This is a genomic window from Nocardia otitidiscaviarum NBRC 14405 (assembly GCF_000308635.1).
Classification (GTDB): domain Bacteria; phylum Actinomycetota; class Actinomycetes; order Mycobacteriales; family Mycobacteriaceae; genus Nocardia; species Nocardia otitidiscaviarum.
Map to the genome: position 1 here is coordinate 1 of NZ_BAGD01000032.1, position 83,335 is coordinate 83,335.

Below are 83,335 nucleotides of genomic sequence, written 5' to 3' on the forward strand. Positions count from 1 at the left end.
CAAACGGCACCGCCCACCAACTGATCCTCCCCCCGTCCCAAGCCATCCCCGACCTGACCCCCACCCCCGTCACCCCCGCCACCCTGCGCGACAGCATCACCACCATCGCCACCACCGGCTTCGACGTCACCACCGAAGTCCCCCTCCGCGCAGCCCTTTTCCACATTCACACAGGCGACTCGGGCATCCACACGGGTGACTCGGGCGACCACTCAAGCGACCCTGGCACCCCCGCAACCGATCCCGAGTACGTCCTGGTCTTCGTCGCCCACCACATCAGCGCCGACGGCTGGTCCATGGGCCCCCTGACCCGCGACGTCATGCTGGCCTACGCCGCCCGCTCCCACGGCGAAGCCCCCACCTGGACCCCGCTCCCGGTGCAGTACGCCGACTACACCCTGTGGCAGCGCGAGGTGCTCGGCGCGGAAGACGACCCACAGAGCCTCATCGCCGCCCAAACCGACTACTGGCGTACCGAACTGGCCGATCTGCCGGACGAGATCAACCTCCCGGCCGATCGCCCGCGCCCGCCGGTGGCCTCCTTCCGCGGCGGCACGGTGAGTTTCCCGATCAGCGCCGAGATCCAGGCGGGCCTGCGGGAGATCGCGCGCCAGCGCAACGCCACCATGTTCATGGTGGTGCACACGGCGCTGGCGGTGTTCCTGTCGCGCCTGTCGGGCACCTCCGATATCGCCATCGGCACTCCGGTGGCCGGTCGCGGCGAGGCCGAACTCGACGATGTGATCGGCATGTTCGTCAATACCCTGGTGCTGCGCACCCGGGTGGCCGGTGAGCTGACCTTCGACGATCTGCTCGCCGAGGTCAAGGACACCGATCTGCGCGCGTTCGCGCACGCCGACCTGCCGTTCGAACGTCTCGTCGAGGTGCTCAACCCGGAGCGCAATACCGCCCGCAACCCGCTGTTCCAGGTGATGCTGGCCTTCCAGAACCTGCACGACAGCAGCTTCGACCTGCCCGGCCTGCGCATCACCCCCCTCGAATCCGATGCGCAGACATCGCAGTTCGATCTGGCGCTGGCCCTGCGGGAGACCGGTGACGCCGGTATCTACGCCGTATTCACCTACGCGCGTGACCTTTTCGACGAGGCCACGGTGGAGGTGTTCGCGCAACGCTTCACCGCGCTGCTCGCGGAGCTCACCACCCGCCGCGACACCCCCGTCGGCGATCTGCCGCTGCTGGATCCGGTCGAGTACGAACTGCTCACCCACGTGCACGGCGACGATGTCATGGCCACCGGCCTGCTGCCCGATCTGCTCACCGCGGGACTGCGGCACGGTCGTGACCGCATCGCCGTGCGCTGGCGCGGCAACTCCATCTCCTACGGTGATCTCGACGAGTACTCGTCGCGGCTGGCACGCCTGCTCATCGACCGCGGCGTGGGGCCGGAAAAGCTGGTGGCCGTGGCGTTCCCGCGTTCGCTCGGCATGGTGATGGCGGTGCTGGCCATCAGCAAGGCCGGTGGCGCGCACGTGCCCATCGACCCGACCTACCCGGCGGACCGGGTGCGGCACATGATCACCGATTCCGGTGCGATGCTCGGCCTGACCTCCAAGGCGTACGCCGATATCCTGCCCACCGAGGTGGATTGGCTGGTCATGGACGACCCGGCCACCGATCAGCTGGTGTCGCTGCGGTCCAACGCGCCGGTGACCGACGCGGATCGCCGTGCGCCGCTGCGGATGCGGCATCCGGCGTACATGATCTACACCTCCGGCTCCACCGGCAGGCCCAAGGGCGTCGTGGTGACGCACGCGGGTGTGGGCGGTCTCGCCGACTACGCCACCTCCCGGTACGACCTGCATCCGGATCACCGGATGCTGCACATCTGCTCGCCCAGCTTCGATCCGTCGGTGCTGGAGTGGGTGTGCGCCTTCTACACGGGCGCGACACTGGTGATCGTGCCCTCGGAGATCATGGGCGGCCCGGAACTGGCCGAACTCATGCGGGCTGAGCAGGTCACCCACGCCATCATCACCCCGGCCGTGGTCGGCACCATGGACCCCGACGGGCTCGAACAGCTCGAAATGCTGTCCGTCGGCGGCGATGTCACCACGCCGGAACTGCTGGCCAAGTGGCAGCCGGGCCGCGTGTACCACAATGCGTACGGTCCCACCGAGACCACCATCATCTCGTCCTACGCGCAGTTGACGCCGGGTCGGCACATCACCATCGGCACGCCGGTGCACGGCATGTCGGCGCTGGTGCTCGACGCCCGCCTGCATCCGGTGCCGCCGGGCGTCGCGGGTGAGCTGTACCTGGCGGGCGGTGCGCTGGCCCGGGGCTACCACAACCGTCCCGGATTGTCCGCCGAGCGGTTCGTCGCGAATCCCTGGGGCGCACCGGGTTCGCGCATGTACCGCACCGGCGACGTGGTGCGCTGGTACGCCGAACCGCAGGACCGCAGCGGCAACCGCGCGCTGCCGTCCATCCAGTGGGAGCTGGATTACGTGGGGCGCAGTGACTTCCAGGTCAAGATCCGCGGCTTCCGCATCGAACTCGGAGAGATCGACGCGGTGCTCGCCAGCCACCCGGACGTCGACTTCGCGGTCACCCTGGGCCGTGCGAACAGCGCGGGCGTCACCATGCTGGTGTCCTATGTGCGCGGAAAGTCCGGCCGGGCGGTCGATCCCGACGCGCTCACCGATTTCGCGGCGCACAGCCTGCCTCCGCACATGGTGCCCGCGGCCGTCGTGGTGCTCGACGAGGTGCCGTTGACGCCGGTCGGCAAGCTGGACCGTGCCGCGCTGCCGGAACCCGTGCTGGCGCAACGGGAGTACCGCGCCCCGGGCACACCGCTGGAGGAGGCGGTGGCGGCCGCCTTCGCCGAGGTGCTCGGGGTGGAGCGGGTCGGTGCGGACGACGACTTCTTCGCGCTCGGCGGCAATTCGCTGCTGGCCACCCGCGTCGTCATCGACCTGCACGAGCGCACCGGGGCGCGGATCGCGGTGGCGGCTTTCTTCGGCGACGCCACCGTCTCCGGGCTGGCCCGGCAACTGGGCATCCTGCTGGAGTCCGAGCAGGACGTCGAGGCAGCCGTGGCGGCCGCCCTCGCGGTGGTGCTGCCGCTGCGTGCCGAAGGGCAGCGACCACCGCTGTTCGTGCTGCATCCGCTGGGCGGATTGTCGTGGTGCTATTCGGGATTCACCCGCCACCTGCCCGTGGAGCAGCCGATCCTGGGCATTCAGACCCCGGCGCTCACCGAGCCGGACTACGCGCCGGAATCACTGGCCGATATCGCGGATCGCTATACGGCGGAGATCCGGCGGGCGCAGCCCGAGGGGCCGTACCGACTGCTGGGCTGGTCGCTGGGCGGCACGCTCGCCCACGCCGTGGCCACGCGCCTGCAGGATGCGGGCGAACGGGTGGACCTGCTGGCCATCCTGGACGGATATCCGCGCGTGGACGACACCGATTTCAGGTCGGCCGTCCGAGAGACGTTCACCAGCCTCGGCGTCGCCGTCGACGACCTGCCGGACACCGGCAATCTGACCGAGCTCGGCGACGCGGCGCTGGCCGCGCTGCACGCCTCCATCGCCGGGGAGCTGGCGACCATGACGCCGGAGCGGCTGCGGCACATCTACCAGGTCGCCATGCGCAGTGTGGAATTGGCCGACGTGGAGCCCACCGAGATGTTCCGCGGCAATCTCCAGTTCTTCACCGCCACCGTCGACCGCACCGAAACCATGCGGCAGTGGTCGGCGGCGGACTGGCAGCCCTACGTCTCCGGCCGGATCGTCGACCACGCGATCGACGTGCCGCACGAACAGATGACCGGTGACGAGGCGCTCGCGGTCATCGGCCCGCGCATCGCCGAACTGCTCGACTCGGCGGAGGAACTGCGGGCGTCGCAGCGCGAGCCCGACGACCACGAGGCGGCGGCGCCCGACCGCGCGCCCCACGAGGCGAGCAGCGCCGTGATCGGCTCACCGTTCGGTCCGGCGGTTCCCGTGGACGCGACGGTCGTGTCGGGAGCGGGAAGCGACCTGGACGCCGATATGTCGTCCGGACCGGTGGAGGTGTCACCGCTGCCGCCGGGTGCGGTGGATGTGCTCGCCGCCGAACCGTCCGGGCTCGTCATTCGCGTCATCACGCTCGATATCGCCGCCGACTGCCCGCCCTGGCGGGTGCGGCAGTCCGTGGCCGCGCTGTTCGAACGGCATCCGGGGCTGCGGGCCCGGCTGCGCCGGGACGCGGACGGCCTGAGCTTCGAGTACCCGGACGCCGATCCGGAGGACGCGGTGGTGTGGCGGTTCGACTGGGCGGGGGAGACCTCCGGCGATCTCGTCGACAGCGTCATCCGCGCCGCCGCCGCGGAACTCGATCCCGACAAGGGGCGCAATGTCCGCTTCGTGCTGCTCGACGCCAAGGAGGTGGACCCCGTCGCCGAGACCGTCGACGAGGCGGCCGCCACGCTGGTGGTGATCGCCAACGGGCTGGTCGTGGACGACACCTCGTGGCGCACCATCATCGAGGAGCTCACCGCGTCCTGGTCCGGCGGGCATGCCACGCCACCCGCCGCCGTCGCCCATCCGGCGGGCCTCGCCCGGGAGTTGGCGCGCCGCGCCGACCACCCGGATATCGTGGCCGAACTGCCGTGGTGGCTCGACGCCTTGGAGGCCGGGCCGATCACCGATGCCGACCCCGCCGGGGGACGCGGCCGGATCACGGTGACCATCACCGCGGAGGGTGCGGGCGCGGTCGACACCGTGGCCCGGCGCTACCAGGCCACCATCGACGAGGTGCTGCTCACCGCGCTGGCCGTCACCCTGCCCGCCCTCGACGGCATGGCCGAGCTGCTCGGCTCGGTGGTCCGGCTGCCCGCCGACGGCCGCCTGTTCGGCGACCCCGACGCCCAGCGCGCCATCGGCGCCTTCACCACCAGCTACCCGCTGCCGCTGCGGCTGAACGCGGTGGACTTCGACGAGATCCGCCAGGGCGGCCCGGTCGCCGGAAGTGTGATTCAACACGTCCGTGACATGTGCCGGACGGTGCCGTCGCAGGGGGTGGGTTTCGGCCTGCTGCGTCACCTCGGCACGGCCGCACCGGAACTCGCGGGCGCGGCGGGCCGGATCGGATTCCGCTACCGGGATCTGCGTCCGGCCCGCGTACACCCCGAAACCGCCGCGCCGGACCTGCACCTGGACATCACCGTCGACACCACCCAGGACGGGTTCATCGCACGATTCGACTACGCCGGAGCCGTGTTGTCCTTGGATCAGGTGAAGGGTTTGGTGGAAGGTTGGGTACAGGCACTGGGCGGGCTGGCCGAGCACGGCCGGGCATCGAATACGTAACATTGACCCCTGTTGTGGCGACTGCATAGGCCGTATGGTCTGTCGAAGTGCTCTGGCCACGGTGTGGAGGCCGTCGGGAGATCCCTGACGGTCGGGGTGGTCGCCAGGACTCGAATTGAAGCGAAGGTGTGAAACATTGATTCGTCGATCTGTCCGGAACGGGGTTGCCGTCGGCCGTCGCCGCGGCGCGCGTGCTGCCGCGCTCATCGCGGCCACCGCCGTACTCACCGGTCTGACCGCCGGCATCGGCACGCAGAGCGCTGTCGCTGACCCGATCATCGACAACAAGAAGCTGCTCGCCGATCCCGTGGCCCCCGACGGGTCCAGGATCACCAAGGCCGAGATGAAGGACGAGCGGAACATCCGCCTCTACGTCTACTCGGCCGCCATGGACGCCACCTATCCGGTCGATGTGCAGCGGCCCGCCGACACCTCGGAACCGCGCCCGACCCTCTACCTGCTCAATGGCGCGGGTGGCGGCCAGGACGACGCCTCCTGGCAGAAGAAGACCGATATCGTCAACGGCTTCCTCGGCGACAAGAACGTCAACGTGGTTCAGCCCATCGGCGGCAAGTGGTCGTACTACACCGACTGGCAGCAGCCCGACCCGAACCTGGGCGTCAACAAGTGGACCACCTTCTTCACCGAGGAGCTGCCGCCGCTCATCGACGCCGCCCTCGGCACCAATGGCATCAACGCCATCGCGGGCATCTCCACCTCCGGCACCACCGTGCTGCAGCTACCCGAGAAGGCTCCGGGTCTGTACAAGGCCGCCGCCGCCTACTCCGGCTGCGCCCAGTTCGCCGATCCGGTCGGCCGTGAGTTCATGCGCCTGACCGTCGAGGTCTGGGGCGGCGGCGAGATGGAGAACATGTACGGTCCGGCCGACTCGCCCGCGTGGGTCGAGAACGACCCGGTCGTCAATGCCGACAAGCTGCGCGGCGTGGAGCTGTACATCTCCACCGGCAACGGCCTGCCCGGCCAGTACGACACGCTGAACGGCGAGTACGCGCTGCCCGGTGCGTACGGTCTGGCCAACCAGCTCATCATCGGCGGCGCGATCGAGGCGGGCACCCAGTACTGCACCGCCAACCTGAAGAACAAGCTGGATTCGCTGGGTATCCCGGCGACCTACAACTTCCGCAACTCCGGCACCCACTCGTGGGGCTACTGGAACGACGAGTTCAAGAACTCGTGGCCGGTGCTGGCCCGCGGCCTGGGGCTGTAGGCGGTAGCCGATCCGAGGTTCGACGCCCCGTCCGCACTGTTGGTGCGGGCGGGGCGTTTTCGTGGGGTGCCGATTGATTTCACCTGGAAACAGGGAGATTGGTCTCTTTTTCGGGGGCTCGCTGAACGATAAGTTCGGTTACCCATAAACTTTGTTTTGTGAGCACTACCGTATTGGCCGACCCGCCGCGTTCCGCATGGCAGCGGGCGCGGTCCGCGGCGGTACTGCTCGGTCCGGCCTTCGTCGCCGCCATCGCCTATGTGGACCCCGGCAATGTCGCCTCGAATATCAGCGCGGGCGCGCAATTCGGCTATCTGCTGGTCTGGGTCATCGTCATGGCGAATGTCATGGCCGCGCTGGTGCAATTCCTCAGCGCCAAACTCGGGTTGGTGACCGGCATGTCGCTGCCCGAGGCGGTGCGCGCCAAGGCCGGCCGCCCGATCCGCCTGTCGTACTGGGCGCAGGCCGAGATCGTCGCCATGGCCACCGATCTCGCCGAGGTGGTGGGCGGCGCCATCGCGCTGAACCTGCTTTTCGGCCTGCCGCTGCTACTGGGCGGTGTGATCACCGGACTGGTGTCGCTGGCCCTGCTGGCCGTGCAGAACCGGCGCGGGCAGCGGCCCTTCGAACGGGTCGTCACCGGCATGCTGGCCGTCATCGCGGTGGGATTCCTGGCCAGCGTGGTGATCGCGCCGCCGTCGGCGTCGGGCACCCTGGGCGGCCTGGTCCCGCGATTCGACGGCACCGAGAGCGTACTGCTGGCCGCCGCCATGATCGGCGCGACCGTCATGCCGCACGCGGTGTATCTGCACTCCGGACTGGCCCGCGACCGGCACGGCAGCCCCGAACCCGGTCCGCTGCGCGCCCGACTGCTGAAGATCACCAAGGTCGATGTGGGCCTGGCCATGGTGCTGGCGGGCACGGTGAACATGGCCATGCTGCTCATGGCCGCCCAGACCCTGCGCGGGCGCGACGGCATCGACACCATCGAGGCCGCCCACGGGGCGGTGCGCGACGTGCTCGGCCCGGGCGCGGCGCTGCTGCTGGCCATCGGGCTGCTCGCCTCCGGCCTCGCCTCCACCTCGGTGGGCGCGTACGCGGGCGCGATGATCATGGATGGCCTGCTGCATCGCACGGTGCCGCTGCTGGTGCGCCGCGTGGTGACCCTCGTTCCGGCGCTCGCCATCCTGGCCGTCGGCTTCGACCCCACCCGAGCACTCATCGTCTCGCAGGTGGTGCTGTCCTTCGGCATCCCCTTCGCCCTGATCCCCCTGGTGCGCTTCACCAGCGACCGTGCGCTCATGGGCGAGGACGTCAACCATCGGGTCACCACCGGGCTGGCCTGGCTGGTCGCGGGCATCATCTCGGCGCTGAACGTGGCGCTGATCTATCTCACGGTCACCGGAGGGTGACCGTGTCCCACGCGGTTTCGTAACCGCTCGTGCGGCGCAGGGGGCCGCACGCAGGGCCGCGCCCCCGTTCCGGACATCCGGAGCGGGGGCGCGCGGCACCGCTCAGGCGCGCGACCGCACGTAGTGATCGGCGATATCGTCGCTCGTCGTCACCCACACGGCCGGATGGTTGGTGATGTAGTCCAGCGCTTCGACCAGATAGCGGTGCCGGAACGCCTGCCCGATCACGAACGGATGCAGGGCCAGGGGCAGTACCCGGCCACTGCCGTCCGCCTCGGCCTCGGCGACCAGTTGATCCAGTTGATCCTTCAGCATCCGGGCGAAGTCGGGTCCGGTCAGGCCCTTGCTCACGAAGATGCCGATGTCGTTGAGTTCCACCGAATACGGCACGCTCAGCATCCCGGGTACGTTCAGGCGGTAGGGCTGATCGTCGTTGGTCCAGTCGAGGACGTATCGAAGCCCCAACTCGGCCAACAGTTCCGGGGTGTCGAAGGTTTCGGTCAGGCCGGGGCCCATCCAGCCGCGTGGCCGCTGGCCGGTGGTCTTCTCGATGGTGGTGACGATCTCGCGCAGCACCGTGCGCTCCTCCTCGCGCACCAGGCCGGTGTGCAGGTGGCTGTTGCTGCTGCCATGCGCCAGCCAGGCCCAGCCGCGCTCCCGGCCCGCCGCGATGATCTGCGGGTAGCGTTCGCCCACATCGGAATTCAACAGTGCGCTGGCGCGGATGCCGTAGGTGTCGAGCGCCTGTATCACCCGCCAGATGCCCACTCGCGGCCCGTAGTCGCGCCAGCCGTAGTTGAGTGCGTCCGGGGTCAGCGCCGTGGTGCCCTCGTAGGTGGCCGTGCCGGGCAGGTCCACGTAGAAGTGCTCGATATTGAGCCCGACATAGAAGGCGACGGATTTGCCGTCCGGCCAGTGCAGCGGGTCGCGTCCGGTGATGGGGCTGTAGTCGAAGAGGGTGACATCCTTGCTCATGCCGCTATGCTGAAACATTGACATAGATGTCAAGGTCAACTGAGATCCGGTGTGAGGTGCGGCATATGCGAATCAAGGAGCTGGCGGAGCGCACCGAGACCTCGCCGCGACTGCTGCGCTACTACGAACAGCAGGGGTTGCTGCGAGTCACACGCTCCGCCAACGGGTATCGCGACTACGACGAGCGCTTCGTGGAGCAGGTCATGCATATCCGCGGCCTGCTGGAGGCCGGCCTCCCGACGCGGGTGATCAAACAGATCCTGCCCTGCCTCGACAACCCCGCCGACATCCACTTCGCCGATGCCACACCGGAAATCATCGCCACCCTGGAAGACCAGCGTGACCGCATGAGTCAGCGTATCGACCTGCTGACTCGCAACCGCGACGCCATGACGCGATACCTGGAATCGCTGCGCGGTTGTGCGCGAGCGGTATGAGAGCGGCCCGGAGGGAACGGGCGGCAGTCGTGCCGCGCGGGATGCCGACGTGCCGGTGTGCCGCGCCGCGCGAACAGACGTGGCGCATGGCCGATGCGGCGTTCCGGTGACTCAGTCCGTGAAGACCGGCTTGCGCTTCTGGAGCATGGCGGCCGCACCCTCGGCGAAGTCCGGCGCCTCCAGAAGCTCGGACTGGCCGACCTTTTCGGCCGCGAGCACACCGTCCAGGGCGGCCAGGGCGGCCTGATGGAGGGTGCGCTTGGTGAGTTCGGTGGCGCGACGGGGACCATTGGCCAGCTTGGCGACCGCGGCCTCCACCCGGGCGTCGAGTTCGTCGGCGGACAGGACATCGGTGACGAGGCCGTGCTGTTTGGCCTTGGCGGCGGGCAGCCGCTCGCCCAGCAGCGCCATCTCGGCGGCCAGTGGACGACCGGCGGCCGCCGCGACCATGGCCGCCGCGCCGCCGTCGGGCATCAGGCCGATATTGATGAAGGCCAGCAGCAGATAGGAGTCCTCGGCGAGGTAGGTCAGATCGGCGGCGAGCGCGAACGCCGCACCGATCCCGGCGGCGGCCCCCCGCACGCGGGCGATCACCGGCAGCGGAGAATCCACGATCGCCTTGATCATGGCGTTGGCGGCGTCCATGGTCATCTCCGAGGTGACGCCGCGCGCCGTCGCCGCGGGTGCGGCCGCGAGATCGGCCCCGGTGCAGAAGTCGCCGCCCTCGCCGGTCAGAACGATGACCCGCAACGCGGTATTCTGCGATGCCGCCCGCACCGTCTCCCCGAGCCCGACCATGGTGTCGTAATCGATGGCGTTCTTCCGCCTGGGGTTGGTGATCGTGATACGCAGTACCCGTCCGTCCGGAACGGCAGTGAAGCCCGGGGTGGTCGCGATTTCGGTCATGGGTGCTCCTGGGTACGCGAACGGCGACGGTGCCGATGTGGTTCGCATTGCCATTGTGGTCCGCATTGCGAATTGTGGTTAACTTAGGTGTACTTGTTCGGCACTGTCAACAGTCGGTGCCACCGAGAAGGAGAAGGTGAATGGTCGCCGATCGCAGCGAGCCGAGACTCGCTTCCGCGCGACCGGACGGCGATGCGACGCCCCGGCGTCGACCCAAGAACCGCAAGGGTCAGATCGTGCGAGTTGCCGCCCGGGCGTTCGCCGAACGCGGCTATCACCCGGTCGGAGTGGATGAGATCGCCGCCGAGGTCGGCATTTCCGGCCCTGCGCTGTACCGGCACTTCAAGAACAAGTACGCCCTGCTGGTCGCCGCCGCCGACATGGGCGCGCAGCAGCTGCTCGACGCCGCCAAGGCCGCCGACGATCCCGAGCTGGAACCGGAACCGCGACTCACCAAGCTGATTCGCGGCGTCGCCGAGTACACCATCGACGTGCGCCGCGAGGGCGGCCTGTACCGCTGGGAGCGCCGCTATCTGGAGCGCGCGGACCGCGATCGCATCCGGGTCATGTACGTGGATCTGCACGAAACCGTGGCGGTGCCGATCCGCGAGCTACGCCCCGACGCCGACCCCGCCGACATCACGCTGCTCACCGCGGCCGTCCTCAGCGCCATCGGCAGCATCACCCACCATCGCACCACGCTGTCCACCACCCGGCTGGTCGGCCTGCTCGACGACATCTGCCGGTCCATCCTGTGCACCGAGCTGCCGCCCGCGCCGCCGCCCGTCACCGGCGACCCCGTCCCGCGCGGCCTGCCGGTCATCTCCAAGCGCGAACAGCTGCTCACCGAGGCCATCCGCATCTTCGGTCGGCAGGGCTACCACGAGGCGAGCATCGAGGAGATCGGTGCGGCCGCGGGCATCAACGCCTCCAGCGTGTACCGCTACTTCGCCAGCAAATCGGATCTGCTGGCCGCGGCGTTCCATCGCACCGGCGAACGGGTGGCCATCGCCAATGCGGAGGCGCTGGCGGAGGCCACCAGCCGCGCCGACGCCGCCGTGCGCATCGCCGAGCGCTTCGCGCGGATGACCTTCACCATGCCGGAGATCCTGCCGGTCTACTTCGCGGAATTCTCCAATCTGCCCGCCTCCGAACAGCATCGGCTGCGCTCCATCCAGCGTCAGAACGTGCTGGAGTGGGCCAACCTGCTCGACGGCGATCCCGTGGAGGCGCGCTTCCGGGTGCACGCGGCCATCGCCCAGGTGATCGATGTGGGGCGGCGCATCAAGTTCGACGCCCGCCCCGAGAACATCGCGCGGGTGAGCACGCTCATGCGCGCCGTGCTGCTCGGCGCCGACGCGACCGCCCCCGTGCGGAACTGACGATTACGCCCTCACACTCGGTGCCGGAGCCGGAAGATCATGCGCGCCAAGCGCAGATGCTGCGGATGCCGTTCGAAGGTGGACTGCTCGACCGGATCGCGCCGGTGCTTCTCCGTGATGGTGAGCGGACGGGCGAAATCCCGCAGCCGCTGTTCGTCGCGCGTTCGGCCCGGACCGTCGGTCCCGTAGACCGGAGCCGAGTTCACCGTCACCACTTCGGTTTTCAGCCGTTCGGCGAACTCCGGCACGCTGCGCACGTCCCGGGTGAAGACGGCGACCGAGCGGGAGCGGCTACCGAGCCGCTCCACCGCCTCGTCCATGCCGCGCACCTTGTTCACCACCAGCACCGGCCCGACCGCGTCCCCGCTGAGCGCCAGGCTCACCTCCGGTACCTCGGTGAGCACGATCGGTTCGATGTAGGGCGTGCGAATGGAGTCCAGTCCGCCGACCACCGCCTGACCGCCGCGGCTGAGCGCGTCGCGCACGTGGCGGCGCACCACGTCGGTCTGCGACTCCAGCGTCATCGGCCCGTAGGAGGCGCGCCGGTCGGCCCCGGGGCGCAACTGACGCGCTTGCGCCGCAACAAGATCCAGGAACGGCTCGTACACCGACTCGGCCACGTACGCGCACTGCACCCCGGCCGGATTCTGTCCGGCATTGGCCATGGCGCCGAAGACGGCGGCCGCGGCGGCCTCGGGCAGCCGGGCGTCCACCTGCACCACCATGGCGCCCCGGCCGCCCTGTTCGACGAGCAGCGGTGTGGAGTGCTGGGCGCACAGTGCGGTCACCTCGCGGGCCCCGGCGGGGGAGCCGGTGTAGGAGATGGTGGCCAGCCGCGCCCGGCACAGCGCCGCGGCTGTCGTGCTGTCACCCGTGACCACCTGCAGTACCGGTTGATTCGGGGCGAGGCGGCTCCAGCTGTCGGCCAGCCAGGCGCCGATGCCGGGGGTGAGTTCACTGGGCTTGAGCACCACCGAGTTACCGGCGGCCATGGCGCAGGCGATGCCGTTCATGGCGGTCAGCACGGGGTTGTGCCAGGGGCTGAGCACACCGACCACGCCCAGTGGCCGATAGCCGACCGATGCCTGCCGCGTGTGCCGGAATCGTCCGGTGGTTCGTCGTCCGAGTACCTTCTCGGCGCTGCGGGCGGCCCAGTGCAGATGCTCCACCGCGGCGGTCACCTCGATGGCCGCGTCCAGCCGCGGTTTGCCGGTTTCGGCGCTGACGAGGTCGACCAGCTCGCGGGTGCCCCGCGCCACGGCACGCTTCCAATCCAACAGCCAACGTTTACGCCCGTCGAATCCGATTGCCGCCCACCACTGTTCGGCGGCGTGCGCGGCGCGGACGGTGCGGGTGACCTCGCCGGAGCCCATGATGGCGTAATCGCCCACGACCTCGCCGGTGCGCGGGTCGTAGGACGTCAGCACCTTCGGTCGGCCAGTTCCTCCCGGGTGCGCTGCCGTGCGTGGCTGCGCGGACTCGGCCATGATCACCTCTCGCAGGCCGGAAAAACGTCTCCCCATGGCTCAGACTATGGTCCGTTCGGCGTACCCGACAAGGTTCGGAATGCCGCACGGACCGGGTGGTCTGTGTCATGACCAGCGGCTATCCGGAAACCGTCGAGTTTGTGACCAAGGACACAGGGCGGCCATAGATGCTTCACCGAAGCAACGAACGAGCATCTGCCGCGCCGGTAACATCACGCGGGGCGGAGGGGATCATCCCCACCGGAGGCGAAATCGTCCCCGCCGTAGCCGATAGTGGAGAGTTGATGCCGAGCTTGGACAAACCGGAGTCGAACACCGCCAGTGTGGGCGGCGACCCGGCGGTGTACGTCGAAGACGTCCGCAAATCCTTCGGCGAGGTACACGCCCTGCGCGGCGTGAGCTTCACCGCGACGCGCGGCAGCGTGCTCGGCATCCTCGGCCCCAACGGTGCGGGCAAGACCACCACGGTCAAGATCCTGTCCACCCTGCTGCGCCCCGACTCCGGCACCGCCCGCGTGGCCGGACACGATGTGCGCTCCGATCCGGCGGGGGTGCGCCGCTCCATCATGATGACCGGGCAGTACGCCGCCCTGGACGAAAACCTTTCCGGTCGTGAGAATCTCGAGCTGTTCGGCCGCCTCATGGGCCTGTCCCGCAAGGCCGCCCGGCAGCGCGCCGACACCCTGCTCGAGGAGTTCGATCTCACCGGCGCCGGGCGTCGTGCCGTGCGCGGCTACTCCGGCGGCATGCGCCGCCGCGTCGATATCGCCTGCGGTCTGGTGGTCCGGCCCGAGGTAGTGTTCCTCGACGAGCCGACCACCGGGCTCGACCCGCGCAGCCGCCAGGGCGTGTGGGATCTGGTGTCCGCGCTCAAGACCCAGGGCATCACCGTGCTGCTCACCACGCAGTACCTCGAAGAGGCCGACATCCTCAGCGACAACATCATCGTGATCGACAAGGGCACGGTCATCGCCGAGGGCACCGCCGACGAACTCAAGCAGAAGACCGGCGGCAGCTACTGCGAGATCGTCCCGCTCGACCCGGCCCAGCTGGCCAAGGTCGCCGACGCGCTCGGCGACCTGGTTCCGGCCGCCGTGCACGCCGAACTGGACACTGCCGAACGACTCTCCATCCCCGCCCCCGACGGCGCCGCCACCCTCGCCGAGGCCCTGCGCCGCCTGGACGGCGCATCCGTGCAACTCGCCGACATCGGCCTGCGGCGGCCCTCCCTCGACGACGTCTTCCTGGCCCTCACCGGGCATTCGGGCAGGCAGGCATGAGCACAGCACTGGCCGCCGAGCCCGAGTCGGAGCTGTTCGCGGGGCTACCGGCCGCGAAGCCGTCCAGCCTCGCACAGTGGTGGGCGCTCACCGCGCGCATCGTGCGGGTGATGGTCACCAAGGGCGAACTGGTGGTCGCCGTGATCACGCCGCTGGTGTTCACGGTCGGCTTCTACCTGCCGCTGCGGGCCATCATGAACCTGCTCGGTGTCGACTACGCGCAGTACGTCATGCCGATCATCGTGCTGCAGACCATGGCCTTCACCATGATGTCGAACGCGCAGATGGCCGCCTTCGAGGCGATGACCGGCCTGACCACCCGCATGCAGACCATGCCCATCGGGTCGCTGGTGCCGCTGCTGGCCCGCATCAGCGCCGGACTGGTGCGGTCGGTGACCTCGCTGACCGCGGCCCTGATCTGGGGGCATCTGATCGGGTTCCGATTCGTCGCCGGGTGGGGTCAGGCCATCCTGTTCTGCGTCTTCTCACTGCTGGTCGGCACCGTGCTGGCCATCGGCGCGGACGGGTTGGGCTCGCTCACCAAGAGCCCGGAATCGCTGAGTCAGGCGCTCACCCTGCCGACGCTCATCTTCGGCATGCTGTCGTGCGGGTTCGTGCCCGAGTCCCGGTTCCCGGAGTGGATCCAGCCCTTCGTGCGCAATCAGCCCATCTCCCAGTTCTCCTTCGCACTGCGGGACATGGCCGCGGGCGGGGTCACCTGGGACGTGCTCTGGGTGCCGCTGGTGTGGCTGGGTGGTCTGTCCGTGGTATTCATCCCACTGGCGATCTGGGCGAGTGTGAGGCGGTCATGAGTACGGTCGAGAACAGCGCCGCGGCGGCCGTGGCCGACCGGGTGCCGAGCAATGTCCCGCTGCCGGTGGTGCCCCCGCGCTCCGAACGGGCCTTCACCACCTTCGTCGAGCAGAGCCTGATCCAGTGCAAGCGCATGCTCATGGGCTGGGCGCGCAATCCCGCGGTCACCGTGCAGGTGCTGCTGTACCCCGCACTGACCCTGCTCATGTTCGACGTGGTGCTGGGCGGTTCCATCAAGCAGGCGACCGGTATGCCCGCCATCTACGGTCAGGTGCCGATGGTCATGCTGGTCGCGGCCATGACCGGCGCGGTGGTGAGCGCACTCGGCTTCAAGGTGGAGAAGGTCACCGGACTGCTGAGCCGGTTCTGGACCATGCCCATCCACCGCGCCGCCGGACTGACCGGCCGCCTGCTCGCCGAAGTGGTGCGCGTCCTGGTCACCACGCTGTTCGTGCTGATCGTCGGCATCGCCCTGGGCTTCCGATTCTGGAACGGCCCGCTCGCCGCGATCGCCATGATCGCGATTCCGGTGTTGTTCGCGGTGGGCTTCGCGGTGTTGGTGACCTCGCTGGCGACGATCAGCGAGGGCGTCGTGCTGGTCCAGATGGTCGGCATCGTGAGCAACCTGCTCATGTTCTTCAATACCGGATTCGTGCCGATCGGGGCGTATCCGACCTGGCTGCAACCGATCGTCGAGAACCAGCCCATGAGCTGCGCCATCGACGCCATGCGCGGCCTGGCCTGGGACGGTCCGGTGGCGGTGCCGCTGCTGAAGACTCTCGCCTGGACCGTCGGCATGGTCGTGCTGTTCGTCTACCCGGCGATCCGCGGCTATCAGCGCGCCGCCGAGACGGCCTGACCGCCGGGTAGGCGCTACCGCTACGGCGCGTCCTCGACCTTCCGCACGGCGTCGGCGAAGAACTGCTCCGCCTTCGCCTCGTCGAGGGTGTCGCCGAGGGACGTCACCCGCACCGCCACGGTGGTGCCGCGCAGGGACGCCCAGCCCGCGTAGGACACAGTGGTCGTCGGCGGGACATCGCGCACCGACGCGGTGCTCGTCGAATACGAGGCGATGGCGTCGATACCGGCGAGGGCAGCGGGCGGGGTGCGGCTTTCCGTGCGCACCCGGGAGTCCACCCGCTCGCCCTCGAACTCGCTGCTCACGGTCAGCTCCGCGCACCGGGCCTCGGTCTGCGCGAACTCGTGCGTGTCGATGCCGCGACCCGAGACGAACTCGATGAAGATGGCCGTTTCGGCGACCACGGCGGTGACCGCCGCCTCGTCCAGAGCCTGCTTGCTCGCGGCCTCCAGATCCAGCTGCGGTGCGCGGCATTCCTGCGGGTCGATGGTGGAGTTCGCCTGCACCCCCGCGAAATCGGTCAGTTGCTCGCGCAGTCGTTCCACGGGCAGGTTCACCGGCTTCGCGTCGGCGGGTAGGTCCGAACCGCTCAGGAGCAGCTGATCGCGGGGCGTGCTGGGGGCGGCGTCTGACGCTCCCGGGGAGTCGCCGCCGCAGCCGGTCACCAGCACACCCATGCACACCACCGATGCGGTTGTCAGAGTCCGAAGGTTCACGCGCACAGCATGCCGTGAATCACCGCCTCGGACGGGCAGGTTCGTCGATCTCCGCCTGGTCGCGGCGAGTCACGCGTCCGGTATGACCGGCTCGCGAGGATGCGCCCGCTGGGGTGTGGCATGGGTCACGCTATGGTGAGCCCATGGCTTACCTGGTTACCGGAGCGACCGGGTTCATCGGCAGATTCCTCGTACCGGAGCTGCTGAAACGCGGCGAACAGGTCTACGTGCTGGTACGGCCGGGCGAGGATTCGGTCCTGCGCTTCAACCGCTGCCTACGCGGCTGGGCGGCCGGGGACCGGGTGCGGCCGGTGCGCGGCGACCTCAGTGCACCCGGAATGGGCATCGACCCGCGTTGGATTGCGGCGCAGCGCGGTTCGATCTCGCACGTCTTCCATCTGGCGGGCGGGTACGACGCGGTCGGCGCCGGTGGCGGCACCCGGCGGGTGGTGGACCTGGCCGGAGAGCTGTCGGCCGGTGCGCTGCACCATATTTCGAATGTGGCGGTGGCGGGGGACTGGGAGGGTCGCTTCTCCGAGGACATGTTCGAGGTCGGGCAGGTGCTCGCCACACCCTGGCAGCGGTCGCTGCTCGAGGCCGAGCGGGCGGTGCGGGACAGCTGCCCGGTGCCGTGGCGGATCTACCGGCCCTCCATCGTGATCGGCGATTCCCGCACCGGCGAGATCGACCGGATCGAGGGGCCGTACTACTTCTTCCGGCTGTTGCGCATGGCGGCGCAGCTGCCGCGGCTGCTGCCGGTGGTGGCGCCGAAGCTGGGCGAAACCAATATGGTGCCGGTCGATTTCGTGGCGCGGGCGCTGGACCATATCGCGCACGGCGACGCCGAGTCCGGGACCACCTTCCATCTGGTCGATCCGCGCCGTCAGAGCGTGGCCGACGCGCTGAACCTCTTCGCCGACGAGGCCGGAGCGCCGCATCTGGTCGAGGTCATGCCGAAGCAGACCCTCGATATGACGCTGCGGATGCCCGGCGTGGGCCGCATCCTGCGCCAGGTCGGGGTGCCCACCGAGATCATCGAGCACAGCGAGTTCACCTGCTGGTTCGACTGCCGCCGCGCCGCCGAGGCGCTGACCGGAACCGATATCAAGGTGCCGCCGCTGGCGGGTTACGCGCCGATCATCTGGAAGTACTGGATCGAGAACTGGGTGTAAGCCGATCGCCCGGGCTGGGCCGGACTGGGCTGGAGTGGCGACGGCGTCCGACCACGCTTCCGCGCGCCCGCCCGGCGCTACAGGTGATCCGGCAGTTCCTCGGCGGCCGCGATGATCTCGTCGGCATCGGCGGCGCGTCCGAAGTCGTAGCCCACCCAGCGATTGCGGTTGGTCCAGCCGACGAGGTCGTAGCGCCACCGGAAGGGCCAGGTGGTGGCGACCGTCATGAACAGCGCCGCACCCAGTGCGGTGTAGTCGTCGTGGGCGGAGAGCAGGGCGCGCTGCTGGCGCGGCGGTCGGGTGAAGAACGCGTCGAACATGGACTTGGACTGCGCCGTGGTGAGGCGGCCGAGGCCGTACACACCACGCATCCGCATCCAGTACACCAGCCGTGCCTGCCACGGCCACATGGCCCGGATCGGATCGTCGCCGCGCTGGAGGGCATCGAGTGCGGTATCCACCAGCGACAGCGAATCCGCCACGCAGTAGCCGGTGATGGGGTGCATCATCCCGCCCCGGGAGCCGAAGGGGATCACCTGCCCCGGACCGGCTTTCGGCGGTGCGTAGTCCAGCGGGTAGTGCGCGGCCTCGCTCTTCTCGTCACCGCGTAGTCGAATGCCGTGCGCCGCCAGCCGATTCAGGGTGCGTCGCCGCAACTCGTGCTGCGGCATTCCGCCGCGCAGGCCGAGGCTGGTCTCCTCGAAGATCACCGTGCCGTCGCCGAGCGGCACCGCGTACAGGAACGAGGGCGGCGCGTCCGGGCCCGCCCCGTTCTGGTCGCGCCAATCGAGCATCAGGCCCTCGCCGGGGGTGACCATGGGCGCGGCGCGGTCCTCGTCCACGAAAATACCGTGGGCGCTGGCGGTTCGGCGCTGCCCGGGCGACGCCTGGCCGCGGGTGTCGAAGACGGCCCCGGCCACGACCTCGGTGCCGTCCGCCAGCTCCACCCGGTGCGCCTCGACCGTCCGGGCGCGCTGTGCCCGCACGGTGGCGTCGTCCAGCGGCAGCGCATCCCACAGCCCGCGTTTGGACAGCACGCAGTAGGGGCGCTCGATCCGGCGTTCGGCGGTGGTCCACACCACGGGCCGGTCGATCCGGCTCGCGATGGCGCCGTGCGGCAGCCACTCCGGCAGCTCGTCCACCCAGCACGAGTAGGTGGGCACCCACAGCCGTTCGGGGCGCGGGTCCACCGCGACGACCCGCAGTCCCGCCCGCATCGCCCGATGCGCCAGCGCGCGCCCTGTCGGCCCGAGCCCCACCACGCACACATCGGCTTCCTTGCCGATCTCCAGGCCACTCATACCCGCATTCAAACAGCCGTGCCGGGCGGACGCCAGACCACCCGTGGTTCCCGCACCGGTTCCCCGAGGTCGGACGCGGTCGTGCGCGGCGGGTCAGGGCTGGCCGCTCACCACGGCCGTCACCGCGTCCAGGAAGGGCTGTCCGCCCATGGCGTAGCCACCGGCGATCGCACCGACCAGCAGGCCGATCGGGCCGGTCAGAATGCTGAAGAAGCCCATGCCGAGCACGGTTCCGATGAGGCCGCCCAGCACGCCGCCGACCACGACACCCACCACGTTGTCGTTGATCTCGTTGGTGAGCCGGGCCATGGAGTTGATGGGCTGCATCTCGCCGATCTCGCTCGCGGTCACCGTGGGTTCGAGCGCGAGTTCGCGGCCGTCGTCGGAAATGCGGTGCGCCACTTCGACGGTGGTGCCGGAGATCTCGTAGGCCAGCGGCACCGTGGCAACCACCTCCCCGGCGTCGGAGGTGAGCGTGACGGCGGTGGCGTCGGCATCGACCGCGAAGGTGCCGCCGGAGACGGCGGTGGTCAGCGACCGGGAGAAGTCGGAGAGTACGGCGTGATAGCGGACCCCCTGGTCATCGCCGCTGGCGGAGAGCTCACGCGGGGTGGACTCCGGTGCCGCGCCGACACCGCCCGCGGTGATCCCCAGGGCGGCGACGGTCAGGAACGCGACGGTGGCGAAGCGGCCGAACTTCATTCAGGAAATTCCTTCTGGCAAACCCTCGACCCGCGCAGGCCGAATGTACGAACGTTTACAGCGTTCGAACCTTGGTGCCCGCAAAGGAGATTGGCGAGAGCGCCGGCCTCATCGTTATCAGAATGAAATCTGGACATTTGCCCGAAGTTGTGTTGTAAAAACGTGCACATTCACAATTCGACGTTGCCCCGGTCGGTGGTGTAGGACATGTCCTGATTGTCGTTATCGATCGACAACTTCGAGCGGGGTGGGCCTGAGGTTCGAAGCATCGCAGGGAAGGGCAGGAAAATGGCGCCTCGAAAGGCCCGGGCCGGAATCGCTCTCGCGGGCGTAGTCATCGTGGGCGCGCTGGCCACGGCCGGTGCGCTGGCCGCCGTGCTCTCGCAGGTCGCCGAGCGTCGCGCCGCGGCGGTGGAGAACCGCGGTGCCACGACGACATCGGTGACCACCACCGAGGCCGCCGTCATCGACGGTGTAGCACAGCCCGGGATCGCGGCCGCCGCCCCCTCCGCCCCCACGACCTCCGCCCTCGTGCACAGGACCGCCAGCCAAGGCAGTCCGGAACTGCAACTGACCGTGGGCGATTGCGTGGCCGTCGCCGCCTCGGGCTCCGGCCTGGAGAAAACCTCCTGCGGCAGTGGCACTTCCGCCTACACCGTCACCCATCTGGCCACCGACGGCGCCCCCTGTCCGAGTGATGTCGACCGATCGCACCAACGCGCCCTCCCCGACGGCGAGCACGACGCCCTCTGTCTCGACATCGCCTGGGTCCCCGGCACCTGCATGGATCTCTCCGGCGACATGGCCACCCCCGTCGACTGCACCGCCGCCGCCCCCGGCCGCGTCCGGGTAGTCGAGATCAAGCGCAACACCACCGATGTCAACGCCTGCTCCGCAGGCGACCAAGGCTTCGTCTACGACGAGCGGCGCTACGTGGTCTGCGTAGCCTCCTGATCTTCTCCCGCTGCGCGATTCGCGGCGCTGCCGTCATCGGCGATCGAATATCCCATCGCCTTTTTGCCGGACTGATCTCCTGTGAATTCCTCGCAACTCGAACCTCATAGCGGCACTTCCGGATTCGGACTCGCGCGGGTAACGCGAGCTCTACCCTGGAGGGATATCCGCACGGCGTCCGGCGCTTCAGGGATGGTGGTTCGAGTGCCGAAGAACAAGTCGCACAAAGGAATTTCCAAGCGCGTCAAGGTGACCGGTTCGGGGAAGTTGCGACGAGCGCAGGCGAACAAGAATCACCTCTTGGAGAAGAAGCCTTCCACGCGGACGCGGCGGTTGAATATGGAAGAGGACTTCGCCAAGGCGGATCGCAAGCGGGTCAAGCGGATGCTGGGGATCTGAGGGGCGCGGATCCGAGGAGTCCGCCGCGACTACTTGGGCGTCACCCAGGTGGTGATGTCGGCGTGGACGACCTCCAGGCCCGTCTTGTCGTAGATGGAGACGGGGATGATCAGGTCCCGGCCCTCGGTGATGGCGTCGAAGTCGGGGACCTCGGGCAGTTTCGCGACCGCGCGCAGGCCCGAGTTGGCCTTGGCGAGGTACTGGACATTCATGGCCTTGGGGATCCACCGGTGGCTGGTGGGGACGGTGGCCTCGCTGAGCATGCCCATGGCGACCTCCGCCAGATTGCAGGCCGCGATGGCGTGGAAGGTGCCGAGGTGGTTGTGGATGCCGAACCACTTGGGCGCGGTCACCTCGCACAGCCCCGGCTCCAGGCGTACGACGCTGGGCAGCACCGTGCCGAAGTACGGCACCCGCGCGACCATGCCGAGCGAGAAGAGGGCGTGGCCCAGCCGATTGTCGGGCAGCTTCTTCCAGCCGCGCAGCGTGGAGGTCTCATTGCTCATGGCTCGGATCTTACTTGAAAGTAAGTTAGGTGCAGAAGTGCGTCTCGAACTCTAAGGAAACTGGCTGGTCGCTTTATTGGTCTAGGGTGTCGCCGCTGCCGAGCTACATCGCGCAGCTGGTGCCGGTGCCAATTCGCCGGCTCGTCGGGGGAATGGAGCTCGAGAAAACATGCGTATCAAGACCGCTGTCGCGTCGCTGGGGATCGCGCTGGCGGGTGCGGCCGCCATGGCCACGGTGGGGGCCGCGTCGGCCGCCGCCGTCAACCCGGTCATCGAACCGGCCCAGGGTGTCTACTTCGGCTTGGAGTTCGATCCGGCTGAGACCGCCGCCCTGGGCAACAGCGCGATCCCGGGACTGCTGACCCAGTTCCTGCCGGTCGAGCGGACCGGCTTCGTCCTCGACGACGACTCGGTGCTGCCCGTCGTGGACGGCCTCCTCTATGCCACGCCCGGTGCGGTGGTGAACGAGGCGGCCGCGCGGCAGGGGCAGGTCGGCATCGCGCTGGTGGACCCGGCCGTCGCCGGGGGTTACCAGTTCCTGATCGTGCAGGATCTGCCCTGATACGGGTAGCGGTGTGACCAGCGTCATCGGCCGCTGATCGGGGAGGGGGGCGATTTGAGATCGCCCCTCGCCTCGAGGCATACTGTTCGGGTTGCCCGCACCGGGCTGCGTCTGTTCTGTGGAAAGACGCTGGTGGTAGCGGGTGAGCAAGACCCAATTTTGTACCCGGCCGAGTGCGGCGCGGGTGCGTCCGGAACGAGGTTCCGAGGCCCATAAGGATTTCATCCGGGGCCGAGGAATGAGCGGCTGAGCGACACGCCCGACCGCGTGGACCGGAAGAACCATGACAGATGAACAGCGGTGACGGAGCGGGGTGCGCCCCGGTCGAGTTGGTAGCTGATGCGTCTTCGTGTGTTCGGGCTGTGCAAATGAGGGTGGTTCGGGAGCGAAAGCTCCAGTGCCACAACGTAAGCGGAGAAAAGGACACTCAGCGTGGCGGGACAGAAGATCCGCATCAGGCTCAAGGCCTACGACCATGAGGCGATCGACGCGTCTGCGCGCAAGATCGTCGAGACGGTGACCCGCACCGGCGCCCGTGTCGTCGGCCCGGTGCCGTTGCCGACCGAAAAGAACGTGTACTGCGTCATCCGTTCGCCGCACAAGTACAAGGACTCGCGCGAACACTTCGAGATGCGCACGCACAAGCGGCTGATCGACATCCTCGACCCGACGCCGAAGACGGTTGACGCTCTCATGCGCATCGACCTCCCGGCCAGCGTCGACGTCAACATTCAGTGACGGGGACTGCAGATATGACTGACAACAAGAGCCGCCCGGCAGCGGGCATCCTGGGCACCAAGCTCGGCATGACCCAGGTCTTCGACGAGAAGAACCGCGTCGTTCCGGTGACCGTCATCAAGGCTGGTCCCAACGTCGTGACCCAGATTCGTACCCAGGAGCGCGACGGCTACTCCGCCGTCCAGGTCGCCTTCGGCGCCATCGACCCGCGCAAGGTGAACAAGCCGGTCTCCGGCCAGTTCGCCAAGGCCGGCGTCACCCCGCGCCGTCACATCGCGGAGATCCGCGTCGCCGACGCCTCCACTTTCGAGGTCGGCCAGGAGATCAGCGCCGACGTGTTCGAAGAGGGCAGCTACGTCGACGTGACCGGCACCTCCAAGGGCAAGGGTTACGCGGGCACCATGAAGCGCCACGGCTTCCGCGGCCAGGGTGCCTCGCACGGTGCGCAGGCCGTGCACCGTCGTCCGGGTTCGATCGGTGGTTGCTCCACCCCCGGCCGTGTCTTCAAGGGCATGCGCATGGCGGGTCGCATGGGTAACGACCGCGTCACCACGCAGAACCTCTCGGTCCACAAGGTGGACGCCGAGAACGGCCTGCTGCTGATCAAGGGCGCGATCCCGGGCCGCAAGGGCGGCGTCGTGATCGTCAAGAGTGCAGTGAAGGGTGGTGCCCGGGCGTGAGCGCTGTGAGCACTGAGAAGAAAGCCAACCTGTCGCTGCCGGTCAAGGCACCGGGCGGCAAGACCGACGGCACCGTCGAACTCCCCGCGGAGATCTTCGACGTGACCGCCAATATCGCGCTGATGCACCAGGTCGTCGTGGCTCAGCAGGCCGCGGCCCGCCAGGGCACGCACGCCACCAAGACCCGGGGCCAGGTCTCCGGCGGTGGCAAGAAGCCGTACCGCCAGAAGGGCACCGGCCGCGCCCGCCAGGGTTCGACCCGTGCGCCGCAGTTCGCCGGCGGTGGCACCGTCCACGGCCCGCAGCCGCGCGACTACAGCCAGCGCCTGCCCAAGAAGATGAAGGCCGCCGCGCTGCGTGGCGCCCTCTCGGACCGGGCCCGCAACGAGCGCATCCACGTGATCACCGAGCTGGTGGCGGGTCAGACCCCGTCCACCAAGACCGCGAAGTCCTTCCTCGCCGAGCTGTCGGAGCGGAAGAACATCCTGGTCGTGGTCGGCCGTGAAGATGTCACCGCGTGGAAGAGCGTGGCGAACCTGCAGGGTGTGCACCCGATCGCTCCCGACCAGCTGAACACCTACGACGTCCTCAAGAGCGACGACGTGGTCTTCTCGGTCGAGGCGCTCAACGCCTTCGTGCACGGCCCCGCCGAAGCTGCACAGGAGGAGAGCAAGTGACCACCATCGCCGATCCCCGCGACATCCTGCTCGCGCCGGTGATCTCCGAGAAGTCCTACGGGCTGATCGAAGAAGGCACCTACACCTTCCTGGTGCACCCGGACTCGAACAAGACGCAGATCAAGATCGCCGTTGAGAAGGTCTTCGGTGTGAAGGTGACCAGCGTCAACACCGCCAACCGTCAGGGCAAGCGCAAGCGGACCCGCTTCGGTTACGGCAAGCGCAAGAGCACCAAGCGCGCGCTCGTGACCATCTCGGCCGACAGCAAGCCCATCGAGATCTTCGGAGGCCCGGTCGCGTAAGCGGCTGGAGCTCCAGAAAGCAGAGAAGAACTCATGGCAATCCGTAAGTACAAGCCGACGACCCCGGGTCGCCGCGGTGCTTCGGTCTCGGACTTCGCCGAGATCACCCGCTCGACCCCCGAGAAGTCGCTGCTGCGTCCGCTCACCAAGTCCGGTGGTCGTAACGCCCACGGCCGGATCACCACCCGGCACCGCGGTGGCGGCCACAAGCGCGCCTACCGTCTGATCGACTTCCGTCGACTGGACAAGGACGGCATCCCGGCCAAGGTCGCGCACATCGAGTACGACCCCAACCGGACCGCGAACATCGCCCTGCTGCACTACGCGGACGGCGAGAAGCGCTACATCCTCGCGCCCAAGAACGTCACCCAGGGCACGAAGATCGAGTCCGGCACCGGCGCCGACATCAAGCCCGGCAACAACCTGCCGCTGCGCTCGATCCCGACCGGTACCACCATCCACGCGGTGGAACTGCGTCCGGGTGGCGGCGCCAAGCTGGCCCGTGCCGCCGGCATGAGCATCCAGCTGCTGGGTAAGGAAGGCTCCTACGCCGTCCTGCGTATGCCCTCCGGCGAGATCCGTCGCGTCGATGTGCGCTGCCGCGCCACCATCGGCGAGGTCGGCAATGCCGAGCAGTCCAACATCAACTGGGGCAAGGCCGGCCGTATGCGCTGGAAGGGCATCCGCCCGACCGTGCGTGGTGTGGTCATGAACCCGGTCGACCACCCCCATGGTGGTGGTGAAGGCAAGACCTCCGGTGGTCGCCACCCGGTCTCGCCGTGGGGCCAGCCCGAGGGCCGTACCCGCAAGCCCAACCGTCCGAGCGACAAGCTCATCGTCCGCCGCCGCGGCAAGAAGCGTTAAGGAGGAGGTTAAAGATGCCACGCAGCCTCAAGAAGGGCCCGTTCGTCGACGAACACCTCCTCAAGAAGGTGGACGTCCAGAACGAGAAGGGCTCGAAGCAGGTCATCAAGACCTGGTCGCGTCGTTCCACCATCATCCCCGATTTCATCGGCCACACGTTCTCGGTCCACGACGGCCGCAAGCACGTGCCGGTGTTCGTGTCGGAGAACATGGTTGGACACAAGCTCGGTGAATTCGCGCCGACCCGCACGTTCAAGAGCCACGTCAAGGAAGATCGGAAGAGCAAGCGGCGATGAGCACTGAAACTCAGAACCCGACCGCGCGCGCGACCGCCAAGCATGTCCGCGTGACCCCGATGAAGGCGCGCCGCGTCGTGGACATGGTCCGCGGCCAGCGGGTCGAGGACGCGCTGAACATCCTGCGGTTCGCTCCGCAGGCCGCCAGCGAGCCGGTCGCCAAGGTCGTGGCCTCCGCCGCGGCCAACGCCGAGAACAACCTCGGCCTGAACCCGGCGACCCTGGTCATCTCGACGGCCTACGTCGACGAGGGCGTGACCATGAAGCGCTTCCAGCCGCGTGCCCAGGGCCGCGCGTTCCGGATCCGCAAGCGCACCAGCCACATCACCATCGAGGTCGAGAGCGTGCCCACTGCCGGCGCTGCAGCTCGTAGCCGCCGGAAGGGAGGGGCAAAGTAAATGGGACAGAAGATCAATCCCCACGGCTTCCGCCTCGGTATCACCACCGACTGGAAGTCGCGTTGGTACGCGGACAAGCAGTACGCGGACTACGTGAAGGAAGACGTCGCGATCCGCAAGCTCCTCGCCACCGGCATGGAGCGGGCCGGCATCTCGAAGGTCGAGATCGAGCGCACCCGTGACCGCGTGCGGGTGGACATCCACACCGCGCGTCCGGGCATCGTGATCGGCCGTCGTGGCGCCGAGGCCGACCGCATCCGCGCCGAGCTGGAGAAGCTCACCGGCAAGCAGGTGCAGCTGAACATCCTCGAGGTCAAGAACCCCGAGTCGGATGCGCAGCTCGTCGCCCAGGGTGTGGCCGAGCAGCTGTCGAACCGTGTGGCGTTCCGTCGCGCGATGCGCAAGGCGATCCAGTCGGCCATGCGTTCGCCGAACGTCAAGGGCATCCGTGTGCAGTGCTCCGGCCGTCTCGGCGGCGCGGAAATGTCGCGCTCGGAGTTCTACCGCGAGGGTCGCGTGCCGCTGCACACCTTGCGTGCGGACATCGACTACGGCCTGTACGAGGCGAAGACCACCTTCGGCCGCATCGGCGTGAAGGTCTGGATCTACAAGGGCGACATCGTCGGCGGCAAGCGTGAGGTCACCGCGACCGCCGCGCCGTCCGGTGAGCGTCGCGAGCGTCGTGAGCGGCCGAGCCGTCCGCGTCGCTCCGGTGCCCAGGGCACCACGGCGACCAGCACCGAGGCCGGGCGTCAGGGTACCGCTACCGCGGTGGCCGACGCTCCGGCAGAGTCCAAGGAGGGCTGACCTATGTTGATGCCTCGCAAGGTCAAGCACCGTAAGCAGCATCACCCCAAGCGCTCTGGCATGGCCAAGGGCGGCACCTCGGTGGCGTTCGGCGAGTACGGCATCCAGGCTCTGGAGCCTGCCTACGTCACCAACCGGCAGATCGAGTCGGCGCGTATCGCGATGACCCGCCACATCCGTCGTGGCGGCAAGATCTGGATCAACATCTACCCGGACCGGCCGCTCACCAAGAAGCCCGCCGAAACCCGCATGGGTTCCGGTAAGGGTTCGCCCGAGTGGTGGGTCGCGAACGTGAAGCCCGGTCGGGTCATGTTCGAAATGTCTTACCCGAACGAGGAGACCGCTCGTGAGGCCCTGCGCCGCGCGATGCACAAGCTCCCGATGAAGTGCCGGATCGTGACCAGGGAGGAGCAGTTCTGATGGCTACCGGAACTCCGGCTGCAGAGCTGCGCGAGCTCACCGAAGACGAGCTCGTCGCCAAGCTGCGCGAATCCAAGGAAGAGCTGTTCAACCTGCGCTTCCAGATGGCGACCGGCCAGTTGCAGAACAACCGGCGCCTGCGTGTGGTCAAGCATGAGATCGCGCGCATCTACACGGTCATGCGGGAGCGCGAGCTCGGCCTGGCCACCGGTCCTGAAGGCAAGGGAGACGCCGCATGAGCGACGTAAAGGGCCCGGCCAAGACGCCGGCCAAGCAGGAGGAGCGTGGCTCGCGCAAGGTGCGCATCGGCTACGTCGTCTCCGACAAGATGAGCAAGACCATCGTGGTCGAGCTGGAGGATCGCGTGAAGCACAAGCTTTACGGCAAGATCATCCGCACCACCTCGAAGGTCAAGGCCCACGACGAGAACGAGATCGCCGGTATCGGCGACCGCGTGCAGCTGATGGAGACCCGTCCGCTGTCGGCCACCAAGCGGTGGCGTCTGGTCGAGGTCCTGGAGAAGGCCAAGTAAGCCTGCTCCGCGACTGAGCCGTCGAGCTTCGAAGGCCCGCTTCCCGTTTCGGGGAAGCGGGCCTTCGGGTATTCCGGCACAGGGTCGTTCGTGTCGCGCAGATCTCTCACACACCGGCCGTGGTATTGGCGCGAGCGGCGCTGGACCGCTATCTTCTTTGGTGCTATGAGTGCGGTGACTACGGCTTCGGGTGCTTGGCGGGCGAGTGATGGAGAGGCGGTGTCGTTCCGCGACGCCTCGGTGGCGTGGGCATTGGCCGCGCACGAGGTGTTGGTCGAAACCGCCTCGGAATACGGACATTTCGTCACGGTGAACGAATTGGCCGAGCGGGTGCAGGAGATGTCCGGTGTGCACACCAGCGCGCCGACCCGCACCTGGATGGACGCCATCCTGCGCAAGGTGACCCGCCGCTGCCACGCCGCGGGTGAACCGCCGTTGGCGGCGTTGTGCGTGCGCCAGAACCACAAGGTCGGCGACCATTACAAGTACATCCTCGAGGTGGCCGGGCTGCCCATCCCCACCGACCTCGAACTGCACGCCGCCTACGCGCGCTGGCAGTGCTATGCCGCGCACGGCGAGGTGCCCGCCGACGGCGGCATCCCGCCGCTCACCCCGAAGGTGGCCGCCAGCCGCAACGCCTCCGTCCGCAAGGCCGAGCACAAGCCCGCCGAGGAAGCCCGCGTCGCGGTCTGCGATTCCTGCTTCACCCAGCTCCCGGCCAGCGGCGTCTGCTTCTACTGCTGACAGTTCCGCGCGCTACCTTGCCCGCACCGCGATTCCCGGGTAGTCGACGATGAGCCCGGCCGCGTCGTACTCCAGCGTGGCTCGGAAGTCGAATTCCGGTGACTCGTAATCGAATCGGTGCCCCGGCCCGTCGCCCGGCAAGCGGCGGTAGCGCTGCTCCAGCCGGGTGACCGTCGGTACCGCCACGTGCACGTAAGCGGCCGGAGCGGCGGTGTCCACGTCCTCGGCCAGCGGCAGCCGGTGCACGGGAAAGGTATTGGTGCAGGCCGACGCCTCCAGATCGATGTCGACGCAACCGTCCAGCGCGGGTGCCGGTTCGCCGTCGACGGTCCAGCGCCCCGCCCCGTCCGCCGCCAATCGAACGGTCCGCCAACCCTTCTCGTCACGCACGGACACTCGCGCGGCGCGGGTGCGCCAGTGTCCGTCGAGTTCGATCGAATAGTCCACCGACCAGCCTCGCCCCATCTCGACGGCGGTGGTGTGACCATCGATCAGGACACCGGAATCAGTGATGCGCGGGAAGACGACCTCGAATCCCTCGCGCGCGCCGCGATGCCGCCAGGCAGCCATCCGAGGCGGGTGGTCGAATCTCATCCCACCACTGTGCCACCGCGACGGCGCGGTGATCTCCGCTCGCCCGAACGAGGCGCGCCGGTCCCCTTGTGCACGGTGCGAGCCCGCCGCCGTGCCACAGGAGTTTCCTCCTCGCCCGCGGTGTGACCGGTGCCGAATGCGTGCTGGAGGGCGGGGTGCAGGCGGCCTGGCTCGCGCCGCCCCAGCCTCGGCGCAGGTGAGTCGATGCGGCATCCGGTTTCGGCACGTCTGTCGTTCCGGTGCGCGGACCGGGGGTGGCCGCCGGTGATCCGTCCGCCCGGAGCTGCCTCTGCCGGCGGTGGTTCGGTACTGCGTTGCCGTTCGGCGGTGGTGTCTTCCCGCCGTCCTCGCCGCTGGGCACTCAGGCCGGGTCGACGGTGAAGGTGGCCTGTCCGGGGTGGTGCAGCAGAGGCGTGGTGGAGACGGTCGCCTCGACGCGGCCGGGGCCGGTCGGCAGGAGAACGCCTGTGGCCGGGCCGGTTTCGCCGAAGGGGCCACCCACGACCACGGTCGCCGTGGACCCGGACGCGCCCGTGTCGAGGTTGCGCCAGGTGACGGTGGCGGTGACTGAGCAGCCGGACTGGTGGGAGCCCGGAGTGGCGCTCCAGAAGGTGCCGCGCAGGTAGACGGCGGCCTCGCCGGGGGCGCTGTAGTCGCTGGGGCCGGGGATGGCGGTGCCGCTGACCTCGCCCGCGCAGGTCCAGCCGGTCGCGAGGGTGTAGGTGGGGGAGAAGGTAGTGGCCGCCGAGGCGGTGCCGGTGGTGGCGACCAGGGCGGCGGTGACGGCGATGCCGAGTACAGCGGTGCGACCGAGAGTGGCGATCATAGGAGCCTGCCTTTCACGCTGACGAGTGTGGTCGTGCCGTCGTCGACAAGTGCTCCGCGCATCGCTTCGGGTGCTTCGAGCGTGCCGACGATGGGGGCGGCGGTGTACGAGCCCGCTCCGCGAGAGTTCGCAGGGTATGTCGAACCCCGCGGTATGGGTGTTACCGCAGCTCAGCCGACGGTGAAGCTGACCATGCTCGGCAGGTGCGGCAGCGGCACGGTGGAGATCCACGCCTCGACGCGCCCCGGACCGGTGGGCAGCACCGCGCCCGCGATCGGTCCGGGCCGCCCGCCGGGACTCCCGGTGACATCGGCCCCGGCGGTGCCCGAGGTGCCGCTGTCGAGATTGCGCCACGCGATGGTGGTGGTGGCCACGCAGGCGGGCTGGGGCACCGGTGTCATGAAGGTGCCGCGCAGATAGATGGCGGCCACCCCATGACCCGGCAGCGCCACCGCACTGATCTCGCCCGCGCAGGTACCGGCGGACGCGAGCGTCACGACGGCGGGAAAAGGTACTGCCGCAGCGGCTTTCGCAGTGGAACCGAGCAGGGCCGCTCCGAGGGCGAGTCCGAGCGCGGCCGTGGCGGCGACGATCCTGAACATGGCTACCTTTCGCTGACGGTGGTCGAGCGGAGAAACGCGGAGTTTCGGTGATAGCGAGAGAACCGCAGCTTACGTTGGACGGGCCGACGCGCTCGGGGCGGGGCGGAAACGCGAAGGCCCGCCTCCCGACCGGGAGGCGGGCCGACGGCGTACGGGCCCGTAGCCGATCAGCCGAGTTCGCTGAGATCGCCCAGATCGGCGGAGAGCCACTTCTCGGGGCGCATGAACACGGCCACCTGGTCGCCGTGCGACTCGGCGAACTTCAGATACGGATCCACCTTGTCGGGCGGCAGATAGCGCGCGGCCATCTCCCGGTGCATCGCGTCGGTCATCGGCTCCACCCGGGTGATCGGCCCCTCCGCCGTGACGTAGCGGACGGTCGGCTCGAGCACCTGCGCCATCAGGCTGAATCGTCCGGCATCGCGTAGCCGCCGGAGTTTCACGGATTCGACCCCGGTGAGGATCCAGAGCTCACCGCCTGGTTCGTACTGGTACCAGATCGGCACATTGAGTGGGGCGCGGTCCGGGGCGACGGCCACGGCGAGCGCACCGATGTGGGGTTGGGCGAGGAATTCCTGTCGTTCTTGCAACGTCAGCGCCATGCGTCCACGGTACGTGCGCGGCGGCGTCCCGACCACCTCTTGCGTTATACGTATACGTCTACTTATAGTGACTGCGGAAGCAGCGCGGAGCTCGCGGCTTCGTCCGGATCGAAAGAACGAAATACGAAGCGGCACTGCGAAATCGAGGGGTCGGTGCCGTGTCGTACACCTATGCCCATATGCGCAATAACTGATGCATATTGCGGCCCCGAAAGGACCAACCAGGCATGTTCGCCATTCTCGGGCGCTTCGTCGTCCACAAACCGTGGGTTGTCATCGGCATCTGGCTGATCGCCATCGTCGGCGTGGTGGCCTCCGCGCCGAAGCTCACCGCCACCACCGACCAGGCCGAATTCCTGCCCGCCCACTACGAGTCCGTCGAAGCGATGGCGTTGCAGGAGAAAGCGTTCGACGACAGTCAGCTCCCCGCGGCCATCATCGTCGTCGAACGCGCCGACGAACAGCCGCTCACCGCAACCGATGCGGCCGCCGTCACCGCCCTGGCCGCCGATCTCGCCGCCCGGAACATCGAGCACATCACCGGTGTGCAGGCCACCCCGCCGTCGGAGAACCGTCTGGTGCAGATGATCGGCGTGCAGATGGTCAAGGTCACCGCCGCCGACGACACCCGTCAGACCGATGCGGTCGAGGACCTGCGGGAGGCCGTGCAGGAGGTTGTCTCCGGAACGGAACTGAAGGCCGGGGTCACCGGTTCCGCGGCCGCCATGCTGGATCAGATCGAATCCAGCGAGAAGGGTCTGGCCATTGTCGGCATCGCCACGATTCTGCTGATCATCGTGCTGCTGCTGCTCATCTTCCGGAGCCCGGTGCTGGCCCTGCTGCCGATCCTCATCATCTACGCCATATCGCTGCTGGTGCACGGAGCGGTCGCCTGGTCGGCGGAGGCCTTCGAATTCTCCATCGACAGTTCGGTGCAGGCGCTGCTGCTGGTGGTGCTGTTCGGAGTGGGCACCGACTACTTCCTGTTCCTGATCTTCCGCTATCGGGAACGGCTGCGGGCCGGTGACGATCCGCAGACGGCCATGGTCAATGCCGTCGCCCGGGTGGGTGAGGCCATCGCCTCCGCCGCCTTCGCGGTGATCATCGCCTTTGCGGCCCTGGTGCTTTCGGCGCTCGGCATGTTCCGCTCGCTCGGCGTCTCACTGGCCATCGCGGTGGCGATCATGCTGGTGGCCGGCCTGACCCTGATCCCGGCGATCGTCTCGCTGCTGGGTACCAAGGTCTTCTGGCCGTCCAAGAGCTGGCAGCGGGAACCCAGGGGCGCGGTGTCGGCGGGTATCGGTCGCTCGCTGGGCAAGCATCCCGCCGTGTACGCCGTGCTGTCCGGGCTGGTACTGGTGGCCCTGGGTGGTTTCGCCGTCGGCTTCAACCCGACCTTCGACCTGACCTCCGGAGCCACCTCGGACACCTCCGAATCCGCGGTCTGGGGCCAGGAACTGCGCAAAGGCATGCCCGCGGGCGCGACTCAGCCGTCCCTGGTGTATCTGCGCACCCACGGCCAGGATCAGCTGACCGAGGCCCAGCTGGCCCAATTCGGCACTGCCCTGGCGACCGTGGAAGGCGTGGGCCAGGTTTCCCCGCCACAGCGCTCCGCGGACAGCACCGTCGCCGAGTATCAGGTGACCCTCACCGACGCTCCGGAGTCCGATACCGCCATCGACACCGTGCGCGGCCCACTGCGCGATACCGCGCACGCGGCCGCACCCGCGGGCACCGCGGCCCTGGTTGGCGGGATGACCTCGGTGTTCGTGGACTTCCAGGACGCCATGGTGCGCGACTACACGATCGTGTTCCCGGTGGCCGCGCTGCTCATCATGCTCGTACTGGCGCTGCTGCTGCGCAGCCTGGTGGCGCCGTGGTACCTGATGGCGTCGGTTTTCCTCGGATTCGCCGCCACCCTGGGCGCGGCGGTGCTGGTCTTCCAGCACGCGCAGGGCGATTCGGGTCTGATCTTCACGCTGCCGATCATCATGTACCTGTTCGTCGTCGCGCTCGGCACCGACTACAACATCCTCATGGTGGCGCGGCTGCGCGAGGAGGCGCGGGAGGGTCTGGAGCCGAGGCAGGCGGCCGCATCCGCGGTCAGGCACAGCGGCCCGACCATCGCCGCGGCCGGTCTCATTCTCGCGGGCACGTTCGCCTCGATGATGCTGGCGGGCAATTCCGTACTGGCTCAGATGGGTTTCGCCATCTCGGTGGGTATCGCCATCGCGGCCTTCGTGATGTCGATGTTCTTCACCCCGGCGCTTACCGCGCTCATCGGTCACCGGGCCTGGTGGCCGGGCCACGGGGACGAGAGGAAGGTCCGTCGCAACGATCCGGATCGGTCGATCGGCTATGACGACCGGGAGCATGATACCGCGTCCCGGTAGCGACAACGACGGCCCGCCCCCGGGAACGAGGGCGGGCCGCTCACGTGTGCTGTCCGGGGGTGGGCCGGGCCGGCGAGGGAACAGAGGAATGTGCCGGCCCGGCCCCCGGGACGGTTCGGGGAGCGAGGCCCTGCCGAACCGGATCTGGGGATGCTACGAGCCGAGGAAGCCCAGCGGTGACGCGCCGCAGGTGGCGCTGCCGGTGAGGGTGGGTTGCAGGACGTTCACCTTGAGTTCCCAGGCCGAGCCCTGGAGCACGGCCAGGGTGTGGGTGCCCGCGAAGGTCGGCGTCCACTGGATGGTGGCCTTACCGTTGACCGGTTTGACCGGACTGCCCTTGATGACGCGGCCGCTGTCGTGGAACCAGACCTCGAACCAGTGGTCCACGGTCGCGGTGATCTCGTAGGTGCACGCCTCGTAGATATTTCGGGCGTTGACCGACAGGCCGGTGGGGACGGCGGTCGCGTAGGGCGCCGTCAGCGCCGCCGAACAGGCCATCGCGGCCAGGGCGGTGACGCCGACACCGGCCCGCCGCGCGATGCGCTTGTTCACGGACATCGTCATGGATAACTCCTCGGGTGCCTACCGCATCGGATGCGGACCAGCGAACCTTAGCGAGCGTCCAGTTGGTCGCGTGGCACTTTCGGGAAAATACTGAAACAAGTTCCAGTCACATAGTCAGTGCAGGGTGACGTGCCAGACGACCGCCGCCGCCAGCGCCCCCGCACCGTTCACCGCCCAGTGGAAGGCGATCGGCGCGAGCAGGCTCCCGCTGCGCCGCCGCAACCAGGTGAAGATCGCGCCCGCGACGGCCGTGGCGAGTACGGCGAGCGCGATGCCGAGCACCTGCCCGAGCGGCCCGCCGCCGAGGAAACTCGACAGGCCCTTGTTCCCGCTGGTCAGTCCCAGCGACGAGGCGATATGCCAGAGTCCGAAAAGCAGTGAGCCCGCCATGAATACGCCCCGGGCCGCGAAGATCCGGTCCAGCGTTCCATGTAGTACGCCCCGGAAGGCCAGTTCCTCGGGAATCGCGGTCTGCAACGGGATGACGACCATGGAGGCGATGAGCGCGCCCGAAACGGTGGCGTACCGATCGGCCAGGAAGAACGGCCGGGTGATCGGCAGCGCCGCGCCGATGGCGACCGCGGCCAGCACCACCCCGACCGCGCCGAGCGCCCACAGCGAACCGGTGCGCCAGTGTCGCGGGGAGAGTCCGAGGTCGCTCCAGCTCAGCCCGCGACGGCGCACCATGGCCAGCAGAATCACCGCGGCAATGGGCACCGTGACGATATTGGCCCAGGCGGTGGTGAAGTGCGCGATGAGATTCGTGCCGGTCAGCACGACGATGACAACGGCGACGTCGATATACGCGTGCAGCCGTCGGGGCTGCGGGGCCGTCGGAGCCGGGCTGACGGCGACCGCGCCGTTATCATTTCGAGACATCGCGGCCAGTCTACGTTCATATCCTGAGAACGCACCCGGATGCGGCGAACTGCGCGCTAATTCTCAGGCCCCGCCCAGCCGCGTGGATCATCCCACGCCTGAAGCGTCCGTTTCGTCGTGAACCGGCGCGGCTCCCGCGTTACCGGATCGGTGAATTCGAGTGCCGAGGCGAGCAGTTGGAGCGGTCGGGTGAAATCGTCGACCGGTTTGTCGGTGAGTTCGGGATAGAAGTCGTCGCCGAGAATCGGCACCCCGAGCCCGTTCATATGCAATCGCAGCTGATGGGTGCGCCCGGTGCGCGGCAGCAGTCGGTAGCGGCCCCGCCCGTCGCGGTGTTCGAGCAGTTCCACCTGGGTTTCGGCATTGGGCTCGCCGTCCACCTCGTACGCCTGCAGCACCTGCCGCTCCTTGACGATGCGGCTGCGCACCACGCGCGGCAGCTCCAGCGTCGGGTCGAAGCGCGCGATCGCCTCGTACTCCTTGTGGACGAGTCGCCGGTGGAACAGGGTCTGGTACGCCCCGCGCCGGGCCGGATCGACGACGAACAGCACGAGCCCGGCGGTGGCGCGGTCGAGCCGGTGGGCCGGAACGAGATCGGGTAGGTCGAGCTCCCGGCGCAGCCGCACCAGGGCGGTTTCGAGGATGTGCTGGCCGCGTGGAATTGTTGCCAGGAAGTGCGGTTTGTCGACAACCAGGATTGACTCGTCACGGTGCACGATGCCGATGTCGAACGGCACGGGCGTTTCGTCGGGCAGATCCCGGTGGAACCAGATCGCCCCGCCGGGAACGTAGGGTGCGTCGGGGGCGAGGGGGCCCTCGAGGTCCACGATCCCGCCCTCGCGCAGCAGTTCGTCGATGCGGTGCGCGGGTACGCGTGGCAGCCGCTCCACCAGATGGTCGCGGACGGTGGCCCAGTGGCCGTCTTCCGGTAGTCGCAACCGGGCCGGGTCGAGCCCGTGCCGCTTGGGTAGCGGCGGTTGCTGCCTGCGTCTCACCGGCTCGACCCTATCGGTGCGGGTCGAGCGGTGATCTCGCAGGTGGGGGCCGGTGTGGACGGCGTCACGCGGAGTTCGCGCGGCCGGAGCCGTCAGAAACCGCGCAACCGGTCGGGCCGAACCCGTACGACGACCGAGTACGAGGAGTAGAACTGCTCATCGGTCATGCCGATGTCCACCAGGCCGCTGGTGTACTTGCGGGTGTACTGGACGATCTCGGGTGGTGTCGCGCCCTCGGGGTCGATCCGCGCGTCGCCGGTGAGGATGACGACGTCACCGCCGGTCTCGGTGCTGTTGAGATGCAGCGAAACTCGCGGATTGCGAGCGATATTGCGCAGCTTGGCCTGATCGGGCTGGCTGAAGATGAGGAACTCGGTGCCGTCCCACAGGAACCACACCGGATTGGGCTGTGGCGTGCCGGATGATCCGACCGTGGTCAGCCAGGCCACGGTGTCCTTCCGGAACCGCTCGGTGACGTGCTTACCGAACTCGGTGCCCGGATCTACGACGGGCTCATGCGAGGAAAGGGCGTCGGTAGTGGTCATTCCACCCTCAACGCCCGTCCATGGAAAGGGATTCCGGCAATCGGCGGTCTGGGCAAGCTCGGACGCGAAAGATAAGGTAAGCCTATGCAAACATTGGGGCGGGATGGCGAGACGGCGGGTTGACGCCGAACAGGAGGGCAGGAGAACCGGTGGACACACTTCTGGTGGTCGGTGCGGGGCCGAAAGCCATGGCGGTGGCGGCGAAATCGCACGTACTGCGGCGGCTCGGCCTGCCCGCGCCGCGGGTGATCGTGGTGGAAGCCCATGCGGTGGGCGGAAACTGGCTGCCCAGCGGCGGGTGGACCGACGGTCAACACCGCCTGGGTACCAGCCCGGAGAAGGATGTCGGCTTCCCCTACCACTCCACCTGGGCACGCGGTCACAATCAGGCGCTCAACGAGGGTATGACCGCCTTCAGCTGGACCGCGTTCCTGATCGAGCACGGCACCTACGCCGAGTGGATCGACCGCGGCCGCCCCAGTCCACAGCACCACGTCTGGGCCAAATACCTCCAGTGGGTGGGCCGCAAGACCGATATGGAACTGGTGCTCGGCACCGTGCGCACCATTGCCGCCGCCGATGACGGCTGGCTGGTGACGGTGGCCGACGCCGCGGGCGAGACCTGCGAAATCGATTGCGACGCGGTCATGATCACCGGTCCCGGACGCAGCGACCGGGCGTTGGCCGACCATCCGAAGGTGTTGAGCATCGCCGAGTTCTGGGATCTGGCCGGCAAGCGCCGCCTGCCGCCCTCCTCGCGGGTGGCGGTGATCGGCGGCGGCGAGACGGCAGGGTCCGCGCTCGACGAGTTGGTGCGGCACGAGATGCTGTCCATCTCGGTGATCACCCCGAAGGCCACCATCTACACCCGGGGCGAGGGCTATTTCGAGAATTCGCTCTTCAGCGACCCCGTCCGATGGAGTTCGCTGGGTATGGCCGAGCGGCGCGATGTGATCCGCCGGACCGATCGCGGCGTCTTCTCGGTGCGGGTGCAGGAAACCCTGTTGGGGGACAATCGCGTTCATCATCTCCAGGGCCGCGTGGTGCGCACCGTCGATCAGGGTGACGGCGTCGCGGTGACGCTGCGCAACGAACTGCGGCCCGACCAGGTGCACGCCTACGACCTGGTGGTGGACGCCACCGGCGGCGATCCGCTGTGGTACCTGGAGTTGCTCGACACCGCCGCGACGGATCTGCTCGAACTGGCGGTGGGTGGACCGATCACGCAGGAGCGCGTGGAGGCGGCCATCGGCTACGACTTGGCGGTCGCCGATCTCGACAACAAGCTCTATCTGCCGAATATGGCGGCGCTCGCGCAGGGCCCCGGATTCCCGAATCTCAGCTGCCTGGGCGAACTTTCGGATCGGGTGCTGCGGACCGATCACGGCCGTCGCCGCAATTCGGTCCGCGCCGGGGCCGCCGTCGCCGGGTAGCCGCGCCGCCGTGTGGCACGCTGCTGGCCGCTCGGCGCGGCATTCCTGGCGGGACCGCTGCTGCAACGCGATACGCCTCGTCCGCCACCGGTGCGGCGGCGGACGAGGCGCGATCGGATTCAGCGCAGGGTCGGCACGTCTGCGGCGGTCCGCGGCAGGGTGTACAGCGAGATACGGCGATCGGGGCGAATATCGAAGTCGCCCAGGTGCATCCAGCCGTTCTTCGTCAGCGCCCTGCGCATGGGCGCGTTCCGGTGGTCGGGGTCGCACATCATCCGGCGGCACTCGGGTTCGGCGGCGAAGACCCTGGTCGCGAGCTCCCGCATCCAGGCCGACATCACCCCGCGTCCGATGAGTTTCGTCTCGGCGGTGGCGATGTGGAAGCCCATGTCGCGCGGGTCGGCGGCGTACAGGGTGCCGATCTCGTCCTTGGCGGGCCGGTACAACTCGACGTAGGCGACCTCTTGGCGGCCCAGTTCGGGCAGGTCGGCCGCGGTGAAGTCGTAGCCGAGAATGCACGGCCGCGAGAAGGTTCCGGCCAACTGGGCGGCGCAGTCGTCGCGGCGCTGGGCCGAGGGCCAGTCCTGCTCCCAGGTCTCGACCAGGTGCGGCCGGTGCATCCATTCGGTGATGAGTTCCGGGTCGGCCCCGTCGGCATCGACGATCCGCAGGTCGAAGGGATGGTCGAAGTCGGGAACGACGGGTGCGGGCGCGGTGCGGACGTTCTCGGGAATGTCGGTCAGCTCGCGCTTGAGCACGTACGTCCGGTTCATAGGGGTGGAGCTCCGTTCGGTCGTTACCTCGATCACTCGGTTTGTAAGGATAGCCTATGCTAATTCGCATGTCGGTTACCGCCAGCCCCGCCGTGGACCGCCACCCGCTGTCGGTGGGTCAGCGGCGCATGTGGTTCCTTCAGGCCCGCGATCCCGAGGACACCACGCTGAACATCTGTGTGGCCTACCGCCTGTCGGGTGCGCTGGACGTCGCACGGCTGCGCGCCGCCGTCGACACGGTCGCCGCCCGCCACGACGTGCTGCGCACCACCTACGGGGTGGACGCCGAAGGGGAACCGTATCAGGTTCGCTCCGAGGGGATTTCGCTTCCGTGGCAGACGCACGACGTGAGCGGGCTGCCCCCGGCGGACCGGGCCCGGCGGGTGGCAGTGCTGGCGCGCCGCGAATTCGCGCGCAGCTTCGACCTGGCCGCGGAACCCCCGCTGCGCCCGACCCTGGTGCGTACAGCCGCCACGGAACACGTGCTACTGCTGGCGGTGCACCGCATCTGCTGGGACGACGACTCCTGGCCGGTGTTCTTCGCCGAGGTCGACGCCGCCTACAACGGCCACGAGATGGCGGCCCTGCCAGCGCGATTCATCGATATCGAGGTCACCCTCGCCGCCGAAGTCAACGCCGCCGCCCCAGCCAACGCCGCCGCCCGAGCCGACATCAACGCCGCCGAAATCAATGCGGCGGTTGATCGCTCCGCCACCGGCACCGCCGACACCGCCGCCTTCGACACCGCTGCCGTCGTCAACGTCGCCGCTCCCGCTGCCGCTGGTCTTGCCCGCGTTACCGATGTTGTCCCTCCCGCTGCTGCTGGTGCCGCCCGCGCTGCTGCTGGTGCCGCTCCCGCTGCTGCTGGTGCCGCTCCCGGTACAGACGACACCGTCCGCGCTGCCCATGACACCGTCCGCGCTGCTCATGACACCGCTCGTGCTGCCGATAGCGCCGCCCGCGCAGCCGACGACACCGACGATGCGGCCGCTGTCGCCTACTGGCGGTCCGTGCTGCGTCCGCTGCCCGATCCGCTGCTGCTGCCCGGCTCCGCCGTGATGAACCCGTCCAAGCGGGCCGACCGCGCCACCATCGCGCTACCCCGTGACCTGCTCGACCGGGTCGACTCCTACGCGCGTGACCACGCCGCCACGCCGTTCGCGGTGCTGTTGGCCGCGTATGCCGCGTTGGTCGAGCGTTACACCGCCGCAGGCGATTTCCTCGTCTCCATCCCGGTCACCAACCGCCGCTCGGCCGCCGCCCGTCGGCTGATCGGCTACTTCGGCAATACGCTGCTGCTGCGCCCGACCCCGCATTCGGCCGCCACCTTCGGCGAGCTCGTCGCCGCTACCGAGCGACACTGCCGGGAGGCCCTCGCGCACGGTCGCGTCGGCATCGATCGCATTGTGCGCGAGGCCAATCCGGAGCGGGTGGCCGGACGCGACGGCATGGACCAGCTGGTGCGGCTCGGCTTCAGTACCCGGGAGAGCACCCACGGGTTCACGCTCGACGGTGTCACCTCCACCCGCCTCGACCAACTCGGTGCGCCCACGGCGCAGGTGCCGTTGGCACTGGCGGTGGTCACCGACAGCGCGGGGGATGCGCTGGTGGAGGCCGAATATCAGGTGGACGTACTGACCCGCCCGCTGGTGGAGTCCATGCTCGAGCACTATGTGCGGCTGCTGGACAGCGCGCTGGCCGCACCGCACCGCCGCATCGGCGATCTGGACATGCTCGGCGCACGCGACCGTGACGCCGTCCTCGCCGCCTCGCGCGGTGCGGTCGCGGAGATCGCACCCACCACCATGGTGGGCCTGTTCGAGCGCAGTGTCGCCGCCGCGCCGCACACCCTGGCGCTGGTCTCCGATACCGCCGAACTCACCTACGCCGCACTGGACCGCCGGGTGAACAGGTTGGCCCACTGGCTGATTCGCCGAGGTGTCGGCGCCGAGGACCTGGTCGGCCTGCGCCTGGGGGCCTCGATCGAATTCCTGGTGGCCGTCTACGCCGTATTGAAGGCCGGTGCCGCCTATCTGCCCATCGATCCGGCCGACCCCGTCGACCGCGTCGACTACCTGATCGAGGATGCGGGCCCGTGCCTGGTGCTGGGCCGGGCGGAGCTGGAACTCGCGGAGGAGCTGGCCGCCGCGCTGCCGGAGTCCGCGCCCACCGATGACGACCGGGTGCGGCCGCTGCGTCCGGCCAATCTGGCCTATGTCATCTACACCTCGGGGTCGACCGGCAGGCCCAAGGGTGTTCCGGTCGCGCACGCGGCCATCGCCGAGCATGTGCTGAGTTTCATCGCCGACTGGGGGATGACCTCCGACGACCGATTGCTGCAATCGTCGTCGGTCGGCTTCGATGCCTCGCTGCTCGACATCTTCGTCACGCTGGCCCTCGGCGCTCGGTTGGTGGTGCCGAAACCCGGTGCGTTCCAGGACATACGCTATGTCGCGGAGCTGATCGCCGAGCGGGGCGTCACGGTGCTGCACATGGTGCCGTCCATGTTGAGCACCTTCCTGCAACTGCCCGAGATCAGTGCATGGCGGGCGCTGCGCCGGGTGCCGGTCGGCGGTGAGCCGCTGCCCGGCGAGGTGGCCGACCGGTTCGCCGGTGTCTTCGACGCCGAATTGCGCAATCACTACGGGCCGACCGAGGCGGTCGTCTGCGCCACCCATATGCCGGTGGACGGACCGATGGGCCCCGGCATCGTGCCCATCGGCATCCCCAATCGGAATGTGCACGCCTACGTGCTGGACGCGGCACTGCACCTGGTGCCCGCCGGTGTGGTGGGTGAGCTGTATCTGGGCGGTGCGCAGCTGGCGCGCGGCTATCTCGGCCGTCCAGGGTTGACCGCCGCGAGTTTCGTGGCCGACCCGTTCACGCCCGGAGCCCGGCTGTATCGCAGCGGAGATCTGGTGCGCCGCAACGAGTTCGGCGAGCTGGAGTTCGTCGGCCGGGCCGACGAGCAGGTGAAGGTGCGCGGCTACCGCATCGAACTGGGCGAGGTGGAGGCCGCGCTGTCCGCACACGCCGCGGTGGCCCGCTGTGTCGTGCTGGTCGCCGACGATCCGGCCACCGGCCCGATGCTCGCCGCGTACCTGGTGCCCGCACCCGACCGGACCGTCGATATCGAGCGGGTCCGCGCGCATGCCGCCGCGGTGCTCCCGGACTACATGGTCCCGCGCGCCTTCGCGGTGGTCGACGAGATCCCCCGGACGGCCAGCGGCAAACTCGACAAGCGCGCCCTGCCCGCGCCGCACGGTGTCGTGCGTCGCCGTCGGCACCGCGAGCCCGCCACCGACGCCGAACGTCGCATGTGCGCGCTGTTCGCCCGCCTGTTCGCGCGCGATCGGGTCGGCGCCGACGACTCCTTCTTCGACCTGGGCGGCCACTCCCTGCTCGTCACCCGCCTGGCCGCCCGGATCCACGCCGAATTCGGGGTGGAGCTGGCGGTGCGCACCATCGTGGACATGCCCACGGTCGCCGAACTCGCGGCGGCGGTGGCGGACCGGACGGCATCGGCCCGTCCGCAGGAGCCGCCGCACCGGGCCGCCACGATCGCCCCCGTGTGATTCCGCGCTGACGACAGGCCGCGGGTCCCGGAATCGAGATGTGCGACCGTTCGCCTCGGGTGACAGCCGCGGTCAGTGCGTGACCAGCCGCCAGTCCTCGGGCAGGTTGGAGGCGGTGACGCGGTCGCCCTCCACGGTGAGGTCGATCACCGTGCCGCCCAGCCGCAGATCGGTGAGCTCGACGCTGCCCCAGCGGGCGGGCAGGTGCGGGAGCACGGTGAGGGTGCGCCGCGGGACATCGGGTTCCAGCCCCAGGAACGAGCGCACCAGCAGCAGCGGCGCCGCGCTCGCCCACGCCTGGGGTGAGCAGGAGGTGGGGTAGGGGACGGGTGCGGCGAACCGCGAACGCGGGAAACCGCAATACAGTTCGGGCAGTCGCCCTCCGAATGCCCCGGCCGCGGCGAGCAGCCCCTCCGCCAGTTCGGTGGCCAGTTCGATGGCCCCGGGCAGATGCCGGTAGCGCAGCAGACCGGCGACGGCGATGGCGGTGTCGTGCGGCCAGACCGAGCCGTTGTGATAGCTCATCGGGTTGTACGCGCCCATATCGGAGGCGAGGGTGCGCAGCCCGAAGCCGGTGCTCATCTCCGGGCTCGCCAGGCGCTCGATCACCTGCGCGGCGTGCTCGTCGGAGACGATGCCCGACCACAGGCAGTGGCCGATATTGCTGGTGAGCGCGTCCAGGCGGCGTTTGTCGCGGTCCAGGGCGACCGCGAACCAACCTCTTTCGGGCAGCCAGAAGGCTTCGGCGAATTTGGTGCGCAGTTCGGCGGCCCGGTCGCGCAGATGTCCGGCGGTGGTCGCGTCGCCGAACTCGTCGGCCAGTTCGGCCCGTGCCAGCAGCGCGGCATAGGCGTAACCCTGGACCTCGCACAGTGCGATCGGCGGTTCCGGCACATGTCCGGTCGCGTCGTTGATGCCGTCGAAACTGTCCTTCCAGCCCTGGTTGAACAGGCCCCGGTCGGTGGCGCGGCGGTATTCCACGAAACCGTCCCCGTCGCGGTCGCCGTAGTCGGTGATCCAGGTGAGCGCGGCGTCGGCGGCGGGCAGCAGCGCCCGCACCGATTCGGTATCCGCGCCCCAGCGCCGCGCCTGTGCCAGCAGCATGACGAACAGCGGCGTGGCGTCCACGGTTCCGTAGTACGTCTCGCCGCCCAGCACCGCGCCGCTGGCCGGGCCGCGCCGCATCTCGTGCATGATGCGGCCGGGTTCCTCCTCGGTCAGTGGATTCACCCGCTTCCCCTGCATCTCCGCGAGCTGCTGCATGGTGCCCAGCGCCAAATTCACGTCCAGGGGCAGCGCCATCCACGCGGTGAGCAGGCTGTCGCGACCGAACAGGGTCATGAACCAGGGCGCACCGGCCGCCACGAACGGTCGGCCGCCGCGCATATCGTCGTGGATCTGCAACGCCCCCAGATCGCTTTCGGTGCGTTCCAGCACCCAGGCCAGTTGCGGATCGGCGGCGGTGATCGTGGTGGCGGTATCCCGCCAGGCCGCGATCTTGCGGCTGGGCTCGCTGAACTCGTAATGCTCCCCGGGATGCGGCGAGGAATGGATGGGCTGGCTGCCGATGGTCGGCTGGGCCAGGATCTCGGTCCGCCACGTGCTTCCGGCGGGCACCACCACCCGCCAGGACAGCGAACCGGGCAGTACCACCGGGGTTTCCGACGAGGTCACCACCACGCCGCGCGCGCGGTCCGAGCGGTCGTTGAGCAACAGTTCGACATCGGCCACCAGTACCTCGGCCCGGCTGTGGCCGGTGCGGCCCTCCTTGACCGCGAACAGGTCCACGAAGTCGGCGTCCACATGCAGTTGCAGATCGACGGCGGTGGTTTCGCGTCCCAGGTTCTCCACGGTGATGGTCTCGTGCAGCGCCTCGGCCAGCAGTCGCTCCCGCACGATGAGCACCGTGCTGTCGGCCGCGCCGGCCCGAGGCGGCCGGCGCAGTATGAACCGGGCGGTGAACGCCTCCGGGCTCAGCACCGACAGCGGTTCGGCCCGCTGCCCGTCCACGCGCAGCTCCCAGCGCGACAGCACCCGGGCGTCCCGATAGAACAGCCCGTGCGGGGTGTCCGGCTCGACATCGCCGAGCCGGTCCGAGAGGCAGAAGGTGCTGCCCTCCACCAGGGTGACGGTGCCACCGCCGCCACCCAGGGTCGACGGCTCGCCGGCATTGAGCGCGGCGGGCGTCTCTCCGATCATGCAGAACCTCCCGTCGGGGCGTCCCTCCCGCTCTCCGGAGCGCTACCGGTCTCGGGGTTCGACGCGGAACCTGTTGCCTTGTCGACTCTCTTCACGCCGCGGCCACGCTTGGCGGCGGACCGCGCCACGGCGCGCCGTGTCCGCTTGCGCTCGCCCCCGGACGTTCCCGGGTGTGCGGCCGTCCCCGCCGTCCGCTCCACGGCCTCCCCGGAATCGGGGATCGCCGCTATCGAGCCGAGGGCGGGCAACCCGCTCTCGATCACCGTATCCGGGAATGTCGGCGGCCGGGTGTCGTCGAGCGATCCCGAACCGATGCGCGGGGCGCGGGTTCCGCCGATGGTGTCAGACCTCGTTCGCGAGATCTTGTTCGGAACATCGCTCGAGACAACATCATTCGGGTGGCGGGGGCTTGCGACCGGATCGGCGGTGATGGCGGGTCCGCCCGGAGTTCGCGCAGGTCCGTACGGATTCAAACTGCTTCCGAGCGGAGTTTCAATGCTCCCGAGTGGACCGGTGACTAGTCCATTCGGAGTGTCTGCCAGGTCCGAATCGCCCGCTGGAACGGGCGCGCTCGCCGGATCGGGTGTCCGGCGGGCCGGATTCGCGCCTCCCCCGGACCGCTGCCCGCGTTTCCGTGGCGGCGTGCCTGCCCGTCGTGCCGGTGTCGTTCGTGCCGGTGCGGTGGTCGGAACATGTCCCGGCCCACCGGCTGCCGGGGTACCGGCGGGGGAGGGGGCGCGGCTGGGGGTGGGTCCGGCGGTGCGGGCCGGTGCGGGAGTCGCCCGTCCGGGACCGGCGCCCGCGGTGCGGGTCGGCGGGGTGGTGGGCAGTTGGTGCACCGTGATCCGGCCGGTCCGCCGCGTCGGACGGGTCGCGACGACCTTGCGGTACACCTCCTCGTACCCGCGTCCGAGGGTGTCGGTCCCGAAGTGCTCGAGCACGTGGTCGCGGCACGCCTGCGGGTCGTAGTCGCGCACCTCCTTGATGGCGGCGGGCAGCTCGTCCGGATCGTCGCAGATACGTCCGGTGACGCCGTCCACGATCACCTCGCTCACCGCGCCGCCGCGCAGCGCCACCACCGGTGTCCCGCACACCATGGCCTCGATCATGACCATGCCGAACGGCTCCTCCCACTGCACCGGGAACAGCAGGCAGCGCGCCCCGGCGAGCAGTTTCTTCTTGGCGGCGGCGTCGGCCATGCCGAAGACGGTGTCCCGCTCGGTGAGCAGCGGGGCCACCTGGTCGTCGAAGTACCGGATCTCGGGCGGCTCCGCGCATTTCCCGGCCAGCACCAGCCGCATATCGCAGGCGTGCGCGGCGGCCAGTGCCAGGTGCGGGGCCTTCTCCGGGGTGTACCGGCCCAGGAACAGCGCGTAGTCCTCCTTCTCCGGCTGGAAGGGGAAGTCCGCGACGCGCAGCGCGTTGTGCACGCGCCCGACCCAGTTCAGACCCGGAGCCAGTGCGCGCTGCCGGTCGCTGATGGCCACCAGCGCGGCGTCCTCGCCGAGCTCGCTGTAGTACATGTGCGGATCGCCGTCGACGGGTCCGTGCACGGTGACCACCATGGGTAGGCCGAGGGCGCGGTACACGGGTAGGTTGAGCGGCCCGGCGAAGGTGTGATCGTGCACCAGGTCCAGCCCGCGCGTCGCCGTGAGGCGTTCGAGTGCCCGCCGAACCTTCAAGGCGTGCAGCACCTCCGGGAACGGATCGCCGAGCCGGGCGGCCTGGATCTCGTCCCACAGCGGTATGAATTCCGCGGCTCGGGTGCCGTGCACACCGGCGCCGAGCAGGGTGACCTCGTGCCCGCGCTCGACCAGTGCGTCGACCAGGTCGGCGACCACCGCCTCCACACCGCCGTACGCCTTGGGCGGCACGTCGAAGTACGGGGGGACGACCATCGCGATGCGGAGGCTCTTGCGCTCGGGCGGTACGAGGGTGTTGGAGGACGCCGGACTCGGCGCCGCGGATGCTGCGGTCATGACCCACCTTCCAGGGACCGATCGGACGGCATCGCAGCTACCCGATGCCGAACAGTGTGGCCGTGCAGGTCGGTAGGCGACCGAACAGTCCCCGATCCCAGGGTTTTTCGGCTCGTCTGCTGTCTCCGGTGCAGCAGAAGAGTGCGAGCCGAGCTATGGGTAGCGCTTCCGCGGGGATGGACATATGCGGCGATCGTCGCGCCGACCGGTGCCATCGCTCATGGCAGCCCGGCGATACGGCGCGCACGATTTCAGCACCGATGGTGAGATCGTCACCGTCATCGCGCGGTGAGACCATAATCTGTGGCACCCCGAAGCGCCTCATTGCGTTCGGCGGCCAGTGACTGAGTTACACGATATAGCCGGAGATCACAGTGAATCGTCGGATCAGTAAATATTGCCGGAGAATTCGTGCGCGGTTTCCCGCCGTGCCGGTCCGCTGACCGGGGGCGTAGCGGTATCAGGCGGCGATTTCGGGGAATATGGTCGCATTGACGCCAAGATTCGAACCGGTCGCTTCGTGTTCGGCGACGATTTCGCCGGGTGCGAATGTCAACCATCCGTCCGCGGTCCAGCGACCCGACATTCCGGCGTGGCACAGGCGCGCACCCGGAATGAACGGATCGGCCACGAACAGTGCGGTGCCGCCGTCGATCTCGGCCGCCAGCGCGGCGCCGCCCAGATACACCCGGCCGTATCGGCCCGGTGCCACCGGTCGCAGCTCCGCGTCCAGCACCAGCACGCGCGCACCCGGAATCGGCCGCACCCGGCCGTTGCCGTCCAGCGGTCCGCGCGCCACCACGCCCGCGTATCCGGGTGCGGTGTAGGCGAATCCGGCCACCGAGCCCGGCGCGAGTTCACGCAGCAGGCCGGGAAGGATGGCGGGGCAGTGGTTTCCGGTGACATCCCAGCGGCGAACGGTGGGCAGTGCGACGGCGGCCGTATCGGCGAAGCGCGCGAGCACGGCGGCCTCGGCCACCACGTGGGTGGCTCCGGTCTCGGCGATCAGGTCGGCCAGCGCGGCCGGATCGCGCCGCTGCGCCTCGGTGGCCGCCACCAGCGTCGCACCGTCGGCAATGGCCGCGAGCAGTTCCACGGCGGTGTCCGCGCAGGCCCAGGCGGTGGCCAGCAGCCGGATATTGGACGTTCCCTGGGCCGGATCCACATGTCCGGCCCGGCAGTCGGCGGTCACGGCGCGGCGGTCGTCGACGGCGGCGGCCAGCGCGTCGGCGCGCAGTCCGACGGTCGAGCCGTACGCACCGGTCGGCATGGAAAGGGTCAGTGTCGCACCGGAGTTCGCGGCCGCGGCGATATCGGCCAGCAGCCGGACCGCACCGTCGACAGATGCCTCGCAGCGCTCGGCGGCGGTCGCGTGCGTCATCAGCTCGAACAGCTCCCCGTAGGTCAGGGTCGCCGCCCCGCAGCGCAGTGCCGGGCGAATGGCGGGCACCCGCCGACCGCGCTCGATCAGGGCGCTGACGCCCGGGTAGCCCGAAAGCTCGACCCCATTCGCCCACTCGTCGACGAGTCGCTGCCGCTCCACAGCGGCCAGGAGTTCCGGCACAACGCTCTCCATCGCTCGTATCGCCAACGTCAACTATGGCAACCCTAACCTAACAGCATCGCGTCCCGATACCCCGGGCATCACATCTGTGCGCCGATCCACTCCGTCCCCCCGCCCGCGTCCCGTCGCTCCGACCGCGAACCGCCCACCCGACCGCCCCTCGGTCCTACCTCGGCCCGGGCGATCGGCTGCTCGTCACGGAGATTGTCGCGCCGCGCATCGGCGGCGAGAGCCATGATCGCGTCGACCGGCCGTTCCCCATCTCCACGACTCCGGCCCGCGACTGCGACCTGCGTCGCCACGACATGTGATGACCGCCGTGCGGTAGCCGCTGCGGCTGTCGGTCGGGCCTGAGACCATCTGTTCATGACAGCGACTGGGGATGATGCTCGCGCGGTTGCGCTTTCGCTGCCGGAGGTCCGGGAGGGATTCGAATGGCAGATGCCGACCTTCCGGGTGGCGGGGAAATTGTTCCTCACCCTGCCGGAGGGGGAGACCTCGATGGCGGTGCGATGCCCGATCCTGGACCGGGACGAATTGGTGGCGGCCGAACCCGGGAAGTTCTGGATCGCGGGGCACGAGGCGAACAATGCCTGGGTGCGAGTGCGGCTGGCCGCCCTCGACGATCTGGCGGAGCTCGAGGCCATCGTGACCGACTCGTGGGCCCAGGCCGCGCCGCGCGCACTGGTGGAACAGCACCCGGACGGGGTCGGCGGGTGACGCCGCCCGGATGCTCGCGGCTCAGAAGGTGACGCGCTGGTCCTGGGGCAGGAACAGCTTGTCGCTCTCCTGCACGTCGTAGCTGGTGTAGAACTGCTCCAGATTCCGCACCACCTGATTGGCGCGGAACTCGTTGGGTGCGTGCGTGTCATTGGCCAGCAGGTTCTCGGTGTACTGGCGGGTGGACTTGTCGCGCCAGTTGCGGGCCCAGGATTCGAACAGCGGCTTGTAGTCGGGCGTCTCGATGCCACGTCGCCGCTCGGCGATGGCCAGGGCGGCGATGGACATCTGCAGGCCGCGCACATCGGCCACGTTCTCGCCCAGGGTGAGCTCGCCGTTCACGGTCTGCTCGGGGTCGAGGCCCGCCGGGACCAGCACGTCGTACTGCTCGACGAGCTTCTGGGTGCGCGCCTCGAAGGCGGTGCGGTCCTCCGGTGTCCACCAGTCCTTCAAATTGCCGTCGGCGTCGTATTTGGAGCCCTGATCGTCGAAACCGTGCCCGATCTCGTGGCCGATGACCGCGCCTCCGGCCCCGTAGTTCACCGCGGGCGCCGCGTCCTTGTCGAAGAACGGCGGCTGCAGGAAGGCGGCGGGGAAGACGATCTCGTTGGTGACGGGGGAGTAGAAGGCGTTCACCGTCTGCGGCGGGCTGCTCCACTCGCTCTTGTCGACCGGCTTGCCGAGGTAGCCGAACATGCGCTCGACCTCGAAGGCATTGACGGCGCGCAGGGATTCGATCAGCTTGCCCCGGGTGATCTTCAGGTCGGAGTAGTCCTCCCACTTGTCCGGGTAGCCGATCTTGGCCCCCATCTTCTCCAGTTTCTCGATGGCGGCATCGCGGGTGGCCGGGGACATCCAGGTGGAGGCGCGGAAGTTGTCGCGGTAGGCGGCCTTGAGATCGTCCACCATCTCCAGGGCCCGATCCTTGGCTTCGGGCGGGAAGTGTTGTGCCACATACAGTTTGCCGAGCGGCTCGCCCAGATTGCTGTTCACCGTGGCCACTGCCGACTTCCAGCGCTCCGGCCGCTCCTCGAGCCCGTTCATCACGGTGCCGAAGAATTCGAAATTGGCGTCGGAGATGGTCTTGGGCAGGAAGCGCGCGAACTCGCGCACCAGGTAGATCTTGAGATAGTCGCGCCACAGCCCCAGATCGGTGTCGTGCCACAGATTTCCGGCATGGGTGAGATACGACGGCTGGTGCACGATAATGGTATCGAAGAGGTTCTTCGGCCGGTCGGTCTGCCCGGCGAGCCAGGGATCCCAGTCGAATTGCGGAGCGAGCGCGGTCATCTCGTCCCACGACATCTTGTTGTAGGTGGCGTCGGTATCGCGATTGCGCACGTTGTCCCAGAAGCCCGCGGCGATCCGGGTCTCCAGATCCAGGACGCGCGTGGCCATTCCGGCCGGATCGTCGAAGCCCGCGCCCTTGGCGATGGACTCCAGGAACGTCTTGTAGGCGGCGAGCTTGTCGGCGTACTCGGGCTTGCGGTAGTACTGCTCGCTCAACCCGAGACCGGATTGGCCGACCGCGGCCACATGCGCGCTGGAATTCTTCCGGTCGATGGTGACGCCCAGCCCGATGATGCCGCCGACCGGCAGCCCGGCCATCACCTTGGCCAGTTCGGTCTTGCCGTCGGCGGCGTCGATGCGCGCGAACAGGTCGGCCAGTGGCGTCATACCGAGCCGTTCGATCTCGTCGATATCCATGCGGGCGTCGTAGAGATCGCGGATCTGCTGCGCCTCGGTGCCGTCCTGCGGTTCGGTGATGCCCTCGATGATGCCGCGCAACTGCTCCTCGACCCGGTCGCCGACCTCGTCGAAGGTGCCGAAGGAGACCTTGTCCGGCGGCAGTTCGTATTCGCGCAGCCAGGTGCCGTTCACATTGCGATACAGGTCGTCCTGCGGCCGCACCGCCTGATCCGCACCGGAGAGGTCCGGACCCTTCAGCGGCGTGGTGGTCGATGTGGTCGTCGGCGCGTCGTCGCTGCTGCACGAGGCCAGCCAGGCGGCGGTGGGCACTAATCCGAGCGCCACGAGGAAGGCGCGGCGATCGATACGGACCGGACCGGACGATGTCACGGGTACCCCTCTCTGAGCGTGCGGTGATGCCGCACCGTGGCTGTGCTTCGGCACGAGGCTACCGGCGCGGCGGCGGCATGGGCGGGTGGACGTTCGCGGCTGGGATCAGAGCGTGACCCGCTGGTCGGGCGCGAGCCATTCCCGGTCGCCCTCGACCACCGCGAAGGTGCTGTAGAACTGCGGCAGGTTGCGCACCGTCTGGTTGCAGCGGAATTCACCGGGGGCGTGCGGGTCCTCGGCCAGCAGTGCTTCCGCGTACTCCGGCGTCACCTGGATGCGCCAGATCCGGCCCCAGGACCGGAAGACCGGGGCGAGGTCGAGCTGCGTCGCGTCCTGCTGCTGCGCCGCGTCCCCACCCTGCTCGGCGATGGCGTAGGCGGCCAGCGCGATGCCGAGTCCGCGCAGGTCGGCCAGGTTCTCGCCGACGGTCAGCGCGCCGTTGACGTGTGCGGTCGGCGGCAGCCCGGTCGGCACCAGGGCGTCGTACTGCGCGATGAGCTGCTGAGTCTTGGCGTCGAAGGCGGCGCGGTCCGCGGGCGTCCACCAGTCGTGCAGATTGCCGTCGCCGTCGTAGCGCGAGCCCTGATCGTCGAAGCCGTGTCCGATCTCGTGGCCGATGACCGCGCCGATACCGCCGTAGTTCACCGCGGCCTCGGCATCGGAGTCGAAGAACGGGGCCTGCAGGATTGCCGCCGGGAAGACGATCTCGTTGCGCGTCGGCTCGTAGTAGGCGTTCACGGTCTGCGGCGGCATGCCCCACTCCGAGCGGTCGACCGGCTCGCCCAGTTTGTCGAACATGCGCCGGGCTTCGAAAGTGTGCACCGCCAGCAGGGATTCGAGGAGCTTGCCGCGGGTCACCACGACGCCGGAGTAATCCTCCCAGGTGTCCGGATAGCCGATCTTGGTGTCGATCTTGTCGAGTTTGGCGACGGCGGCGTCCCGGGTCGGCGGCGACATCCAGCTCGAGGTGCGGAAGCTATCCCGGTAGGCCGAACGGAGGTTGCCGACGAGATCCTGCACCAGGCGCTTGGATTCGGCCGGGAAGAACTCCGCGACGTAGAGCTTCCCCAGCGGCATGCCCAGATACGTGTTCAGGACGGTGATGGCCGAACGCCAGCGCTCCGGCCGCTCCCGCTGGCCGTTCACCAGCGTGCTGTAGAAGTCGAAGTTCGCGTCCGCGATGGCCTTCGGCAGGTACTCGGCCCAGGTGCGGACCAGGCTCAGCCGCAGATAGTCCCGCCAGGTCGTGATATCGACCTCGGCCCACAGTCCGGCCGCCGCCGTCACGAACGAGGGCTGGCGCACCACCACCGTGTCGAAGAGTTCGGCGGGCCGCTCGGTCTGCCCGGAAAGCCAGGGGCCCCAGTCGAATTCCAGTCCGAGGGCGATGAGCTCGGCTCGGCTCATCCGGTTGTAGGTGGCCTCCGGATCGCGGGTGCGCACATTGTCCCAGAAACCCGCGGCGATCCGCTGTTCCAGCTCGAACACCCGTCCCGCCATGGCTTTCGGGTCCGCGAAGCCCGCTCCGTCGGCGATGCGCTCCAGGTAGGTGCGGTAGCCCGCGAGGACGTCGGCGAATTCCGGTTTCCGATAGTCCTGTTCGGGCAGCCCGAGCCCGGATTGGCTGATGGACGCGATATTCCGGGCCGCGTCCCGGTCGTCGGGGCCGACCGAGAGTCCGATCAGCCCGTCGATGGGCAGCTGGCCCATCACCAGCGCCAGATCGGGTTTGGAGCGCGCGGCGTCGATGCGGCGCAGCGGATCGGCGAGCGGGGCCATGCCCAGCGCGTCGATCTCGTCGGGGTCCAGGTAGGCGTCGTAGAGATCGCGGATCTGCTGCCGCGGGGAGCCGTCCTCGGGATCGTGGATCCCGGTCACGATCTCCTTCAGGTGCCGCTGCGTGCGGTCCTCGACCTCGGCGAAGGTGCCGTAGGCGGGTTTGTCGGCGGGTAGTCGGTAGTTCTCCAGCCACTTGCCGTTGACGTAGCGGTAGAGATCGTCCTGTGGCCGCACCCCCGGATCCGATCCGGACATGTCCGGCCCTGTCGCCGTACCGGGCCTGTCGGTGGTGCAGGCTGGCAGCAGTGCCAGCGCGGGCGCCAGCCCCAGCGCTTTCAGCAGGGTGCGGCGGTCGAGAGCGAACGGCTGCTCCGGCGAACTCACGGGACTCCTCGGTCGGAAGTGCAGATGGATTGCTCGGGTGTTGCTCGGCGTCGAGGCTAGCCGCATGTCCGGGGTGTCGCCCGCAGCCCCGCCCGGGTCGCGCGGGTGCGTCCGCCCCCTGATTTGGGCGCTACCTGGGCGTTGGCTACACTTGAGCGGTTGCCTGCGGGAGCTATGCCCGCACTCCGGCCGCGAACCCACAGTGGTTGATCAACTTCGATCAACGATATCCACTGGCAGGCGCTGCCCCGCGTACCTCGCGGAGCGGGCCGAACGGCTCAGCTGTGAGGGCAACTGACCATGCCCGTCGGGTCGGCAATCCGGCGTGCATAACGTCCAGGTCTAGGAGGAGCTGAAGTGATTCAGCAGGAGTCGCGGCTGCGCGTCGCCGACAACACGGGTGCCAAGGAAATCCTGTGCATCCGCGTGCTCGGCGGATCGTCGCGTCGCTATGCCGGTATCGGTGACGTGATCGTCGCCACCGTCAAGGACGCCATCCCCGGCGGCAACGTCAAAAAGGGTGAGGTCGTCAAGGCGGTCATCGTGCGCACCGTCAAGGAGCGTCGTCGCGCCGATGGCTCGTACATCAAGTTCGATGAGAACGCCGCTGTGCTGATCAAGGCGGACAACGATCCGCGCGGCACCCGCATCTTCGGCCCCGTCGGTCGTGAGCTGCGCGAGAAGCGTTTCATGAAGATCGTTTCGCTGGCCCCGGAGGTGCTCTGACCATGAAGGTGCACAAGGGCGACACCGTGCTCGTCGTCTCGGGTAAGGACAAGGGCGCCAAGGGCAAGGTCATCCAGGCCTTCCCGGCGACCGGCAAGGTCCTGGTCGAGGGCGTGAACCGGATCAAGAAGCACGTCGCGAACTCCGCCAACCAGCGCGGTGCCAGCTCGGGCGGCATCGTCACGCAGGAAGCGCCGATCCAGGCCTCCAACGTGATGGTGATCGACTCCGACGGCAACCCGACGCGCGTCGGCTACCGTACCGATGAGAACGGCAAGCGCGTTCGCATCTCCCGTCGCAACGGGAAGGACATCTGATGACCTCCACCGAGAAGACCCAGCCCCGGCTCAAGGCGCGCTACCGCGCCGAGATCAAGGACGCGCTGAACTCCGAGTTCAACTACGACAACGTCATGCAGATCCCCGGCGTGGTCAAGGTTGTCGTGAACATGGGTGTCGGCGACGCCGCCCGGGACGCGAAGCTGATCAACGGCGCGATCCACGACCTGACCCTGATCACGGGTCAGAAGCCGGAGATCCGCAAGGCCACCAAGTCGATCGCGCAGTTCAAGCTGCGTGAGGGCATGCCGATCGGCGCGAAGGTCACCCTGCGCGGCGACCGCATGTGGGAGTTCCTGGACCGCCTGATCTCGATCGCGCTGCCGCGTATCCGCGACTTCCGTGGCCTGTCGCCGAAGCAGTTCGACGGTAACGGCAACTACACCTTCGGTCTCTCGGAGCAGTCCATGTTCCACGAGATCGACGTGGACAAGATCGACCGTCCGCGTGGTATGGACATCACCGTGGTGACCACCGCGACCAACAACGAAGAAGGCCGCGCGCTGCTGAAGCACCTCGGCTTCCCGTTCAAGGAGAACTGAGCACATGGCTAAGAAGGCTCTGATCAACAAGGCCAACGCCAAGCCGAAGTTCGCGGTGCGGGCCTACACCCGCTGCCAGCGCTGCGGCCGGCCGCACGCCGTCTACCGCAAGTTCGGCCTGTGCCGCGTGTGCCTGCGCGAAATGGCGCACCGCGGCGAGCTGCCGGGCGTGCACAAGAGCTCCTGGTGAGCTGACACACCGACACCGAAGGCCCCCGGCGAGACCCGTCTCGCCGGGGGCCTTCGGCGTTCTTCTCCGGGCGGGTAACGTGCCAAGGCCCTCGCCGAACTAGCCGAGATGGGGGAGCGGGGTGACTTTACGACCGTGACTTCGACACCGTGGCGAAGCTGACGGGGCAAGCGACGCAATGGATTTCGCCTCCGGGATCGGTACCGTAGCCGACGTCGGCGGTGAATCCGCTCAGCTACGAGCCACCCGCAGAGTGCGAGACCGGGCGCGATCGAACAGAATCAGGTCCGTGGTGCACAACAATGAGTGGCGATCTCCGGGACGGCCGCAAGCGCCTGGGGCGCGGCCGATGCCGCAACCGGGGCCGTTCGAGTATCCGCCGCTCGAGAACATGCCCTATCAGCCGTTCGAGTTTCCGGCGCTGGACGACCATCGCAATCCGTTCCAGACGCGGTACAGCGAGGTCGGCTCGATGCCGCCGCCCCCGCCTCGACGCAACTCCGCCGGGCCGGTGCTCGGTGTGGTCGGTGTCGTGCTGGTGCTGGCCGCCGTGGTCGCCGCCGGACTGTTCGCCCCGTCGTCGAGCGACGACACCCGCGACACCCCCTCGACCCGCCTGGCGCTCTCCGTGCCGCGGACGACCTCGCCGCCGCCGGGCACCATCACGATGCCGTCTCGAACGCCCGCCACCACCGTCGCGGTACTGCCCGGCTACCAGGGCGTGGAGGTGGCATCCCGGGGAGTGGCCTACGACGTACCTGCCGAGTGGACGGTGGACAAGCCGGGCATCATCCGCGGCTTCGAGGGCGACAGCGGCCGCATGTCCGGCACCGGAACCACCGTCGACGGCAAGGACTACTGCGAGTCCTCCACGCGCACCGTCACTTTCGTCCACCGCTCGAGCCAGTCCGATCCCGCGGTCGCCGCCGTCGAGGTGGCGCGGCGGGTGGCGGAACTCGGTTTCGATGGTCCGGAATGGGGCCGCCGGACTTCCCCGGCCGCCCCGGTCGCCACCCTGAGCGGCATCACCGGGCAGATGTCGGAGACCTCCGGAACCTGGACGCCGAAGAGCGCCGAATGCGCCAGCACCCGATTCTCGGTGTACACCTTCGCCTTCCCCGGCCCCGAGCATCCGATGCTGGTGCTCACGATCGCCGCCGACCGCGAGGTCGACGGCGAGGTGACCCCGGAGCTGGCGCGCGAGATCTTCTCCAGCGTCCGCCTGATCGACTAGGCCCGCCCTACCCCATTTCGGGGGTGCAGCGGATGTGACGCAGATAACTACCGTGGTCGCACCCGGCGTGATGAGGCGCCGGGGTTTGCGAGAGAGTGAGACCCACGGTGACGACCATGAAAGACAACCCGCCACCGAACGAGCCGACGGGTGCGGTGCGCACGCCGGTTCGGCGCACCAGCCTGCGACGGGTGGCGGCGGCCAGTTCGATCGGCACCACGATCGAGTTCTACGACTTCTTCATCTACGGCACCGCCGCCGCGCTGGTGTTCCCGACGGTGTTCTTCCCGGCGGCCGATCCGTCGACGGCCACCCTGGCGTCGTTCGCGACCTTCGCGGTCGCCTTCTTCGCCCGGCCGGTGGGCGCGATCCTGTTCGGCCACTTCGGCGATCGGATCGGCCGCAAGCGCACCCTGGTGTGGACGCTGCTCATCATGGGCTTCGCCACCGTCGCCATCGGTCTGCTGCCGGGGTACGACTCCGGGGCCTTCGGGTTGTTCCCCGATGGCATCGGCATCTGGGCGCCGGTGCTGCTGGTGGCCATGCGCTTTCTCCAAGGGTTCGCGGTCGGCGGTGAATGGGCCGGGGCCACGCTGCTCACCGCGGAGTACGCGCCGCCGGGCAAGCGCGGCCTGTACGCCATGTTCCCGCAGCTCGGTCCCGCCTTCGCGTTCTTCCTGTCCAGCGCCACCTTCCTGATCGCGAGCCGCACCCTCGGCACCACCAGCGACGCATTCTTGGACTACGGCTGGCGGATCCCGTTCCTGCTGTCGTTCGCGCTGGTCGGCGTGGGGCTGTGGGTCCGGCTGGCGGTCGCGGAGACACCGGTGTTCCGGGATCGGGTGCGCGAGCACGCACCGGCCGCGCGCAACCTGCCCTTCCTGGACGCCGTGCGATACCAGCCCAAGGAGATCCTGATCGCGGCGGGCGCGCTGACCAGCCTGTTCTCGCTCTTCTACACGGGCACGGCCTTTCTCACCAGCTACGGTGTCGGCACCCTGAAGCTGTCCCGCGACTACATCCTCACCATGGGGATGCTCGCCGCGATCGTCTTCGGCCTGGCCACCGCGGCCTCGGCGCTGTGGTCGGATCGAGTGGGCCGCCGCCGCGTCATCATGGTCTCCTGCGCCGCCGCGGTGCCCTGGACCCTAGCGCTCTTCCCGATTCTGGATATCGGCGGTCCGGCCGCCTTCGCCGTCGGTTTGTTCGGCACCCTCGCGATCTTCGGTATCGCCTACGGTCCGGCGGGTGCGCTGCTGCCGGAGATGTTCCAGGCCCGCTACCGCTACACCGGTGCGGGCATGGGCTACAACCTGGCGGGCATTCTGGGCGGCGCGCTGCCGCCGCTGATCGCCACCAAACTGCTCGCCGGTCCCGGCTCGTTCTGGGTGGGTGTGCTGCTGGCGGCGTTGTCCGTGGTCAGCGTGGTGTGCACCCGGCTGATCGTGGAGACCAAGGACCGCAGCATCGACGCCTGAGTCGCGCGTCGGCGTAGTACGGGCCGTGCGTTCGGCCCGTGCGGAGGCCCCGGTGCCTACACCGTTCGAGACCCATGAGGGGGCGCTCGACCGCAGGCGTCGGGGCCGTTGCGTACCGAACCTCGCCCGGGGCACGCCGTGTCTCATCCGTGCGTCACCGCCACGACCGGCGCGAAGGCCCCGGTGAACTCCGCGTCCAGCACCGTATCGTCGCCGTCGCGGCGCGCCTGTGCAGATGCACTGGAGCCGAGCAGGCGTGCCGGGCCGTCGAGCCGGATGTCCCGCAACGTCACCGGGCCGGTCGGTCGGCCCAATACGATCGCGTACACCTGAGATCCCTTGCGCGTGAACATGACCGGCGTCCCGTCGGCGGTCCGCGCCGAGGAGACCTGCCACGGCCGGGAACCGTCCATCGCCTCGCCGTTCACCCGCAGCCAGGCCCCGATGGCGTCCAGGCGGCGTTGCTGTTCGGGCACGATCTCCCCGGTGCCGGTGGGGCCGACGTTCAGCAGCAGCGCCCCGTTGTTGGCGGCGGCCTGCACCAGGCTGGTCAGCAGTTCCTCCGGCGGCGCGTAGTCCGTGTCGGTCTCCTGCCGGTTGTATCCGAACGATCCGCCGATACCGCGGTCCTGCTGCCAGAACTTCTCCTGCACGGTGTCGAACCCGGTGTACTCCGGGGTGCGGAAGTCGCTGTGCGGCACGTCGGGCGGTGTGGTGACCCGCTCGGCCGCGCCCGGCTCGGCCAGCACCCGCCGCATGACCTGGTCGAAGATCCACCGCACGGGGTCGAGTGAGATGACCTCGCGTAGGAACGACGCCGTCTCCCACCGGTCGTTGACCACCCCGTCCGGCACGGTGTTGTAGTAGTCGGCGAACAGCGCGTTGAGCCGCTGCTGCCCGGTCGGCCAGCCGATGTCGTTCCAGAGCAGATCGGGTTCGTACCGTTCGATGAGTTCCCGCACCTGCGCCTCCGCGTACTCGGGATAGCCCTGCGCGTAGGGCCCGAACGCATAGTCGCCGAGGGTCTCGACCACCGCCGGATGGAAGGTCCAGTCCACGCCGCCCGAGTAGTAGAGCCCGAACCGCATCCCCTGTGCCCGCACCGCCCGCGCGAGTTCCCCCACCAGATCGCGCGTCGAATGGAATTCCGGCGCATGCGGATTCCGCACTGCGGTCGGCCACAGCGAATACCCGTCGGCATATTTGGCCGTCAACACCACATAGGACGCACCGCTCTCCCGAAACGTCCGCGCCCAGGCGTCGGGATCCCACGCGTCCAGCCCACGCTCGAACTCCAGCGCCAGATCCGCATACCCGGCATCGCCGTACCGCTCCCGATGAAACGCGGCCGCAGGCGACCCCGGATCCTTGATCTGATTCGCGTAGTCCTCCGCATACGGACTCCGCGTCAGCGCATGCCCGTAATCCTCCCGCAGCGTCTCCGCGAACGTCCGCCCCACCGGCGCGAACCCCGGCACCGAATACGGCCCCCAATGCAACATGACCCCGAACTTCGCATCCCGAAACCACCCCGGCAACGGATGCGACCGCACCGACCCCAACGAAGCCTCATACGGCCCCGAAGTCGTCATCCGAGCCTTGGCATCATCCCGCCGCCCCCACCACCACGACCCCACCCCGAGCACCGCCGCCACCACGACCGCGCACACGGTGAGCCCGGCGGTCCCGAGCATCGCGTAGCGGCCGATGCGACGCGGCAACGACCTGAATCGCGAACCCTGCCTGCTCATGCCTCGAACGTAGGCGCGCCGCCGACTGCTGTCGTCGTACCACAGGGGGACGCCGGTGTAGTCCCTATTACTGAGGAACGATCCAGCGCTCGGCGTCGACTGTCAGAACGGACTCCTTGGTCAACACATCGTGGTCGCCGAACTGAATGATGCTGACCGCTTCCGGCCACCGGACCGTCTGAACAGGCTGCCCGCCCCTCGTGAACAGGTAGAACTCCGGCGGATAGGATTCCTCGAATCCTGCGGAGGTGGGAAGGTTTTCCCAGCAGTACTCCGTCCCGGCGTTCCTGTTCAATTTCCCCGCAGTTGTGCCGGTAGATACCTGCACCATTCTGTCCCACTCGTCGGACCACCCAGCCGCGCGAGTCACATCTACCATCAGGAACGGCTCCGCACTGCGGCTGAAATACGTCAGCTTTGCATTCAACCGCTCACCGGATCCGAGTGGCTCGGCCTTGTCGTGCAGATCGAATGTCGATGTGCAAACGGGTACCGCGAGATCTTCCTGCGGAGTGCTGGAGCAGCCACCGAGAAAGATTGCCGCCACAGCAGCCACTGCGATCTTTCGAGCCTTCAACATTGTCTCTTCACCGTTGCCGGAACGCTTCCCCTGGTCATCCGCCTGTTCATTACTACGGGTGGGCGACTATCCAGCCGTTGCCGTCAGAAGAGAGGAGGGAATCCCGCGTCAGCGCGCCGTGATCACCGAACTTGAGCTCGCCGACCACGTCCGGCCACGGAACTACCTGAACGGGTTCCTTGTTCTTGATGAAGAGGTAGTACTCCTGTGGCCGGTATCCTTCGCCGTCGGATTCCGGTAGATTTCTCCAGCAGCTTTCCGTTTCAGCCTTGTGGTTCAGCTTGCCGTCGGTGATATTCGTCCGTACCTCGACGACACGGTCCCAGTCCTCGATCCATCCCGCCGCCGCGGTAATATCGCCCAGGCGGTAGCTTCCCTCTCGATTGCTGAAGTCCTCCAACGCCGCGTTGAAGCGGTCGCTGGAGCCAAGTGATTCGGGAACCTCGAGCAGGTCGAATGTCGATTCGCATCTGGGCACCGCAAGGTCTTGCTGCGACGTTTCGGAGCAGCCGCTCAGCCAAACAATCGCGATAGCCGCGAAAACTCCCATTCTAGTGTTGTGCATCCTCATCACCGTCCCGGGAGCGGTACGTAAGTACCAGGCTTCAGGCCTGTGTCCTGCTCGGGGATTCCGTTCGGACCACCGCTCCACCCGATTTGTGGAGCTCCTCCGTCTGTACTGGAGCCGATGACGACCGCGCGGCCCTGGTTTATGGCTTCTACCACCTTGATCTTCAGTTCCTCCGGAGTGGCGCCGGGGTTCTCGACTGCTATCCGTCGGCCTAGATCGTTGTTGTGGAGGTCCATCGCCTCACGATGGGAAGGTTGACCGCCGGAATATTCGTGTGCCGTGGCGTATCTCGCAGCGAACTCTTCGCTGAAGTGCGTGGTCATAAGTGCATTCCAGTATGCGTGCCGAAAAGCATCGCCCTGCCCGTCGTTGACGGAATCCGGAAAGACTTCTTGCGCAGTATTCGTCGCTTGTGTCTTGATGTCATAGAATTCCTGTAGCTTCCAGGGGGCTTTCGTTGCGATGTCTTCCAGAGCGCTTATCTCGGACTTGGTCATCGCCACCGGCACGAAGTTCGGGTTGAAGACGAGGATGGCATCGAGCAAGGCGCCGCTCGGCCACACCTCCATCTCCTCCGTACCGACCTGGTTCTCCAACAGGATGCTGGCCAGCTTTGGATCCGTGGGGATGTTGGCAAGGCCGTACTTGACTCGATCCGTCAAATCCTCGACCACTCCGGCAATCTCGTAGGTTGCCGCGTCTGTCGATCTGATCTTCGTCAGCGCCTCTCGAAACTTGTTGCCGATCGTGAGGATTTCGAGCTCTTTCTCGGCGATGGCGGTCAGTGGAGCCCACCAGTTCGAGTTGGCTGTCTCATAGTTCGATTGGTGCGACTTCACCTCGCCGTGGTCGCTGTAGAACAGCTCCCATTTCGAGTCCTCGGTCTCGGCGACGGCTTCCTTCAGACGGTCCAATTCGGTCTCGAACGTGTCCACGATGGGCGTGATTTTGCCCGCCAGCTTCTCGTAGATGTCGACCGTGGCCAGACCGTCCGTCTTCTCGTTCGCGCTGCGTTCCCTGGCCTTGGTACCGCCGTCACCGACGAAGTAGTCGTCGGATTTCGCGAACTCGTCCGCCACCGCGGTCATCTCCTGCTCGATCTCCGGGCCGACCCGCTGCAGTGTGGTCACGACGTCGCGCAGATGGCTCAGGTTCCAACCGAGCAGTACCGGGACGGTGAGCTTGGACTCCTCGCTCATCTCGGCATCATCTCCGCGTTGTTGTTGTCCATTGTCTCGGCCATGGCCGCGGAGGCATCGGTTTTGTCCGCGATCTCTCGGAGGGTGCGGACATGGTAATTCTCGAGCACCGTGTCGAGGGTTTTCAGCGTTTCCTCGATGGAGACGGCGATCGCCGAGTGCGCCATCCCGCCCCCTTCCTGGCTGCGGGCGGCATCGCGGCTGGTTCCCGCTACCGGCGCTTTTCCGGAGATCGCGTTGGCGCGGTCGCGGATATGCGTGGCGAGCGCCCGCATCTTCTCCGGGTCGAATCCGACGGTCATCCCTGCCTGCCCCCTACACCGAATACGTGATCGGAGTCGGCCGGTCGTCGTCCCATTCCGCGGCTGTGGGCCGAACGGTCGGGCGCGGTGCGGTCAGCTGCTCGAATACCCGCTGGGCGGCGGCCTCCACCTCCTCGCTCGCCTTGCGGTGCAGCGCGGCGATCACCCGGGCCAGGTTGTCCGGATCCGCGCTCATGGCGTGCGGCGCGATCCGGATGGACGTAATCATCTTGTAGGCGTCGACCTCGATGGATACCACCCCACCGTTGGATTGCGCCCGCCCTCGCACTCGAGATATCGCCTCGTCGATCCGTTCGGCGCGGTCCGCGTCGCCGGTCATCCCCACCCGCCTTCGAAACATCCTCGCCCGCAACCCGATCCGCGGTGCGCCTGGTGACGGGTGAACTTACGCGACCGCGTTGTCGGTCGGCAATCCGCGCGGTCGGGCGATCGTCGCCGGTCAGTCACGTGTCGGATCGATCACCCGGATTTGGCGAGACCAGCGGCGTTGCCTACACTAGACCGGTTGCTCGGGCACACCTGTGTCCGCATGCGTCCGCGTGCGGCGTGTTCCGGGCCGCTGTGAATCATCCGGTCGACATGCTGTCGGCCGGACCGAGCCGAATTGTCGTAGGCCCACGACCGCCCGTGTGACGGTGCTGAATGGGAACCGCGGCGAGAAAGGTAGCGGTCAACCTATGACCATGACTGATCCGATCGCAGACTTCCTCACCCGTCTGCGCAACGCCAACTCGGCGTACCACGATCAGGTGAAGGCCCCGCATTCGAAGCTCAAGGCGAACATCGCCGAGATCCTCAAGCGTGAGGGCTACATCGCCGACTACCGCTCCGAGGATGCGGAGGTCGGTAAGACCCTGATCGTCGACCTGAAGTACGGCCCGAGCCGTGAGCGCTCCCTGCAGGGTGTGCGTCGTGTCTCGAAGCCCGGTCTCCGTGTGTACGCGAAGTCCACCAACCTGCCCAAGGTGCTCGGCGGCCTCGGCGTGGCGATCATCTCCACGTCGTCCGGTCTGCTCACTGACCGTCAGGCCAAGCAGCAGGGCGTGGGCGGCGAAGTCCTCGCCTACGTCTGGTAAGGGAGGTAGGAACAATGTCGCGTATCGGTAAGAAGCCGATCACAGTTCCCGCCGGTGTCGAGGTGACCATCGACGGCCAGCGCGTCACGGTGAAGGGTTCCAAGGGCACCCTGTCGCACGTGGTCGCCGAGCCGATCGTGGTGACCAAGGCCGAGAGCGGTGAGCTCGAGGTGGCCCGCCCGAACGACGAGCGTCAGAACCGCTCGCTGCACGGTCTGACCCGCACCCTGATCAACAACATGATCGTCGGTGTGACCCAGGGCTACGAGAAGAAGATGGAGATCTTCGGCGTCGGTTACCGCGTGCAGGCCAAGGGTTCGAACCTGGAGTTCGCCCTGGGCTACTCGCACCCGGTTCCGGTCGAGGCCCCGGAGGGCATCACCTTCGCGGTCGAGTCGCCCACCAAGTTCTCCGTGTCCGGCATCGACAAGCAGAAGGTCGGCCAGATCGCCGCGGTGATCCACGGTCTGCGCAAGCCCGATCCGTACAAGGGCAAGGGCATCCGCTACGCCGGTGAGGTCGTGCGCCGCAAGGTCGGAAAGACGGGTAAGTAAGCCATGGCACAAACTGACAACCAGAAGGCCCGGCGCAAGCCGGCCGGCACGGATGTTTCGACCGCGCGGCGTCTGTCGAAGACCCGCCGTCACTTCCGTCTGCGCAAGAAGATCGCCGGAACCACCGAGCGTCCGCGTCTCGTGGTGAACCGCTCCTCGCGGCACCTGCACGCCCAGCTGGTGGACGACTCGGCCGGCAAGACCATTGCCGCCGCGTCCACCATCGAGGCCGATGTGCGCGCGTTCGAGGGCGACAAGTCCGCCAAGAGCGCCAAGGTCGGCGAGCTGCTCGCCGCCCGCGCCAAGGCCGCCGGTGTCGAGGCGGTCGTGTTCGACCGTGGTGGTCACGACTACCACGGCCGTATCGCGGCCCTCGCCGATGCCGCTCGCGAAGGTGGGCTGAAGTTCTGATGATCAACACTGTGCACATTGCAGGCCCCGCCTGCGTGAACGGAAGGACTGTCTGATGCCGGGACGTCAGCGGCGTGACGGCGGCAACGGACCCGCCGGACAGAACAGCAATGACCGCGACAACCGGGGTCGCCGCGGCGACCGCCGGAACGAGCAGGCGGCCGAGAAGACCAACCAGCTCGAGCGCGTCGTCGCCATCAACCGTGTCTCCAAGGTCGTGAAGGGTGGTCGTCGCTTCAGCTTCACCGCCCTCGTGATCGTGGGTGACGGCAACGGTCTGGTCGGCGTCGGCTACGGCAAGGCCAAGGAAGTTCCCGCGGCCATCCAGAAGGGTGTCGAGGAGGCTCGCAAGGGCTTCTTCCGCGTTCCCATGATCGGCTCCACCATCACCCACCCGGTTCAGGGTGAGGCGGCCGCCGGTGTGGTCATGCTGCGTCCGGCTTCGCCCGGTACCGGTGTGATCGCCGGTGGTGCGGCGCGTGCCGTGCTGGAATGCGCCGGCATCCACGACATTCTGGCCAAGTCGCTGGGTAGCGACAACGCCATCAACGTTGTGCACGCGACCGTTGCCGCGCTGAAGATGCTCCAGCGTCCGGAAGAGGTGGCCGCCCGCCGCGGTCTGCCGATCGAGGATGTCGCTCCTGCGGGCATGCTGCGTGCGCGTGCCGGACAGGGAGTCTGACATGGCTGAGCTCAAGGTGACCCAGATCAAGTCGAGCATCGGCGCCAAGGCGAATCAGCGCGAGTCGCTTCGCACCCTCGGGCTGCGCGGTATCCGCAAGTCCGTGGTTCGCGAGGACAACCCGCAGAACCGTGGCCTGATCAATGCCGTGCGCCACCTCGTTCAGGTTGAGGAGGTTTAAGGCATGACCATCAAGTTGCACCACCTGCGTCCTGCCCCGGGAGCCAAGACCGAGAAGACCCGTGTGGGTCGCGGTGAGGCGTCCAAGGGTAAGACCGCGGGCCGCGGTACCAAGGGTACGAAGGCTCGCAAGAACGTTCCCGTCCGCTTCGAGGGCGGGCAGATGCCGATCCACATGCGTCTGCCCAAGCTGAAGGGCTTCACCAACCCGTTCCGCACCGAGTACCAGGTCGTGAACGTCGGTGATATCGCCGCGAAGTTCCCCCAGGGCGGCGAGATCGGCAAGGCCGAGCTGGTCGCCGCGGGCCTCGTTCGCAAGAACGAGCTCGTGAAGGTGCTCGGCGAGGGCGAAATCGGTGTGGCCGTTCAGGTTTCCGCCGACAAGTTCTCCGGCTCCGCCAAGGAGAAGATCACCGCGGCCGGTGGCACTGCCACCGAGCTGGCCTGACGGTAGGCTGAAAACACAGCGGCACCGGACGAGTGGAGAGCTCGTCCGGTGCCACTGTTAAAGTTCAAGTGTTGTCTGCCAACACCGTCATGGGGATCGGCGTTTCCCGCAATCGCTGAAGCCATGGCCTGACCCATGTCGTTAGCCAGGAGGATCTGTGCTTTCCGCCTTCGTGTCGGCTTTCCGGACCCCGGACTTACGGCGGAAGATTCTCTTCACGCTGGGCCTCGTCGCGCTCTACCGCGTCGGTGCCGCGCTGCCCTCACCGGGCGTCGACTACCAGAACATCCAGAAGTGTGTGGATCTGGTCTCCGGTGGTGATTCCGCCGGTATCTACCAGCTCATCAATCTTTTCTCCGGCGGCGCGCTGCTGCAGCTGTCCGTGTTCGCGATCGGCATCATGCCCTACATCACCGCGAGCATCATCATCCAGCTGCTGACCGTCGTCATTCCGCGGTTCGAGGAACTGCGTAAAGAAGGCCAAGCGGGTCAGACGAAAATGACCCAATACACCCGGTACCTGTCGATCGCGCTGGCGGTCCTGCAGGCGACGGGTCTGGTGGCGCTCGCAGCGCGCGGACAGCTGCTGCGCGGGTGCCCCGACGACATCCTGGCCGATACCTCCATCTTCGGCATGATCATCATCGTGCTGGTCATGACCGCCGGTGCGGCGCTGGTCATGTGGTTCGGTGAGCAGATCACCGAAAAGGGCGTCGGCAACGGTATGTCGCTGCTCATCTTCGCCGGTATCGCGGCTCGCATTCCGTCCGAGGGCAAGATGATCTGGGACAGCGGGTCCCACATGAAGTTCGCCCTGGTCGTACTGGCCGCCTTCGCGGTCATCGTCGCGGTCATCTTCGTGGAGCAGGGTCAGCGCCGGATTCCGGTGCAGTACGCCAAGCGCGTGGTGGGCCGCAAGATGTACGGCGGTTCGTCGACCTACCTGCCGCTCAAGGTCAACCAGGCCGGTGTCATCCCGGTGATCTTCGCGTCCTCGCTGCTGTACCTGCCGAACCTGGTGGCGCAGCTGACGCAGGACACCTCCGGCGATCCCGCCTGGTGGCAGGAGCAGATCCAGAAGTATCTGGTCAATCCGAGCAACCCGGTGTACGTGACGATCTACTTCGCGTTGATCGTGTTCTTCACCTACTTCTACGTCGCGATCACCTTCAATCCGGAGGAGCGCGCGGACGAGATGAAGAAATTCGGCGGCTTCATTCCGGGTTACCGTCCGGGCAAGCCGACCGCGGACTATCTGAACTTCGTGCTGAGCCGCATCACCCTGCCGGGCTCCATCTACCTCGGCGCGGTGGCGGTGCTGCCGAATGTCTTCCTCAATATGGGCAATAACACCGGTGTGCAGAACTTGCCGTTCGGCGGTACTGCGGTGCTGATCATCGTGTCCGTCGGCCTCGATACGGTCAAGCAGATCGAGAGCCAGCTGATGAATCGAAATTACGAAGGGTTCCTCAAGTGAGAGTTGTTCTGCTCGGACCGCCGGGGGCTGGCAAGGGTACGCAGGCCGTTCTGCTGTCGGAAAAGCTGGGTGTGCCGCACATCTCCACCGGGGATCTCTTCCGCGCCAACATCAGCCAGCAGACCGCGCTGGGTCGCGAGGCGCAGAAGTACATGGACGCCGGGAACCTGGTTCCCAGCGATGTCACCAATCGCATGGTCGAGGCCCGCATCGCCGAACCGGACGCGGTGAACGGCTTCGTGCTGGACGGCTACCCGCGCACCGTCGATCAGGCGGAGGCGCTGGAGAAGATGCTGACCCAGGCCGACAAGAAGCTGGACGCGGTGCTCTGCTTTGTGGTCGCCGAGGACGTGGTGGTGGAGCGCATGCTCGCCCGCGGCCGCGCCGACGACAACGAGGAGACCATCCGCAACCGCATGCGCGTCTACCGCGAGGAGACCGAGCCGCTGCTCGAGCATTACGACGGGCTGGTGGTGACGGTCGAGGGCGTCGGCGAGATCGATGAAGTGAACGCGCGGGCGCTCGAAGCGCTGGGTCGCTGAATGGTCTTCGGGCGCAAGCACAAGAAGGTGGTGCCGTTCCGCACCGCCGGTGAACTGGACGCCATGACGGCGGCCGGCGCTGTCGTCGGCCGCGCCCTGGTGGCGGTGCGCAACGCCGCCAAGCCCGGGGTCTCCACCCTGGAGCTGGACGAGGTGGCCGAGCAGGTGATCCGCGAGGCCGGGGCGATCCCGTCGTTCAAGGGCTACCACGGCTTCCCCGGCTCCATCTGTTCATCGGTCAACGACCGGGTGGTGCACGGCATCCCGTCGACCGAGGATGTGCTGGCCGAGGGCGATCTGGTGTCCATCGACTGCGGCGCGATCCTCGACGGCTGGCACGGCGATTCGGCGTGGACCTTCGGTGTCGGCAGCCTCATCGAGGCCGACCGGCTGCTGAGCGAGGCCACCAAGATGTCCATGGAGGCCGGGATCGCCGCCATGGTGGCGGGCAACCGCCTCACCGACGTCTCGCACGCCATCGAACTCGGCACCCGCGCTGCCGAGGCCGAGCACGGCCGCGCCTACGGCATCGTCGACGGCTACGGCGGCCACGCCATCGGCCGCGAAATGCATATGGACCCCTTCCTCCCCAACGAGGGCAAGCCCGGTAAGGGCCCCACCCTCGTGGTCGGTTCGGTCCTGGCCATCGAGCCCATGCTCACTCTCGGCACCACGGAAACCAAGACCCTGGAAGACGACTGGACCGTGGTCACCACCGACGGCTCCCGCGCCGCCCACTGGGAGCACACGGTCGCCGTCACCGAGGACGGCCCCCGCATCCTGACTCTGCGCCCGGAGTAGACGGCATGCCCGAAGGCACCCGCATCGGCCACGCTGAGCGGGTGCCTTCGCCTATACGAGGGCCCGGTGACCCTGCGCGGCGAGGAGCCCATCCGCACCGATGCCGCTGGATCTCCGAGGTGGTGCCCGCCACCCGGGACCTGTGCGCCTGAATCTCCGGGGACTAGAACCGGATATGTCGGATGCCAACTCCGGCCCGCCGCAGCCGGGCACGGAATCGGCCGTCGGTATTCGGCGCGAGCCGGAGTCCGCAGGATTCGGCTATTCGATCGGCCACCTGCGTGACCCCGATGTCGTCGGTGTGAATGTGCTCGGCGAACTCGGTGTCTTGGAGCGCGTCCAGGCAGCGGTCCACATTGGCGGCGGCGAAGGTGTCGCCGCGCAGACCGAGTCGGATCAGGGAACGCTCCCGCAGACGCTCGAGGACGGTTTCGCGACGGGCCAACAGGGCGAAGTGCTTGACGTCATGGCCGGTTTCGCGCAGTCGGCCGACCGTCTCGGCGAAGTAGGCCGGGTTCACTACGGTCATCGGGGCAATGACGGTTCCGTCGTGCTCGTTCAGCACCAGATCCAGCACCTCGAACACCCCCTGCCGCCAGGCGGGCAGGTCCTGGAAGTCGCCGCGCAGCGCGCGCGGCATGGTCCGGTGCAGCCCGAATCCCACCATTTCCGGATCGCACACCACACTGCCGGGCAGGCGGCGATGGAGTTCGTATGCGGTCTGGGTCTTGCCGCCCCCGAAGGGGCCGTTGATCCACACGAGCATGACCGCCACAGTACCGAGGGAGCAGGCCGCCGCGCGGTCACGCCGAATCCGGGGTCAGCCTTCCAGCAACAGCGTGACCGGGCCGTCGTTGACCAGCTCCACGTGCATATGCGCGCCGAACCGCCCGGTCGCGACCGTCGCACCGAGTTCACGCAGGGTGGTGGCGAAGGCGTCGACCAAGGGTTCGGCCACCGATCCCGGGGCAGCGGCCGACCAGGAGGGCCGACGACCCTTGGCGGTGTCGGCGTAGAGGGTGAACTGACTGATGACGAGAATGGGCGCGTCGAGATCAGCGGCGGAGCGTTCACCATCGAGGATGCGCAGCCGAAACAGCTTGTCGGCCAGAGCTTTCGCGGTGGCACCGGTATCGCTGTGGGTGACGCCGACGAGCGCGACCAGGCCGTGCGGCGCACCGTGCCCGGCCGGATCGATCCGACCCACCACCTCACCGTCGACGGAGACCGCCGCCGAACTCACCCGCTGCACCAGTACTCGCACGGAACCCGATCTTTCCATCCCATGCGCGTCGATCGTTCACGCGGCCTCGACCACGAAGCTGGCGACCGTGGTCGCGCTGCCGCCGATATTGACGGTGGCGTAGCGGCGGGCTCCGGGGAGTTGGCAGTCGCCCGCTTGGTCGGTGACCTGCCGGTAGGCGTCGAGGAGCATGCGGACGCCGGTCGCGCCGACGGGGTGGCCGATGCCGATGAGGCCGCCGCCGGGGTTGATCGGGGTGGTTCCGTCGCGGGCGATCGCGCCGGATTCGATGGCCTTCCAGCTCTCGCCGGGCGGTGTGAGGCCGAGGTGGTCGATGGCGAGGTATTCGGACATGGAGAAGCAGTCGTGTACCTCGATGCCGTCCACCTCGGTGATATCGGTGAGGTGGGCGCGGTCGAGGGCGTCGCGCACGGTCTGCCGCAGGTGCGGGAACACGTAGGGGTCGTCGACGGCGGCGCGGAGTTTGGCGTCCAGGGGCAGACCGACGGTGCGATGCCCCCAACCGGTGATCGTCGCGTACGGCACACCGCCACGCCGTTGCAGGAACCGATCCGAGACCAGCACCACGCCCGCCGCCCCATCGGTCATCTGGCTGCAATCCTGGCGGCGCAGCATCCCGGCCACCGGTGGGTTGGCGGTGTCGTCGGCGGTGAAGCTCTCGGCCGTGAACGACCAATCGCGGGTCTGCGCCAGCGGATTGGCGCGGGCATTGCCGATATTGAGTTCGCTGATCGCGCGCAGGTGGGCGGCGTCGAGCCCGTACCGGCGGTCGTATTCGTCGGCGATGGCGGCGAACATGGTCGGCCACACGAAGTCGGTGTCCGGTGCCTCGTGTCCGGCCCAGGCGGCGGCCCCCAGATGGCGGGCGGCCTGCGCGCCGGGCACCGTCTTCTCCAGCTCCGCGCCGAGCACGAGCGCACAGTCGTAGCGTCCGGATTCCAGATCGGCCATGGCGGCCAGCACGGCCATACTGCCGGAGGCGCAGGCGGCCTCGTGTCGGCTGGCGGGTACGCCCCACAGTTCGGGCAGTACGGTCGCGGGCATGCCGCCGAGCTGCCCCTGCCCGGTGAACAGCTGGCCGAAGGCATTGCCTACGTGCACAACGCCGATATCGGACGCGTCGATTCGCGCGGCTTCCACTGTGCGCGATATGTTCTCACCGATCAGCGCGTCGAACTCGCGGTCGGCCCGGTGCCAGTTGACGGCGAAATCGGTCTGGCTACCACCGAGGATGTGAACAGCATTGGTGGACATGTGAACTCCTAATCCTGGGCGGCGAGAGTGTCGCGCAGCTCCCGCCGCAGAATCTTGCCGACCGGGTTGCGCGGCAGCGCCTCGACGAGCTCGAGCCGTTCGGGCAGTTTGAACGAGGCCACCTCCAGTGCCCGCAGATGTGCGACCAGATCGGCGAGGGTGACGGTGGCCCCGGCCGCGGGCACCACGAAGGCGCAGCACTTCTCACCGAGCACCGGATCCGGATATCCGACGACCGCCACCTCCGCCACCCCGGGATGATCGGTGAGCAGCCCTTCGATCTCCGCGGGCGCGATATTCATCCCGCCGCGAATGATGATCTCCTTCGCCCGGTCCACGAATCGCAGATACCGCCCGTCCTCGCCGCGGAGCTCGAAAATGTCACCACTGCACAGGAATCCGTCCGCGTCGAACGGTTCCGTGGCGGCGGCGCCCGGCAAATATCCGCCGAATACGGCCGGGCCACGCAACCGCAGCTCACCCCGCCCGCCGGGTTCGGTCACCGTCTTGCCGGTGGTGAGATCGACCAGCTTGACCGCCGTGCTCTCGGCCAGCCGCGTGGACCACCGCACCCCGGGCGCTCCGTAGTGCGGCAGATGCTGCGCCCGCATGGTCGGGTCCGGAATGTCGGCGGGCGCGCCGAGCAGGCATACGCCCTCGTTGGACCCGAAATAGTTGAGCACCTCGATTCCGAACTCCTCCTGCCAGCGGCGCACCACACCCGGTGGCAGCGGTGCCCCGCCCGAGCCCACCCGCCGCAGCGAGCCGAGGTCGGTGCTCGCCCGCAGCGCGTCGTTCTGCACGAGCATGGTGAGCAGCGCGGGCGGCATGCTGGTGTGGGTGACGCGGTGCTTGGCGATCTGCCCGAAGAACACCGGCAGGTCCAGCGGTTGGTGCTGCACCAGATGTCCGCCCACCAGCAGCCACGGCAGGAACGAGCCCGCGAACCCGGCCATGTTCACCATGGGAAAGGGGTTGAGCACCACCGCGTCCGGGGTGAGCTGGAGCCCGTCCTGTACCCCGCGCGCCATGGCCAGCCAGTCCCCGTGACAGCGTGGCACCCCTTTCGGTGCGGCCTCGGTGCCGCTGGTCCAGCAGATGGTGACCCGGTCGTTGACCGTCACCGCCAGCCCGGACTCGTACTCGCGCACCCGCTCTCGCGCCGCGGTGTCCGTCTCGTCCAGGACGACGGCGCCATTCGCCGCATCGGGTCCGAAGGCGAAGACAGTCCGCACCACCTCGCCCGCCTCGAGTGCGAGCTTCCGGTCGGCCAGCCGCCCCACCGTGATGACGGCGGTCGCGCCGGTGGCGGCCACGATGCCGGAGAGTTCGTGCCGCCGATAGGAGACAGGCATGGGGGTGGCCACCGCGCCGAGCCGCCACAGCGCGAAGTACACGGCCGTGAGCGCCACCGAGTTCGGCAGCAGGACGGCGACGGTATCGCCCTGCCGAACCCCGTGCGCGAACAGTACGCTCGTCAGATCGAGGGTGTAGTCGTCGAATTCGCGCCAGGAGAGGGTGCGCGGCGCGGCGCCGGTGAGGTCGGCGAGATTGGCCGGATCGCTGACGGCCGCCGCATCGGGTGTCGCGTCGACTCGTCGCCGCAGCGCCTGCGGCAGCGTCTCCGGTTCCCACCACCCTCGGTCGAGGTAGTGGCGGACGGTCTCGTCGGGGTGGCAGGTGGGGATGGGGCGGGCTGACTCGGACATCGTTGTTCCTGAGGGGGAGTGGTGACTAGTGGAGACGTCGCAGCACCATGGCCGCACCCAAGCCGAGGGCCGCGGGAATGGTGACGAGTGCGAATTCGCCGTCGATGCGGGCGAGTTCGTCGAGGGCCTGGGCGATGAGGATCCCTCCGGTCGCACCGAGCGGATGGCCGACCGCGACCGCGCCGCCGTTCGGATTCACCCGCTTCGGATCGAGCCCGAGTTCGCGGGTGAGCACCAGCGGGGTGACGGCGAATGATTCGTTGACCTCCGCCACATCGAGATCGGCGGCGTCGATACCGGCGCGGCGCAGTGCTTTCCGAGCGGCGGTGACCGGTGCGGTGAGCAGCGGGGAGCGCACGGCGGTCTGCGCGGTGCCGACGATCTGGGCGAGGGGTCGGCGGCCGAGAGTGTCGGTGGCGGCGAGATTGCCGATGACGACCGCCGATGCGCCATCCGCCAATTGCGGTGCGGTCGCCAGGGTGTGCAGTCCCGCCGCCGGGCGGGGTGCGTCCGGCAGCCGGCGCGCGACCCGATCCCAGCCGGCATCCTCCCCGAAAAGCGCCGGCAGCGCCCCGAAATCGGCTGTGTCGGCGTCGGGCCGCGCGCCCTCGTCGGTGTAGAGCAGGACGGTGCCGCCCTTGCGGGCCGGGATCACGGAGCGGGATACCGTGGCGGCGGCTCGACGATGGGACGTCACAGCGTAGGCATCCAGTTCTTCCCGTTGGATCCCGTATCCGGCGGCGGTCAGATCCGCCGAGACCCCGATGGTCACGAACCCGGTGCGTTCACCGAGGTCCGCGTCGGTGGCGATGGCGGGCCGGTCCGAGAGCATCGGCACTCGCGACATCGACTCGACCCCGCCCGCCACGATCACATCGGCGTATCCGGCCGCCACCCGCGCCGCCGCGCTCTCGATGGCGTCCAGCCCGGAACAGCACAGCCGCGACACCACCCCGCCCGGCACGGAATCCGGCCACCCGGCCCACAGTTGGGCGGCGCGGGCGATATCGCCCGCCTGCTCGCCCGTCGCGGTATTGACCCCGACGACGACATCGTCGACCACTTCCGGCGGGCAGCAGCGATTCTCCAGCGCCGTCAGCAGCTGACCGAACATCTCGTACGGCGGCAGTTCGGCGAGGGTGCCCCCGGTTCGGCGCACCCGCCCGCGCGGCAGTCGCACCGCGTCGTAGATGTAGGCGTCAGCCACGACCCACCGCCTGCGTAGCGACCGCCCCGGCCACAGCGTGGAGCGGCTGCAACGCGGCTCCCGCGCCCGGCCACGGGGTGGAGACCCGCGCGCGCTTGTCCAGCTGTGGGTACGCGGCTCGGGTGCGCGTGTGCGGCGGTGAGTCCGAGACTCGCCTCCTCTTGCCCGGTCGTGGCCCCGTGGACGGCGTCCCGGCGTGGGCCGGTATCGAGCGGGTGTCACACATCCCTGACCTCCGTGAGTATTTCGAGGGTGCGCAGACCCGCCGGGTCGTCGGCGGTGGTGACCGGGACGACGACCACTTCTTCGGCTCCCGCGTGCCGGTAGGCGGCAATGCGGTCGGCCAGCGTGTCCGGGTCGCCGAACGCACCGACCGCGTCGGCGAGGCGGTCGGGTACTGCGGCCGCCAGGTCGCGGGGATGCGCACCGGAGTGGGCCAGCCGCACCGTGTCACCGAATCCGGCGGCGGTGAACATGGCGTCGTAGCCGGGTGCCCGCAGGTAGGCCACCAGGCCGCGCCGCACGGTCTCGTACATCTCCGGCGTGGGCTGCGCCGCTGCCGTCACCCAGACCGACAGTGCTGGACACGGCCGTCCGGCACGGGCCGCGTGGGTGCGGACGGCCCGCGCGCAGCGCGAGACCTGCTCGGGCGTCACCAGATTGAGCACCACGCGGTCCGCCGTCCGTGCCGCGACGGCCAGTGCCCGATCCCCGAAAGCGGCGACGGTCAGTTCGCATCGGGGTGCGGGCAGGCGCAGCCGATAGCCGTGCGTGCGTTCGGTCTGCCCGTCGAAGCCCACCTTCGCGCCGTCCACGAACCCACGCACGATTCGCGCCGAGTCCTCCAGATGCTGTGCGGTACTGCGTCTTTCCCGTCCATGCCAGTCCCGGACCACCACGGTGCTGGAGGTTCCGAGCGCGACCCCGACCTGTCGCCCCGTCAGCGCGGCCACGCTGGCCGCGCCCATGGCGATGGTCGCCGGAGTGCGCACATCCACCGCCAGCGGCCCGATGCACAGCGGAATCCGGCCTGGCCCCGTGCCGATGGCCGTGGCCAGTGCGAAGGCGTCGAAGGTGGCCATCTCACCCACCCACAGCCGCCGGTAGCCGAGCTTGTCGGCGGTCTCGGCCACCCGTAGCGCGTCCATGGCGTCGCGATCCTGCCAATACGGCAGGCTCACACTGAGTCTGGTGCTCATGCGACCGGTCGCGCCGCCGCGCGCATGCGTTCCCCGCTCACCCAGGTGGCGTGGAAGCCCAGCGGTACCCGCACCGGCAGCCCGAGTCGGCAGACCGGACCGGCCGCGAGGTCGGCGGCGTCGAAGACCCACACCTCGCCGAGTCCGGTGTGCGCGTTGTGCGCGAACATGGTGAGCCAGGCTTCGTCCTCCCCGTCGCCGTCGGCGCGCGGCACCACGGTCAGTTCACTGCCGAAGATCCCGTCGCCGAAGGGCTGGGTGTGCTTGGCCCCCGTCAGCACGTCGTATTTGATCACCGCGTCGAACAGCATGGTGCGGTCCACCGACAGCCGCATCTGGTACGACCAGCGTCCGCGCCGCCCGGTCGCTCCCTGGTCGATGGCCGGGAATTCGGTGTTGACGTCGTCGAGCGGTTCTTCGACGGTCGCCCCGGTCCGCAGGTTGAACCGATACCGGTACAGCGTGGCCTCGGGGCGAAGATACGCGAGCAGTTGTGCGAGCGGATGCGTCCGGTCCGACACCGGGCTGGGGCGCGCCACCCGGCAGGCCACCATGACGATCTCGTCGCCGTCCTCCCAGGCATTGACGGTGTGGTAGATGTATCCCGGCTTCGCCTCGAACCACCGCACTTGCGCGCCGTCCCCGCGTCGCGGCAATACCGCGAAGCGAGAAGGCAATTCGCGATCGAAGAAGAGTTTGAACCGTCCCGCCGCCGCAGCTCGCGGATCGTTGTACAGCGGCAGATCCATGAGAATCGACCAGTTCTCGGTGATCGCCATATCGTGCGGCAGTCGCGGCCCCGGCAATTCGATCCCGGTGTAGTGGGTGACCAGCCCCGATGGATCCGCGACGCCGTATCGCAGGTAAGGCGCATTGATCCCGTAGTCGAAGAACACGAATTCCTCCGTGCGCTCATCGACCTTCGCGTGCGCCGACACCTCGCCCGGCAGCGTGCCCCCGAACTCGTCCGTGCCGCGTGTCTCCAATGTGATCGGGTCCACCGCATAGGGTTTGCCCGCCCGGTACCACAGTGCCAACAGATTCCCGTGGTGGAACACCACATCCGTATTCGCCGCGTTCCGCTCCCGCCGATCTCCGGCCGGATTGCCCTCCCACGGCTCGATCACGCCGCGCCACAGGGCGGTTCCCGCCGCCCGCTCGGCTTCGAACTCCCGGGTCCGCACATACCGATTGCGATAGGTGGCCTTCCCGCCGTCGAAATGCACCGCGTGCAGCATCCCGTCTCCGTCGAACCAGTGATAGCGCCCCAGCGGGGCGAACTGCGGGTTCGGCCCGTTGCGCACATACACGCCGTCGAGGTCGGCGGGCAGTTCCCCGGCCAGTACCGGCAATTCGGTCGCGGTGACCTCCTCGGCCGTCGGCGCGTACGGACCTTCGAGATAGGGATTCGCCAGGGCCTCGGCGGCCGGTGCGATGAGTTCTTCCCTGAGCGTCATGGGAGTGCCTCCGAATGCGGCCGGGTGACCCGTCCGCGTATCACTACAGTTAGTGAAGTGATACGCGTCTCAATCCTTCGTGTCAACCCCCGGCAAGGGCTCGAAACGCACGGCAGTGCGGCCCAGTCGCGCGTCGCACCCGCGGCAGCGCAGCGCGGGCAGCAGCGTCTCCCCGCAGTCCAGATGCCGTATCCGGATCCCTGATTCGGGCCCCTCCGGATACGCCAGATCCGCCCAGGCCAGCAGGAACGCGAACACCCCGAACAGTCCCCGCCCCCGCGGCGTCAGCCGGTACTCCCGCCCGCCCGCATCCTCGGGCCGCCACAGCATGCCCGCCTCGCACAACCGGTTCAGTCGCTCGGTCAACGTCGTCGGCGACATTCGCAGCACCTCCCGGAACTCCCCGAACCGCCGCACCCCCGCCAGCGCCAACCCGGTCACCGCGGCACTCCAGCGGTCCCCGATGGCCTGCATGATCTCGTCGAACCGCACGTCCGCCCGCGCTCCGGCGGCCCCCCGGGAAGACCGCCGCCGCCCGGAGGTCAACTGCCACAGCACATCCTCGGCCAGCTCGACCGCCGTGTCATGGGTGGTGACCCCACGCCCGCACGCATGGCACATGAGCATCGGCGGCCCCCGATGCCCACACGCCCCGTGCACGAACTCCGGCAGCCGCGCCCCCTCCGCGGTCCACTCCCGCTGCCACGCCCACACGCACACCAGAATCTCCCAGGTCGCGAGCCCGAGCTCGGTCAGCCGATACTCGTGCCGATCCACCGTCCCCGCCCGCGGCACCCGCGCGAGCACTCCCGCCTCGACCAGCGCGGCGAGCCGTGCGGTCAGCACGGCGGGCGGCGCCCCCGTGTAGTCGAGCCACTGATTGAACCGGCACGCCCGCTGTGTGAAGGCATAGCGCAGGATCGTCAGCGTCAGCCGATCACCGAGTAGATCGAAGGTCGCAGCCACCGGATTGCTCACGGTGTAACGGTAACAGTTGCGATTCATTAACTGTACTAACGTGCGAGCCCGTGTGACGGCGGCTCGGCAAGCGGTGGGAAGGGTGTGACCGGCGGTGCGACTTCGCCCGACGTGGCTCTCAATGTCCTTGTGCGCCAGGGGATATCGACGGAACTAAGCTGGATTGACACCGAGCTGATCTGGCTGGACGACGGAGGCGACCGATGGCACCTGAGAACACCTTCAACTCCGACTGGGACAGCCTCACCTCCGGAGCGGAACAGTCGGCGGGCTGGCTGAAGTTCGATCCGACGGCGGTCGAAGACGCGGTGGAGCTCTGTTCGGATATGGTGCGGCAGTTCCGCTACTTCCGCAGGATGGCCGAGAACGACAAGCTCGACAACCTACCGAAGATCGGCACGTTGACCTCCGGTGACCTGCTGGCGCAGAAGCTCAGCGATCAGGGGACGGAACTGCTCACCGCGTTCGACAATCACATCGCCCTGCTCACCGATATGGCCGATGCGTTCGTGGCCGCGGGCAAGGCGTACATCGCGACCGAGACGGACAACGAGTCGGCGTTCGCCAACCTGAATCTGGACGACGCGAAGATCGAACCGGGTGTCGCGGACCTCAACCTGGAACCGACGGAGCGGCAGCCGGAATTGCACTCCTCCACCCATGTCCGGTCCCGCTACGATCCCGCCGAGCGCCCCGGCGAACTGAACGACTACGACGGTGCGAAGCGATCCGTGGATCTGTCCCACCGCCACAAGGACTCCATGCAGTGGCATGAGCTCTACGATCTGGGGCAGGCGATGGACATCGCGCCATTCGGCGCGGCGGCCGGTGTCTGGTACGACATGTCCGGCTGGCTCGATGAGCGACTGGGGAACTTCCGCAACGAGATTCAGCGATTGGACAGCAAGTGGTCCGGCGTCGGCGCGGAACAGGCCAGGCAGGCGGTCCAGGCCTATGTGACCGATACCAAGCAGCTCACCGCCGCCATGAAGGTGGTCGGCCTCAATCTCGACTACACCGCGGACTGGATGGCGTGGACATCGCAGACCATGCCGGATCAGCGCGAGGTCGACGACAAGATGTGTGAGGACACCCTCGGCAAGTATCGAGGCTTCTACCAGCGCGACTATGTGGGGCCCGCCGATGAGACCGCCTCGGTGCTGGCCATCATCAAGTCGCCGACCGTGACTTCGCCGACCATCCCGGAGCGGCCGAGCGACCCGACCGAGCGGAACCCGGGACGGGATCCGGAACGAGAGCGCTCCGCTGACCGCGATCAGCCCGGATCTCCGACGAGCCCGTCCGGGGCGGGCGCGCCGGCTACTCCGCCGCGCCCGACCCCCGCGCTGACGTCGAAGGACAAGCCCACGTCACCGGCGGCGCAAACCCTACCGACGACGCCCGCCATACCGGCCGCGCCGACGAAGCCAACCACACCGACCGCACCGACCGCGCCCGGCGGGCGGACCGGCCTCGACCACGCGAGCAGCCCCGGTGGCACCGGCGATCCCGCCCAGCTCGTCGGCATGCTGTCCTCGTTGGTATCCGCCGCTTCCCCCGCGCTGACCCAGCTGGCCTCGCAGTCGCCGACGATCGCGCAGCAGGTCGAGGCCGCCCTCGCCCGAGCGGACGACGCTCGGATCGGCGAACTGCTCGGTGTGCCCGAGGAGCGGGTCACCCAGGCGTTCGCGGAGCTTGGGCAGTCCCCGGAGAAGCTGTCTCAGCTGGGGCAGCTGCTCGGTCTGGCACCGGCCGCCGAACAGCAGCCGGTGACTCCGCCCGCGGCGTCGCCGGACCACCCGGCCGCAGCCGCGGCCGTGCCCACACCGGCGGCCGGGCAGGTCGCAACCGCACCGTCTTTCACGAATCTGTTCGGTCGTGCCGGTCTCGACGGCGGTGGTCCGGAACCGGCGGTGGGCATGGTCGAGGAGGCCGGAGTCGTGGCCGCAGCCGATCGGGCGTTCGCCCCGGTCGAACCGGTGGAATCATTTCGTGACGGGAGCGGAAGGCCGGAGGCGACGGTGGAGCGCGAGGTATGAGATGGGAGTTCACCGACGTCGAGTTCAAGGCGCTGTGCGACCGCCACCTCGACGGATTCATGCCTCCGCCACTGGTATTCACCAGCCGTACGCTGGGCGCCGACGAATTCGATCGCGAACTCATGGAAGCGGGCACGCGACTGGCGGAGCGGGTCGGCCCCGGTTTCGCCTCGGTATTCGAAACGGTCGTCCGGCCGGAGGTGCGGGTCTACTCCAGCACCTGGACTGACGGCGATATCGGCAACCCGCGCAAACGTATTCGCGTACATGGTGCGCGTCGGGGTCGGCGGGCGGTGTTGATCACCCAGCTGCCCGGTGAAACCGTCTACCACAGTGGCGGTTACACGCTGACCGAATGTGGGCCTGAGGCGCTTGCCGCCCGGATGGTCGCCGAACTTCCCCCTGCCGAGGCGGCGCGGGGGCCCAGCGTGCCGATAGTTATCGACGGCGTGCGCGAGCGGGCGGACGTCGGAGCGCGGTCGTCCATCCTCGACCCGTTCGACGACACGATGGAACCCAGCAGCGCGGCGTGGTGGGCTGAACCGGCCGCATGGAGCGGCGCCATCCAGGTGCTCCAGGCGCGGTCGCAGTACGGCCCTCGGGGAATCGCCGAGAGCACCATGCTCTGGCGAGACATTCCGGACGATGGCCGCTATCTGATCGACTTCGCCGAAGCCGAGCCGCGGGCGGTGGGCGCGAACGCCGGAAAGCTGGCCGAGCACATCGAGCAGCACGTCGACCGGATCCTTCGCCACATGGTGGATCACGGCGAAGAGGTGCAGTGACGCCGCGAAACCCGTTCCACACGACGCTGATTCGCCGAGACGACACTCGTCGTTCAAGTTGTCGACGCTATCGGTTTGCTCGCGCCTGCGACCGTGCAACGGGTACCCGTCGAGCAGGTACCAGCACGGCCCGCGCGAGCACCAGGAGCGAATGCGATGACACAGCCACTCGAGGTGTACACAGAGCAGCTGCGTAATGCCGCGACCGCTACCGGCACGGTGCAGACCAAGCTCGACTCGGTGCTGACCACGCTGAAGGCGGCGATCAACGGTCGCGGTGAACCGTGGGGCGACGACGAGATCGGCACCAATTTCGCCGACGACGCGAACGGACAGGACGGCTACCGGACGACGCGGGACGACTACCTGTCCAGCCTCGCGAATATGGCGACCACCTTCGAATCCTTCTCCGCGGGGCAGACCAAGGCCGCCGATTACTTGGAGGCGCAGGACAAAGCCAACGGCGATCAGTACCGTTAGCCACGAAAGGCCCGCTCTCCCATGGTAAATGACAATGCCCGCGCCGAGATGCATTCGCTGCTCGACGAGGTGCAGCGGCAGTTCGCGGATATCGCCCGGCTGCAACGGGAGCGAGCGCGGCTCACCGCCAGCGCCAGCGCGCGGAAGGGACGGGTGACCGTCACCGTGAACGCCGACGGTGCGATCGTGAAGACGAAGTTCAGCGCGGATATCGACGACCTGGACTATGGCGAGATCGCCGACGCGGTCACCGAAGCGGCGCAGCAGGCTTTCACCGAGGTGTCACGACGCGGTCAGGAGCTCATGGGCCCCCTGCGCGATCGCCGGGCGCGGTTGCCGAAGCTCTCGGATCTGATCGAGGGCCTGCCCGACGTCAGCGAGCAGATTCCCGTGGCGCCACCGGTTTCCATGGCCGATCCGGATGTCCGGCAGCGCCGCGTCGAGGTGGATCCGCTGTCCGCCGACGAATCCCGCGGCAATGATCGTCCGAGTACCCCCGGGGCCACCGAGACCAGCTGGTGATCTCGGAGTAATCGCAGATGGGTGATATTCCCGGCTACCTCAAGTGGCTGGAATGGGTTGCGGGGTCGGACTGGCCACACGGCGACGAGGACGCCATGTGGGCACTGGCCGACGATTGGCGTGCCGCCGCGACCGCCCTCGAACAGATCATCCCCGATATCGAGGACGCCAAGACCAAGACGTTCATCGCCTACCCGTCGGGCGAGGGCGTCGACGAGATGCGGGCGTACTTCGACAGCCTGCTCTCCGGCGATACCTCCGTCGAGAAGCTCGTCGAGGCGTTCAACGGCTTGGCGCTCGGCATCGACGACGTCGGCACCGAGATCGACTACGCCAAGATCCTGATGATCAGCTCGCTGGCCCTGCTGGCGATCGAACTCGCCGCCGCCTGGGCATTCCCACCGGCCTACCCGGCCGTCTCCGCCGCCGCGATCACGGTGACACGCATGGGTATTCGGGCCATCGCGGCCAGGATCGTCGCCGCGGTCGCGCGGCGGGTCGCGAACCTGCCCGGCCTGCTCCGGTTCCTGGCGCGGCACGTGGCCATCGATACGGCCATCGGCGTGGGCCAGGAAGTCGGGATCCAGGCCTGGCAGCTGTCCCAGGACAACCGTCGCGAAATGAACTGGGACCAGGTCATCATCAGCACCGTGAGCTCGGCGGCCGGTGGTGCGGTGGCCGGGCCGCTGGGCGATCTGGTCGGCCGCGGACTCAATGACCGGCTCGGTGACGTTCTGACCGATCGGCTGAATTTCGGTGACAAGCTGTCCGACTTCACGACCGGTGCGCTGACCGGCGTCACCGCCGGGCTGGCGGGCGGATACGCGGGATACTTCGGCGGCATCGGCGGCCAGTTCATCGTCGACTGGAAGAACGAGGGCTGGGATTCCGCCGTCGACGGCCTGAAGAACACGCAGCTCGACTGGAACGCCATGCATACCGGGGCCTTGTCCGGGGCGATCAACGGCGGGCTCTCCGGCGGCAACAAAGCTCTGGCCACCCAGCACTTTCACAATCGGTTTCCCGACATCTACAACGGCACACCGGATTTCGGCAATATGCCGCGGGTCGGCGTCTCACCCGAGGGGACGCTGCCGGGCGGACTCGTCGGCGACGGCTCCGCGCCACCACCGGGTAGCGCGGGCGATGGTTCCGGCAACGGTGCTGGCAACACCGCCGGCGACGGGACGGGCAGCACCACCGACGGCGGCGGGCGCGGTGCGGACGATGGTTCCGCCAACGGCCGCGCCGGAGACGCCGACACGGGTGGCACCCGCAGCGCGGGTGCCAACGGCGACGGCTCCGATACGACAGGTCGGACGGGGGAGCCGCACGGTGCTGGTGACGCTGCGGCGGACGGGCGTGGTGCTGGTGACAGTGCGGTGGACAGGCGCGCCGATGGGGCGGGCGATACGCGAGCGGCGGATGCCCCGGATGCCCCGACCGCCACGGGAACCGATGCACCCAGTGGGAACGACGGCGCTGGGCAGGGCAGCGGAAATCGCTCGGGCACCGGCGATTCGACGCACGGTGCGGGCGTGCCCGGTGATGCGAACGGTTCGCTGCAACCGGCGGCCGACGGCGGCCCTCGGTCCGAGGACAACGCCGGCGGCGGGGTCGGGAAGAGCGAGGGGACGAACAGCGATGCGGTGAACGACCCCGCGGATGCGTCCACGACGGCCGACTCCAGGGCCGCCGACGGCACCGGGTCGGCGGATGGCACCGGGTCGGCGGATGGCGCCGGGTCGGCGGATGGAGCTGGGTCGGCGGATGGAGTCGGTGCGCCCGCGCAGGCGGCACCGCGCGCGCCAGGCTCAGGCGCCGACCCCGGGAGCTCTGCCGAAACAGGCTCCAGCACAGTGGCTTCCGGTGCCAAGCCGGTGATCCCCACCGATGGCTCCGTAGACGGTTCCACCCCTGTCGCGCTGCCGCCCCAGGGCGCGGTGTCGGCACCGCCCGGAGCGCCGACCGCCGCCGCACCGCAGTCAC

The 83,335-nt window shown here is 68.3% G+C and carries 82 protein-coding genes and 1 pseudogene; 48 read left to right on the forward strand and 35 right to left on the reverse strand.

All coding sequences use genetic code 11. The annotated features are described in order from the left end of the window. The 3 genes from ON31_RS04840 to ON31_RS04850 form a co-directional block, all read left to right on the forward strand. The coding region (locus ON31_RS04840) for a non-ribosomal peptide synthetase (RefSeq protein WP_157533590.1) at window positions 1-5,315 on the forward strand (5,315 nt) is incomplete at its 5' end. Window positions 5,316-5,520: 205 nt separating this feature from the next. Beyond that, window positions 5,521-6,543, forward strand: a complete 1,023-nt coding sequence (locus ON31_RS04845) for an alpha/beta hydrolase (RefSeq protein ID WP_029923589.1) — start codon at window positions 5,521-5,523, stop codon at window positions 6,541-6,543. Window positions 6,544-6,716: 173 nt separating this feature from the next. Then, a complete protein-coding gene (locus ON31_RS04850) occupies window positions 6,717-7,955 on the forward strand; it encodes an Nramp family divalent metal transporter (protein ID WP_039809677.1) in 1,239 nt (412 codons plus the stop codon). Window positions 7,956-8,057: 102 nt separating this feature from the next. Here ON31_RS04850 and ON31_RS04855 read toward each other — a convergent pair whose 3' ends face one another. Then, the gene (locus ON31_RS04855) at window positions 8,058-8,930 is read right to left on the reverse strand and encodes a polysaccharide deacetylase family protein (protein ID WP_039809680.1); all 873 of its coding nucleotides are present in this window, start codon (window positions 8,928-8,930) and stop codon (window positions 8,058-8,060) included. A gap of 65 nt (window positions 8,931-8,995) precedes the next feature. Between ON31_RS04855 and ON31_RS04860 the strand changes: the two genes are divergently transcribed. Beyond that, complete coding sequence (locus ON31_RS04860; RefSeq protein WP_039809684.1) at window positions 8,996-9,367, forward strand: MerR family transcriptional regulator; 372 nt, start codon at window positions 8,996-8,998, stop codon at window positions 9,365-9,367. A 111-nt stretch (window positions 9,368-9,478) separates the two neighbouring features. Here the strand turns inward: ON31_RS04860 and ON31_RS04865 are convergent, their stop codons facing one another. Next, the gene (locus ON31_RS04865) at window positions 9,479-10,273 is read right to left on the reverse strand and encodes an enoyl-CoA hydratase-related protein (protein WP_039809685.1); all 795 of its coding nucleotides are present in this window, start codon (window positions 10,271-10,273) and stop codon (window positions 9,479-9,481) included. A 140-nt stretch (window positions 10,274-10,413) separates the two neighbouring features. Between ON31_RS04865 and ON31_RS04870 the strand changes: the two genes are divergently transcribed. Continuing rightward, window positions 10,414-11,655 carry a TetR/AcrR family transcriptional regulator gene (locus ON31_RS04870; RefSeq protein ID WP_039809688.1) on the forward strand — a complete coding sequence of 414 codons (1,242 nt, stop codon included), beginning with the start codon at window positions 10,414-10,416 and terminating at the stop codon, window positions 11,653-11,655. A gap of 11 nt (window positions 11,656-11,666) precedes the next feature. Here ON31_RS04870 and ON31_RS04875 read toward each other — a convergent pair whose 3' ends face one another. Continuing rightward, complete coding sequence (locus ON31_RS04875) at window positions 11,667-13,178, reverse strand: aldehyde dehydrogenase family protein (RefSeq protein ID WP_244961392.1); 1,512 nt, start codon at window positions 13,176-13,178, stop codon at window positions 11,667-11,669. A 248-nt stretch (window positions 13,179-13,426) separates the two neighbouring features. Between ON31_RS04875 and ON31_RS04880 the strand changes: the two genes are divergently transcribed. The 3 genes from ON31_RS04880 to ON31_RS04890 are packed head-to-tail and all read left to right on the forward strand — an operon-like array spanning window position 13,427 to window position 16,094. Next, window positions 13,427-14,422 carry a daunorubicin/doxorubicin resistance ABC transporter ATP-binding protein DrrA gene (locus ON31_RS04880; RefSeq protein WP_051036868.1) on the forward strand — a complete coding sequence of 332 codons (996 nt, stop codon included), beginning with the start codon at window positions 13,427-13,429 and terminating at the stop codon, window positions 14,420-14,422. Further along, window positions 14,419-15,234 carry an ABC transporter permease gene (locus tag ON31_RS04885; protein WP_039809693.1) on the forward strand — a complete coding sequence of 272 codons (816 nt, stop codon included), beginning with the start codon at window positions 14,419-14,421 and terminating at the stop codon, window positions 15,232-15,234. The genes ON31_RS04880 and ON31_RS04885 overlap by 4 nt, the downstream gene beginning before the upstream one ends. After that, window positions 15,231-16,094 (forward strand): ABC transporter permease, encoded by an 864-nt coding sequence (locus tag ON31_RS04890; RefSeq protein ID WP_039809695.1) that lies wholly within the window; start codon window positions 15,231-15,233, stop codon window positions 16,092-16,094. The genes ON31_RS04885 and ON31_RS04890 overlap by 4 nt, the downstream gene beginning before the upstream one ends. A 20-nt stretch (window positions 16,095-16,114) precedes the next feature. On the opposite strand, the gene ON31_RS04895 is transcribed toward ON31_RS04890, so the two are convergent. After that, the gene (locus tag ON31_RS04895; protein WP_147287039.1) at window positions 16,115-16,810 is read right to left on the reverse strand and encodes a hypothetical protein; all 696 of its coding nucleotides are present in this window, start codon (window positions 16,808-16,810) and stop codon (window positions 16,115-16,117) included. Window positions 16,811-16,953: 143 nt separating this feature from the next. Here ON31_RS04895 and ON31_RS04900 point away from each other — a divergent pair, with 143 nt between their 5' ends. After that, window positions 16,954-17,982, forward strand: a complete 1,029-nt coding sequence (locus tag ON31_RS04900) for an SDR family oxidoreductase (protein ID WP_039809700.1) — start codon at window positions 16,954-16,956, stop codon at window positions 17,980-17,982. A gap of 77 nt (window positions 17,983-18,059) precedes the next feature. Here ON31_RS04900 and ON31_RS04905 read toward each other — a convergent pair whose 3' ends face one another. Together ON31_RS04905 and ON31_RS04910 are read right to left on the reverse strand one after the other, a co-directional pair. Then, window positions 18,060-19,283 (reverse strand): lycopene cyclase family protein, encoded by a 1,224-nt coding sequence (locus tag ON31_RS04905; protein ID WP_039809702.1) that lies wholly within the window; start codon window positions 19,281-19,283, stop codon window positions 18,060-18,062. Window positions 19,284-19,376: 93 nt separating this feature from the next. Continuing rightward, window positions 19,377-19,985, reverse strand: a complete 609-nt coding sequence (locus ON31_RS04910; RefSeq protein WP_039809705.1) for a DUF8020 domain-containing protein — start codon at window positions 19,983-19,985, stop codon at window positions 19,377-19,379. Between the two features lie 288 nt (window positions 19,986-20,273). Between ON31_RS04910 and ON31_RS34455 the strand changes: the two genes are divergently transcribed. Together ON31_RS34455 and rpmI are read left to right on the forward strand one after the other, a co-directional pair. Continuing rightward, window positions 20,274-20,939, forward strand: coding sequence for a hypothetical protein (locus ON31_RS34455; RefSeq protein WP_051036869.1), 666 nt, complete (start codon window positions 20,274-20,276; stop codon window positions 20,937-20,939). Between the two features lie 204 nt (window positions 20,940-21,143). Continuing rightward, the gene (rpmI, locus tag ON31_RS04920; protein WP_235204337.1) at window positions 21,144-21,338 is read left to right on the forward strand and encodes a 50S ribosomal protein L35; all 195 of its coding nucleotides are present in this window, start codon (window positions 21,144-21,146) and stop codon (window positions 21,336-21,338) included. A gap of 29 nt (window positions 21,339-21,367) precedes the next feature. On the opposite strand, the gene ON31_RS04925 is transcribed toward rpmI, so the two are convergent. Continuing rightward, window positions 21,368-21,844, reverse strand: coding sequence for a hotdog fold domain-containing protein (locus ON31_RS04925; RefSeq protein WP_039809711.1), 477 nt, complete (start codon window positions 21,842-21,844; stop codon window positions 21,368-21,370). A 169-nt stretch (window positions 21,845-22,013) separates the two neighbouring features. Between ON31_RS04925 and ON31_RS04930 the strand changes: the two genes are divergently transcribed. The 13 genes from ON31_RS04930 to ON31_RS04990 all read left to right on the forward strand — a co-directional run bounded on the left by ON31_RS04930 (window position 22,014) and on the right by ON31_RS04990 (window position 28,864). Then, entirely contained in the window at window positions 22,014-22,406 is a 393-nt protein-coding gene (locus tag ON31_RS04930; RefSeq protein WP_039809713.1) for a hypothetical protein, read from the forward strand. 432 nt (window positions 22,407-22,838) lie between these two features. Next, window positions 22,839-23,144: a 30S ribosomal protein S10 gene (rpsJ, locus tag ON31_RS04935; protein WP_003938093.1), complete on the forward strand. Its 306-nt coding sequence runs from the start codon at window positions 22,839-22,841 to the stop codon at window positions 23,142-23,144. A 14-nt stretch (window positions 23,145-23,158) separates the two neighbouring features. Then, window positions 23,159-23,824: a 50S ribosomal protein L3 gene (rplC, locus tag ON31_RS04940; protein WP_029923606.1), complete on the forward strand. Its 666-nt coding sequence runs from the start codon at window positions 23,159-23,161 to the stop codon at window positions 23,822-23,824. Next, entirely contained in the window at window positions 23,821-24,501 is a 681-nt protein-coding gene (gene rplD, locus ON31_RS04945; protein ID WP_029923607.1) for a 50S ribosomal protein L4, read from the forward strand. The genes rplC and rplD overlap by 4 nt, the downstream gene beginning before the upstream one ends. Beyond that, window positions 24,498-24,803: a 50S ribosomal protein L23 gene (gene rplW / locus ON31_RS04950; RefSeq protein WP_029923608.1), complete on the forward strand. Its 306-nt coding sequence runs from the start codon at window positions 24,498-24,500 to the stop codon at window positions 24,801-24,803. Before rplD ends, rplW begins: the two co-directional genes overlap by 4 nt. Before the next feature lie 33 nt (window positions 24,804-24,836). Beyond that, entirely contained in the window at window positions 24,837-25,667 is an 831-nt protein-coding gene (gene rplB / locus ON31_RS04955; protein WP_029923609.1) for a 50S ribosomal protein L2, read from the forward strand. A gap of 14 nt (window positions 25,668-25,681) precedes the next feature. Beyond that, complete coding sequence (gene rpsS / locus ON31_RS04960) at window positions 25,682-25,963, forward strand: 30S ribosomal protein S19 (RefSeq protein WP_029923610.1); 282 nt, start codon at window positions 25,682-25,684, stop codon at window positions 25,961-25,963. Further along, complete coding sequence (gene rplV / locus ON31_RS04965; RefSeq protein WP_029923611.1) at window positions 25,960-26,361, forward strand: 50S ribosomal protein L22; 402 nt, start codon at window positions 25,960-25,962, stop codon at window positions 26,359-26,361. Before rpsS ends, rplV begins: the two co-directional genes overlap by 4 nt. Continuing rightward, entirely contained in the window at window positions 26,362-27,168 is an 807-nt protein-coding gene (gene rpsC, locus ON31_RS04970; protein ID WP_039809717.1) for a 30S ribosomal protein S3, read from the forward strand. 3 nt (window positions 27,169-27,171) lie between these two features. Next, window positions 27,172-27,588 (forward strand): 50S ribosomal protein L16, encoded by a 417-nt coding sequence (rplP, locus tag ON31_RS04975; protein WP_029923613.1) that lies wholly within the window; start codon window positions 27,172-27,174, stop codon window positions 27,586-27,588. Next, window positions 27,588-27,827 (forward strand): 50S ribosomal protein L29, encoded by a 240-nt coding sequence (gene rpmC / locus ON31_RS04980; protein WP_029923614.1) that lies wholly within the window; start codon window positions 27,588-27,590, stop codon window positions 27,825-27,827. Before rplP ends, rpmC begins: the two co-directional genes overlap by 1 nt. Further along, window positions 27,824-28,120 (forward strand): 30S ribosomal protein S17, encoded by a 297-nt coding sequence (gene rpsQ / locus ON31_RS04985; protein WP_029923615.1) that lies wholly within the window; start codon window positions 27,824-27,826, stop codon window positions 28,118-28,120. The genes rpmC and rpsQ overlap by 4 nt, the downstream gene beginning before the upstream one ends. Before the next feature lie 219 nt (window positions 28,121-28,339). Beyond that, window positions 28,340-28,864, forward strand: coding sequence for a hypothetical protein (locus ON31_RS04990; protein WP_039809720.1), 525 nt, complete (start codon window positions 28,340-28,342; stop codon window positions 28,862-28,864). Between the two features lie 12 nt (window positions 28,865-28,876). Here ON31_RS04990 and ON31_RS04995 read toward each other — a convergent pair whose 3' ends face one another. The 4 genes from ON31_RS04995 to ON31_RS05015 form a co-directional block, all read right to left on the reverse strand. After that, entirely contained in the window at window positions 28,877-29,458 is a 582-nt protein-coding gene (locus ON31_RS04995) for a putative glycolipid-binding domain-containing protein (RefSeq protein WP_039809722.1), read from the reverse strand. A 361-nt stretch (window positions 29,459-29,819) separates the two neighbouring features. Beyond that, window positions 29,820-30,284: a hypothetical protein gene (locus tag ON31_RS34460; protein WP_051036870.1), complete on the reverse strand. Its 465-nt coding sequence runs from the start codon at window positions 30,282-30,284 to the stop codon at window positions 29,820-29,822. Between the two features lie 170 nt (window positions 30,285-30,454). Beyond that, window positions 30,455-30,886 (reverse strand): hypothetical protein, encoded by a 432-nt coding sequence (locus tag ON31_RS05010; protein WP_039809724.1) that lies wholly within the window; start codon window positions 30,884-30,886, stop codon window positions 30,455-30,457. A 167-nt stretch (window positions 30,887-31,053) separates the two neighbouring features. Continuing rightward, window positions 31,054-31,488, reverse strand: a complete 435-nt coding sequence (locus ON31_RS05015; protein ID WP_039809725.1) for a pyridoxamine 5'-phosphate oxidase family protein — start codon at window positions 31,486-31,488, stop codon at window positions 31,054-31,056. A gap of 227 nt (window positions 31,489-31,715) precedes the next feature. On the opposite strand from ON31_RS05015, the gene ON31_RS05020 reads away from it, so the two are divergent. Further along, window positions 31,716-33,881 (forward strand): MMPL family transporter, encoded by a 2,166-nt coding sequence (locus ON31_RS05020; protein WP_039809726.1) that lies wholly within the window; start codon window positions 31,716-31,718, stop codon window positions 33,879-33,881. A 153-nt stretch (window positions 33,882-34,034) separates the two neighbouring features. Here the strand turns inward: ON31_RS05020 and ON31_RS05025 are convergent, their stop codons facing one another. The 4 genes from ON31_RS05025 to ON31_RS05040 form a co-directional block, all read right to left on the reverse strand. Then, window positions 34,035-34,445, reverse strand: coding sequence for a hypothetical protein (locus tag ON31_RS05025; protein WP_051036871.1), 411 nt, complete (start codon window positions 34,443-34,445; stop codon window positions 34,035-34,037). A gap of 114 nt (window positions 34,446-34,559) precedes the next feature. Beyond that, on the reverse strand, window positions 34,560-35,324 hold the full coding sequence (locus tag ON31_RS05030; RefSeq protein WP_039809728.1) for a CPBP family intramembrane glutamic endopeptidase: 765 nt from the start codon (window positions 35,322-35,324) through the stop codon (window positions 34,560-34,562). A gap of 56 nt (window positions 35,325-35,380) precedes the next feature. Continuing rightward, a complete protein-coding gene (locus ON31_RS05035) occupies window positions 35,381-36,319 on the reverse strand; it encodes an RluA family pseudouridine synthase (RefSeq protein ID WP_039809729.1) in 939 nt (312 codons plus the stop codon). Window positions 36,320-36,411: 92 nt separating this feature from the next. Beyond that, window positions 36,412-36,864, reverse strand: a complete 453-nt coding sequence (locus ON31_RS05040; RefSeq protein WP_039809732.1) for a TIGR03667 family PPOX class F420-dependent oxidoreductase — start codon at window positions 36,862-36,864, stop codon at window positions 36,412-36,414. 149 nt (window positions 36,865-37,013) lie between these two features. On the opposite strand from ON31_RS05040, the gene ON31_RS05045 reads away from it, so the two are divergent. Beyond that, window positions 37,014-38,297, forward strand: coding sequence for a SidA/IucD/PvdA family monooxygenase (locus ON31_RS05045; RefSeq protein ID WP_039809735.1), 1,284 nt, complete (start codon window positions 37,014-37,016; stop codon window positions 38,295-38,297). A 119-nt stretch (window positions 38,298-38,416) separates the two neighbouring features. On the opposite strand, the gene ON31_RS05050 is transcribed toward ON31_RS05045, so the two are convergent. Beyond that, window positions 38,417-39,070 carry a GNAT family N-acetyltransferase gene (locus ON31_RS05050; RefSeq protein ID WP_039809738.1) on the reverse strand — a complete coding sequence of 218 codons (654 nt, stop codon included), beginning with the start codon at window positions 39,068-39,070 and terminating at the stop codon, window positions 38,417-38,419. A 68-nt stretch (window positions 39,071-39,138) separates the two neighbouring features. On the opposite strand from ON31_RS05050, the gene ON31_RS37505 reads away from it, so the two are divergent. Next, window positions 39,139-42,645: a non-ribosomal peptide synthetase gene (locus ON31_RS37505; protein WP_255221987.1), complete on the forward strand. Its 3,507-nt coding sequence runs from the start codon at window positions 39,139-39,141 to the stop codon at window positions 42,643-42,645. 72 nt (window positions 42,646-42,717) lie between these two features. On the opposite strand, the gene ON31_RS05060 is transcribed toward ON31_RS37505, so the two are convergent. The 3 genes and pseudogenes from ON31_RS05060 to ON31_RS05070 form a co-directional block, all read right to left on the reverse strand. Next, window positions 42,718-44,844, reverse strand: coding sequence for an amylo-alpha-1,6-glucosidase (locus ON31_RS05060; RefSeq protein WP_039809739.1), 2,127 nt, complete (start codon window positions 44,842-44,844; stop codon window positions 42,718-42,720). Window positions 44,845-45,686: 842 nt separating this feature from the next. Next, window positions 45,687-46,742 (reverse strand): annotated as a pseudogene (locus ON31_RS37740) (glycosyltransferase family 4 protein); the annotation flags it as partial. Window positions 46,743-47,283: 541 nt separating this feature from the next. Continuing rightward, window positions 47,284-48,387: an AMP-binding protein gene (locus ON31_RS05070; RefSeq protein WP_157533592.1), complete on the reverse strand. Its 1,104-nt coding sequence runs from the start codon at window positions 48,385-48,387 to the stop codon at window positions 47,284-47,286. Between the two features lie 366 nt (window positions 48,388-48,753). Here ON31_RS05070 and ON31_RS05080 point away from each other — a divergent pair, with 366 nt between their 5' ends. After that, window positions 48,754-49,107, forward strand: coding sequence for an MmcQ/YjbR family DNA-binding protein (locus tag ON31_RS05080; protein WP_039809746.1), 354 nt, complete (start codon window positions 48,754-48,756; stop codon window positions 49,105-49,107). A gap of 21 nt (window positions 49,108-49,128) precedes the next feature. Here ON31_RS05080 and ON31_RS05085 read toward each other — a convergent pair whose 3' ends face one another. Beyond that, window positions 49,129-51,186 (reverse strand): M13 family metallopeptidase, encoded by a 2,058-nt coding sequence (locus ON31_RS05085; protein WP_039809748.1) that lies wholly within the window; start codon window positions 51,184-51,186, stop codon window positions 49,129-49,131. A 105-nt stretch (window positions 51,187-51,291) separates the two neighbouring features. Then, window positions 51,292-53,349 (reverse strand): M13 family metallopeptidase, encoded by a 2,058-nt coding sequence (locus tag ON31_RS05090; RefSeq protein WP_039809750.1) that lies wholly within the window; start codon window positions 53,347-53,349, stop codon window positions 51,292-51,294. Between the two features lie 357 nt (window positions 53,350-53,706). Between ON31_RS05090 and rplN the strand changes: the two genes are divergently transcribed. The 6 genes from rplN (at window position 53,707) to ON31_RS05120 (ending at window position 57,857) form a co-directional block, all read left to right on the forward strand. Then, on the forward strand, window positions 53,707-54,075 hold the full coding sequence (gene rplN / locus ON31_RS05095; RefSeq protein ID WP_029923634.1) for a 50S ribosomal protein L14: 369 nt from the start codon (window positions 53,707-53,709) through the stop codon (window positions 54,073-54,075). 2 nt (window positions 54,076-54,077) lie between these two features. Then, a complete protein-coding gene (gene rplX, locus ON31_RS05100) occupies window positions 54,078-54,392 on the forward strand; it encodes a 50S ribosomal protein L24 (protein ID WP_029923635.1) in 315 nt (104 codons plus the stop codon). Then, window positions 54,392-54,955, forward strand: coding sequence for a 50S ribosomal protein L5 (rplE, locus tag ON31_RS05105; protein ID WP_029923636.1), 564 nt, complete (start codon window positions 54,392-54,394; stop codon window positions 54,953-54,955). Before rplX ends, rplE begins: the two co-directional genes overlap by 1 nt. A 4-nt stretch (window positions 54,956-54,959) precedes the next feature. Then, window positions 54,960-55,145 carry a type Z 30S ribosomal protein S14 gene (locus tag ON31_RS05110; protein ID WP_029923637.1) on the forward strand — a complete coding sequence of 62 codons (186 nt, stop codon included), beginning with the start codon at window positions 54,960-54,962 and terminating at the stop codon, window positions 55,143-55,145. A gap of 349 nt (window positions 55,146-55,494) precedes the next feature. Further along, the gene (locus tag ON31_RS34465; protein WP_051036873.1) at window positions 55,495-56,379 is read left to right on the forward strand and encodes a DUF8017 domain-containing protein; all 885 of its coding nucleotides are present in this window, start codon (window positions 55,495-55,497) and stop codon (window positions 56,377-56,379) included. A gap of 116 nt (window positions 56,380-56,495) precedes the next feature. Next, on the forward strand, window positions 56,496-57,857 hold the full coding sequence (locus ON31_RS05120) for an MFS transporter (RefSeq protein ID WP_051036874.1): 1,362 nt from the start codon (window positions 56,496-56,498) through the stop codon (window positions 57,855-57,857). Between the two features lie 143 nt (window positions 57,858-58,000). Here the strand turns inward: ON31_RS05120 and ON31_RS05125 are convergent, their stop codons facing one another. The 6 genes from ON31_RS05125 to ON31_RS05150 form a co-directional block, all read right to left on the reverse strand. Further along, window positions 58,001-59,608 carry an alpha-L-fucosidase gene (locus ON31_RS05125; RefSeq protein WP_081592233.1) on the reverse strand — a complete coding sequence of 536 codons (1,608 nt, stop codon included), beginning with the start codon at window positions 59,606-59,608 and terminating at the stop codon, window positions 58,001-58,003. Between the two features lie 67 nt (window positions 59,609-59,675). Next, the gene (locus ON31_RS05130; RefSeq protein ID WP_039809755.1) at window positions 59,676-60,188 is read right to left on the reverse strand and encodes a hypothetical protein; all 513 of its coding nucleotides are present in this window, start codon (window positions 60,186-60,188) and stop codon (window positions 59,676-59,678) included. Between the two features lie 52 nt (window positions 60,189-60,240). Next, the gene (locus ON31_RS05135) at window positions 60,241-60,738 is read right to left on the reverse strand and encodes a hypothetical protein (protein WP_147287040.1); all 498 of its coding nucleotides are present in this window, start codon (window positions 60,736-60,738) and stop codon (window positions 60,241-60,243) included. Between the two features lie 20 nt (window positions 60,739-60,758). Beyond that, window positions 60,759-61,958 carry a DUF6973 domain-containing protein gene (locus ON31_RS34470; protein WP_051036876.1) on the reverse strand — a complete coding sequence of 400 codons (1,200 nt, stop codon included), beginning with the start codon at window positions 61,956-61,958 and terminating at the stop codon, window positions 60,759-60,761. Further along, window positions 61,955-62,260 (reverse strand): type VII secretion target, encoded by a 306-nt coding sequence (locus tag ON31_RS05145; RefSeq protein WP_039809759.1) that lies wholly within the window; start codon window positions 62,258-62,260, stop codon window positions 61,955-61,957. Before ON31_RS05145 ends, ON31_RS34470 begins: the two co-directional genes overlap by 4 nt. A 13-nt stretch (window positions 62,261-62,273) precedes the next feature. Then, the gene (locus ON31_RS05150) at window positions 62,274-62,600 is read right to left on the reverse strand and encodes a YbaB/EbfC family nucleoid-associated protein (RefSeq protein WP_039809761.1); all 327 of its coding nucleotides are present in this window, start codon (window positions 62,598-62,600) and stop codon (window positions 62,274-62,276) included. A gap of 358 nt (window positions 62,601-62,958) precedes the next feature. On the opposite strand from ON31_RS05150, the gene rpsH reads away from it, so the two are divergent. From rpsH to map, 9 genes are all read left to right on the forward strand, one after another. After that, on the forward strand, window positions 62,959-63,357 hold the full coding sequence (gene rpsH / locus ON31_RS05155) for a 30S ribosomal protein S8 (RefSeq protein WP_029923644.1): 399 nt from the start codon (window positions 62,959-62,961) through the stop codon (window positions 63,355-63,357). A 14-nt stretch (window positions 63,358-63,371) separates the two neighbouring features. Beyond that, window positions 63,372-63,911, forward strand: coding sequence for a 50S ribosomal protein L6 (gene rplF / locus ON31_RS05160; protein ID WP_039809764.1), 540 nt, complete (start codon window positions 63,372-63,374; stop codon window positions 63,909-63,911). Between the two features lie 3 nt (window positions 63,912-63,914). Continuing rightward, the gene (rplR, locus tag ON31_RS05165; RefSeq protein ID WP_029923646.1) at window positions 63,915-64,322 is read left to right on the forward strand and encodes a 50S ribosomal protein L18; all 408 of its coding nucleotides are present in this window, start codon (window positions 63,915-63,917) and stop codon (window positions 64,320-64,322) included. 55 nt (window positions 64,323-64,377) lie between these two features. After that, the gene (gene rpsE, locus ON31_RS05170; protein WP_029923647.1) at window positions 64,378-65,004 is read left to right on the forward strand and encodes a 30S ribosomal protein S5; all 627 of its coding nucleotides are present in this window, start codon (window positions 64,378-64,380) and stop codon (window positions 65,002-65,004) included. A 1-nt stretch (window position 65,005) separates the two neighbouring features. Then, window positions 65,006-65,185, forward strand: a complete 180-nt coding sequence (gene rpmD, locus ON31_RS05175) for a 50S ribosomal protein L30 (RefSeq protein WP_029923648.1) — start codon at window positions 65,006-65,008, stop codon at window positions 65,183-65,185. Window positions 65,186-65,188: 3 nt separating this feature from the next. Continuing rightward, a complete protein-coding gene (gene rplO, locus ON31_RS05180) occupies window positions 65,189-65,632 on the forward strand; it encodes a 50S ribosomal protein L15 (protein WP_029923649.1) in 444 nt (147 codons plus the stop codon). 157 nt (window positions 65,633-65,789) lie between these two features. Continuing rightward, window positions 65,790-67,109, forward strand: a complete 1,320-nt coding sequence (secY, locus tag ON31_RS05185; RefSeq protein WP_029923650.1) for a preprotein translocase subunit SecY — start codon at window positions 65,790-65,792, stop codon at window positions 67,107-67,109. After that, entirely contained in the window at window positions 67,106-67,651 is a 546-nt protein-coding gene (locus tag ON31_RS05190; RefSeq protein ID WP_029923651.1) for an adenylate kinase, read from the forward strand. The genes secY and ON31_RS05190 overlap by 4 nt, the downstream gene beginning before the upstream one ends. Beyond that, on the forward strand, window positions 67,652-68,452 hold the full coding sequence (map, locus tag ON31_RS05195) for a type I methionyl aminopeptidase (protein ID WP_039809769.1): 801 nt from the start codon (window positions 67,652-67,654) through the stop codon (window positions 68,450-68,452). 163 nt (window positions 68,453-68,615) lie between these two features. Here map and ON31_RS05200 read toward each other — a convergent pair whose 3' ends face one another. The 8 genes from ON31_RS05200 to ON31_RS05235 form a co-directional block, all read right to left on the reverse strand. Then, window positions 68,616-69,218, reverse strand: coding sequence for an AAA family ATPase (locus ON31_RS05200; RefSeq protein ID WP_039809829.1), 603 nt, complete (start codon window positions 69,216-69,218; stop codon window positions 68,616-68,618). A 54-nt stretch (window positions 69,219-69,272) separates the two neighbouring features. Continuing rightward, window positions 69,273-69,716 (reverse strand): D-aminoacyl-tRNA deacylase, encoded by a 444-nt coding sequence (gene dtd / locus ON31_RS05205; RefSeq protein ID WP_039809771.1) that lies wholly within the window; start codon window positions 69,714-69,716, stop codon window positions 69,273-69,275. A 36-nt stretch (window positions 69,717-69,752) separates the two neighbouring features. Beyond that, window positions 69,753-70,970, reverse strand: coding sequence for an acetyl-CoA acetyltransferase (locus ON31_RS05210; RefSeq protein ID WP_039809774.1), 1,218 nt, complete (start codon window positions 70,968-70,970; stop codon window positions 69,753-69,755). Window positions 70,971-70,978: 8 nt separating this feature from the next. Next, window positions 70,979-72,679, reverse strand: a complete 1,701-nt coding sequence (locus tag ON31_RS05215; RefSeq protein ID WP_039809775.1) for a class I adenylate-forming enzyme family protein — start codon at window positions 72,677-72,679, stop codon at window positions 70,979-70,981. 25 nt (window positions 72,680-72,704) lie between these two features. Continuing rightward, entirely contained in the window at window positions 72,705-73,886 is a 1,182-nt protein-coding gene (locus tag ON31_RS05220) for an acetyl-CoA C-acyltransferase (RefSeq protein WP_039809777.1), read from the reverse strand. A gap of 218 nt (window positions 73,887-74,104) precedes the next feature. Beyond that, window positions 74,105-75,085, reverse strand: coding sequence for an LLM class F420-dependent oxidoreductase (locus tag ON31_RS05225; protein WP_039809780.1), 981 nt, complete (start codon window positions 75,083-75,085; stop codon window positions 74,105-74,107). Beyond that, on the reverse strand, window positions 75,082-76,542 hold the full coding sequence (locus ON31_RS05230; protein ID WP_039809782.1) for a carotenoid oxygenase family protein: 1,461 nt from the start codon (window positions 76,540-76,542) through the stop codon (window positions 75,082-75,084). The genes ON31_RS05225 and ON31_RS05230 overlap by 4 nt, the downstream gene beginning before the upstream one ends. A gap of 69 nt (window positions 76,543-76,611) precedes the next feature. Then, a complete protein-coding gene (locus tag ON31_RS05235) occupies window positions 76,612-77,520 on the reverse strand; it encodes a winged helix-turn-helix transcriptional regulator (protein ID WP_255221988.1) in 909 nt (302 codons plus the stop codon). Window positions 77,521-77,723: 203 nt separating this feature from the next. Between ON31_RS05235 and ON31_RS34475 the strand changes: the two genes are divergently transcribed. The 5 genes from ON31_RS34475 to ON31_RS05260 form a co-directional block, all read left to right on the forward strand. After that, window positions 77,724-79,559, forward strand: coding sequence for a hypothetical protein (locus ON31_RS34475; protein ID WP_051036877.1), 1,836 nt, complete (start codon window positions 77,724-77,726; stop codon window positions 79,557-79,559). Then, window positions 79,556-80,344, forward strand: a complete 789-nt coding sequence (locus ON31_RS05245) for an ESX secretion-associated protein EspG (RefSeq protein WP_039809786.1) — start codon at window positions 79,556-79,558, stop codon at window positions 80,342-80,344. The genes ON31_RS34475 and ON31_RS05245 overlap by 4 nt, the downstream gene beginning before the upstream one ends. 156 nt (window positions 80,345-80,500) lie before the next feature. After that, window positions 80,501-80,824 (forward strand): hypothetical protein, encoded by a 324-nt coding sequence (locus tag ON31_RS05250; protein ID WP_039809788.1) that lies wholly within the window; start codon window positions 80,501-80,503, stop codon window positions 80,822-80,824. Window positions 80,825-80,845: 21 nt separating this feature from the next. Beyond that, window positions 80,846-81,346, forward strand: coding sequence for a YbaB/EbfC family nucleoid-associated protein (locus ON31_RS05255; protein WP_039809790.1), 501 nt, complete (start codon window positions 80,846-80,848; stop codon window positions 81,344-81,346). Window positions 81,347-81,363: 17 nt separating this feature from the next. Continuing rightward, the coding region (locus ON31_RS05260) for a WXG100-like domain-containing protein (protein WP_039809793.1) at window positions 81,364-83,335 on the forward strand (1,972 nt) is incomplete at its 3' end.

Excerpts from the sequence above, each read along its gene's own strand:
- ON31_RS05135 (WP_147287040.1), bottom strand. The coding sequence starts at position 60,738 with ATGGGAGTTTTCGCGGCTATCGCGATTGTTTGGCTGAGCGGCTGCTCC.
- ON31_RS05130 (WP_039809755.1), bottom strand. The coding sequence starts at position 60,188 with ATGTTGAAGGCTCGAAAGATCGCAGTGGCTGCTGTGGCGGCAATCTTT.
- ON31_RS05215 (WP_039809775.1), bottom strand. The coding sequence starts at position 72,679 with ATGTCCGAGTCAGCCCGCCCCATCCCCACCTGCCACCCCGACGAGACC.
- ON31_RS04890 (WP_039809695.1), top strand. The coding sequence starts at position 15,231 with ATGAGTACGGTCGAGAACAGCGCCGCGGCGGCCGTGGCCGACCGGGTG.
- ON31_RS05255 (WP_039809790.1), top strand. The coding sequence starts at position 80,846 with ATGGTAAATGACAATGCCCGCGCCGAGATGCATTCGCTGCTCGACGAG.
- ON31_RS05150 (WP_039809761.1), bottom strand. The coding sequence starts at position 62,600 with ATGACCGGCGACGCGGACCGCGCCGAACGGATCGACGAGGCGATATCT.
- ON31_RS05250 (WP_039809788.1), top strand. The coding sequence starts at position 80,501 with ATGACACAGCCACTCGAGGTGTACACAGAGCAGCTGCGTAATGCCGCG.
- ON31_RS05010 (WP_039809724.1), bottom strand. The coding sequence starts at position 30,886 with ATGTTCAGGATCGTCGCCGCCACGGCCGCGCTCGGACTCGCCCTCGGA.
- rpsQ (WP_029923615.1), top strand. The coding sequence starts at position 27,824 with ATGAGCGACGTAAAGGGCCCGGCCAAGACGCCGGCCAAGCAGGAGGAG.
- ON31_RS04905 (WP_039809702.1), bottom strand. The coding sequence starts at position 19,283 with ATGAGTGGCCTGGAGATCGGCAAGGAAGCCGATGTGTGCGTGGTGGGG.
- ON31_RS05060 (WP_039809739.1), bottom strand. The coding sequence starts at position 44,844 with ATGATCGGAGAGACGCCCGCCGCGCTCAATGCCGGCGAGCCGTCGACC.
- ON31_RS04880 (WP_051036868.1), top strand. The coding sequence starts at position 13,427 with ATGCCGAGCTTGGACAAACCGGAGTCGAACACCGCCAGTGTGGGCGGC.
- ON31_RS05120 (WP_051036874.1), top strand. The coding sequence starts at position 56,496 with ATGAAAGACAACCCGCCACCGAACGAGCCGACGGGTGCGGTGCGCACG.
- rplO (WP_029923649.1), top strand. The coding sequence starts at position 65,189 with ATGACCATCAAGTTGCACCACCTGCGTCCTGCCCCGGGAGCCAAGACC.
- ON31_RS04900 (WP_039809700.1), top strand. The coding sequence starts at position 16,954 with ATGGCTTACCTGGTTACCGGAGCGACCGGGTTCATCGGCAGATTCCTC.
- ON31_RS05210 (WP_039809774.1), bottom strand. The coding sequence starts at position 70,970 with ATGTCCACCAATGCTGTTCACATCCTCGGTGGTAGCCAGACCGATTTC.
- ON31_RS05030 (WP_039809728.1), bottom strand. The coding sequence starts at position 35,324 with ATGTCTCGAAATGATAACGGCGCGGTCGCCGTCAGCCCGGCTCCGACG.
- rpsC (WP_039809717.1), top strand. The coding sequence starts at position 26,362 with ATGGGACAGAAGATCAATCCCCACGGCTTCCGCCTCGGTATCACCACC.
- ON31_RS34465 (WP_051036873.1), top strand. The coding sequence starts at position 55,495 with ATGCCGCAACCGGGGCCGTTCGAGTATCCGCCGCTCGAGAACATGCCC.
- ON31_RS04860 (WP_039809684.1), top strand. The coding sequence starts at position 8,996 with ATGCGAATCAAGGAGCTGGCGGAGCGCACCGAGACCTCGCCGCGACTG.
- ON31_RS04910 (WP_039809705.1), bottom strand. The coding sequence starts at position 19,985 with ATGAAGTTCGGCCGCTTCGCCACCGTCGCGTTCCTGACCGTCGCCGCC.
- rplR (WP_029923646.1), top strand. The coding sequence starts at position 63,915 with ATGGCACAAACTGACAACCAGAAGGCCCGGCGCAAGCCGGCCGGCACG.
- rplC (WP_029923606.1), top strand. The coding sequence starts at position 23,159 with ATGACTGACAACAAGAGCCGCCCGGCAGCGGGCATCCTGGGCACCAAG.
- ON31_RS05040 (WP_039809732.1), bottom strand. The coding sequence starts at position 36,864 with ATGACCACTACCGACGCCCTTTCCTCGCATGAGCCCGTCGTAGATCCG.
- ON31_RS05020 (WP_039809726.1), top strand. The coding sequence starts at position 31,716 with ATGTTCGCCATTCTCGGGCGCTTCGTCGTCCACAAACCGTGGGTTGTC.
- ON31_RS05015 (WP_039809725.1), bottom strand. The coding sequence starts at position 31,488 with ATGGCGCTGACGTTGCAAGAACGACAGGAATTCCTCGCCCAACCCCAC.
- ON31_RS04885 (WP_039809693.1), top strand. The coding sequence starts at position 14,419 with ATGAGCACAGCACTGGCCGCCGAGCCCGAGTCGGAGCTGTTCGCGGGG.
- ON31_RS04995 (WP_039809722.1), bottom strand. The coding sequence starts at position 29,458 with ATGAGATTCGACCACCCGCCTCGGATGGCTGCCTGGCGGCATCGCGGC.
- rpsS (WP_029923610.1), top strand. The coding sequence starts at position 25,682 with ATGCCACGCAGCCTCAAGAAGGGCCCGTTCGTCGACGAACACCTCCTC.
- ON31_RS04855 (WP_039809680.1), bottom strand. The coding sequence starts at position 8,930 with ATGAGCAAGGATGTCACCCTCTTCGACTACAGCCCCATCACCGGACGC.
- ON31_RS05225 (WP_039809780.1), bottom strand. The coding sequence starts at position 75,085 with ATGAGCACCAGACTCAGTGTGAGCCTGCCGTATTGGCAGGATCGCGAC.
- ON31_RS05125 (WP_081592233.1), bottom strand. The coding sequence starts at position 59,608 with ATGAGCAGGCAGGGTTCGCGATTCAGGTCGTTGCCGCGTCGCATCGGC.
- ON31_RS05245 (WP_039809786.1), top strand. The coding sequence starts at position 79,556 with ATGAGATGGGAGTTCACCGACGTCGAGTTCAAGGCGCTGTGCGACCGC.
- ON31_RS05200 (WP_039809829.1), bottom strand. The coding sequence starts at position 69,218 with ATGCTCGTGTGGATCAACGGCCCCTTCGGGGGCGGCAAGACCCAGACC.
- ON31_RS05110 (WP_029923637.1), top strand. The coding sequence starts at position 54,960 with ATGGCTAAGAAGGCTCTGATCAACAAGGCCAACGCCAAGCCGAAGTTC.
- ON31_RS05025 (WP_051036871.1), bottom strand. The coding sequence starts at position 34,445 with ATGACGATGTCCGTGAACAAGCGCATCGCGCGGCGGGCCGGTGTCGGC.
- map (WP_039809769.1), top strand. The coding sequence starts at position 67,652 with ATGGTCTTCGGGCGCAAGCACAAGAAGGTGGTGCCGTTCCGCACCGCC.
- rpmD (WP_029923648.1), top strand. The coding sequence starts at position 65,006 with ATGGCTGAGCTCAAGGTGACCCAGATCAAGTCGAGCATCGGCGCCAAG.
- ON31_RS04925 (WP_039809711.1), bottom strand. The coding sequence starts at position 21,844 with ATGAGCAATGAGACCTCCACGCTGCGCGGCTGGAAGAAGCTGCCCGAC.
- rpsH (WP_029923644.1), top strand. The coding sequence starts at position 62,959 with ATGACCATGACTGATCCGATCGCAGACTTCCTCACCCGTCTGCGCAAC.
- ON31_RS34460 (WP_051036870.1), bottom strand. The coding sequence starts at position 30,284 with ATGATCGCCACTCTCGGTCGCACCGCTGTACTCGGCATCGCCGTCACC.
- ON31_RS04930 (WP_039809713.1), top strand. The coding sequence starts at position 22,014 with ATGCGTATCAAGACCGCTGTCGCGTCGCTGGGGATCGCGCTGGCGGGT.
- ON31_RS05145 (WP_039809759.1), bottom strand. The coding sequence starts at position 62,260 with ATGACCGTCGGATTCGACCCGGAGAAGATGCGGGCGCTCGCCACGCAT.
- rplB (WP_029923609.1), top strand. The coding sequence starts at position 24,837 with ATGGCAATCCGTAAGTACAAGCCGACGACCCCGGGTCGCCGCGGTGCT.
- ON31_RS05080 (WP_039809746.1), top strand. The coding sequence starts at position 48,754 with ATGACAGCGACTGGGGATGATGCTCGCGCGGTTGCGCTTTCGCTGCCG.
- ON31_RS34475 (WP_051036877.1), top strand. The coding sequence starts at position 77,724 with ATGGCACCTGAGAACACCTTCAACTCCGACTGGGACAGCCTCACCTCC.
- ON31_RS04865 (WP_039809685.1), bottom strand. The coding sequence starts at position 10,273 with ATGACCGAAATCGCGACCACCCCGGGCTTCACTGCCGTTCCGGACGGA.
- rpmC (WP_029923614.1), top strand. The coding sequence starts at position 27,588 with ATGGCTACCGGAACTCCGGCTGCAGAGCTGCGCGAGCTCACCGAAGAC.
- ON31_RS05230 (WP_039809782.1), bottom strand. The coding sequence starts at position 76,542 with ATGACGCTCAGGGAAGAACTCATCGCACCGGCCGCCGAGGCCCTGGCG.
- ON31_RS34470 (WP_051036876.1), bottom strand. The coding sequence starts at position 61,958 with ATGAGCGAGGAGTCCAAGCTCACCGTCCCGGTACTGCTCGGTTGGAAC.
- ON31_RS34455 (WP_051036869.1), top strand. The coding sequence starts at position 20,274 with ATGGCGCCTCGAAAGGCCCGGGCCGGAATCGCTCTCGCGGGCGTAGTC.
- ON31_RS37505 (WP_255221987.1), top strand. The coding sequence starts at position 39,139 with ATGTCGGTTACCGCCAGCCCCGCCGTGGACCGCCACCCGCTGTCGGTG.
- rpsE (WP_029923647.1), top strand. The coding sequence starts at position 64,378 with ATGCCGGGACGTCAGCGGCGTGACGGCGGCAACGGACCCGCCGGACAG.
- ON31_RS04875 (WP_244961392.1), bottom strand. The coding sequence starts at position 13,178 with ATGGGGAGACGTTTTTCCGGCCTGCGAGAGGTGATCATGGCCGAGTCC.
- ON31_RS04870 (WP_039809688.1), top strand. The coding sequence starts at position 10,414 with ATGGTCGCCGATCGCAGCGAGCCGAGACTCGCTTCCGCGCGACCGGAC.
- ON31_RS05050 (WP_039809738.1), bottom strand. The coding sequence starts at position 39,070 with ATGAACCGGACGTACGTGCTCAAGCGCGAGCTGACCGACATTCCCGAG.
- rplF (WP_039809764.1), top strand. The coding sequence starts at position 63,372 with ATGTCGCGTATCGGTAAGAAGCCGATCACAGTTCCCGCCGGTGTCGAG.
- rplE (WP_029923636.1), top strand. The coding sequence starts at position 54,392 with ATGACCTCCACCGAGAAGACCCAGCCCCGGCTCAAGGCGCGCTACCGC.
- rplX (WP_029923635.1), top strand. The coding sequence starts at position 54,078 with ATGAAGGTGCACAAGGGCGACACCGTGCTCGTCGTCTCGGGTAAGGAC.
- rplP (WP_029923613.1), top strand. The coding sequence starts at position 27,172 with ATGTTGATGCCTCGCAAGGTCAAGCACCGTAAGCAGCATCACCCCAAG.
- rplV (WP_029923611.1), top strand. The coding sequence starts at position 25,960 with ATGAGCACTGAAACTCAGAACCCGACCGCGCGCGCGACCGCCAAGCAT.